Below are 115,343 nucleotides of genomic sequence, written 5' to 3'. Positions count from 1 at the left end.
TGCAGGAACAGACGGCGCAGGTATTCCGAGTGCATGCGGCAGGGCATGCGCGTGGCGTCGCCGTTCCAGGCCATCAGGTCGCTGTCCTGTTCATCGCGTCCCAGCAGATAGTGGTTCAACCGGCGCGACCAGATCAAGTCGTTCGAGCGCAGCAGCTGGAAGGCGCCCGCCATCTGCTTCGTATCGAGGTAGCCCTGCTTCCACATGGCCGCTTCCAGGAAGCTGACCTGGCTGTCGTCGATGAACAGCGACAGTTCGCCCGGCTCCTTGAAGTCCACCTGCGAGGCCAGCATGGTGAGGCTGGCCAGGCGCGCATCGCCGTCGCGCGCCATCGTCGCGGCGGAGATCGCCAGCAGGGTGCCACCCAGGCAGTAGCCCACCGCGTGCACTTGCGGCGCGCCCGTGAGGCGGGCAACGGCGTCGAGCGCGTCCATCACGCCCAGCTGGCGGTAGTCTTCCAGCGACAGCTCGCGGTCTTCCTCCTGCGGATTTTTCCAGGAAATCATGAACACCGTGTGGCCTTGCCCCACCAGGTAGCGCACCAGCGAATTGTGCGGCGACAGGTCGAGAATATAGAACTTCATGATCCAGGCGGGCACGAACAGGAGCGGCGTGGCATGCACCTTGGCCGTCGCGGGCGCGTACTGTATCAATTCGATCAAGTCATTGCGGTAGACCACCTTGCCCGGCGTGACGGCCACGTTCCCGCCCACCTTGAACGCTGCTTCGCCGGCCGCGTCAGCGCCCATGGCGGCGCGCTGCCAGTCGTCGGCCGCGTGAACCATGCCGCGCGCCAGGCTGGCGCCGCCGCTCTCGAAGGTCGCTTGCTGCACCACGGGATTGGTCAGCAGGAAGTTCGACGGCGCCAGCATGTCTAGCCACTGGCGCACGGTGAAGGTGACGACATCCTCATGGTGCGGCGAGACGCCGCGCACGCCCGTGGTGGCGCGGTGCCACCATTGCTGCTGCAGCAAAAAGCCCTGGTAGACGAGGTTGTAGGGCCAGCGCTGCCAGGCAGGATCGTCGAAACGCCGGTCCTGCGGCAGCGGCGCGATGCACGGCTCGGTGGCACCGCCAGTCAGGGCTGATTGCAATGCATATTGCTGCCAGCGGCCGATCTTCTTCCACGCTTCCTGCTGCAGGGTTTGCTGCTTCGATGGCGCCAGCGCCAGGTGGCTGAGCCAGTCGGCATACGCGTTGCCCAGCGCGGCTGGCGAAATACCGCCCGTGAACTTGCCCAGCCAGGCGTTCAGCAGCAGGTCGAGGGTGGCGCCTTCCGGTGCGCTTTCCGGATAACCGGGCGCCGGCACGCCTTGCCAGGCGCTACCCAGGCGCTCATGTTCCACGTTGTGCTGCGCGTCGCTCGGCTGCGTCTTGCTCATCCGGTGCTCCTGTCATTTTTTTACAGGGTAGCAAGAGCTTGTTCAAAAAATTATGATCTACATCAAGTTTGGCCGGATGCGTGCCCATGTGGCTTGCCGCCTGATGGCAAGTGCGAATAAAATGATTTAATCGAATATTGTGATTCCATTGTTTTGTGTGATTAAATAAGAAAAAGCAATTTATTCATGAATTTATTTATTGTATTTGGTAAATTTATGTAGCAAAATGCAGTGAAGCAAGACCGGTCACTATGGATGGAGGAGATGGACATGCATACGAAAATGTCGGCAAGCGGCAGCGAAGAGGCGGCCAGAGGCTATTTACGCGAGGCAGCCGGGGGCGTGCGTCGTTCGTCCGGGCGGCGCCTGAAGGCGCTCGGCTACCTGGCCCTGTTGTTGGCCGTGGTGCCGGCCGCAGCCTGCATCGCCACGGGACGCGCCGGCGTGCCGGTGCTGTTTACCACCATGTGCGGCGTGGTGTCGTGCGCGGCCGACGGCCATGTGTTCTAGCGCGCTTCCTGCGCTTCCTCGCAGATCCAGGTCATGAATGCCTGCACGGCGGGGCGCGTGGCCGCGTCGGGCCGCGCTACCAGGTAGTAGGCAAAGCGCGCGGGCCAGGGCAAGTCCAGCACTTGCACCAGGCGCCCGGCGGCGATCTCCTCCTGCGCGTACAGCTGCGGCACCAGAGCCAGGCCCTGGCCCGCTTCGGCCGCGCGTATCAACAGAAAATCATCTTCGAAGGCCGAGCCGCGCAGCGCCCGCGCCGCATCCTCGCTGTCGTCCGGCGCGCCATGCGCGGCCAGCCACAGGGACCAGTCGGCGCGGTCCGTATCGTGCAGCAGCGGGTAGCGCAGGCAATCGCCCGGCGTGGCGATGGGCGGCTGGCCCGCCATCAGGGCGGGGCTGGCGACGGGCACCAGCACGGGCGCCATCAATCGCGTCACCTGCAAGCCCGGATAGTCGCCCAGGCCGTGCCGCAAGGCCACGTCGACCCGGTCGCGGCGCAGGTCGACCAGCGCCGACGTCGCTTCCACGCGCACCTCGATCTGCGGATGGCGCTGGTTGAAGTGGCCCAGCCTCGGCACCAGCCATGCGGCGGCAAAGGTGGCGACCGTGCTGACGGTCAGCGTCTGGCGGGCGCCCATGTCTTCCAGCGCCTGGCTGGCGCCGGCAATCTGCGCGAAGGCGCCCAGCAGGGCGGGGTGGACCCTGGCGCCCGCCTCGGTCAGGCGCAAGCCCTGGCGTTCGCGCGTAAACAGGGGCATGCCGACCCGATCTTCGAGCAGGCGGATTTGCTGGCTGACGGCGCCCGACGTCACGTGCAGCGCCTCGGCGGCCGCCTTGATGCTGCCGCGCTGGCCCACTTCGACAAAGGCGCGCAGCGCCTGGAGCGGTAAAGGATGTTTCATCGATATAGTTTTTCTATAGTTAAGCGCGAAAAATCATCGTTTCTGTTTCGCTCTTGGAGAACGCATTATAGGGGCATACGGCGTTCTTTTGACGTCGAGTAAAACTATATCGATAGGATATCCATGCTACTTTCACATCGGCAAATTTGCCTGATCCTGCTATGCACCACGCAATTCGTTGCCTTGCTCGATTTTTCCATCACCATGATCCCCTTGCCGCAAATTCAGCACAGCCTGGGCTTTACGCCCGGCGGCCTGCAGTGGGTGATCAATGCGTATGGCGTGGCCATCGCCGGCTTCCTGCTGCTGGGCGGGCGCGCGGCCGACCTGTTTGGCCGCCGCCGCGTCTTCGTCACGGGGTTGCTGCTGTTTACGGCCGCTTCCCTGGCGGGCGGCTTTTCGCATAGCCCGGCCATGTTGGTGGCCACGCGCGCGCTGCAGGGCTTTGGCGCCGCCATGTTTTCGCCGGCTGCGTTCTCGCTGCTGCTGGCCGTGTTTCCCGAACCGGCCCGGCGCAACCGGGCGCTCGGTGCCTGGACGGCCGTGGCGGCCAGCGGCTTTGTCGCGGGCCTGATCCTGGGCGGCTTCATCACGGACCTGCTGGGCTGGCGCTGGGTGCTGTGGATCAATGTGCCCGTCGGCTTGCTGGTGCTGGCCCTGTCGCCGGCCTTGCCACTGGGGCGACCCGATGCGGATACCGCTGCGGCTGCCGGCACGCTCGACGTTTGGGGCGCGCTGCTGGTGGCGTCGGGCGCGGCGACGCTGGTGTTTGCCTTTGCCAATAGCGAGCATGTGGGACTGGCGCATCCGTTCACCTTTGCCCTGATCGCGCTGGCGCTGGCCTTGTTGGCCCTGTTCGTGTGGGTGGAGGGACGCGTGGCAGCGCCGCTGATGCCGCTGGCCGTCTTCCGGCGCCGCTCCACGGGCGGCGCGAATATCGTCTCCCTGCTGGCCAATACGGCCCTGGGCCCCACCTTTGTCGTCGTGGCGCTGGCCATGCAGGAAGTGCTGGCGTTTTCCGCCACGCGCACGGGACTGGGACTGTTGCCGATGGCCGTCGCCTTTACCCTGGCCAGCGCGTGGGCCGGGCCGGCACTGATCGCCCGCTGCGGCACCAAGCCCGTCATCGTCGGCGGCATGCTGCTGTTCATCGGCGGCCTGGCCATGCTGGGCGCGTCGCTGGCCACGCTGGCGTCGTGGGCCGTCTCCATCCTGCCTGGCACCGTACTGGCCGGCATCGGCTATGGCCTGGCGTTTCCCGCCTGGACCGTGGCCGGCATCGATGGCGTGCCGGAAGCGGACCATGGCCTGGCCGGCGGCATGCTGACGACCACGCAGGAAGTCGGCTCGGCCGTTGGCCTGGCCGTGGGCGTGGCGGTCAGCATCGCCGTGCTTGCCGGCGGCGGCACGGCCGCGCAAGGCTACAGCAGCGCCATCCTCGTTTCCGCCTGTCTGGTGGCGGCGGGCCTGGCGTGCGCCATCGCCATCCTGCCCGGCAAGGCTGCGCGCCAGGAGGCGGCGCCATGATGGAACTCTACACTGACAGCTCGCCCAACGGTTTCAAAGCCACCATCGCGCTGGCCGAACTGGGCTTGCCCTATCAGTTGCGCCAAGTGCGCATCGACGAGGGCGAACACCGCTTGCCCGCTTTCCTGGCCCTCAATCCGCACGGGCGCATTCCGGTGCTGGTCGACCACGACACGGGCATCACCGTGTTTGAATCGGCCGCCATCCTGCTGTACCTGGCCGAGAAGACGGGGCGGCTGCTGCCGAAGGCTCCCGCGCAGCGCTGGGCCGCCATCACCTGGCTGCAATTCCACGCGGCCAGCATGGGGCCGATGCTGGGCCAGCGCGTGCATTTCGAGATCGCAGGCAGAGGCGCGAATGCGGCCGCCACGGCGCACTTTCGCCAGCTGTGCGACGCCGCGCTGGCCACCATGGATGGGCGCCTGGCGAACTACGCCTACCTGGCCGGCGACGCTTATTCCATCGCCGACATCGCCAGCTTTGGCTGGCTGCATATCGCCGACCTGGTCGGCTTCAAGCTCGATGAATGGCCCCTCGTGGGCGCCTGGTACGCCCGCGTGGCGGCACGTCCGGCCGTCCAGCTGGGCATCACGCTGCCCGCGCCCGCCACGGGCGCCTGAGCAACTTCAAGGAACAATATGACGATCGATACCAGTGGCGCGTCCTCGCACGCGTTTTCCCACCATGCCGGCTACCGCCGCATGTTCGCGCCCGGCGCGCTCACCCTCGGCATTTATCTGCCCCTGCGCTTTTACCAGGGCGACATGCAGGCGCTGGTCGGCCAGGCCGAGCTGGTCGCCGCCATGGACAGGCAAGGCTTTGCCGCCGCCTGGGTGCGCGACATTCCCCTGTTCGACCCGCGCTTCGGCGACGCGGGCCAGCTGTTCGACCCGTGGACCTACCTGGCGTATCTGGCGGCGCGCACGGACTCGCTGGCTCTGGCCACGGGCAGCGCCATCTTTACCCTGCGCCACCCCATCGACCTGGCCAAGGCGGCCGCCAGCATCGACCAATTGTCGGGCGGGCGCCTGGTGCTGGGCACGGCGTCGGGCGACCGCGCCAGCGAGTTTCCCGCGTATGGCGTGCCGTACGCCACGCGCGGCGAGCGTTATGCGCAGGCCGTGCATATGTTTCGCCAGTTACTGCGCGCCGGCCCCGCCAGTGTCAAAGGCCCGCTGGGCAGCATCGAGGGCCTCGAACTGCTGCCCAAGCCCGTGGCGGGCAGCATTCCCCTGGTCGTCACCAGCTCGTCGGGCCAGGCGCTGGAGTGGATAGGGCGCCACGCGGACGGCTGGCTGACGTATCCGGAAGCGACGGATACGCGGGACGGGCCGCGCCGCCTGGCGGAAAAGATCCGCGCCTGGCGCCAGTGCATACCGGATGGCGGCTTTCGCCCGCATATGTGCAATGAGTGGCTGGATCTGGTGGACGACCCCGATTACCCGCGCACGCCTGTGCGCAGCGGCTATGTGCTGCGCACGGGGCGCAAGGGCTTGATCGACTTGCTCGGTGAATGGCGCGAAGCAGGCGTCAACCATGCGGCGCTGGGCATCCAGCATGGCCAGCGCCCGGCTGCGGAGGTGCTGCAGGAATTGGCCGAGGAAGTGCTGCCGCATTTTCCTTCGCATGCGGTGCCGCCCGGGGATATTCTTCGCTGGTAGTGGCGTTAAAACGCCTGGCTGACTGAATAAATCAGCAAGCCGGCCAGGCCGCCCACGATGGTGCCGTTGATGCGGATGAATTGCAGGTCGCGCCCGATGGCCAGTTCGATGCGTTCGCTCATTTCATCCTTGCTCCACAGATCCAGGCGGGCGGCGATGAAGGCGCCCACTTCGCCCCGGTAGCGGCGCACCAGCGAGCCGCTGCCGGCGACGATGGCGGCGTTCAGCCATGCCCGCGCGGCTTTGTCCGCCTCCAGCACTTTGCCCGTATTGCGCGCCAGGCTGGCGATGGCTTGCGCCAGCCTGGGCTGGTCGGCGTGCAGGCCGGTCAGCAGGCGCGTGCTGAGGTGGTTCCAGACGTCGCCCAGCATGGCTTGCACCGTGTCGCTGGCGATCAGCTGCAGCTGGTAGCGGCGCACCGTTGCTTGCCACTGCGGGTCGGCCTTCAGGTGCAGCGCGCTGTCGGCGATCCAGCCGGCGATGCGCTGACGCAGCGGGTGGTCTGGATCGAGGCGCACGGCGAGGGCGAATTTTTGCAGCGAGGCGATCATGCGCGGTTCATATGCTTTCACGGCCTTTTTCACCAGCGCGTTCTCGATCTGGAAGGCGCCCAGCACGAAATCGCCGATGGCGGCATGGTGCGCCTCGTCGTCCAGGTAGGCGGCGCTGCGGTCGAGCATGAAGTCCAGCAGTTCCTGCGGCTTGCCGTCGGCGATCAGCGCATCGATGCAGTCGGCCGCCACGTCCGACAGATTCAGCTGGCCCAGGTAGCTGCTGGCCTGTACACGCAGCAGGCGTCCCAGTTTGTCGTGGTCGGCCATCGCCAGCAGCTGTCTGGCAACACTGGCGCTGGCCATGCCCAGCTGCCGCGCGTGGGCCTCGTCACTGAGCCAGGCGCCCAGGCGCGCGGCGGGATCGGCTTGCGCGATGCGCTCGGCGATGCCTTGCTCGGTAATGAAATGGTTTTCCACGAAGGCGCCCAGGCTGCGGCCGATGTCCGCCTTGCTGTTCGGGATGATGGCCGTATGCCACAGGGGGATGCCCAAAGGGTGGCGGAACAGGGCCACGACGGCGAACCAGTCGGCGATCGCCCCCACCATGGACGCTTCGGCGAATGCCTCCACATAGCCCCAGGCGGGGTGGCCGCCCCGTTGCGAGCGGGCCACGGCGAAGACCAGTGCGGCCAGCAGCAGCAAGCCGGCCGCCAGCCACTGCATGTTGCGCAGGCGCGAGCGTTTGAGCTGGTCCGTGCTCTGGTCCAGTTGTGCGATGAGGTCGGGGGAACGTTGCATGGATGGCGGCCTGCGGTGGTTGCGAGACCGCCATCTTAACTGCGGCAGCGACAGGATATGTCGCTGCAGGGGATTTTTTACTGCGGCGGGTGCAGCAGCGAACGGCGGCGCGCGTAGCCGAAGTAGATGACCAGGCCGATCACCAGCCAGATGGTAAAGGCCACCCAGGTGACCCAGCTGAGGAAGGTCATCAGGCCCACGCACAGGATCACGGCCAGCGCCGGCACGTACGGCACGCCGGGGCAGCGGAAGGCGCGCGGCAGGTCCGGGCGCTTCTTGCGCAGCACCACCACGGCAATCGACACCATGGTGAAGGCGGCCAGGGTGCCGATGTTGATCAGTTCAGCGAGGATGTTGAGCGGGATCACGGCGGCGATCAGGCCGAAGACGATGCCGACCAGCCAGGTGGCGAAGAATGGCGTGTGGAAGCGCGGGTGCACGGTCGACAGGCGCTTGGGCAGCAAGCCGTCGCGCGACATGGCGAAGATGATGCGCGTCTGGCCGAAGGCCATCACGAGGATCACGGTGGTCATGCCGAGGATGGCGCCCAGGTCGACGAAGCCGGCGATCCAGTTTTCGCCCGCATATTGCAGGGCCAGCGAGACGGGATGGTCGACGCCGAGGAATTTCTGGTACGGCACGATGCCCGTCATGATGGCCGAGACGACCACGTACAGCACGGCGCACACGGCCAAGGATCCTATGATGCCGATCGGCAGGTCGCGCGACGGCTTCTTGACTTCCTCGGCGGCGGAGGTGACGGCGTCAAAGCCGATGAAGGCGAAGAAGACGAGGGCGGCGGCGCTCAGCATGCCGTGGTAGCCGAACGGCATGTAAGGCTGCCAGTTGGCTGGCTGCACGTGGCGCGCGCCGAAGATGATGAACAGCAGCACCACGCCCACCTTGATGGCAACCATGATGTTGTTCAGGCGCGCCGATTCGCGCACGCCCCAGCCCAGCATGGCCGTCAGGGCCAGCATGATGACCAGGGCCGGCAGGTTGATGAAGGTGGTCACGCCGGGCAGGGCACCCGGTGCGGCAGTCAGGGCCACGGGCAGGGCGATGCCAAAGCCCGACAGCAGCGACTGGAAATAGCCGGACCAGCCGACGGAGACGGCGGCAGCGGCCAGGCCGTATTCGAGCAGCAAGTCCCAGCCTATCATCCAGGCGGCCAGCTCGCCCAGGGTGGCATAGCTGTACGTGTAGATGGAGCCTGCCACCGGCACGGTGGAAGCGAATTCCGCGTAGCACAGGGCGGCGAAGCAGCAGGCGACGGCCGCCACGACAAATGACAGCGACAGGGCGGGGCCGGCCGTCAGCGCGCCCGTGCCGGTGAGCACGAAAATGCCCGTGCCGACGATGGCGCCAATGCCCATGAGGACAAGGTCGAAGGGCCCCAGCACCTTGGCCAGTCCTCCTGGCTTCTTGCTGTGGGCAATCATGTCATCCAAATTCTTGGTTCTAAATAAGCTCACTGTGTCTCCTGGTGGTTTTTGTCATGGCGCCATTGCCGCCTCGTGAGTAGCACGACGCAGCCAGATTCTAGCCCACACGCCCGTGATTCCAGAAGGAAAACCGTACGGTGCCATGCGCGTCAGCCCTGACAACTTGTCCAGCAGGCAAAAAAACAGCCCCGGATGTGGACCGGGGCTGGAAAGGAGACTGCTACCGTTGGTTACTTTGGCTTACTTGGCAAAGTGCGCTTCAATTTCTTCCAAAGTCTTGCCCTTCGTTTCCGGCAGCAGGAAGGCTGCTGCCAGGAAGTACAGCACCGTGCAGCAGGCGCCAAAGAAGAACAGGGTCGAATAGCCGTGCAAACCCACCGTGGGCAGGAAGATGGCGGCGATCACTGTCGAGACGAACTGGTTGACCAGCAGGGCGATGCTCATGCCGTTCGAACGGATACGCGTCGGCATCAGCTCGGACAGGGCCAGCCACACGCACACGCCCGGTCCCACGGCAAAGCTGGAAACGAACACGCAGATGGCGATGGCCACCAGCCAGCCATGCGTGGACGAGGGCACGGGGCCCAGGCTGGCCTTCTCGATGCGCAGCGCCGCCTCGCGCCCGGCGGCCGGGTCGGCGAACGGATTGAGGTGCAGCTTGCGGAAGAACACGCCGATCACGCTGTCGGCCTGCACGGCGTCTTCGCGGGCGATGGTCACCTGGCGCAGCACGGGATCGTCGCTGCGCAAGCTTTTCACGTTGGTGAACGGGCCGTAGGCGTAGGCGATGGTCAGCTGCTGCGGCGTGCCGTCGGCCGCCGCGCCCAAGGCCGTCAAGGTAGCCGCGTCGAGGCGCAGGGACAGGCCGTCCGCTTGCACTTGCGCCGCGATGGCGGGGCGCACGTCGGCCAGGTGCGCTTCGGCGCCGCGGAACAGCAAGCCGGCCGCCAGCAGCGAGACGACGATGCCGCCCGTGCCCAGCATCAGCAGGAACTTGCGGCCCTTGCGGTCCACCAGCAGCACGGCCACCACCGTCATCACGGCGTTCAGCACCTTCAACAGCACGTCGGCCATGTTGGCCGAGGCGCCCGACAGGCCTGCCTGGTTCAAGATATTGACGACATAGGCGAGGATGGAATTGATGCCCGTGGCCTGCGTGCAGGCGAGGATCAGACAGGCCAGCAGGAATGGCAGCACATAGCGGCGGCTCAGCAGCGGATCCTTGGCCTTGCCGCTGGCCTTGGCCGTATTTTCCGGCGTGTCCTGCATCTCGCGCAGTTCGATGTCGGCGGCGGCGGGCAAGCGCGTGCGCAGCAGCGACTGGCGCGCCTGCTCGATGCGGCCCCGTTGCGCCAGCCAGCGCGGCGACTCTGCCAGCAGCAGGGCGCCGACGGTAAACACCAGGCCCGGCGTCAGGCAGACCCAGAAGATGCTGCGCCAGGCGTGGTCCTTGGCGGCGAAGATGGCGGCGATGCGGCCCGCTTCCGGCAAGGCTTGCGCCGCCTGCGTGGCCGTTTCCACCGTCTGCGCCTGCAGCAGGCCGATCAGGGCGGCGGCCACCAGGCCGATGGTCAGCAGCAGCTGGAACAGGGCGGCACCGCGTCCACGCTGTTGCGCGGGCAGGCATTCGGCCAGGTACAGGGGCACGACGACGCCGATCAAGCCGCCGCTGATGCCTTGCAGCAGGCGACCCAGCAGCAGTGGCGTGTAGCCGTCGGCCAGCGCGATCAGCGGGATGCTGGCGCTGAACAGGGCGCCGGCCAGGAACATCACCCAGCGCCGGCCCAGCAGGTCGGCCAGGGCGCCGGTGAACAGCGACGAGAGGACTGAACCCAGGAGCACGGCGGCGACGATAAAGCTCAGCTGTTGGGCCGTCAGTTTCCAGGCCACCGAGGCCGTCGATTCCAGGTAGGGCAGGGCGCCGGCGATGATGCCGATGTCTATGCCGTACAGCAATCCCCCCATGCCGGCAATAAATAGCAGGTAGCGCATGGCCCACACGGGGGCCTTGTGTGACGTGTCGTGCATGAAAACTCCGGGACGGGGTTGAGGTTGGGGGATGGATCTGGAGGCTGAATCTAGCGGGTGGAAAGATCGATGGCCGCGCCTTCGACGAAGACGGACACTGGCTGTAATTGGGAATCGAGGACGACGATATCGGCCCAGGCGCCCGGTGCCAGGCGGCCCCGTTCGGATTCGCCCAGGTAGTCGGCCGGGTACAGCGACAAGCGGTTCGAGGCGTCGGCCAGGTCCAGGCCCAGCTCGACGAAATTACGCAGGGCCTGGTCCATGGTCAGCACGCTGCCGGCCAAGGAGCCCGTGGCCAGGCGCACGCAGCCCAGGCATTTGTAGACGCGCTGCGTGCCCAGGCCGTATTCGCCGTCCGGCATGCCGGTGGCCGAGGTGGCGTCCGTCACGCCGTACAGGCGCGGGATGGCGCGCAGGGCCGCGCGCAGGGCGCCCTTGGCCACGTGCTGCAGGTCGGGGATGATTTCCGCGTATTCGGCATGCGCCAGCGCCGCGCCCACCATGCCCGGGTCGTAATGCGTCATGCCCGTCATGCCGTTGTACAGGTGGGTAAAACCGGAGACGCCGGCGTTCAGCGCCGCCACGCCTTCGTCATACGTGCCGGCGCTGTGGCCGATCTGCACGCGGATGCCCATCGCCGCCAGTTGCGGGATCAGTTCCAGGTGGCCGGGGATTTCCGGCGCCATGGTGAGCACCTTGATGGGGGCGATGGCGTGAAAACGCTGCACCAGCGCCAGGCTTGCCTGCACCACGTCGGGCGGCTGCGCGCCCAGGCGGTGCAGGTTTAAAAATGGGCCTTCCAGGTGCACGCCCAACATGCGCGCGCCGTTGGCCGGGCGCTCGGCGATGACGCCGGCCAGGCCTTGCAGGGCGTGCAGGATCGACGGTTCTTTCGCCGTCAGGGTGGTGCCCAGCAGGGCCGTGGTGCCATGGCGCGCATGCACTTGCGCTACGGTGGCGCCCGCGTCGTCGCCTTCCATGATGTCGACGCCGGCCGCGCCATGCACGTGCAGGTCGATAAAGCCGGGCAAAATGGTCAGCGCGCTGTCGGCGGCAGGGTCTTCTTGTATCTGGACGATGCGCTGGTCAAAGGTAATGGTGCCCGTGATCCAGCCAGATGGGGTAAGGATTCTGCCGCTCAGCATGTGTTATTCCGCTATAAAAAGTTCGATGCCCAGCTTTTGCAGCCCTTCGCGGTACTCCTGGCTGATGCTGGCATCGGTGATGACGGTATCGACCCGGTCCAGCTGCACGATGCGGTGCAGGCTGACGCGGCCGAACTTGGAGGCGTCCGTGAGGACGATGATTTTCTTGGCCCGTTCCACCATCTTGTGGTTCAGGCTTGCTTCCGCTTCGTGATGGGTGGTCACGCCAAACTGCAGGTCGAAGCCGTCCACGCCCAGAAACAGCTTGTCAAAGCTGTAGGCTTGCAAACAGGTTTCCGCCTGGCTGCCCTGGATCGACAGCGACTGCTTGCGCAGCAGGCCGCCCGTGAGGATCAGATCCACGCCAGGCGCGTCGGCCAGTTCCCACGCGATGTTCAGGCCATTCGTCGCCACCGTCACGCCGGTGGCGTCGCGCAAATGGCGCGCCAGCGAAATGGTGGTGGTGCCCGAGTCGATGATGATGTTGTCGCCCGGTTCCACCAGCCGCGCCGCATACGCGCCGATGCGCTCCTTCTGCTCGTGGTTGATGGCATCCTTCTGGCGTATCGTGTGTTCAAGCGGCGGCGTGCGCGTGAGGGTCGCGCCGCCGTGGCTGCGCGTGGCCATGCCTTGCGCTTCCAGCGCATTCAAGTCGCTGCGGATGGTGACCGCGGACACGCCGAGCTTTTCCACCAAGTCGGTCACCTGCACCGAGCCCTGCTGGGCAAGCATTTGGAGGATGGATTCACGGCGTTGGCTGGTATTTCGCATGGTGGCGGGCTCAGTAAAAAATGAAAATACCGAGCTTAACAGATTGCCGCTTCGGCAATGACGGGGACTGCCGCATTGCGGTTGCAGGCACGCGCATATTGCGCCAGCAAGCTGCCGATCTTGTGCTCGATCAAGGCCGGCGCCTGCGCTGGCAGGCTGCCCTGCACCACGGCCAGGTACTGCTCCGGCAAATGCTGGCTCAACAGCGGCAGCGGAATCGCCACGGTGTCCAGGTTGGCCAGCAGCTTGCCGACGGCGGCCGCCACTTCCGGTTCGCCCCAGTAATAGCGGCAACGGTCGCTCAAGCCGTAGCGGCGCATCAATCGCTGCTCGTCCGGCGTGCCCAGGTAATGCTTGATCCAGTTCTTCGGCTTGGCCACCATCACGTCGTCGAGCACCTGCATCAGTTGCGAGGTGGCGTGCGCTGGCAGCAGTTCTTCCTCGATCTGGCACAGCGCGAACAGCGCTTCGCGCAGGGCGAAGGTGGCGGCAGGGCCCACTTTCAGGATGGCGAAATGGTCGCGCACCATGGCGTGCAGGGCGGACTCGCGCTGGTAGTCGGTGGAATGGGCTTCGAACACGAGGCCAGGCTGCTCGGCGACAAAGGCCGACAGCTCGGTGGCGGCGTCCGCGTCGTAATGCTGGATGCTGCTCTGGTCGAAATCGACGCCCGGCTGCACCACCATGGCGATGACGCGGCGCCAGGCGCCATGCAGCTCGTTATCCAGGAAGGCGCGCCGGTGCACGTCGAGCGTGCGGCGCGCCGCTTGCGGGCTGGTGACGGCGCCGGCCTGCGCCAGCGACGCTTCGCCGCCGGGAACCGGCACTTCCGTACCGATCACGTAGACGGGCGGCGCGAATCCGGCGGCGGCCGCCGCCGCTTCGGCGACGATGCACAGGCGCGCCGAACGGGCGGCCACGGTTTCATCGTCGAGTTGCAAAGGGTCGTCGGCACAGCGCATGCTGCAATCGAGGTGGATTTTATGGAAGCCGGCGGCCGCATACGCGGCGATCAGGGTTTCGGCGTGGTCCATGGCGCTGGCCGCATCGAGATGCTGCCAGGCGTTCGGGCCCAGATGGTCGCCGCCCAGTACGAGGCGGCTGGCGGGGAAACCCTGTTCGCGGGCCAGTGCCAGCATGGTGTCGCGGAAAACGGCCGGGGTCATGCCCGTGTAGCCGCCGAACTGGTCGACCTGGTTCGACGTCGCCTCGACCAGCAGCACAGTGTCGTACTCGCTGGCCACGCGCATGGCGGCGCGCAGCACGCTCGGATGGCTGCAGCAGACGGCGTACAGTCCCACGCGCTCGCCGCGGCGGTGCGCCTTGATCACTTGCTGGATCGGGGACAGGGTAAAAGTCGGGTTTTCCGCTTGCTTCATCATGTTGACGCCTTTGTATGTTGTCGTATCAAAAGGGCCGCGCCGCGCGCGCCGCCGGCATCGCCAAAGCGGGGCGGCAGTATCGGCGGCACGTGCACGCCGGGGAACAGATGGCGCTTGACGGCGGCCGGCAGCTTGTCGTACAGGTGCGGCAGCTTGGACAAGCCGCCGCCGAGCACAATGACGTGCGGGTCGTAGGCTAGCACCAGGCCGGCCAACGCGTGGCCCAGCACGTCGAGGTGCACGGCCACCGTGCGCTGGGCCACGGCGTCGCCCATGTTGGCGCGCGCCACGATGGCCAAAGGCTCTGCGCCGTCGCCGCCAAAGTGAGCGTGGATTTTACGCATGGCGGGGCCGGAGACATAGCGTTCCAGGCAGCCCGCCTTGCCGCATGGGCAGGGGTAATCGGTCAAGCCATGCTGCGCCAGCAGGGTGGCGGGCAGGCTCCAGTGGCCCCATTCGCCGGCCACGCCGTTAAAGCCGCGCAGCAGCTGGCCGCCCACGCAATAGCCGCCGCCTGCGCCCGTGCCGAGAATGGCGCCGAACATGCTGGCGGCATTGTCGGCCGCGCCGCCCTGCGCTTCCGACAGGGCGAAGCACTGGCAATCGTTGCCGATGGCGACAGGACGTTGCAAGGCCTGCTGCAGGGTTTGCGCCACCAGGCGGCCGTTCAGGGCCGGCACGTTGGAGCTGAGCTGGCGGCCAGTGGCGCTGTCGATCACGCCGGGCAAGCCGATGCCGACGGGCGCCGTCGTGCCCAGAGCGGCGTCGCCGCGCGCCACCAGGTCGACGATGGCTTGCACGAAGGCGGCAAAGTCGTCGCCCGGCGTGGCTACCCGTTCGCGGAACACTTCCGCCAGCGCGCCATCGTGGTCGGCAAAGGCGACCAGCTCCATCTTGCTGCCGCCGATGTCGATGCCGTGGTAACCGGCGGTGTGATTAGAATTGGTCATGGCCATAGATGGTGACGCCCTGCACGACACGGTTGACGATGCCGCCGGCGAATGGATTGTCGGGGCGCAGTTGCAGCAGCGCGGACTGGTGCAGCGCATATTGCTGCGCCATCAGCAGCCACAGCGGAGCCAGCCAGGCGTCGGGCCAGGCCGGCGCATCGGCAGATAAGTCGCTGCCGATGCCCACCGTCAGGCAGCGCTGCGCCACGCTGTCGCGCTGCAGCTCTTTCAATAGGTCGTCTTCATACTGGCGCGCCAGGGGCTTGCTGCTGCGCAGCAGGATTACCAGCGATTCCGTGGTGACGGCCGATTTCGGGCCGTGGCGGAAGCCCAGCGGCGTATTCGCCATCGCCATCACCCGGCCGCCCGTCAATTCCAGGATCTTCAATGCCGCTTCCTTGGCCAGCGCTTCCAGTGGCCCGCTGCCCAGGTAGACGACGCGCTGCACCGGTGTCGAACCCAGGTCCGCCACGGGCGCCGACCAGTCGCGCAAGGCTTGCTCGCCGAGGCCGGCCATGGTCTCCAGGCGATTCAGATCCGTGTCCTTGCCCAGCACCGACAGGGCCGCCAGCAGCATGCTGCTGAAACTGCTGGTCATGGCGAAGCCGCGGTCGCAGCTGCCTTCCGGCATCAGCAGGTTATACGTATTGCTGTCGTTGGCGCCCTGGCGCGCCAGCTTGCCGTCCGCGTTGCAGGTGATGTTCAGGAAGCGCGCGCCGGGCACGACCTGGCGCAGCAGTTCCACGGCCGCCAGGCTTTCAGGGCTGTCGCCGCTGCGGGCAAACGAGACGAGCAGGGTGGGCGCGTCCGCTTCCAGGTATAGCTCATGGTGCGTCAGCAAGGTTGTGGTGGCGATGGCGCGGATTTGCGCCGGCCAGGCCGCATTCAGGGTATCGACGACGATCTCGCCCACATAGGCCGAGCTGCCGGCGCCCGTCAGGATGACGCGTTGCTGCGGATTCGACAGTGCGTCGCCGAGGAAGGCGGCCAGGGCTGCTTGTTCATTGCGCAAAATGCTGGCCAGCGCGCGCCAGATGGTCGGCTGGTGGGCGATTTCCTCGGCCGTGTGCAGGCCGCCGATGTCGCGCCAGGTTTGAATGTCACGCTGAAGAAGGGTAGTCATGAGAGCTCAGTAAAGTGTTTGTTGGAGAAAGCATAAATACTAAATTTCGAAAAGTCAAATACGAAAGTAAAACGAAAGTAAATAGTTTTCTGTCTTGCGAAATAATGTCGCTTTAAAGACATCGAAGCGTGCTGCGGTGCAGCGTAAAAGCCCGTGGCGGCGCGGCTTGTCGCTGAAATGCCACGATAACGAAAGTATGTTTTGTGACATTTTGGTGAAACGTAAGAAAAATGCGCCAATTATGGGCATTTTATTAATAAATTACCGCTTTAACTTTCTTTTGATTGACGATATTTATTTTTCTTCTTAAAGTATTTCATCGAATCACTTCTGAAAGCCGATAGATGAAACCTCTCCCGCTTCCCCGCCGCGTCCTTGCCGCCTGTGTCCTCGCCGCCCTCGCCACCTTGTCTGCGCAAAGCTTGCAGGCCGCGCCTATCGGCAACCTGGCCAGCGTGAGTGCCGTGCACGCGGCCGACGTGGCCAAGGGCGAGGCACTGGGCTGGGATCTGCGCAGCGACACGGGCATGCAGCTGCGTATCAGCCTGCCGCAGGTGGACGTGCTGCGCATCCAGGCCGGCGGAAAAGGGGGCTTGACGGGACCGGGCGACAAGGCCGCGCCCATCGTCGTGGGCCAGCCTGCCGCGCAGGTGGCGTACCAGATCCATGAACAGCCCGACCATATCCTGATCAGCACCGAAGCCCTGAGCCTGCGCATCGACCGCAAACCGTTGCGCTTTACTCTGCTGCGCAAGGGCGATGCGGTGCCCCTGTGGCGCGAGGTGCAGCCGCTGTCGCTCGACGACAAGCAGGGCGTGCAAGTGTTATCGAGCCTGCCGGGCGAGCGGTACTTTGGCGGCGGCCAGCAGAATGGCCGCTTCGAATTCAAGGGCAGGCAGGTGCCCGTGTCCTATTCGGGCGGCTGGGAGGAGGGCGACCGGCCGAATCCCGCGCCATTCCTCATGAGTTCAAGGGGTTGGGGCATGCTGCGCAACACCTGGTCCGACGGGAGCTACGACTTGCGCGACAAGGAGCAGATCTCGCTGCAGCACGCGGAAGGGCGCTTCGATGCGTATTTCTTCGTCGGCAAGGACCTGCGCGACGTCGTCGCCCGCTACACGGACCTGACGGGCCGCGCGCGCATGCTGCCCCGCTGGGCGCTGGAATACGGCGACGCCGATTGCTACAACGATGGCGACAATGTGAAAAAGCCCGGTTCCGTGCCGAAGGGCTGGACGGATGGCCCCACGGGCAAGACGCCGGACGTGGTGGAAACGGTGGCGCGCCAGTACCGCGAACACGACATGCCGGGCGGCTGGATACTGCCCAACGACGGCTACGGCTGCGGCTACACGAACTTGCCGGATACGGTGAAGGGCCTGGCCGGCTACGGTTTCCGCACGGGCCTGTGGACGGAAAACGGCGTCGACAAGATCGCCTGGGAAGTGGGCCAGGCGGGCAGCCGCGTGCAAAAGCTCGACGTGGCGTGGACGGGCAAAGGCTACCAATTCGCCATGGATGCGAACAAGTCGGCCTACGACGGCATCCTGAACAACTCCGACAGCCGGCCGTTCCTGTGGACGGTGATGGGCTGGGCCGGCATCCAGCGCTACGCCGTGGCGTGGACGGGCGACCAGAGCGCCAGCTGGGACTACATCCGCTGGCACATTCCCACGCTGATCGGCTCGGGCCTGTCCGGCCAGGCGTATGCGTCGGGCGACGTGGACGCCATCTTCGGCGGCAGCCCGGAAACCTATCTGCGCGACCTGCAGTGGAAAAGCTTTACGCCCGTCCTGATGGGCATGTCCGGCTGGGCTGCGGCCGAACGCAAACACCCGTGGTGGTTCGAGCAGCCGTACCGCGACATCAACCGCCGCTATCTGAAGCTCAAGATGCGCCTCACTCCCTATATGTATACCCTGGTGCGCGAAGCGGAGCAATCGGGCGCGCCGCTGGTGCGCGGCCTGATGTGGGATTATCCGCAAGACCCGGCCGCCTACACGGAAGCCTATAAATACCAGTTCCTGCTGGGCCGCGACGTGCTGGTGGCGCCCGTCTACCGCAGCCAGGCCGTCAGCGGCGGCTGGCGCAAGGGCATCCATCTGCCGCAAGGCACGTGGTACGACTACTGGGATGGCCGGCAGGCCACGGCGGACGCGAAAGGACGCGACCTGGACATGCAGGTGACGCTGGATAAATTGCCCGTGTTCGTGCGCGCCGGCGCCATCCTGCCCATGTATCCGGAAATGCTGTACGACGGCCAGAAGCCGAAGGATCAGCTGACCCTCGATATCTACCCGCACGGTGATTCCGAATACACCCTGTATGAAGACGATGGCAACACGCGCCAGTACCAGGGCGGCGCCTTCAGCCGGCAAGTCATCCGCATGCGCCAGACGGGCGGCGATGTGCAGGTCGACATCGGCGCCGTCGATGGCCAGTACCAGGGTCAGGAAGCGCGCCGCGGTTATGCGCTGCGCATGCTGGCGGGCCAGGCACCGGCCGCCGTGCGCGTTGGCGAACGGCTGATCGCGGCAGCGGGCGACCGCGCTGCCTACGACAAGGCGGCAGAGGGCTGGTATTTCGACGCGGCTGACAGGCAAGGCACCCTGCACGTGAAAGTGGCGGCGCAGGACATCCGCCAGCCTTTAGCTTTGCAGGTCGCCGGCGCGCTGGCCGTGGCACGAGTGGACGCGGATTTCCCCGCTGCCCCCGTGCCGGGCCGCGCCTTGCCGGCCGATGCCATGCAGGTGGTGGCGCGTCCTGCGGAAGAAAGCGGCTACCCGCTGGAAAACGCCTTCGATGGCAAGCCGGAGACGTGGTTCCGCACCGTGCGCAGCCCGTCCGTGAAAAGCGGTCCGCACGAATGGGTGATCGGCTTCACGGAGCGGCGCCTGGTCGACGGCATTGAACTGGCGCCGCGCAACGACCAGCACTGGAAACATGGCCAGGTGCGCGACTATGAAATCTACATCGGCGACAACAACGGCGAATGGGGCGCACCGCTGGTGCGGGGCACCTTGAAACTGCAGGAAGGCGTGCAGACGATTACTTTCCCCGCCACGGCCGGGCGTCTGCTGCGCTTCCGCGTCATGAGTACGCAAAATCCGGAAGGCGATGGCGCGGCGTCCCTGGACCCGATGGTGACGGCAGCGCAGGCGGGGCCGGTGGCGCGCGCGTTCGACGCAGCGCTGGCCACTGACGTGGCGCCCGTCACCTTGTCCGCATTCCGCGTGCTCGAGCACAGAGTGGCCGAAGGCGAGGAGGTGCAGCGCTACCTGTCGGACCTGGCGCTGCCAAGGAATATCGCGAAAGACCGGCCAGCTGGCAAGGCGGCCGAGATGCGCATGAACGGGCTGTGGTTCCGCAAGGGCCTCGGCGTGGGACCTGCCAGCCGCATCGACTTGCAGCTGGCGGGCAACTGGAATCTGCTGCGCGCCGACCTGGGCGTGGACGATAGCTGCCGCAGCGCGGGCGGCTTGCAATTCCAGGTCTGGAGCGGTGAGCGGCTGCTGTATGACAGCGGTCTGGTCACGGCTCCCGGGGTGGTCAAACCCGAAATCGACGTGCGCGGCCTGAGCCAGCTCAGTTTGCGCACCCTGGGCGCGCGCGGCGCCCACCCGGCCCAGGTTTGCGGCAACTGGGCCAACGCCGTGCTGACCGGCACGGAAGGCGCGACCGTCAAGCCGCGCTAGACACATCATCATTTCACTACAAAGGAGCCCCTCTTCGGACCGGGGAGGGGCTCTTGCAAGCTGACGAAAACAAATCACTTATAAAAAGGGAGTTGGGAATGCACTTGAAAAAACTGATGGCCGCCATGGTGGCGGTAGGGTTGGCGTCGACGGCGCTGGCAGCCGAGGAGGAGAAACTGGCGCGCGTCGAAGTGACGGGCTCCAGCCTGAAGCGCATCAACGCGGAAACGGCGTCGCCGGTGCAGGTGATCAACGCCAAGCAGATCGAAAACATGGGCGCGCTCACCTTGCTGCAAGTGCTCGACAACCTGCCCGCCGCCCGTCCGGCGCAGCAGGATTTTCGCTCGATGTTCACGGGTTCCGATGGCGGTTCGCAAGCGAATTTGCGCGGCCTGGGCGCGCAGGGCACCTTGGTGCTCTTGAACGGCCGCCGCCTGTCGTTCTATGGCGCGCCGGCCGGCTTCCAGACCATGTTCGTCAATATCGACGCCATTCCCGCCGCCGCCATCGAGCGCATGGAGATTTTGACGGACGGCGCGTCGGCCGTGTATGGCTCCGATGCCGTGGCCGGCGTTATCAACGTGATCACGAAAAAGTCGTATCAAGGCCTGGAAGCGCGCGCCAATGGCGAGTTTTCACCGAGCGTGAAAGCCTATGGCGAACGCCAGGCCAGCGTGCTGTATGGCCTGGGCGACCTGGCCAGCGACGGCTACAACATCTACGGTTCCGTGAATGTCTACCAGCGCGACCGCATCGCGCTGGCCGACACCTGGCAGAAGCGTCCTTCGTATTTTTATGCGAACAATCCCAATTTCATCCCGAACATGCGCGTGGGCGTCGGCAGCGAACCGGGCACCATGAATCCGGGAACCTTCTTTGTCTTCGACAAGGCCAATAACAATGCCCGCACCCAGCGCGCCGTCAATGGCTGCAACAACAGCATCACCGAAGCGTCGGGCACGCGCTGCGTGTGGAATGCGCTGCCCAACCAGCTCGACACGGGGCCTACCTCGGAGCGGGCCACGGCTTACCTGAGCGGCCGGTTGAAACTGGGCGGCGACATGGAAGCGTTCGCGGAAGGCGCCTTCACCCACATCAAGATGCGTGGCGAGAATGGCCCGTCCAGCTTCAATAGCGGCAGCACGAACAACTGGTTCGCGCGAAATACGGGCAATACCCTGAATACCTTCGCCACGCCTTTCCTGAGCCCGAACAATGTCTACCTGAAAGGCAAGCTCGATGCCGACATGGTGGCCAGGATGGGCGGCGCAGCCGGCTTGAATTACCTGCTGCAGGATGCGACGGGCCACTTCGGCCAGAAGAATGTCGATGAAAACTACCGCGCGCTCGTCGGCCTGCGCGGCAGCATCGGCGGCGGCTGGGATTTTGAAACGGCGCTCAGCGTGGCGGGCAGTCATTCGACCCTGTTCCAGACGGCGAACATCAACATCAAGGGCTTCGAGCAGGCATTCGGGCCGTTCACGAAAGACCCCGTCAGCGGCCGCACGTATATCTCTGACAATCCCGCCTACAAGTTCGGCGAAATCAGCGAGGCGAATGCGGCGCTGGTGCGCGCCGCTTACCCGACGTTTGCCATCGAATCCTGGACCAAACTGATGACCTGGGATGCGAAAGTGGAAGGCACCCTGTTCAAGCTGGGCGAGCGCGAAGTACGCGCCGCCGTCGGCACCAACGTGATGCGCGAGAGTTTTCTCACGCCCGGCAACGCGGATGCGGCCAATGGCCTGATCACGCAGCAGGGCGGTTCCTGGTTCGACGGCCGGCGCACCATCGCCGCCGTGTTTGGCGAAGTGGTGGTGCCGCTCAGCGACACCCTGGAAGTCAACGCGGCAGCGCGCGTGGACAAATACCCGCATTTCTCGGCCAACCTGGCGCCCAAGCTGGGCGTGATCTGGCGCGCGCGGCCGGACCTGATGCTGCGCGGGACGTATTCGGAAGGCTTCCGCGCACCCAATCTGGCCGAATCGGGCACGGGCGGCGTCTTTGCACAGGTGGGCGGCATCCGCGACACGGTGCGCTGCGATGAAACGAATGCCATGGCGCGCGCCCTGATGAAGTCAAAAATAGCGACGGATGCGGACCTGGGCAAGAGCCTGCTCAATTCGAACTGCTCCACGACGGTGGGCGGCCTGACGCCGCCGAACCAGAACCTGCGTCCGGAAAAGGCGAAGATATCGACCGTGGGTCTGGTGCTGCAGCCGGCCAAGGACGTGAGCATCTCCATCGATTACTGGTTCATCAACCGCCGGGACGAAATCGTGCGCCAGGACTTCAACGAGCTGTTTACGGAACTGGTGGGCAAGTACGGCCCGACCCTGGCCGGCACATCGAGCGCCATCCGCAACGACCTGACGGACACGGACCGGGGCAATGTGGCGGCGGTGGCGGCCATGTGCGCCAATCCCGCCAATGCTGGCGTGTGCGCGGGCGGCGTGCCCGGCTACTCGGTGGGCAACCTGGGCGGCTTGATCAACTCGTATTCGAACCGCGGCCGCACTTTGATGGACGGCGTGGACATCGACGCCCGCACGCGCTTCGCGCTCGGCGACTGGGGCAAGCTGAGCACCGGCATCGCCGCCACCATCCGCAAGCGCGACACCCACGACAGCGAGGACGGCAGCGACATCAAGGGCAACACCGTCGGCTACTACGATTCGCCGCGCTACCGCGCCACCGTGAATGCCGACTGGAGCTACCGTAACTTCGTCAGCAGCGTCTTCGTCAACTATTCGGGCAAGACGCGCTGGGCCTATGGTCCCTGGGACAAGGACAATACGCCGGAAAACTGCACCGCCGCCTCGGTGGCGCTGCCGGCCGGCCAGTGCAAGGGCGCGCCGTCGTACACGACGGTCAACCTGGCCTTCAGCTGGAAACCGATCAAGCACCTGGACGTGGGCCTGAACGTGAAAAACGCGTTAAACAAGCAGCCGTACTACGACCCGAACGGCTGGGAAGGCTACAACCATAGCCAGGACCTGTTCGGCCGCCAGTTCGCCCTGTCAGCCAGCTACAAGTTCTTTTAAGGCGTGACCTTGTCCCGGTCCGCCAGCCAGCATGGTGGCGGGCCGGGGTATTGCTACAAAAAGAAAAGACAACATTCTAAAATGTGCAATACGAAAGATAAACGTAAGTGAAAGGCGATTGCCCTGGCTGCTTTCGCGTTGATATCCTCAGATTTCTGCGCCGATTCTGTGCTCATGGCCCTCTCCATGCCTATGTGTGTATCCGTCATACCACGATAACGAAAGTTATCTGACGCATTGTCGATTAAATCGAAAGATAAAACGCCTTTATTTACTGAATTTAGCAATAAATTTGCGTTATAACTTTCTTTTTGTTGACGATACTTATTTTTCTTTTTAAAGTAATCCCAAGAAAACGAAAATCAGCCGATACGGACTGATTTCCCGGAAGGCGCAATTGCCTGGCTGCGCCAGCCGACGACCACCATAAGAATTGCATCCCCCGGCTCCGCCCTGGAGCGGGGAGGGCGCGCATAACCCTCGATATAGACGGAGACACACCATGCATACCACCCGACTCAAATTGCGCGACATCAGCCGCGCCGCCGCGATCGTGATCGCCCTGGCGGCCGGCGTGCCAGGCCAGGCCTGGGCACAGTCGAACGCCACCAGCACCATTTTCGGTGAAGTAAGCGCGCCGGCCGGCGCCACCGTGGTGCTGGAAAACCTGGCGACAGGCGTGCAGCGCAGCCTGACGCCCGATACGTCGGGCCGCTACGTGGCCAACTCCATGCCGCCAGGGCGCTATGCGGTGCGCGTGCTGCGTGCGGGTTCGGTGGAAGCATCGCAGGAAGTCGAAGCCCTGATCGGCGCCGGCGCGGAGGCGAACTTCGGTCCGGCCAGCGCGGCAGGCGCCGTGGGCCAGGAGCAGACCGTCGTGGTGAAGGCGTCGCGCAATCCGATCGACGTGTCGAACACGAACAATGGCGTGATTTTCACGGCCAAGGAATTGAAGGCGCTGCCGGTCGGGAACGACGTCGCTTCCATCGTGCAGCTGACGCCGGGCGTGGCGCGCGGCACCAACAGCGCATATGGCAATGCGCCGTCGATCGGCGGCTCGGGCCAGTCGGAAAACGCGTTCTACGTCAACGGCTTCCCCATCACGAATCTCCTGACCCAGGTGGGCGCGTCGGAACTGCCGTTTGGCGCGATCTCCAACCTGCAGGTGCTGTCGGGTGGTTACGGCTCGGAATTTGGCCGTTCCACGGGCGGCGTGATCAACATCACTACCAAGAGCGGCGGCAACAAGGTCGAATTCGGCGGCAAGGTGTCCATCATCCCCCGTTCGTTGAAGGGCACGACGGAAAACCGCTATTACCCGAACACGGGCGCCAATCCGGACACGGATGGCACCTTGAAGTACTGGAACCGCGATAACGGCAGCACCAGCAAGGTCGTCGGCTTGTACGGCAGCGGACCGCTGATCAAGAACAAGCTGTTCGCCTTCGTGGCGCTGGAACAGACGCGCACGGACGGCGGCGCCGTCGCCGGTGCGCGCGACGACTCGGACAAGGTGCTGCCGAACGGCTGGCGCGAGAGCAAGAGCAAGGTTGACCGCATGATGGCCAAGCTCGATTACAACCTGACGGACGACCATCATTTTGAATATACCAAGCTGTATGACCGCACGACTACGGATAGCCAGAGCTATGGTTTCGACTATGCCACCTTGAAACGCAACAACGTGCCTGGCGGCGGGAGCGAGACCACCATCAACTGCTGCGGCTCGTCGGCTGCACCGGGTGCGAATGTCGACATCTTCAAGTACACGGGCTACCTGACGGACAACCTGACGGTGACGGCAATGATGGGACAATCGCGCACCAGCCACCGCCGCACTCCCGAAGGCTATGACCCCAGCCTGGCGCAAACCAAGTCCATCCAATCGACGCAAGTCCCTGGCCTGGTCTACATGAACCCGCAATCGGTCACGGGCACCCTGACCGACCCTTCCTCGGAGGACCGCCAGAAGGCCAAGCGCCTGGACCTGGAATACAAGCTGGGCAAGCATTCGCTGCGTGGCGGCATCGACCGCATCGACGTGGAATCGCAAGTGGGCCTGAGCCTGGCCGGCGGCTATCGCTGGAACTACCTGCGGGCGACAGATCCGAATCTGCCGATCAACGGCGCCTTTGAAACGCCGGCCCAGGGCCAGGGCTACGGCAAGGATGGCTATTACGTCAGCAAGGACCTGAACGCCAACCTGGCCCGTCCGACCAGCGTGCAATCGGCGCAGTACATCCAGGATCACTACCAGGTCACGGAACGGGTGCTGCTGGACCTGGGCCTGCGCCGCGAGCAGTTCACCAACTACAGCACCGATGGCGTGGCTTTTATCTCGCAGCGCAACATGATCGCCCCGCGCGTGGGCGCCACCTGGGATTACCTGGGCGACGGCACCCTGAAATTCTTCGCCAACGGCGGCCGCTACCACCTGCCGGTGCCATCGAATTTGTCGAGCAACATGGCCAGCCCCTTCCTGGCCACCAGCGAGATGTACACCTATACGGGCGTCGATCCCGTCACGGGCGCGCCGACGGGCCTGCACGCCATCAGCAAGCCGTATTCGGCCAACAACGCGTATGGCCAGAGCCGCGATGCGCGCGAGGTGACGGCCGTCGGCCTGAAGCCGCTGTCGCAGGATGAATTCTCGCTGGGCTTCGAACGCGCCTTGAGCAAGAAGCTGGTGGTGGGCGCCAGCTTCCTGTACCGCAAGCTGAACGACACCAACGACGACGTCTGCGACGAGCGTCCGCTGCAAGCCTGGGCCACGCGCAACGGCGTCGACACGGGCAACTGGAGCGGTTTCCAGTGCGCCATCATCAACCCTGGCCGCGACAACAGCCTGATGGTGGACTTTGACGATGGCAAGGGCCTGCGCCGCGTGGATATTTCGGCGGCGGAGTGGGGCAACCCACTGCCATCGCGCACCTACCGCGCCTTGAACATGTTCATCGAGCACCCGTACACGAATGGCTGGTACGGCAAGCTGACCTACACCTTGTCCGGCCTGAAGGGCAATATGGAAGGCCAGACGGACAGCATCGGCGGCGGCGACGTGGGCCTGACCGTCAGCGACGATCACAAGGAGCTGATGTACAACGCCTATGGCTACCTGCCGGGCGACCACCGCCACGCCTTCAAGGCCTACGGCTTCATGCAGGTCATCCCGGACGTGATGGTCGGCGCCAACCTGTCGCTGACCTCGGGTGCGCCGCGCAACTGCATCGGCGCGCTGCCCGACAACCTGAGGTTCGAGAACGACTATGGCGATTCCTACTTCTATTGCAATGGCAAGCCGGCGCCGCGCGGCAGCCAGGGCCGCCTGCCGTGGCAAGCCCAGCTGGACATGAACGTGGCCTATACTCCCAGCGCCGTCAAGGGCCTGAGCCTGAAGGTGGACGTCTTCAATGTGTTCAACAGCCAGACCGTGACCCGCTACAGCGAAACGCGCGAAGACCATGGCGCCATCTCTCGCAATTACCTGCAGGTCGATGGGCGCACGGCGCCGCGTTCCGTGCGCTTCACGGCTGAATACACCTATTAAACTGCAGCCGGCCCGCTGCAAGGCGGGCCGGCGACGAACATTACCAATGGAAGCGAGTAGAGACCAATGACAACACAAATCAATCGACGCAATTTCCTCTCCGCCAGCGCCGCGCTGGCCGGTGGCGCCATGGCCGGCAGCGCACTGCTGCCCGGCGACGCCAGCGCCGCACCTGCGGCCGGCCGCGACAAGGTCCGCCTGGGCGTCATCGGCACGGGCATGCGCGGCCAGGTGCTGCTGGCCGAACTGGTGCGCCGCGATGACGTGGAAGTGGTTGCCCTGTGCGATATCGAACCGATCATGCTGAAACACGCGCTGGGCCAGGTGGCCAAAGCCGGCAAGCCGCGTCCGCGCACGTATGGCGAAGACCGCGACCAGAAAGCCTACAAGCGCATGCTGGACGCGGGCGGCCTCGATGGCGTGATCATCGCCACGCCGTGGGAATTCCACGCGCCGATGGCGATCGCCGCCATGCAGGCGAAGATACCCGTCGGTTGCGAAGTGGTGGCCGGTATCACACTGCAAGACCACTGGGATGTCCTGAATACCCAGCTGAAAACGGGCACGCCGTACATGTTGCTGGAAAACGTGTGCTACCGCCGCGACGTGATGGCCGCGCTGCAGATGGTGCGCGCGGGCCTGTTCGGCGAACTGCTGCACCTGCAGGGCGGCTACCAGCATGATTTGCGCGCCGTGAAATTCAACAGCGGCAATCCGGCCAAGCCGTATGGCGGCGGCGTGGAATTCGGCGAGAAGGGCTGGTCGGAAGCCCATTGGCGCACGCAGCACTCGGTCGAGCGCAATGGCGAACTGTATCCGAGCCACGGCATTGGTCCGTGCGCCATGTACACCAACATCAACCGCGGCAACCGTTTTACGCGCATCAACGCCTTCGCCACCAAGGCGCGCGGCTTGCACGACTACATCGTCAAGCAGCCGGGCGGCGCGCAGCATGCGAACGCCAAGGTGAAATTCAAGCTGGGCGACGTGGTCACCACCACCCTGGCGTGCGAGAACGGCGAAACCATCATTCTGCAGCACGATACGAGCCTGCCGCGTCCATACTCGCTGGGCTTCCGCGTGCAAGGCACGGATGGCCTGTGGATGGATTTGAACAATTCGATTCACATTGAGGGCGTCAGCAAGCCGCACCAGTGGGATGACTTCAAGGCCTACCAGGACAAGTATGAGCATCCGGTGTGGCGCAAATATGCGGCGCAAGCGGAAGGCGCGGGCCATGGCGGCATGGACTTCTTCGTCATCCACGCCTTTGTCGAAGCGCTGAAGGCGAATGCGCCGATGCCGATCGATATCTACGATGCCGTGACGTGGAGCGCCATCACGCCCCTGTCCGAGCAATCGATCGCCGCCAACTTCCAGACTCTGGACTTCCCGGACTTCACGGGCGGACAGTGGAAATCGCGCAAGCCGATCTTCGCCCTCGACGGCAAGTACTAAGCCTGCATAACCCGCTACCGCACCAGTTGCCGTAGCGGGTTTTTTCTATCCCTATGCATTTTTCAACCGCGGCGCAGGTGCGCAGGCCCGTGTTCGCCCGCCGCAAAGCTTCACCACCAGGAGACGTTGATGAAACACAGAAGTTCATTACTCTATGCCATCCTTCCCGCCATGCCCTTGCTGCTGGCAGCCTGCGGCGGCGCCACCGCCACGGGCAACGGCAATACGGCCTTGCTGGCATCCAGCGTGGCGGCGCCCGCCACGACGGCGACCGTGGAACTGGCCGGCAACGCCTTCATCACCAGCGGGGACGCAGGCGCCGTCATCAACGAGCGCGGCCTGGCCGGCTGGAGCAATCCGGCTGCCGTCGCCAGCACGTATTTCCGCGTGGCAGAGGCGGGGCCGGTGCAGGTGGCGCTCGACGCCAGCCTGGCCGATGGCGGCAACAGCACCATCCGCGTGAAGATCAACGGCACGCCGTTCGACGTCAAGCTGGCCGGCAAGGAACGCAAGACCTATGCCGTCGGCACGGTCAATGTGGCGGCGGCCGGCTATGTGAAGGTGGACTTGCAGGGACTGTCGCGCGCCAAGGCCACGTTTGGCGACGTCTCCGCGCTGAAGGTGACTGCGAACGCCGCGCTCACCTACGCCAGCGATCCTGCAAATTACTACTGGTCGCGGCGCGGCCCCTCCGTGCACATGGGTTACACGGTGCCGGCCAATACCGAGTATTTCTATAACGAGATGACGATTCCCCAGGGCCAGGACGCCATCGGTTCCTACTTCATGGCCAACGGCTTTGGCCAAGGTTACATGGGCATCCAGGTGAAATCGCCGAGCGAGCGCTGGATATTGTTCTCCGTGTGGGACGCCGACAATGGCGCCAAGACCACGCTGGTCAGCAAGGGCGCCGGCGTGGTCGACAACGCGTTTGGCGGCGAGGGCACGGGCGGCCAGACGTATCTGTCGTATAACTGGGCAGCCGGCACGACGTACCGCTTCATCACGCGCGCGCGGCCCGACGGCAATGGCGGCAGCGATTACTCGGCCTGGTTCTTCGCCCCGGAAACGGGCAAGTGGCGCTACATCGCCACCTGGAAGCGGCCGGCGATTTCCACGTATCTGACGCGCGTGCATTCCTTCCTCGAGAACTTCATCGATACCCTGGGCTACACGGAGCGGCGCGTCCAGTTCGGCAATCAGTGGGCGAGGAACGTTTCCGGCACCTGGTCGGAAGTGACGGCAGGGCGCTACACGGGCGACGCCACGGCCACCAACGCGCAGCGCATGGATTATGCGGGCGGCCTGGAAAACGGCAGGTTCTACCTGCATAACGGCGGCTTCTTCGCTGATGTCGTGAAAACCGGCCAGAACTTTACGCGCCCGGCCACGGGCCAGGCGCCGGCTGTCGATGTGGCGGCCTTGCCGATGCAATAGGCGTGGTTTCTCAGAACGGCCGCTTGCCCACCATCGCTTCGATGCCGCGATAGTAGGTGAGCGGCCGGCCTATCGTCACGCCCATCAATGCCGCCGCCTGGATGATGTCGTTTGTATCGCGCCGGTACACGACCAGCGCATCCATTTCGTCGGTGCCATTGCCGTCGATCTGGATCAGGTCATAGCCGCCTTCGTCCACGGCGCGTTGCGCCAGTTCCGTGTCCAGCCACTCGAAATAGGGCAGCGCGCTGCCGTCGCTGTCCTTGAGCAGCTCGTACGGGAAGTCGGGAAATTCGTCGAACATGTCCTGGATCTGTTCGTGCAGTTCATCGAGCTTGTCGCTCGACGCCATATAGCCGCCCAGCTGCGAGAGCAGTTCCACCGCATAGGCCTGCGCATCGCTGTCGATCCACTCGTCGCGCGGCGCGGAGGGAGCCTCGGTGATGGCGGCGACGGCGTCGTCGAGTTCCTCGCCTTCCAGTTCACCGCAGGTCAGCTTGGTCAATAGTTCGGATAAGAGCATGGTTGCCTTTCAGGGGAGCGGCATGGCCAGGGTGGCTGCCTTGTCGATGAAGTTGCCAATACTATCATTGCCGTGCAGCTTGCCGCGCTCTGCAGAACGCGTACTGCGTCCTTTGACTACTTGTCAACTAGACATTTTTGTTCCAGGCGGATACACTGAAAATATTTCCAATTGGAAATATTTGTTTGGGCTCATGCAGGCACAGGCACGCTTGTCGTCCTTTGCCCTTTGCCCTTTTGCCCATTACTTGTTACCCATTTCTTCATTTTATTCAGGATCATCCATGTTTGTCCGAACCACCATGCTGCGCGCGCTGGCGTGCGCCGTCTTGCTGCCTGCGCTGTTGTCGGCCTGCGTCACCGGCCGCAATAGCGCGCCTGCGTTTACCTACACGACACCCGACCTTGCCAAGGGCGTTGTCGTCGGCACCGTGTTCGAGAGCTCCGTCTTCGAGGCGCATGGCGCCAGGTTCGGCATTGTCAGCAGCGACCCTGCCGCCCTCGAGGGCAAAAGTCTGTGGTTATCCAGCCATGCTCCCGCCGGCCAGGTCGCCTTGCAGAATGTCTTGCCAAAAGTGCCCACGAGCAAGGGCAGCACCTTTGCGCTGCAGCTGACGCCGGGACGCTACAGCGTTATCATCTGGCTGCTTGACTATGGATTCAGGTCCAGGTACTCCGAATCGTCGCCGAAGCCGATCGAGTTTGACGTCGTTGCTGGCAAGGTCATCTACCTGGGACGTCTGGATGCCAACCGTTCCCTGGAAGTGGCATCGATACACGACAATTTCGAGGAAGATATCGCATACCTGAAGAAAAATCCCTTGCTGGCCAATGCCAGCATCGAGAACAAGGCGCTCGAGGTGCGTGAATGGTGGCTACAGGACGCCCTTGGCAAGGAAATTCAGGAAAGAAACCGCGCCAAGTAAGCACCTGCCGGGTGGGGCGGCGGCCGGCAGGTCGCTTGCGCCGCAGCACCGCATGGAGATAGAATGCGAATCATTATTATTTGCAAGCTAGGGAGTATGCGACGTGCCGCCTGCCCAATCCGGCGTCCACCAGGAGGTGGGTAGCCTGTATCACGATCACCACCGGTGGCTGCAAGGCTGGCTCAAACACAAGCTGGGCAACGCGTTTGATGCGGCCGACGTGGCGCACGACACCTTCATGCGCCTGCTGAACCGCGACGAGGCCATCGCCGCGCGCGAACCACGCGCCTTCCTGACGACCGTGGCCAAGGGCGTGCTGGGCAATCTGTACCGCCGGCGCGACCTGGAGGCGGCCTACCTGGAAACCCTGGCCAGCCTGCCGGCGCAAAGTGCGCCCGATCCCGAGGCGCAGGCGATCCTGCTCGAAGCCCTGTTCGACATCGACCGCCGCCTCGATGGCCTGGCGCCTGCCGTGCGCCGCGCCTTTCTGCTGTCGCAACTCGATGGCATGCCGCAGGCGGCCATTGCGCTGGAACTGAATATCTCCCTGGCCACCGTGCAGCGCCACCTGGTGAAAGCCATGCACCAGTGCTTCTTTTCCCAAGCAGTCTCGTGATGGGCGCGCTCACGCCGGAAGCGCCAAGCTTGCAAGCAGTGGAATGGCTGGTGCGCCTGCAGGCCGGCGATTGCGCGCCCGAGGTGGAACAGGCTTGGCGCGCCTGGCGGGCCAGCGACGCGGAAAATGAGCAAGCATGGCAGCATATCGAAGCGTGCATGGCGCGCATGCGCGGCTTGCCCGGGCCGCTGGCGCACGGCACCCTGGCGCGCAAGCCCGCCCACGCGCAAGCGAATGCGGCGCGGCGCCAGTCTTTGAAACTCCTGGCGCTGCTGGCCGTGGGTGGCGGCGCCTGGCTGGCGGGTGGCGATGAGCAGGCGCGCTTCTGGCTGGCCGATTACCGCACTGGCACGGGCGAATTGCGCCACATCGTGCTGGCAGACGGCACGCGCATCGCCCTCAACACGGCGTCCAGCATCGATGTGCGTTTCGACGCGGGTCAGCGCCTGGTGACGGTATTCAAAGGCGAGATCATGGTCACGACCGCGCACGATGCGGCTGGCCGGCCCTTTGTCGTGCGCACGCCGCAAGGCCGCTTGCAACCGGTGGGCACGCGCTTTGCCGTGCGCGTCGAAGGCGAACGCACGCAGCTGGGCGTGTTCGCGGGCGCCGTCGACATCGTGCCGGAACGGGCGCCTGAGGTGGCGCGCAGGTTGCAGGCAGGCGAACAAGCGACTTTCACGGCGGGCAGCGTTGGCTCCGTCGAGCTTCTGCCAGCCGGCGCCGATGCGTGGACGGCCGGCATGCTGGTGGCGCGCGACATGGCGCTGGCCGATTTTATCGGCGAGCTGGCACGTTACCGCCATGGGCGCCTGGCCTGCGACCCGGCTATTGGCCACCTGCGCGTCTCCGGCATCTATCCGCTGGCCGATACCGACAAGGTACTCGACATGCTGACGCGCACCTTGCCCGTCGACGTGCGCCAGAGCACGCGCTTCTGGGTGAGCGTGGTGCCGCATCGGCAGCATCCATGATTATTTTCCGAAAAACTGAGGGGTTTTCGATTCTCGCGTGACATAGCAAGTGAACCCTTCATTCACTTTCAGGAAAACAGTCCGCATGCCCAGCACAACACCTATTTACGCCACTTCCACTTCCACTGTATGCCGCCGCAGCGTAGCGGCGCTGGCCGTCAGCCAGGCCCTGTGGCTGCTCGCCGCCAGCGGCGCCTCGGCTGCCGCCCCTCTTGCCCAGGCAGCCAATGCGGCGCGCATCGAACTGGCGATACCGGCCGGCACCCTGGAACAGGTGCTGGTGCGCTTCGGCCAGGAGACGGGCACCATGATTTCCTACCAGGCCGTCACCGTGGCGGGCAAGCGCAGCGCCGGACTGACGGGCAGCTACAGCGTGCCCGAGGCGCTGGGCGCCATCGTCGCCGGCTCAGGTCTGCGCGCCGTGCCGCAGGCGAATGGCGGTTATGTGCTCGAAGTGGCGGCGGCCGATGGCGGCCAGACCATGCCCGAGATGAAGGTCAGCGCCAGCTTTGATGCGAACGGCGCGACGGAAGGCAGCGGCTCGTACACGACGCAGAGCATGCGCTCGGCCACGCGCCTGGGCCTGTCCGTGCGCGAGACGCCGCAAGCCGTCAGCGTGGTCACGCGCCAGCAGATGGATGACCAGAACCTGCAAACGGTGGAAGAGGTGCTGCAAAACGCGGCCGGCGTGGCCATCAACCGCTACGACAGCGACCGTACTTCGTTCTTTGCGCGCGGCTTTTCCATCGTCAGCTACCAGTACGACGGCATCCCCACCACGGTCGACAATGCGTTCAGCGTGGGCGACAGCACCCTGGACATGACGGCCTACGACCGGGTCGAGATCGTGCGCGGCGCCACCGGCCTGCTCACGGGCGCGGGCGAGCCGTCGGCCACCATCAACCTGGTACGCAAGCGCGCGTCATCTCGGCAGCTGGCCGGGAATGCGGCCGTGAGCCTGGGTTCCTGGCACAATGCGCGCGCCAGCGCGGACCTCTCCACGCCATTGAGCAGCGATGGCAAGGTGCGTGGGCGCGTCGTCGCCAGTTACCAGGACAGCGAATCGTATGTGAGTCTGTATCACGGCAAGAAGGCCATGGCCTACGCCACCGTGGAAGCGGACCTGGCGCCCGGCAGCGTGCTGATCGCCGGCTATGAATACCAGGACAACCGCCCGCGCGGCGGCATGTATGGCGGCTTGCCGCTGTGGTATGCGGATGGCGAACGGGCCACCTTGCCCCGCTCCGCCACCACGGCGACCGCCTGGAGCCGCTGGTTCAGCACCAGCCAGACGGCTTTTCTGCGCCTGGAGCAAAGCCTGGGTAGCGGCTGGAACCTGACGGCCATGCTGAATCACGGCTGGGGCAATTATTCGGCGGCCGAGCTTTTCGCCAATACCTGGCCGGACAAGGCCACGGGTCAGGGCGTGACGGGCTACACCGGCTTTTACTCGGGCACGCGGCGCCAGGACAGCGTCGACGCCTATGTGCAGGGGCCGCTGCAGCTGCTGGGCCGTACGCACGACCTGGCGTTTGGCGTCTCGGGCAGTAACCAGTTTGCCAGCAATCCGGGCCTGGCCGGCGGCAGCGTCGATTACGGCAATTTCCATCAATGGCAGGGCGTGACGCCGGAACCGGACTGGAACAACCCGAATTTCTCGCGCTGGCAGTTGCTCGACACGGTGCAGCAGCGCGGCATCTACGGCACGGCGCGTTTTTCGCTGGCCGACTCCTTGAAACTGATCGTCGGCGCGCGCTACAGCCGCTACAAGGCGGACCACGTCGATGACTGGGGCGGCAGCTACGCCTACGCCAAGCATGCCGTCACGCCCTACGCGGGGCTGGTGTGGGATATCGACGCGCAGCATGCGCTGTACACCAGCTACAGCAAAATCTTCAAGCCGCAGGGCTACCAGGACCGGTTCGGGCGCTACCTCGATCCCGTGCAGGGCAAGAATCTGGAAGCGGGCGTGAAGGGCGAGTATTTCGGCGGCAAGCTCAATGCGGCGCTGGCCGTGTTCCGCATCGCGCAGGACGGCCTGGCGCAGGAAGACACGGGCCATTTTGTTGGCAACTCGCTGACGCAGGCGTATTACGCGGCAGCCGGTACCACCAGCAAGGGTGTGGAACTGGATGTCTCGGGCGAACTGGCGCAAGGCTGGAACGTATCGGCCAGCGTGTCGCACGCGGCGGCCGAGGACAACGGGGGCGCGCGCTTGAACAGCTATGTGCCGCAAACCCTGGCGCGCGTATTTTCCACGTATCAGCTGCATGGCGACTGGCGGGCGTTATCGCTGGGCGGCGGCGTGAACTGGCAGAGCGGCGCCTACCGCGATGCCAGCGGGCCGAAGGGCATGGAGCGCGTGGAGCAGGGCGGCTATGCCGTGGCCAGCCTGATGGCGAAGTACGCGCTGTCGCGCCAGCTGTCCCTGCAGGCGAACATCAACAACCTGTTCGACAAGCATTACTACAGCCAGCTTGGCATGTACAACCAGGGTTACTGGGGCGCGCCGCGCAACGCCAGCGTCACCCTGCGTTACCTCTTCTGATGTATCAGAATGGCCAGGCCTGTTTGGTCACGGCCACGGCGATGATGTAGGCGAAGACCAGCACGGCGAGCGCGAAAGCGGCGCCGCGCACGGCCGGCGTCTTGCCACGTTTCAGGGCGATGGTGCCCAGCACGATGTAGGCCACCAGCGCGCACAGCTTGGCGGCCAGCCAGGGCTGGCTGCCCGGCGACTGGCCGCTCCACACGGCCAGGGTGATGGCGCTGGCCAGCAGGGCCGTGTCGACCAGGTGCGGCAGGATTTTTACCCAGCGCTGCTGCAAGGCGGGCGAGGAGCGCAGCATCCAGGCGCCGCGCAAGAGGAAAAGAAAGCCGCTGGCGGCGGCGCAAGCCATGTGGAAATGCTTGAGGCTCAGGTAATCCATGCGTGATGTGGTGGGCGTTGATTGACGGTGGCGCCAGCATAGCCGCCTTTGGCGCGCCGCGCCATACGTCGTCGGGATGAGACGCTGCTAACGCAGGAATTTCACGTACACGAGTTCCGGGTCTCCCTCGTCGAGATGCTCGATCTGGCCGCCGCGCACGAAGCCCGCGCTGGCGAACAGCTGTTGCGCTGCCAGGTTGGACTGGTTCGTCGACGTGAAAATTTTCCCTGTCCGGCACGTGTCAGCGGCAGCGGCCAGCAGGCGCAAACCCACGCCGCGCCGCTGCTGGCCGGGAGCGACCACCACCAGCGAGACAAAACCGTAGCCAAAGAAGTCGTCGTGCGTGAGGGCATAGCCGGCCACCTGGCCGGCCCGTATGGCGACCAGGCAGTGCCCCTTGCCGACGGCGGCGCGCACGGCATCGCCCCGGCTGGCATGCGCCTGCGCGTAGGCGTCGCAGGCCAGCATGGCTGCCACATCGCCATACCCGGCCACGCGGGTGACGATTTCATCTGCTTCCGTTCTGTTCTGCATGCCGCTCCTTTTTCTCCAGGCGCCGAGTGTGCCAAAAATGCGTTCGTTTGTAAAACACCCGCCATCCAGGCTAGATCCGCACCGCGCCATCTAGTCACTTTTGCCGATACGGCTATCCAGATTGCCTTTCCAGAATCACCCTGTGACCGATAGTGCCTTTCCCCTCTGCCACGTAAGCTGGTCGGGACGGCTGGCCAGACGGCCAGTGCATTCATGGAGAAACATCGTGGCTACCCTAGATGGCACTAAGAACAACAGTAATAACAAGGCAGTCGAACCCGGCATGCGGCGCAAGCAGTTTTCCGTGTTGGTCAGCAGTACCTTCGCATTTACCATCTGCTTTGCAGTCTGGATGATGTTCGCCGTGCTCGGCATCCCCATCAAGACCAGCCTGGGCTTGACTGAAACACAATTCGGCCTGCTGGCCGCCATGCCCGTGCTGACGGGTTCCCTCGTGCGCGTGCCCCTGGGCATCTGGACGGACAAATACGGCGGACGCCGCGTCTTCTTCTGGCTGATGCTGGCCAGCGTGGTGCCGATCTACCTGATCTCCTACGCCACCGCCTACTGGCATTTCCTCGTGCTGGGCATGTTCGTCGGCCTGGCGGGCGGCTCGTTTTCCGTCGGCACGCCGTACGTGGCACGCTGGTATGAAAAGGAGCGCCGCGGCCTGGCGATGGGCATCTTCGGCGCCGGCAACTCCGGTTCCGCACTGACCAAATTCGTCGCGCCGGGCATCGTCGCCGCCTTCGGCTGGCAGATGCTGCCCAAGGTGTATGCGGTGGCCATGCTGGCCACGGCCATCATCTTCTGGCTGTTTTCGTACACGGACAAATCGCACCTGGCGCCATCGGGCGAAAGTTTTACGGAGCAAATGAAGGTGCTGAAGGATCCGCGCGTGTGGCGCTATTGCCAGTACTACTCGGTGGTGTTCGGCGGCTACGTGGCGCTGGCCCTGTGGATGACGAAGTATTACGTGGCCGAATACGGCTTCGATTTGAAGCACGCGGCGCTGCTGGCCGCCTGCTTCTCGCTGCCGGGCGGCGTGCTGCGCGCGTTTGGCGGCTGGATCTCAGATAAATACGGCGCGGCGAAAGTCACCTGGGCCGTGATGTGGGTGTGCTGGGTGTGCTTCTTCCTGCTGTCGTATCCGCAAACGCAGATGGTGGTGGAAACCGTCACGGGACCGCTGGCTTTCCACATCGGCCTGTCGCCGCTGTGGTTCACCGTGCTGCTGTTCATCGTCGGCATCGCCATGGCCGTGGGCAAGGCATCCGTCTTCAAGTTCATCGGCGATGATTTTTCCGACAATATCGGCGCCGTCTCGGGCGTGGTCGGCCTGGCAGGCGGCCTGGGAGGCTTCATCCTGCCCGTGATGTTCGGCGCCCTGGTGGACCTCACCGGCGTGCGTTCGAGCTCTTTCATGCTCTTGTACGGCACCGTCTGCGTTTCCCTCGTCTGGATGTATTTCTCGTTCAAGCCGCTACGCGCGGCGACTATCCCTCAACCTGCAGGAGTTAAAGCATGAGCCGCTACATGATCAATACGTGGGAGCCGGAAACCCCGAGCTTCTGGCAAAACACGGGCAAGGCCACGGCCGCGCGCAATCTGTGGATTTCGATTCCCGCGCTGCTGCTGGCATTCGCCGTGTGGATGGTGTGGAGCGTGGTGGTGGTCAACCTGCCCAACATCGGTTTTACTTACAGTAACAACCAGCTGTTCTGGCTGACTGCCTTGCCGGGCCTGTCCGGCGCCACCTTGCGCATCTTTTATTCGTTCATGGTGCCGATCTTCGGCGGGCGCCGCTGGACGGCCATTTCCACCGGTTCCCTGCTGATTCCCGCCATCGGCATCGGCCTGGCCGTGCAGGACGTGAACACGGGCTACCCGACCATGCTGATCCTGGCGCTGTTGTGCGGCTTCGGTGGCGGCAATTTCGCCTCGTCGATGGCCAACATCAGCTTTTTCTATCCGAAGGCGAGCAAGGGCTTCGCGCTGGGCATGAATGCGGGCCTGGGCAACCTGGGCGTGTCCGTGGTGCAGTTCGTCGTGCCGCTGGTGATCACGTTTGCCGTCTTCGGCGCCTGGGGCGGCGATTCGCTCACCTGGGTGAAAAATGGCGTGAGCAAGGACATGTGGCTGCAAAACGCGGGCTTCATCTGGGTGCCGTTCATCGCGCTGTCCACCTTGCTGGCCTGGTTCGGCATGAATGACCTGGCGTCGGCGAAAGCCTCGTTTTCCGAGCAGGCCGTGATCTTCAAGCGCAAGCACAACTGGCTCATGTGCTGGCTGTACACGGGCACCTTCGGCTCCTTCATCGGTTATTCGGCCGCGTTTCCGCTGCTGATCAAGATCCAGTTCCCCGACGTGAACCCGCTCGATTACGCCTTCCTCGGCCCCCTGGTTGGCGCGCTGGCGCGCGTGGCCGGCGGCGTGATTTCCGATAAACTGGGCGGCGCCAGAGTCACCCTGTGGTCCTTCCTCTTGATGATAGGCGCCGTGCTGGGCGTGCTGTACTTCATGCCGCAAGGTGGCACTGGTGGCAGTTTCAACGGCTTTTTCTGGATGTTCATGCTGCTGTTCGCCGGCACGGGCATCGGCAATGCATCGACCTTCCGCATGATTCCCGTGATCTTCCTGACGGAACACCAGCGTGCTGCCGCCGGCAAGGGCAAGGCGGTGCAGGAGCAAGCGATCGTCGACGCCAACAAGGAAGGCGCCGCCGTCCTGGGCTTTACCTCGGCCGTGGCCGCGTATGGCGCCTTCTTCATCCCGAAAAGCTATGGCACCTCGATTGCGCTGACGGGCAGCCCCGACGCGGCCCTGTGGTGCTTCATCGGCTTTTATGTCAGCTGCATCGCGATCACCTGGTGGTGCTATGCGCGCAAGAACGCGGCTATGCCTTGCTAGTTAGCGTCAGAACGCCTGGCAAGTCCTGCTTGCCGGGCGCTGTATAAAGTATTCGAGGTAGTCATGGAAGAACTGGAAAAATTCGTCAACGGCTTCAGCCTGTTTCAGCAGCAGTACTTCAGCGAGCCGCAAACCTTGTACGATAGCCTGCGCGACGGGCAGCGGCCCTCGACCTTGCTGATTGGCTGCTGCGATTCGCGCGTCGATCCCATGCTGCTGACGGGCAGCGACCCGGGCGACATGTTCGTCGTGCGCAATATCGCCAACCTGGTGCCGCCCTGTACCCCGGACGCGCCGCCCGGCGTCAGCTCGGCCATCGAGTTCGCCGTCTGCAAGCTGGAAGTGGCCAGGGTCATCGTGCTTGGCCATGCGCGCTGCGGCGGCATCCGCGCGCTGCTGGAACCGCAGCCGCGCGCGGAAGGGCAGGAAACGGACTTCGTGGGGCAGTGGATGCGCATTGCCGAACCGGTGGCGCAGCGCGTGCGGCGCGAGCTGGCGCACCGCTCGTCGGCGGAACAGCACCACGCGTGCGAACTGGCCAGCATATTGCAGTCGCTCGATAACCTGCTCACCTACCCGTGGCTGAAGCGCCGGGTGGAGCAGGGACTATTGAAATTGCATGGATGGTATTTCGATATCGACAGCGGGGCGCTGATGGCGTATTCCGCGCGCCAGCAGCAGTTTCTGCCGCTGGTCTGTCCCATCGAGCGGGCGCGTCATTTGCACGAGCGCCCTTGGCCGGACTCAGCTAAAACGTAACAAATCCCCGCTGCGGTCAAACGCCAGCAGGCTGTCGATGCGGCCTTGCTCGATGGCCGTCACCATGGCGCGCAGGGGTGCTTCGCATTCCTGCGCCGCCGGTGGCTGGCCCTCGCGACCCGCCAGTCCCGCCACGAAGACCACGTCCCAGTGCGTCTGCATCTGTTTCGACTCCTCCTTCAATGTCTCGAAGCTGTCCAGTTCCTCGGGCAGCTTGTCGGCGCACATCACGGGCGTGAGGGATTTTCCCTGGCCGCCAGGCTGGGCCTGCGCCTGGGTAAAGGTGAACAGCAGGCGTTGCGGCTGCTCCTGGTTGCGGGCGCTGCGCAGCAGGCTGGCGTAATCGGTAATCGGCATGATGCTCTTTCTCTGTGTTGAACGATGACGACAGGTATACCGCAGCTCCGTCGCGCCGCCCATAGGCAATAGTGACTATCCGCCTATGCATTCCTGGTGCCGGAAACCGACTTCTTGCCAATACCGCCGGGCGCGGCGCATCGATAGACTGTTTGTATCGACGCTTGAGCCATCCTGCTTGCAGCGTTTTTTAAGACCTGGCGTCGCTGCCTGCGGCGCAATGTGGAGGTAGCATGAGTCACTTTCTGGACCGCCTGAAATTTTTTAGCAAGCCCGCCGAGCCGTTTTCAAACGGCCATGGCACCGTGGTCGATGAAGACCGTACCTGGGAAAACGCCTACCGCCAGCGCTGGCAGCACGACAAGATCGTGCGCTCCACGCATGGCGTGAACTGTACCGGTTCATGCAGCTGGAAGGTGTACGTCAAGAATGGCCTGATCACCTGGGAAACCCAGCAAACCGATTACCCGCGCACGCGGCCCGACCTGCCCAACCACGAACCGCGCGGCTGCCCGCGCGGCGCCAGCTATTCCTGGTACGTGTATTCGGCCCAGCGCGTGAAATACCCGATGGTGCGCGGCCGCCTGATGGAAATGTGGCGCGAAGCACGCAAGACCATGGACCCCGTCACGGCCTGGGACTGGATCAGCCAGGACCCCGTGCGCTCGCAGCAGTACAAATCCATCCGTGGCCTGGGCGGCTTCGTGCGCGCCACGTGGGACGAATCGAATGAAATCATCGCCGCCGCGAATGCGCTGACGATCAAGAAATACGGCCCGGACCGCGTCGTCGGCTTCTCGCCGATTCCCGCCATGTCCATGGTCAGCTATGCCTCCGGCACGCGCTACCTGTCCCTGATCGGCGGCGTGGCCCTGAGCTTCTACGACTGGTACTGCGACTTGCCGCCGGCCAGCCCGCAAGTGTGGGGCGAGCAGACGGACGTGCCGGAATCGGCCGACTGGTACAACTCGACCTATCTGATGGTGTGGGGCTCGAACGTGCCGATGACGCGCACGCCGGACGCCCACTTCTACACGGAAGTGCGCTACAAGGGCACGAAAACCGTGGCCATCTCTCCCGACTATGGCGAAATGGTGAAGTTCGGCGACATCTGGCTGGCGCCGAAGCAGGGCACGGACGCCGCGCTGGCACTGGCCATGGGCCACGTCATCCTCAAGGAATTCCACTCGGAAGGGCAGAGCGCCTACTTCCGCGACTACGCACGCCAGTACACGGACTTCCCCATGCTGGTGCTGCTCAAGGAGCATAACGGTACCCTCGTGCCCGACTACTTCCTGCGCGCTTCGCACCTGGACAACAACCTCGACGAAACCAACAATCCGGAATGGAAAACCCTCGTCATCGACGAAACCACGGGCGCCATTACCGCGCCGGCCGGCTCCATCGGCTTCCGCTGGGGCGAGTCGGGCAAGTGGAATCTTGAACAGAAGGCAGGCGGCAGCGGCGAACCCATCGTGCCGATGCTCTCCATGATCAACGACAGCGACGCCGTCACGGAAGTGGGCTTCGCCTACTTCGGCGGCAAGGACGCGTCCGACATGCTGCTGCGCAAGGTGCCGGTGAAAACCATCCGCCTGGCCGACGGCACGACGGGCCTCGTCACCACCGTGTTCGACCTGACCCTGGCCAACTACGGCATCGACCGTGGCCTCGGCGGCGCCAATGTCGCGGAAAGCTATGACGATGACGTGCCGTACACCCCCGCATGGCAAGAGAAGCACACGGGCGTGAAACGCGCCGACGTGATCACCGTGGCGCGCCAGTTCGCAGAGAACGCGGACCAGACGCGCGGCAAGAGCATGGTCATCGTGGGCGCCGGCCTGAATCACTGGTACCACATGGACATGACCTATCGCGGCATCATCAACATGCTGATGATGTGCGGCTGTATCGGCCAGTCCGGCGGCGGCTGGGCCCATTACGTGGGCCAGGAAAAACTGCGTCCGCAAACGGGCTGGACGCCTTTGGCTTTCGCCCAGGACTGGGTACGTCCGATGCGCCAGATGAACGGCACCTCGTTCTTCTATGCCCACACGAGCCAATGGCGCCACGAAAAGCTGGAAACGGGCGACATCGCCTCGCCATCGGCGGCCGGCGGCACGGGCGACCTGACCCTGCTCGACTACAACGCCAAGGCGGAACGCATGGGCTGGCTGCCATCGGCGCCGCAGCTGCAAACCAATCCGCTGGAAGTGGCCAAGGCCGCCAAGGCGGCAGGGCAGGCACCGGCCGCGTATGCGCTCGACCAGATCAAGGCGGGCCAGCTGCAGTTCTCGTGCGACGATCCGGACAACCCGGCCAACTTCCCGCGCAATATGTTTGTCTGGCGCTCGAATATCCTCGGCAGCTCGGGCAAGGGCCACGAGTACTTCCTGAAATACCTGCTCGGTACGCAGAATGGCTTGCTCAGCGACGAAGACGATTGCATCACGCCGAAGCAGGTGAAAGTGCGCCCGGCCGCCGAAGGCAAGCTCGATCTGCTGGTGGTGCTGGACTTCCGCATGTCGACCACCTGTTTGTATGGCGACGTGGTGCTGCCGACGGCCACCTGGTATGAAAAAGACGATCTGAATACGTCGGACATGCATCCGTTCATCCACCCGCTGTCCGAAGCCGTGCAGCCGCTGTGGCAATCGAAGTCGGACTGGGAAATCTACAAAGGGCTGGCCGAGAAATTCTCGGAAATCGGCGGCGAGCTGCTGGGCACCCAGCAAGACATCATCCTCACGCCGCTGATGCACGACACGCCTGGTGAACTGGGCCAGCCTTTCGATCCCAAGGACTGGCGCGCCGGCGAATGCGACGCCATTCCCGGCAAGACCATGCCGAACATGACGGTGGTCGAGCGCAATTACCGCGACGTGTACAAGAAGTTCACCTCGATCGGCCCGCTGCTGGAAAGCATAGGCAACGGCGGCAAGGGTATTTCGTGGAAAACGGGGCATGAAGTCGAGGTCCTGCGCGGCATCAACCGCACGGTGCTGGAAGAAGGCGTGTCGAAGGGCCAGCCGCGCCTCGATACGGCCATCGATGCGGCCGAGATGATTCTGTCGCTGGCGCCGGAAACGAATGGCCACGTGGCCGTGAAAGCCTGGGCCGCGCTGTCCGCCATCACGGGACGCGAGCATACGCATCTGGCGCTGCCGCGCGAGCATGACAGCATCCGCTTCCGCGACGTGCAGGCGCAGCCGCGCAAGATCATTTCCTCGCCCACCTGGTCTGGCCTGGAAAGCGAAGAAGTCAGCTACACGGCCGGCTATACGAATGTGCATGAACTGATCCCTTGGCGCACCTTGACGGGCCGCCAGCAGTTTTACCAGGATCATTTATGGATGCGCGATTTCGGCGAGGGACTGTGCGTGTACAAGCCGGCCATCAACACGAAAACGACGGAAGCGCTGCTGGGCACCAAGCCGAACGGCAACAAGGAACTGGCGCTGAACTTCCTCACACCGCACCAGAAGTGGGGCATCCACTCCACGTATTCGGACAACCTGCGCATGCTGACCCTGTCGCGTGGCGGACCGCACGTGTGGCTGTCGGAGACGGACGCGCAGACGGCCGGCATCGTCGACAACGACTGGATCGAAGTCTTCAACGTGAATGGCAGCCTGACGGCGCGTGCCATCGTCAGTCAGCGCATCCCGGCCGGCATGACGATGATGTATCACGCCCAGGAAAAGATCATCAACGTGCCTGGCGCGGAGATGACGGGCAAGCGGGGCGGCATCCATAACTCGGTGACGCGGGCCGTGCCCAAGCCGACGCACATGATCGGCGGCTACGCCCAGCTGGCGTACGGCTTCAATTACTACGGCACGGTGGGCTCCAACCGCGATGAATTCGTATTGGTGCGCAAGATGAACAAGGTCGACTGGCTCGAAGGCCCGTTGCAGGAAGAAGGAGCATAGTATGAAAATCAGAGCGCAAATCGGCATGGTGCTGAACCTGGACAAGTGCATCGGCTGCCACACCTGTTCCGTCACCTGCAAGAACGTATGGACCAGCCGTGACGGCGTCGAGTACGCATGGTTCAACAACGTGGAAACCAAGCCGGGCATCGGCTATCCGAAGCAGTGGGAAAACCAGGACAAGTGGAATGGCGGCTGGCGCCGCACGGATGCGGGCAAGATCGAGCCGCGCCAGGGCAGCCGTTTGAAAATCCTGGCGAATATCTTCGCCAACCCGAACCTGCCCGCCATCGACGAGTACTACGAGCCGTTCACCTACGACTATGAGCACCTGCAAAGCGCGCCGCTGTCGCAGACGCCGCCGACGGCCCGTCCGATCTCCGTGCTGACGGGGAAAAAGATGGAGAAAATCGAGTGGGGTCCGAACTGGGAAGATGACCTGGGCGGCGAGTTTGCCCAGCGCAGCAAGGATAAACTGTTCGACAACATGCAAAAGGAGATGTACGGCACCTTCGAAAACACCTTCATGATGTACCTGCCGCGCCTGTGCGAGCATTGCCTCAATCCGACGTGCGTGGCGTCTTGCCCGTCCGGCTCCGTGTACAAGCGCGAAGACGACGGCATCGTGCTGATCGACCAGGACAAGTGCCGCGGCTGGCGCATGTGCATCTCCGGTTGCCCGTACAAGAAGATTTACTACAATTGGTCCTCCGGCAAGGCGGAGAAGTGCACGTTCTGCTTCCCCCGCATCGAAGCGGGCCAGCCTACCGTGTGCTCGGAAACGTGCGTGGGCCGCATCCGCTACCTGGGCGTGCTGCTGTACGACGCCGACAAGATCGAGGCTGCCGCCTCCGTGCCGCAAGAGCAGGACCTGTACCAGGCGCAGCTCGACCTGTTCCTCGACCCGCACGACCCGGCCATCATCGCCGAGGCGCGCCGCCAGGGCATTCCCGATCTGTGGCTGGAAGCGGCCGTCAAGTCGCCCGTCTACAAGATGGCCGTCGAGTGGAAAGTGGCGTTCCCGCTGCATCCCGAATACCGCACCTTGCCGATGGTGTGGTACGTGCCACCGCTGTCGCCGATCCAGGCGGCCGCCGAATCGGGCAAGCTGGGCGTGAACGGTATGCTGCCGGACACCCAAAGCTTGCGCATTCCGGTGCAGTACCTGGCCAATTTGCTGACGGCCGGCGACCAGCCGCCCATCGTCACGGCCCTGGACCGCATGCTGGCCATGCGTGCCTACATGCGCAGCAAGACCGTCGAGAAGGTGGAAAACCTCACGGTCCTCAAGCAAGTGGGCCTGAGCAAGGCGCAGGTGGAGGACATGTACCACATCATGGCCATCGCCAATTACGAAGACCGCTTCGTCATCCCCAGCAGCCACAAGGAAATGGCCGAGGACAGCTTCAACGAGAAGGGTTCGTGCGGCTTCAGCTTCGGCAACGGCTGCTCGGACGGCACCAGCGAGCCGACCTTGTTCGGCAAGAAAAAACACGGTTCGGCCATCTTCATGCAGATGCCGAAGTCGCGCAAAACGGCGCCAGGCGCTTAAGGAGCTGATATGGAACACGCTATGCATCACTACCAAATCCTCTCGCGCCTGCTGCTGTATCCGGAGCCCGAGCTGATCGCCCACCTGCCGCAACTGGAGGCCGCGCTGGCGGCGGTGCCGGAACAGCACGCGCTGCTGCGGCCCTTGCTGGCGCACCTGGAAAGCAGCAGCCTGATCGACCTGCAGCAGCAGTACGTGGCCACGTTCGACCGCAATCCGTCGCACTCGCTGCATCTGTTCGAGCATATCCACGGCGAATCGCGTGACAGGGGCCAGGCCATGGTCGACCTGATGGAGGAATACAAGCGCCACGGCCTGCAAATGGTGGGCGACGACTTGCCCGACTTCGTGCCGCTGTTCCTGGAGTTTCTGGCGCAGCTCGACGAGGCAGTCTCGGCGCCGCTGCTGGGCGACGCCGTCCACGTGCTGGCGCACATCGGCCGCAAGCTGACGGCCAACGGCAGCCCGTATGCGCCCGTCTTCACTGTGCTCGAACGCCTGAGCCCCGTGGCGGCAGAAATGCTGGCCGAACCGCCGGTGCGCGACATGGATGAAGCGCTGGAAACCTTCGGTCCCGGTGCGGACGGCGTCGAGCCCTTGCTGCGCCAAGGTCCGGGCCAAGTTCCGGGCGGCGTCCATCCCGTGCATTTTCACCCGCAGCCGCGGCGCGCTGCTTAATTGGCCGCTTGCGCCCGCATGAGGAGAGTACATCATGAGTAATTATTTGCATCAATTTGTGTATGGCATTTATCCATACATCGCGCTGGCCATCTTTTTCCTCGGTAGCCTGATCCGTTTCGACCGCGAGCAATACACGTGGAAGTCCGATTCCAGCCAGCTGCTGCACCGCGGCAGCCTGCGCCTGGGCAATATCCTGTTCCACATCGGCATCATCGGCCTGCTGTTCGGCCATGCGGCCGGCTTGCTGACCCCTGTCTGGGTATGGGATACCCTGGGCGTGTCGCATAGCCTGAAGCAGGGCGTGGCCATGGCGGCCGGCGGCGTGATGGGCGGCCTGTGCCTGGTCGGCATACTGATCCTGCTGGCGCGCCGCTTCGGCAATGAACGGCTACGCGCCGTCACCACGGCCGGCGACAAGCTGGTGATGGTGTGGATCTTGCTGACCTTGCTGCTGGGCCTGTCGTCGATCTTTGTCTCGGCGTCGCACATGGATGGCCACATGATGGTCTTGCTGATGAACTGGGCGCAGCACATCGTGACCTTCCGCGGCGACGCCGCCAGCTTCATCGTCGATGCGCCGCTGGTGTTCAAGCTGCACCTGTTCATGGGCATGTCGCTGTTCGTCATCTTCCCGTTCACCCGCCTGGTGCACGTGTGGAGCGGCTTCGGCGCCGTGGCATATCTCGGCCGCGCCTATCAACTGGTTCGTCGCCGCTAAGAAAGGAGTCACATCATGGGAATCTCCGTCAATGGCATCGATATCGACGATGCCGACATCGCGCAGGAGCTGCCGCATCACGACGGCGCCGGCAATCCGCTGAAACAGGCCGTGCATGAACTGGTGCTGCGCCGGCTCCTGCTCGACGAAGCCGAACGCCTCGGCGTGCAGGGTGGCAGTACTGACGACCGCATCGAAGCGCTGTTCGCGCAGGAAGTGCGCGTGCCGCCCGCCGACGATGCGGCTTGCCGCACCTTTTATGCGCAGCGCCCACAGCTGTTCAGTAGTGGGGCGCTGGTCGAGGCGCGCCACATCCTGTTCCAGGTGACGCCCGAGGCGCCTTTGGCACTGCTGCGCACGACGGCGCAAGCCGTGCTCGATGCCCTGAAACTGGCACCCGAGCGCTTCGGCGAACTTGCGGCGCAGTATTCGAACTGCCCGTCCGGCGCCCTGGGGGGCAACCTGGGCCAGTTGTCGCCGGGCCAGAGCGTGCCGGAATTCGACGCGTTGCTGTTCCGCCTGGAAGAGGGCGCGCTGGCCGGCCATTTGCTGGAAACGCGCTTCGGCTACCACATCGTGCAAGTACTGCGCCGGGTCGAAGGCCAGGCCATCGCCTATGAGGCGGTGCAGGCGCAGATCGCCGACCGCCTGTCGCGCGCCGCGTGGCAACGCGCCGTGCACCAGTACCTGCACTTGCTGGTGGGGCGCGCCGAGATCGCCGGTGTCGAGTTGGAAGGCACGGCCAGTCCGCTGGTTCAGTAGGCTGAAAGGCGTAGTCCGAAAGGCGTAGGCCGCTAGGCCTTCTGGGGCACAGCCAGATCGTGCCCCAGCCTTTACAATCAAGAAAGAAACAGGAGTAGCGTCATGGGGTGCGTCAAGTTGCAGGACCGTTTTGGCCGTTCGATCGATTATGTGCGGCTGTCCGTTACCGACCGTTGCGATTTGCGCTGCAGTTACTGCATGCCCAAGGGCTTTCGCGGCTTCGAGGAACCGAAGGACTGGCTGACGTTCGACGAGATCGAGCGCCTGCTGGGCATCTTCGTTCGCCTCGGCACGCGCCGCGTGCGCCTGACGGGCGGCGAGCCCCTGTTGCGGCGCAACCTGCCGGAACTGGCGCGCAAGCTGACGGCGCTGCCTGGCCTGCAGGACCTGTCGCTGTCGACGAATGCCACCCAATTGGGCAAGCATGCCGTGGCCTTGCGCGCGGCGGGCGTGGACCGCATCAACGTCAGCCTCGATTCGTTGGACCGCGCCTGCATGCAGCAGATCACGGGGCGCGACAGCCTGCAGCCGATTCTCGATGGCCTGATGGCGGGCAAGGCGGCCGGTTTCGACCCGATCAAGATCAATATGGTGGCCATGCGCGGCGTCAATGACGGCCAGATCGAGGCCATGGCGGCGTTCTGCATCGAGCAGCAGTTCATCCTGCGCCTGATCGAAGCCATGCCGATGGGCAGCACGGGCCGCAATGCCAGCTACATGCCGCTCGGTCCCGTGCGCGAGCGCCTGGCGGCACGTTTTGGCCTGGTGCCGCAGGCAACGGAGCTCGGTGGCGGGCCGGCGCGCTACCTGGCGACAGCCGACGGTCGCTCGAGCATCGGTTTTATCACGCCCATGTCGCAGCATTTTTGCGCCACTTGCAACCGCGTGCGCCTGTCCGTCGATGGTACCCTGTACTTATGCCTGGGCCAGGAAGAGAAATTCGCCCTCGGCCCCATGCTGCGCGGCGGGGCCACGGATGCGGAGATCGAAGCGGCGATCCGCGCCGCCATCGAACTCAAGCCGCAGCAGCATGATTTCAATACGCAGCCCGATAAAATCATCAGGTTCATGGCACAAACCGGCGGCTAGGATGGACACCTGGCCAAACCTACTGCGCGTCGCGCTTTGCGGCCGGCGATGCTCACCGTACTAGAGTACGGTTGCGCTTCTCGGCCACAAATCACTGCCGCTCGCTACGGTTTTGCCAGGTGTCGTGGCGCTTGGGGTGCGCTTGTTAAAGCAAAAGGAACTATGAAATTCAAGGCGATGTTTTCCTCCTGGCAGAAGCTGTCGACCAAGATCGTCGGCGCGCTGCTGCTCATGCTGGTGCTTGCCCTGAGCGCCATCGGCTGCACCCTGTTTTTGTCGTGGCAGCTCGAAGGCAGTTCGGCCGCCATCAACGAGACGGGCCGGCTGCGCATGCAGACCTATCGCCTGACCCTCCTGCTTGCCAGCGACGCCGGCGAGCAGGCGCGCCAGCAAGTGCTGCTGATCGACGAGACCCTGGCCAAGATCGGCCACGGCGACCCGCAGCGTCCCCTGTTCCTGCCTCCCAGCACGGCCATCAAATCCGAATTCGAGCGCATCGGCACTGCCTGGCGCGGCGCTTTGCGTCCGGCCGCGCTGGCCGCCGATTCCACCGCGCGCGCGCGCCAGTTCGAGCATGACGCCGATACCTTCGTGGGACAGGTCGATCAATTGGTGCGCCTGATCGAGCACGATAGCGAACAGCGCACCTTCTGGCTGCGCGCTTCGCAGCTGATCCTCGTCGGCATGGCCGTCATCGGCACGGTCAGCATGATTTACCTGATGTTCATGCTCATCATCGAACCCGTGACGCGGCTGCGCCTGGGCATGCAGCGCATGAAGGAACGCGATTTCAGCGTGCGCCTGGCCGTCGAAAGCAATGACGAATTCGGCCAGCTGGCCAGTGGCTTCAACCAGATGGCCGACCGCCTGCAGGCGCTGTATGGCAACCTGGAAGAGGGCGTGCGCAGCAAGACGGCGACCCTCGAGTACCGCAACCGCGAACTGGCGCTGCTGTACGAAAGCGCCGCCTTTCTGCAGCGCCCGCAGCCCCTGGAAGACATTTGCGGCGGCTTCATGCAGCGCATCGTCGATTATTTCGAGGCCGACGGCTCCACCGTGCGCGTGCTCGACGCCGAGCGCGGCAACCTGCACATGGTGGTGCATACGGGCCTGTCCGAAGAACTGGTGGCGTCCGAGCATTGCCTGAAGGTGGGCGACTGCCTGTGCGGCACGGCCGTCGAGATGAAGGTGGCGAAGGTGCACGACATGCGCCGCATCGACAAGGCGCACGAGCTGCGCTGCCACCGCGAAGGCTTTGCCACCGTCTCCGTCTTCCATATCCATGCGCACGAACAGCACCTGGGTTTTTTCAACCTGCATTTCCGCCATGCGCGCGTGTTTTCCGCGCGCGAGCTGGCTTTGCTGGAAACGCTGGGCCAGCTGCTGGGCATCGCGCTGGAAAACCTGCGCCTGGCCGCGCGCGAGCGCGAAATGGCCATTTCCGAAGAGCGCAACCTGGTGGCGCAAGGCCTGCACGACAGCATCGCGCAAAGCCTCAATTTCCTCAACCTGCAAGTGCAGATGCTCGACGACTCCGTACGCAACGCCCGTTTCGACGAGGTGACGGGCATCGTGCCGGCCCTGCATGCGGGTGTGAAGGAAAGCTACGAGGACGTGCGCGAACTGCTGGCCAACTTCCGCAGTCGCCTGATGGAGGACGATTTGATCGGCTCCCTGCGCGCGGCGGTGGACAAATTCCGCCGCCAGACGGGCATCGAGGCCGATCTGCTGGCCGACGTCGATGGCGCGCCATTCCCCCGCGAGCAGCAATTGCAGTTATTATTCATCGTGCAGGAAGCGCTGTCGAACATCCGCAAGCACGCCCAGGCCAGCCACGTCGAAGTGCGCCTCGCCGATCACCAGGATTTTACGCTGACGATCAGCGACAATGGCGTCGGCTTCGACGCCGCCGCCGTGCTGGAAAAGGGCGACAGCCATGTCGGCATCCATATCATGCGCGAGCGCGCGCAGCGCATCGACGCCACGTTTGACGTGCATGCCTGTCCCGGCGGCGGCACGACCGTCGAACTGCATCTGTCGCGCGAGCAGCGCCGCGCCGCCTAAGTAACTATCAGAAAGTACAAAAAAATGGAGACTCCCGATAAGCCGATCACCGTCATGCTGGTGGACGACCACGCGCTGTTCCGCAGCGGCATACGCTCGCTGCTGCAGCGGCACACGGATTTTTCCGTCGTGGGCGAGGCGGCCGATGGCGTGGAAGGCATCAAGCGCGCCATCCAGCTGCAACCCGATGTGGTGCTGCTGGACCTGAACATGGCTGGCATGTCCGGCGTGGAAGCGCTGCAACTGATGCAGCACGACTGTCCCGACACGGCCATCGTCATGCTGACCGTGTCGGAAGACGCGGAAGACCTGGCGACGGCCCTGCGCGCGGGCGCCTGCGGTTACCTGATCAAGAATATCGATGCCGACTACCTGGTGCGTGCCATCCGCCGCGCGGCCGCCGGCGAAGTCGTCATCGCAGAAGCCATGACGGGCAAGCTGGTGGCGCAGCTGCAGGCGGGCACGCGGCGCGAGGAACCCGTGTCGGAGCTCGACAAGCTCACGCCGCGCGAAAAGGAAATCATCGACTGCCTGTCGCGCGGCGAGAGCAACAAGGGCATCGCCCGCACTCTCGACCTGGCGGAAAGCACGGTCAAGATCCACGTGCAGAACGTGCTGAAAAAACTCAACCTCACCAGCCGCGTGCAGGCGGCCGTGTACGCGGTCGAGCACCGCCAGGGCAAGTAGCCTGCGCTGCCGGCTAGTCACTGCAGACTAGCCGGCTAGTCCTTTTGCCGATGGCGACATCTGCGCTTTTAAAGTAGTATATTGAATATATCTTTAGACGCGAGCCCATCATGGCCATCACCCCGATCAGCGAACCATCTTCTTCCGCCGCCGCCCCTGGCGCGGCGCCCTGGCATGCCCGCCACGCCGTCTGGCAACTGGGTTTCCGCCCGTTTTACCTGCTGGCGGCCGTGTTCGCGGCCCTCGGCATTCCCCTGTGGCTGGCCAGCTATGCGGGCTGGCTGGCGGGTGGCCTGAACGTGGGGCTGGGCTGGCATATGCATGAAATGGTGTTCGGCTTCGCGCTGGCCGTCGTCGTCGGTTTCCTGTACACGGCGGGGCGCAACTGGACGGGCTTGCCCACGCCGCACGGCGCGCAGCTGATGGCGCTGGTGGCGTTGTGGCTGGCCGGGCGCGTGGCCATGCTGTGCGGCCCCGGCCTGTTGCCGGCGCTGGTCGACTGGCTGTTCCTGCCGCTGGCCGCCTGGCCCCTGTACCTGGTGCTGCGCCGCTCGGGCAATACGCGCAATCTGTTCCTCGTCGGCTTGCTGGCCTTGCTGGCACTGGCCAATGGCCTGTTCCACGCGGCCGTGCTGGGCTGGCTGCCGCTGTCATTGTTTGTGCCCGTGCAGGCGGCCATCTTCATCATCGTGCTGATCGAATCGGTGATCGGCGCGCGCGTGATCCCCATGTTCACCCGCAATGGGGCACCTGGCAGCACGCCCGTGGCCAGTCCAAAGCGCGCGCTGGTGGCCGTGGCCTGCATGGCGGCGGCCGCCATCGCGTGGCTGGCCGGCGCGCCAGCCTGGCTGACGGCGCCGCTGGCCCTGTCGGCAAGTGGCGTGTCGCTGGCCAATCTGCTGGCCTGGCAGCCGCAGCGCACGCTGCGCGTGCCGCTGCTGTGGATATTGCACCTGTCGTATGCGTGGATAGGCATCGGCTTTGCGCTGCTGGCGGCCGCCAGCTTGGGTCTGCTGCCGGCCAGCGCCGCATTTCACGCGCTGACGGTGGGTTCGATGGCGGGCCTGATCATCGGTATGATGACGCGCACCACCCTGGGCCACACGGGCCGACCGCTCACGGGCGGCAGGGCGGAGGCGGCGATGTACTGGCTGATCCAGCTGGGCGCGCTGGCACGCCTGCTGGCCGCCGTCGGTCCTGTCGCGCTGGCCATGCCGCTGCTGCTGGCGGCTGGCGCCTGCTGGTCGCTGGCCTTTGGCCTGTATGCGTGCGTGTATGCGCCGTATCTGTGGCGCGCCAGGGTGGATGGGCGCGAAGGCTAAGCCGTCAGAAAGGGCGCCAGGCCAGCAGTTTCTTGAATTCCGGCGTCCAGTAGGACAGCGATTCGCCCACGACGAATAGCAGCGTGCCCAGCATGATGGCCTTCAGCAGCAAATCCCTGCACCAGATCATAGTGTTCCCCAAGTTTTCATGTTGGCAAGTTTACCATTGGCGTGCCCGGTCATGTTGAGTTTCTGGCATGGCAGCCTGGCCGGGCGGCGGCGTCTGTGCCGTGAAGGTGGCGACGGCCTCGATGGCGTGCGCCAGCGCCTGTTCCAGCGTGTCGAGCGCGGCGGCCGCGTCGTCGCCGGCGTGCAGCAGCTGTTCGGCATGCTGGGCCGCATGCAGGGTGGCGGGCAAGGCCAGGCTGCCGGCCACTCCGGCCAGCTTGTGCGCCAGCGCGGCCGCGTCGTCGCGTGCATTGGCCGCCAGCAGCGCGCGCATGGCGCCGACCGTGTTGCTGTAGGTGTCGCCAAAGCGCGACAGGTTCTGGCGGTAGGGCGCTTCATCGAGCCACTGTGCCATCCCTTGCGCCACGTCGATCGCGGACGCCGCGCCGCCAGGCAGCACGGGCATCGTCCCTTCGGCCATGACCGGCGGCAGGACTGGCACCGTTTGCGCATGACGCCGGTGCGCGCGCGCCACCAGGGCGATGGTCTGCGGCACGTCGAACGGTTTGCTGATGAAATGGTTCACGCCCGCTTCCAATGCCGCCACGCGCTGCGTCTGGAAGGCGCCGGCCGTCAGCGCCACCACGGGCAGGTCCTGGAACTGCGGCAACTGGCGCAGCGCGCGCGTCGCCTGCAAGCCATCCATGACGGGCATCTGCACATCCATCAGCACGATGTCGACGTCGGCGGGGTGGGCCAGCAGCCAGTCCAGCGCCTGCCTGCCATCGCAGGCGAACGAGGGCACGGCGCCCTGGTCGCACAGGATATGCCTGACCACGTCGCGGTTGATCTCGCTGTCGTCGACTACCAGCACGCGCACGCCGGCCAGCTGGCGCTCTCTCAGCGGAACAAGACTGGCGTCCAGGCCGGCGACCCTGGCGCGCTTCTGGCGCGCCTCCATGGTCGCGTTGTACAGGCTGGAAGCGGTCACCGGCTCGTTGAGAATGGCATCGGCGGCATTGGCCGGGTCGGTGCGCCGGCGCGCCGGCGTTGACGCTGGCGCGCCGCTGGCGGCCAGGATGACGACGGGGCAGTCCTGCGGCGGCAAGTATTCGCGCAGCGCGCGCGCCGTGGCTTCACCGTCCAGGTCCGGCATGCGCGCGGCCAGCAGGACGACGCCGGGCCGCTCGCCGTCGGCGCAGGCCAGCGCATAATCGAGTGCCGCCTGGCCGCCGGATACGGCATGCACGCTCCAGCCCAGGCCGCGCGCCACGGCGTCCACGGCGGCGCGCGCGTCGGCGTTGCCGTCGGCCAGCAAGACGCGCAGGCCCTGCATGTCCTGCATGTCGGGCGAGGACAGGGTGCCGGCGGGCATCAGTTGCAGCGGCACCGTGAAACTGAACGCGCTGCCCTGGCCCAGCTCGCTTTTCAGCTGCAGGGTGCCGCCCATCAGGCTGACCAGCTGGCGGCAGATGGTCAAGCCCAGTCCCGTGCCGCCGAAGCGGCGCGTGGTGGAACTGTCGGCTTGGGCGAAGGCGGAAAAGATCGCTTCCTGCACCTCGGGGGCGATGCCGATGCCCGTGTCGCGCACGCAAAAGCGCAGCATGGCGGCGTCGCCGTCGCGGCTGTCCAGTGTGGTCAGCAGTTCGACCGTGCCCTGTGGCGTGAACTTGATGGCATTGCTGCCCAGGTTGACCAGCACTTGCTCGAGCCGCAGCGCGTCACCGAGCACGTGGTCGATGCCGACTGGCAGCGGCCCGATCCGCACGGCAATCGGCTTGTCGTGCGCGGCCACGCTCATGCTGGCGCTGATCTTCTCGATCACCTCGGTCAGGCGGAACGGCGCCTGCTCGATGGTCATGTGGCCCGCCTCGATTTTCGACACGTCCAGCACGTCATTGATGATGCCCAGCAGGGACTGGCCGGCGGCGCGGATCTTGCGCGTCATCAGCAGCCCCTCCTCATCCAGGCTGCCCCTTTCCAGCAGCCAGGCCATGCCCAGGATGGCGTTCAGGGGCGAGCGGATTTCATGGCTCATGTTGGCGAGGAATTCCGCCTTGCTGCGGTTGGCCGCTTCGGCCCCGTCGCGCGCCAGCAGCATGGCCGCCTCGGCCTGCTTTTGCGCGGAAATATCCTGGGCGAAGATCAAGGTGGCCGGCCCATCCTTGAGCATGACGCGCGTGCTGGTCTTGAGGATGGGCACGGGCCGGCCCTGCTTGTCCAGGCCGACGGCTTCAAACATCTGTTCGCTGGCCGAATCGGCCTCGATCAGCGCCTCGTTGCTTGCCAGCGCCACTTGCGAGTCGGCCGTGAGCATGGTGTGCCAGGCCAGGCCGCTCAGGTCATCCTCGGGCGCATAGCCATGCAGGTGGCGGTAGCGCGGGTTGGAGTACACGAAGCGTCCATGGCGCAAGATGGCGATTGCCACGGGCGCGTCTTCGATCAAGGTGCGAAAGCGCGTTTCGCTGTCGGACACGGCCTGCATGGCCTGGCGCTCCCTTTCCTGTTCCACCTGCCAGGCGGCTTGCTGCCGGCGGCGCCGCTGGCTCCAGAACAACAGGCCGGCCGCCGCCAGCGCCAGCATGGCAAAGCCGAGGATGTAGCCCAGCGCCTGGCGCCGCAGCGGGGCGGCGATGGCCGCCTCTTCGCGGCTCAGGCCGATGATCAGGGCGCGGTCCATGTGCAGCGCAGGCGGGGCAATGGTTGCCATCGCCATGACACGGGGGGAGGCACCGGCGCCGGCAATCTCGACGCCGCTCAACACGCCCGCCTGAAAGCCGCTGTCGCGGAAGCGCCGCAGGAAGCTGCCGGGCACGTCCATATTGGCGCCATTCGCGCTCCTGGCCGGATAGTTCAGGAATTGCAGGCCGTCGCCATGCACGACGACGGCCCAGACATCGGCCGCATACATGGCGGTGCGGAACTTGGCCGTGAAGTATTCGCGGTCGAAGGTGGCCACCACGACGCCGGCAAAGCGGCCTTGCCGGTCCTGCACCATGCGCGACGCCGTAATGACCAGGTCACGCTTGAAGGACAGGAAAGGCGCCGAGATGTACAGCATGCGCGCATCGGGGGCATCGCGCGCCGTCTGGAAGTAGCCGCGGCGCGAAAAATCCTGGCCGGCCAGTTCCGGGATGTTGGTGGCGACCGGCTTGCCGCTGGCATCGATGACCAGCATGGTGCGCACGCCCGGCATGGCGTCGACCAGCGCGGCCAGGCGCCGGGGCAGCGCTTGCCCGGCGTCGGGCGCGGCGCCCGCGGCAAGGTAGTCGCGGATCACGCCGTCGAGCACCAGGTTGGTTGCCGCCAGGTCGACTTCGATATTTTTTGCCAGCAGCGCCGTCAGCACGCTGAGCCGCTCACGCTCGGCCGCATCGTGCCGCGACGCTTCGGCCAGGTGCGCGTAGGCGAGGGCGGCAGCCACGATCAGCAGCCCGAGGAGCAAAAACAGCCATTCGATCAATCGTCTGCGCACTGCCGCCGCGTCTGTGTGGTAGCTCATGTGGCGATGCTATACCCGATATGCACGGAGAACAACTTTTGCGCATGACTACGCAGATGATAGTGTGGCCAATTTGCCGCCAGGCGGCAGCCGCTGGCTAGCGTGCCAGCCAGCGCTCGACCATCGCGCGCAGCTGGGCGGCCGTGAAGGGCTTGGACAGGTAATCGTCCATGCCGGCCGCCACGCAGCGCTGCCGGTCGTCTTCGGTGGCGCCGGCCGTCAGGGCGATGACGGGCAGGCGCGGCGCGCCGCTGGCCGCTTCGCGGGCGCGCAGGGCCTGGCACGCCTGGTAGCCGTCCATGACGGGCATCATGCAGTCCATCAGGACCAGGTCGTACGGCTGCGCGGCCAGCGCTTGCAGGCCCAGCGCGCCGTTTTCCGCCGTGTCGATGCTGTAGCCGCAGGCACTCAGCTGCAGGCATACCAGCTGGCGGTTCAGCGCCGTATCCTCGACCAGCAGGATGCGCGCATCCGGCGCCATCTCTTGTTCCTGCGGCTGGGCGGCATCCGCTGGTTCCGCGCGCTCCTGGCGCCGCAGCAGGGCCAGGATCAGCGCGATGGCCCCGGCCAGCACGAACAGGCTGACCACGGCCTCGCCGCCCATGGTGTGCAGCATGCGCCGCCAGCCCGCCAGGTAGGCGTCGTCCGTCACGGTCACGTTGATGGCCAGCGGATAGTCGCGCACCAGACGGATGGCGGCCAGGCGGTCGACCGCGCGCGGCGTGTCCACCAGCAGCACGCCATCGCTCTTGCCCTGTTCCAGCAGGCGGTAGGTGCTGCCCGTCAGGTTGCGCTTGCCCATCATGGCGGGCACGGCCGGCCAGCGGGCCAGCAGCGTGTAGTCGCTGCGGTACAGGGAAAAGGCCGTGTGCTCGCCGATGCTGGTGTTCTGGAAGAATTTACTGAAGAAGTCGCACGACAGGCCGACCAGCACCACCCCCAGGAAGCGGCCGTCCGTGCCGCTGATGCGCCGGCTGATATAAAAGGTCCAGGCGCCATTGCCCTTGTTTTGCACGGGCGCGCTGACATGCATGCCGCCGTCCGGGTTGCGCCGGTGATACTCGAAGTAATCGCGCTCGTCGAGGCGGATGGGTGGCGCGGGAAAGGCGCGGCTGAAGGCCAGCACGCTGGCATCGCCGCCGACGATGGACACCACGTCCACCTGCGGCACGCCGCTGATCTTGTGCCGCAGCATCTGGTGCATGGCCGGGGTGCCGACGGCGGCGGCCAGCGCTTGCGCGTCCGCGGGGGCGCCGGCATGGATGTCGTTGCTGACGCTGTCGAGCACCAGCCTGGCCGCGGTAATGCTCTGCGCCGTGTTTTCCGCCAGCAGCAGCGACAGCTTGGACAGGTCCTGTTTCCAGTCATCGACGGCTTTGCGGTGCAGCAGTACGCCGGAGACGACGATGCTCAGTGCCAGCAGGCCCACCAGCACCAGGCCCACGACGGCCGCCGTGGTGCGCGGCCGATAGCGGTGCACCAGGCGCAGGGCGGCCTGGCGCACGTTCATGCCTGCGCGCCCGTGTAGTCAAGCATGCTGCGGCGTACCTCCAGCGCCACTGCGTCGACCAGCGCCGCCGTCTCGTCGAGCCAGCCGGCTGCCGCCATGCCGTGGTGGCGTACCAGATGCTCAAGTTCCGCCAGGCGCGCCACCAGGGCGCTGGCGCCCAGCAGGGCGACGGTGCCGCGCAAGGTATGGCAGCTGTGCACGATGGCTTGCGCCACGCCGCCGCGCACGGCTTGCTCGACGTGCGCAAACATGGCTGGCGACGTATCGAGGTAGGTCTGCGACAGGGCGCGGAACATCTCCAGGTCGTGGCCGGTGGCCTGGAACAGCACGGCAGGATCGATGTGGCGATAGGCTGGCATGGCGGCTCCGTGGCGAGGGACTGCGGTGGCGGGCTAGGCGGCCAGGCTGTTGCGCCGCGCATGGCCGGCGCAGCAGGCGCGCAGATAGCCGCGCAGCTCGTCGTAATTGACGGGCTTGGCAAAGAACACCACGCCGGGCGGCACGCCGCCACGTTCTTCCAGTTCCTCCGGCGTCAGGCTCGACAGCATGGCGATGTGCATGTCCGCCAGCAACGGGTCGGCCAGGATGGTGCGGATCACCTCGTAGCCGTCGATGCCTTCCATGATGATGTCGGCCAGCAGGATGTCGGGCTGGTCGCGGGCGATTTCCATCAGCGCCTGGTAGCCGTTTTCGCAAAAGCGCAAGCTTGCCTGCAAGCCCCAGGAACCGATCTGCTTTTCATACAGCGCGCGCTCGATCGGATTGTCTTCGATCACCAGAATCGAGGGCGGGCGGCCCGACGGGGCGGGGCGGTTGGCGCGTGCCGCGCGCTGGTCCTGGCCCGGCTGGCCGGGATTGCCCTTGTAGGCCTCGACGGCCGCCAGGGGAATGCGCCGGTGGCCGCCCTTGGTCTTCCAGGCTTCGATCGCGCCGGCCTCGACCAGTTGCTGCACCGAGGTGACCGAGATGCCGAGGATTTCGGCGGCCTTTTGGGTGGTGCAAACGTCTGCAGTGTGCATGATGGGCTCTATGGTCGCGGATGAAGTTGTAGGGAATGATACGCAATCGCGCTCAAGAAATCAATTTCAACGAATTAGATGAATTCACTAAAAACATGAGTGTAGCGGACCGGGGCCTGGCGCGCGCTCATGGCCGGCTTTCTACGCCGCTGCGATCGTCGGCCAGCACCGCGCCCGTTTGCAGGGCCGTGACGGCTTGCGACAGCGCATCGAGCGCCATCAGCAGCTCCGCGTGCAGGCGGTGCAGCGCTCCGATATCGTTGGAAAAGCCCGCATGCACGGCCTGGCGCGCCAGCGCCTGCAAGTGGAGCATGCCCATGGCCTGGCTGCCGTCGAGAAGCTCCTGCGCCAGCACGCGCGCCGGTGCAGCCCGCTCGCAGCGCAGCGCATGGGCGATTCCGGCCAGGCGGTCGCGCGACTCGGCCACGAACAGGGCCAGAATCTCGCCCTGCAGGCGCCGGTCGTGGCCGAACATGGCGTCTAGGCGGGCCGGTTCGAATGGCGGCGCGCCCGGCGTCAGGGGCGCTTGCGGCGGCGGTGCGCTGTCAGCCACTTTGGTCGGCGGCACCCCCCTGCGCGTTTGCAGCAACTGGTGCAGATCGGCTGGCTCCGCACAGCCTGCCTGGCGCCAGCGGGTGCGGCGCCAGAGCAGGGCGGCCAGCAGCAACAGCAGGCCTGCCAGCGCCAGCGCCGGACGCATCAGCGACAGGTCTTCGCAGCGCAGGAAGGGGTGGATGGCAAGGAAGGCGTTCATGTCGGTGCTCCAGTGCGGTCTATGCGAGTGATCCTGCGTGATGGCTGATCAGAAATGCTTGGCTTCGATGCTTTTCATTTTATGATAAAAAATCGTTTTATTCGAGAAATTTGTTGTTTATTTAGTTGATTTAATTTTTTTCATAAAAAACAAAATGATTGTGGCGGACTGGACGCTCAGCTCGTGTATAAAAAGCCACACGGCATGCAGCGGGCGTTCTGGCGTGTGGCACGCTTTGTCAATTAGTGAAAAAATGCAATTTCCTTGATCGCCATCAAATACGGTGCGCAGGCGCGTGCCGCCGACTGACTCTTGTGAAGGAGCATCATGACTGCCTCTGCCCGGCCTGGACCCTTGCTTGTCATCACCGCAGTCCTCTTCATCTTGCTGGGCCTGGCGCTTGCCGGCGGCGGCGCCTGGCTCGTCAGCCTCGGCGGTTCCTGGTATTACGTCGTGGCCGGCATCGGCATGCTCATCGCGGGCGCGCTCGTGTGGAAGGGGCGGCGCAGCGCCCAGCTGTTTCTCGCGCTGCTGCTGTTCGCCACCCTGATCTGGTCCGTGATCGAAGTGAAATTCGACTGGTGGCAATTGCTGCCGCGCCTCGATATCTGGTTCGCCGCTGCCGTCTGGCTGCTGCTGCCGTTCGTCGACCGCCGCCTCGATCCGCCCTTGACGGCCGGGGCGAAACCGCGCGACGCGGGCAAGAGCGCCCTGACGGCCGCCGTGGTGCTGACGGCCGCCGTGGGCGTGTTCTCGCTGTTCCAGGACTATTACACCTTGCACGGCGAGGTGCCGGCCGAGAACATGGCGGCCGCGCCGCAAGGCGATTTCGCGCCCGGCGTGGCGCCGAATGATTGGGCCGCGTATGGCCGCTCCGGCTATGGCGACCGCTACGCGCCGGCCGCCCAGATCACGCCGGCCAACGCCGCGCAGCTGAAGCAGGCGTGGGTGTACAACACGGGCGACTTCAAGGGGCCGAACGATCCGGGCGAGATCGCCAACGAAGTCACGCCGCTGAAAGTAAACGGCATGCTGTACCTGTGCACGCCGCATAACATCGTCATCGCGCTCGATCCGGATACGGGCAAGGAGATCTGGCGCCACGATCCGAAGATCAACCGCGACGCATCGAGCTACCAGCACATGATCTGTCGTGGCGTGGCCTACTGGGACGTCAACGCGGGCCGCGCCAAGGGCGACCCGGCGCCCGAGGCGGCCGGCATGGAGTGCCCGCGCCGCATCCTCGCGCCCACCATGGATGCGACCCTGATCGCCGTGAATGCCGATACGGGCGAAGCGTGCAAAAGCTTTGGCGAAAACGGCGTGATCGGCCTGTACCACGGCATGGGCATGAAGAAGCGGGGCTTTTTGATGCCGACGTCGCCACCGGCCGTGGCGCAGAACGTGGTGGTGATGGCCGCCAGCGTGACCGACAACTTTTCCACGGAAGAGCCGTCCGGCGTGATCCGCGGCTACGATCCCGTCACGGGCAAGCTGATGTGGAACTGGGATGCCTCGAACCCCGACGACACGGCGCCGATTGCCGATGGCAAGACCTACACCAACAATTCGCCCAATTCCTGGGGCGTGTCCAGCGTCGATGAAAAGCTGGGCATGGTGTACATTCCGATGGGCAATGAAACGCCCGACACGTGGGGCGGCAACCGCAATCCCCATGGCGAAAAATACAATAGCGCCATCGTCGCGCTGGACCTGGCGACCGGTAAAGTACGCTGGGTCTACCAGACCGTGCACCACGATATCTGGGACATGGATATCGGCGGCCAGCCGACCCTGGTCGACATCGACACGCCAAAAGGCAAGGTTCCGTCCGTGGTTGCCACGACCAAGCGGGGCGATATCTACGTGATCGACCGCCGCGATGGCAGCCTGGTGGTGCCGGCACCGGAAAAACCCGTGCCGACGGCCAACGCGGCTCCCGGCGACCGCTTGTCGCCCACGCAGCCATTCTCGGCCCTCACTTTCTTGCCAGAGAAAAACATCAGCGAAACGGATATGTGGGGCACCACGCCGTTCGACCAGCTGGCGTGCCGCATCATCTTCCGCCAGCATCGCTATGAAGGGCCGTTCACGCCGCAGACCGTGGCCGAAGGCAAGATCAAGGGCGCCATCATCTCACCGGGCCCGCTCGGCATCTTCGAGTGGGGCGGGGCGGCCGTCGATCCCGTGCGTCAATTGTTGCTGGTCAATCCAGACTACATGGGCTTTTTGGAACGCCTGGTGCCGCGCGCGCAAGCGAACGCCAAGGGCGGCACGGGCTCGGAAATGGGCTTGCAGCCGCAGACGGGCGTGCCGTTTGCCGTGGAAATCAAGCCCTTCCTGTCGCCGCTGGGTTTCCCATGCCAGGCGCCGCCGTGGGGCTATATCGCCGCTGTCGACTTGCGCACGATGAAAAAAGTGTGGATGCACAAGAACGGCACCACGCGCGACAGCGCCCCCGTGCCCATCGCCTTGCCGCTGGGCGTGCCCAGCCTGGGCGGCATCAGCACCACGGGCGGCGGCGTGGCCTTCCTCAGCAGCACGCTCGACTACTACATCCGCGGCTACGATGTGCGCAACGGCAAGACCGTGTGGAAAGCCCGTCTGCCGGCAGGCGGCCAAGCTACGCCGATGAGTTACGTGTCCGACAAGACGGGCAAGCAATATGTCGTCGTCATGGCCGGCGGCCACGGTTCGCTGGGCACGAAGATGGGTGATAGCCTGGTGGCATTTGCCTTGCCGGATGCGGCGGTGGAGAAGAAAAAGTAGGGAGAATAGGGGTAAGGCGGAAAGTGCCGGGGTTGGATCCTGATGGGCCGACCCCGGCACTTTGCTTTTGGCTTATTGCGCCGCCAATCCCAGCTTCAAGCCCACCAGCTTGCCCGGTGCGGCCTCCGTTTTTTCCGGCGCGCCCGCACTGACCCTGGTCGCCGGCGTGCCGTCCTGCTGCAGGGCCGCCAGAATCGCTGCGCTGCGCTGGGTGCCCAGCTTGCTCAAGGCGTCGGCAGGCAGGGGCTGCTTGGCTTCCAGCTGCTCGCGCAAGCCGTTGTAGAACGCGCCCGTGTCGGCTACTTGCGGCTCTCCCTCGATCAGCTTGCCCAGGCGTTGCAGGACGGGGATCTTTGCCGCCGGAGCGGAGGCCGCCGTTGCCGCAGGCGTAGCCGACTCCGCCGCCTTTTTCTGCTTGTCCAGCTCGGCCTTGCCGAAGCGTTCGCCGTACAGGTCGCGCAGGGCGCCCCGTATCTTGCGTTCGCCCAGGTTCAACGGTCCCGGTTCCTCTCCCGCTTCCAGCTTGATGCCGGCCTTGGCGGCCACGGCGCGGCGCACTGCCTGGGCGCGCAGGGCGGCCGCGTCCGTATCGCTGTACTGGCCAGGCACGGCCAGCTTCAGCTGCTCGCGCTTGGCGAGGATTTGCGCCACCTGCTTGATTTTCTCCCGTTCGGGCGGCAGCAGCACGGCGCTGCCCGCATCGAAATCGATCGATTCGAGCTTGTCGGCGCTGATGCCCAGCAAGTTGCCCAGCGCACGGAACGGCGCCGTGACGATTTTCGTCAGCACATTGCCCACGGCTTTCCAGATCAGGGCGCCATAGCTGAATTGCGGGTCGTTCATGTCGCCCGACACGGGCAGGCCCAGGTCGATGCGACCATCGCTATCCTTGAGGATGGCCAGCGCCAGTTCCAGCGGCAGCTTCAGGGCGTCCGGGCTGTCGATGCGCTCGCCCAGGGTCAGCTTGTCGAGCACGATCTGGTTGGTGCCGTCGAGCTGGCGGTTGCGCACCTTGTATTGCAAGTCCAGCGAAATCTTGCCTTCGGCCACCTTGTAGCCGGCGAACTTCATCGTGTACGGCGAGGCGGAGACCATGTCGACATTCTTGAAGACAACGTTCAAGTCCGTGTTGTCGGTCGGGGCGAACGGGTTCAGCTGTCCACGCACGCGGGCCAGGCCGAACTCGTCGATGCGGCCGTCGAGTTCGATCTGGCTGCGCGCATCGCGTTTCGTCGACAGGCCCGTGACGACGCCATTGAGTTCATAGATCTTGGCGGCGAACTGGGGCCGCAAGCTGAGGTCGGCAAAGTCCAGCTTGGCGTTTTGCAGGCGTACCCGGCGCACGCGCACGGGGAAGGCGGCGTCGGCCGTCGGCGTGGCGGCGGCAGGCGCCGGAGCGGTGGCAGGCTCGGGCACCTTCACCAGCAGGCGCTGCGCGTTCAGGCTGCGGTCATTTTCGATGATCAGCTGGGCGTTCGGTTCCACCACGCGCAGCTCGGGGATGTCGATAAAATCCGGGCCCACGCTGGCCGTCAGCTTGTCGGCGCGCACGCTTTTCCACGAGGCGAAGCGCTTGCCATCCGTTTCATTGAGCACGAGGCCGGCGATATCCACGCCGCCCTCATAGCGTACTTTCGGCGCTTTCGGCGCGCCGCCGCCTGTCGTCAGGCGGCCGCTGCCCGAAAGCGAGCCGCCTGCCAGTTTCAGTTTGATGTGCTGCGCCAGCAAGGGTTGCACGGGTGCCAGGGTCAGCTGTTTCAAATTCAGTTGCGCATCGACGGCGCCCGTGCCTGGCACGAATTTGCCGTTGGCCGTGAGCAAGCCGCCTTCGCGCAGGCCCACGCCCAGTTCGAACGGCAGCGCCTGCTTCATATCGTTGCTGACGTTGTGCAGCGACAGACGGGCATCTTGCAAGGTACCCTTGATGCCAGTGCCCGCATCGTCGAAACGGGCACCGAACTTGCTCAGTTCTACCTTGTCTACCTTGGTGGACCAGGGCGCGGATGGTTCGTCCTTGCCCGCATCGGCTTTGCCGGAGGCAAACACGGGCAGCTTTTGTGCAATCGCAAATTCGCCGTGGCGGTTGCGCGCCAGGTCGATCTGCGCGCCGCTGGCTGTCACGGCGCCCAGGTGCACGGTATGTGCCGCCAGGTCGATCTTGCCTTCCGTAAAACCCAATTGGGCCAGCTTGAACGGCGTTTGCGCGCCGCGTTGCATGGCCAGATCGGCCAGGCTGAAACTGGCGCCGTCGATCATGGTGGCCATGCCCGCGGGACCTTGCTGCAAGCCCAGCTGCAGCTGCAGTTGCAACTGTTTCGCGCTCAATTGCAGGGCCGGCGAGACGGTTTCATCGATGGCGGACACGTCCACGTTGGCCAGCGCCAGCTGCTTCAAGTCCACCTTCCACTTGCCAGGCTTGGCTGGTGCGGCGGGTGCGGCGGTGGCCGATGCGGCTGGCGCGGGATTAGCCGGCAGCATCAGGTTCGCCACGTCGATCTCGCCCTTGCTGTCGCGCCGCACGGCCACCTTGCCGCCGTACAGATTGATTTTATCCACCGTGACGTTCTGGCGCGCCAGATCCACGTTCACGCCGGCAATGCCCAGGGTGCTCAGCGAGGTAAACGGCGCGCCCTTGCCGTCTTGCACCAGCGCCAGGTCGCGCAAGGCCAGGCCCGCGCCTTTGACGGTTGCTTCCAGCTTGCCGTCGGCATACGAAAAGGCGTAGGGCAGGCGCGCCGACAGCTTGCCGCTGGTCACTAGCGCGCGCGTGTACGCTTTCAAATACGCGGCCAGGCCGGGCAGGGAGGCATCGTTCAGTATCAGTTCGCCTTCGCCACGAATCGGGCTGAGCGAGGCCGTGCCGCGCCAGTGCAGCTTGCCGCCGCGCGCCGCATCGGCGCTGAGGCTATAGCTGCCGTTGGCGTCGGGCAGGGTGGAAATATTGTCGAGCGTAAAGTTGATGGGTGTGAAGTTATCCGCATAGCCCGCCTTCTGGTCTTGCCAATCCACTTTGCCTTGTTCCAGCGCAAAGTGAGCGATGACGAGGCGCGGCATGCCGCCTTCGCTCTTTTCCGGATGCTTGCGTTGCCAGGTGGCCAGCACTTCGGCCAGGTTGAACTTGCCGTCCGGCGTGATGGTCAAATGAGTCTGTGGCGCCGTGATGCGGATTTCCGCCAGGCTCCAGGCGCGACGCACGATGGATTTCCATTCCAGCTGCACGGCCAGGGCGCCGATGGACAGCAGCGGCGCATTGTTTGCGCTGGGCGCTTCCCTGAAAGCGATCCGGTCTGCTTCCAGGCGCAAGGTGAACGGGTTGAAGCGCACATCACCGATGCTGGCCTGGCGCGCGAGTTCTTTCTCGGCAAATTTGGGTAACTGGTTTTTGATGACGTAGGGCACCAGCCAGAAGCCAGCCGCGCTGTAGGCGGCCAGGGCGCAGCCTGTGCCAACGGCCCAGCGCTGCCAGCGTTTCCAGCGAAATGTTTTCGTCTGCACGCTTTTGTTGTCGATTGTGTTCACGAACTGACCTTTTAATCTTGTTGGGCGGCACATCTTGCACGCCGTGACTGTCAGTATGCCTCTTTGCGGCCTCGTCTGCAAAATCCAAACGTGTTCAAGTGATAACAGGCGCTTAGGTGGCTTTGTTTCCTCTATAAAACTCACACATATTCACCTTTACTTGATAATGATTCTCATTATCGGTATCATGGCTGCTAACCGTAAGTTTCCATTCGTACATTTTTTCTCATTGAAAGCCCGATGTCATGCCTGTCGTCTCTCCTCGCACCCGCTTACTTCCAGTCGCCGCAGCCTTGTCGCTGGCCTTCGCTTCCCACGCCGTGCTGGCGGCCGATGCGGCCAGCGGCCAGGACGACCTGACGGCTGGCGATGAGAAAGTCATGCAAGCCGTGCAAGTGACAGGGGCGCGCGCGCAAGGCCTGGTGCCGCTCACCACGGAGGCGGGCAGCTTTCGCGGCGCCAGCATCATGGACGTGCCGTCGACCGTCAACGTGATCACGCGCGAATTGCTGGAGCAGCAAGCCGTCTCCGGCCTGTACGACGCCGTGCGCAATACGGCCGGTGTGACGCGCCAGCAAAACGGGGGAGAGACGTGGGATCAATTGGTGATACGCGGCATCGCCGTGGAAAACCGCACGAATTATCGCCTCAACGGTTCCATGCCCATCATGAACTTCTCGCAAGTGCCCATGGAAAACAAGGAAAGGGTGGAAGTGCTGAAGGGCGCCTCGGCCCTGTACTACGGTTTTACGTCGCCGGCCGGCGTCGTCAATTTCGTTACCAAGCGGGCCGGCAGCAAGCCCGTCACGAGCATGGGCTTGAGCCTCGATGACCGTGGCAGTGCCGTGGCGAATGTCGACGTGGGCCGCCGCTTTGGCGCGCAGCAGGAATTCGGTGTGCGCGTGAATGCGGCTGGCGGCACTCTGGGCTCCTACCTGGATCATGTCGGCAATGGCAACCGCCGCTTTCTCTCCACGGCGCTCGATTGGCGCGTGAGCAATAAACTGCTGTTGAAAGCGGACCTGGAATACGACCGCCGCAAGGTGACGGAGCAGGCGGGCGTGGCCTTGCCCACGGCCGTGAAAGGCGTGATCAGCTTGCCGCGCGCCGTCGATCCGCGCAAGCTGATCGGCCCGGACTGGTCGTATTTCGAGGCGCAAACGAAAAACGCGCAATTGCGCGCCGACTACGCCATTACGGATGGCTGGGCCCTGACGGTGGAAGCGGGTCACTCGGAAACGGCGCGCGACCGCCGCCTGGCCATTTTCCGCCTGAACAATGCGGCGGCGCTGGCCACGGGCGCGGGCCGCATTACGGGCAATATCCAGCACAGCGTGACGGCGTCGGACTTGCTGCGCGCGGAACTGGCCGGCAATTTCCACACGGGCTACATCGCCCACGAACTGACCCTGGGCGCGTCGCGCACGGACAAGTCGCAAGATGCTATCTACCAGAGCAATTACACGATCGCCTCGCAAAACCTGTACAACCCCGTCCCCGTGACGAATGTCGTGTTCGGTCCCAAGCCGACGGCGCCGACGACGGCCGCCTTGGATACGCGCGACACTGGACTGTACGCGCTCGACCGCATGGTCTTCAGTCCGCAATGGCAAAGCGTCATCGGCGTGCGCCGCAGCAGCTATCAAAGCGACCAGGGCGCCAGCCACTACGATGTCAGCAAGACGACGCCGATGGCCTCGCTGATCTACAAGGCCACGCCCGAGCTGTCGTTTTACGCCTCCACGGCGCGGGGGCTGGAAGAGGGCGAAACGGGTCCGACGGGTACCGTCAACCAGGGCGTCAAGATGGCGCCCGGCGTGAGCAAACAGAAAGAACTGGGTGCGCGCTGGCTGACCCCAAGCGGCACCTTGCTGTCCGCCGCCTTGTTCGACATCACGCGCCCCGGCTACTATACGAATGCCAGCAATGTGTTCACGTCGGATGGCGAACAGCGCTACCGTGGCCTGGAACTGTCGACCCAAGGCAAGCTGACGCGCCAGCTGTCGTGGCAAACGTCGGCCCAGTTCCTCGACCCTCGCTTTGCGCACATCAATGCGGACTACAACGGCAAGGCGCCGGAAAACGCGTCGAAGCGCACGGCCAGCGCCTTTCTCGCTTACGCGTTCGACGCCGTGCCTGGCCTGTCCGTCAACGGCGGCGCGTATTACTACAGCGCCCGTCCCGTCAACGACCTGAACCAGGCCTTCTTAGGTGGCGTCAGCCTGTTCAGCGCCGGCGCCCGCTATGCGAGCCGCGTGCTGGACAAGGCCGTCGTGTGGCAGCTGAACGTGGAAAATGCGGCCGGCAAGCGCTACTGGGCCGGCGCCGGCACGCGTTTGGCGTCCGGCGCGCCGCGTGCCATCAAGCTGTCGATGAAGGTGGATTTGTAAGCAAGGTTTGACTTGCGCCCTGTGCGCAGGGGCCTTGCGCTGATACAATGTTGCCATGTTCATCAGCAAAAGCAAGGCCGGCATCGTCCTGTGGATCGCGTGTATCGCCATCTTCCTGGCTACGCTCGCCCCTACGGTGTCGCGCGCGCTGACGGTCGCCAGCGGCCTGGCCGTGCCCAGCCTGGAAATCTGCTCGGTGGCGGGCGGCATGAACATGCTGCCCGCAACACTCTCCACGGACGCACCCGATACCTCGAAGGGCAGCATGCGCATGGGCGATTGTCCGTGCTGCAGCATGCATGCGGCCACCCTGGACGTGCCGCCCACGACCCTCGTGCTTGCTTCCGGCGAGCTCATCACGGGCTTGCTGCCCACGCTGTTCTACCAATCCGCCACGCCCCTGTTCGCCTGGACGCCCGTCCAACCCCGCGGTCCGCCCGCCGCTTTCTGATCTGTCCTTTCCTGAACTGCCTTGTGCCGCGCGGCAATGTGCTGTGCTGCGCTTGCGCCTGTTCGTTTTACCTCTACAGAATCTGAAAGCAGCACCATGAAACATTTACCGATATTGATTTCCCTCGCCATCGCCATGCCTGCCGTGGCGCAAACGCGCACTGAAGTTGTTCTTCCCGAGATGAAAGTCATCGTGACAGCCATCGGTGACGGCTACCGTCCCGCCGCCGACACGGCCCATATGCTCAGCAGCACACCCGGCTACAGCGTGGCGGCAGGCGGCGGCGTATCCGGCTTGCCCGTCGTCAATGGCTTTGCCGATGACCGGATCAAGATCCGCATCGACGGCATGGAATTGACTTCCGCCTGTGCCAATCACATGAATGCGCCGCTGTCGTACATCGACCCGCAGCAGGTGCAGCGCATCAAGTTGATCGCCGGCGTGACACCCGTCAGCGCGGGCGGCGACAGCATCGCCGGCACTATCGAGGTGCAATCGAACGCGCCCGTGTTCGCCCAGCCCGGCGCGGGCCTGCTGACGCAAGGCAGCTTTGCCGTGTCGGGGCGCAGCGTCAACAACAGCGTGGCGACCAGCGTGAATGCCTCGGCCGCCAGCGACACCTTGAGCGTCGGCTACAGCGGCGCTTACACCCGCGGCCACAGCTATGAAGATGGTCACGGCAACAAGGTGCTGGCCAGCATGGTTGAAAGCATCAACCAGTCCATCGTGCTGGCGGCGAAACGCGATGGACAGCAGCTGACCCTGCGCGCCGGCGTGCAGCACATTCCGTACCAGGGTTTCCCCAACCAGTACATGGACATGACGGACAACCATGGCCAGTTCGCCAATCTGGCTTACCAGGGCACATTTGCCTGGGGTGTGTTTGATGCGCGTGCCTACTGGCAGCAGACGGACCATGAAATGGGCTTTTTCACGCCCGAGCGCGCGGGCACGATGCCGATGATCACGCATGGGCGCAACACGGGCTATGCGCTGATGGCCAGCCTGCCAATGGCTGCGGGCGAGTTGCGCCTGGGCCAGGAGTGGCATGGCTTCCGCCTCGACGATTACTGGCCCGCCGTGCCTGGTTCCATGATGATGGGGCCGCGCACCTATCTGAACATCAACGATGGCAAGCGCGACCGCACTGTGCTGTTTGGCGAGCTGGAAACGCGCCACGATGCGCGCTGGACGAGCGTGCTGGGCTTGCGCGGCGAATCGGTACGCATGGACACGGGCGACGTGCAATCGTATGGCACCAACATGATGAACATGCCGGACGTGATGGCCGCCAGGGCTTTCAATGCGCGCAGCCGCAGCCAGCGCGACACGAATATTGATGCCTCGGCGCAAGCTACCTTCACGCCGGATATTGCCAGCAGCTATGAATTCGCGCTGGCGCGCAAGGTGCGCTCGCCCAACCTGTACGAGCGTTATTCCTGGGGCCGCGGCTCGATGGCCATGACCATGACCAACTGGTTTGGCGACGGCAACGGCTATGTGGGCAATATCGACTTGAAACCCGAGACGGCTTATACGGCCGCGTTCACGGCAGACTGGCATGGTGGCGGCGAGGAGGGCTGGTTCCTGCGCGTCAATCCCTACTACAGCAAGGTCGATAATTACATCGATGTCGACGTGCTAGCGTCTTTCAACCCATACATGAAAATGGGTGCGAATGGCAACTTGCTGCGCTTTGCCAACCACGACGCCAAGTTGTACGGTGCCAATGTGGCATGGCAACTGCCGTTAGCCAGAAGCGCGCGCTGGGGCAGCTTCATGGCCAGCGGCAACGCCGCATACACGCGGGGCAAGCGCAGCGATGGTGGCGAGCTGTATCGCATGATGCCGTTCAACGCCTTGCTGGCCGTCGAGCACAAGCTGGGCGCCTGGAGCAACCGCATCGAGACCAGGATCGTGGCCCGCAAGGACAAGGTCGATGCGCGCCGCTTCGAGCCGGAGACGGGCGGCTATGCGCTCGTCAACCTGCGCAGCAGCGTGGCATTGAACAAGATGGCCAGCCTGAGCGCCGGTGTCAGCAACCTGTTCAACCGCGCGTATGCGGACCCGCTCGGTGGCGTGTACCTGTCGGGCCTGAAGGCGAACGGCGGCGCACTGCAAGCCTTGCCGGCCGAGGGCCGGTCGATTGATCTGGGGCTGCAACTGACGTTCTAACAGCAATGGCGCCTTCCAGCTGCCGTTGCGGCAGGTGGAAGGCGCCTGCCGAATTCACCGCATAGGCGAAAGCCAGGTGGTCGTGACAATGTGCGTATGTTTCTTCTTGCTAATTTGTTATGCTGGCGTCCTGTTGCCGGCATGTGCCGTCCAGGTGCGATAGCGAGGCCTGTGCGGGTAGGAAGCTGGCTCCGTGCCGCGTAAACCAAAGGAGATAAGTATTTTTCCCCGTAAACTGCTTGGCGACGATGCCGCCGCCATCGTGCTGTCCCTGACTGTTGTCGCGTATGTGGCATCCTTGTTCTTGACGGCAATCGTGGACTCCCACGAAGTCTTGCTGGGTGGGGGCGTATTATTGCTCGGCTGGTTAGGGCCGCTGGCTGGCAGTTTTGCCTGGTTTGCCAATCCGCTGCTTATTTTTGCCATGTACTTCTCGAAAGAGAAGCCAAGTGCCGCCAAGGTGGCCGCCTTTTTTGGCTTTGCGCTGGCACTGACAGCCTTTGGCATCAAGACAATTCCCAGTGATAATGGCTCCTATGCAGTGCTGGGATTCGGTGCCGGATGCTATCTGTGGCTGGCCTGTTTTCCAGCCGTGTTCATCGCATCGTTCTTGAGCAGCAGAAAATCCAGGACTCTTGCTCCTAGCGAATAGCCTGGTTTTTTCTGTCGCGGCATCACAGATGACCTCTGGTCATCCATTGCCTGACCAAGCATCGTTTGCCAGCGGCGCCCGGATGCGGTCTAATCATGGCTTGTTCCTTCACGAGCTTGCCATGCTGACCACTTCCGCCATCGCCGCGCTGCGCGAAAAATTTCCCCTGATTACAGAACTGATGGCCTTGCAGCCCTTGAGCTGGTTCAATCCCGCCATCGCGCCGGCGGCCGAGGCCTTGAACGACGTGGGCTTGACGGCGGCTGACGTGGCCGACGCCAGCGCGCGCCTGGCGCGCTTTGCGCCGTATCTGGCCAGGGCCTTTCCGGAAACGCAGGCCGCCGGCGGCATCATCGAGTCGCCCGTCGTGCCGCTGCCGGCCATGCAGGCGGCGCTGGGTTTAACATTAGACGTGATGAGCGGTCAGCTATGGCTCAAGCAGGATAGCCATTTGCCCATTTCCGGCTCGATCAAGGCGCGCGGCGGCATTTATGAAGTGCTGAAACATGCGGAAATGCTGGCGCTCGATGCTGGCTTGCTGAACGAGGGCGATAATTACAGTCTGCTGGCCAGCGACGCCGTGCGCGCCTTCTTTGGCCAGTATGCGATCGCCGTCGGCTCCACGGGCAATCTGGGCTTGTCGATCGGCATCATGAGCGCGCGCCTGGGTTTTCGCGCCACGGTGCACATGTCGGCCGATGCGCGCCAGTGGAAGAAGGATAAATTGCGCAGCCATGGCGTGACCGTCGTCGAATACGCGACCGATTACAGCGTGGCCGTGGAAGCGGGGCGCAAACAGGCGGAGAACGATCCCAGCTGCCATTTTGTCGACGATGAAAACTCGCACGATCTGTTTCTCGGCTACGCGGTGGCGGGCGAACGCCTGAAAGCCCAGTTCGCCGCCAGCGGCGTGATAGTCGATGCCGGGCACCCGCTGTTCGTCTACCTGCCGTGCGGCGTGGGCGGCGGTCCCGGCGGCGTGGCCTTCGGCTTGAAGCTGGCCTTTGGCGACGCAGTTCACTGTGTGTTTGTCGAACCGACCCACTCGCCGTGCATGCTGCTGGGCGTGTACACGGGCTTGCATGATGGCATCAGCGTGCAGGAAATCGGCATCGACAACCTGACGGCTGCCGATGGCCTGGCCGTGGGACGCCCGTCCGGCTTCGTCGGACGCGCCATGCAGCGGCTGATCGACGGCTACGCCACCGTCACGGATGAAGAACTGTACCGTTTGCTGGCGCTGCTTGAGCAAACGCAAGGCTGGCGCCTGGAACCGTCCGCCGTGGCCGGTTTCGCGGGCATCCAGCACGTGCTGGCCGCGCCGCAGTACCAGACGCAGCTGGAAACGGCCACGCACCTGGTGTGGGGTACGGGCGGCAGTATGGTGCCGCAGGCGGAAATGGACGCCTACGTGGCTCGTGGCCGCGCCTTGCTGGCGACCGGAGCCGCCTGATGCCGGCCGGCGCGGCGCGCATGGCCACGCTGACGGCCAGCCAGTTCGCCAACCTGCACACCTTTCTCGTGGCGGCGCGCCACGCCAGTTTCGCGCTGGCGGCGCAGGAACTGGCGCTGACGCCCAGCGCCGTCAGCCACCGCATCGCGCGGCTGGAAAGCAGCCTGGGCTTGCGGCTGTTCGAACGGCTGACGCGGCAAGTCAAGCTGACGGCCGACGGCGAACGCATCTTTGCCGCCCTGCAAAGTGGCTGGGACAGCCTGCACGCGGCCCTGGCCGGCGGCGACACGCTGGCGGGCAGCGTCACCGTGCATGCGCGCCCATCTGTTGCGCAATGCTGGCTGGTGCCGCGCCTGGCAGGCTTCGCTGCACAGTATCCGGACGTGTCGATGGACTTGCGCGTGGGCAATGATAGCGTGGACTTTCGCGCCGGCCAGGTCGACCTGGCCTTGCATTATGGCGACGGCAGCTTTCCCGGACTGGCCTCGCGCAAGCTGATGGAGGAATGGCTGGCGCCCGTCTGCAGTCCCGACTATGCGCGCCACCACGGCTTGTTGGATACGCCACACAACTTGCCTGGCGCGACGGTACTGCACGACACCCTGGCCTGGCCCGCCTGCGCGCCCGATGCCGAGTGGCGGCTGTGGCTGGACGCGCAGGCGCCCGAGGTGAGTTTGCCCACGCGCAGCCTGCGTTTCGACCGCGCCGACCTGTGCGCGCAGGCGGCTATCCACCACGCGGGCGTGGCCATGGGCCGGCGCCAGCTGGTGCAGCCATGGCTGGACAGCGGCCAGCTGATCCTGCCGTTTGGCGGGTTTGCCTTGGCCAGCCCGCAGGCGTATTATCTCGTGCACGCCGCGCGGACACCGCTGCCGGGAAGAGTGCAGGCCTTGTTCGACTGGCTGCTGGGGCAGGCAATTTGATACACTGCGCGCCTTACCAAGCAACGCGCCAGAAAGCAGTCCCATGCAGCCACCTCCACTGACCCCAATACCACCACAGGAATTGCGCACCTATGCGCTGGCCTGCCTGCTCGAACCGGACCCGGCAACGAAGGTGGCGATGGTGGCGGCCATGGCCGAAGCGCCGCTTGCGCTCGATGCGCAGGCGCCGCTGGCGCCGACCGGCGCCGTGCCGGGCCGTCCCCAGCGTCCGGAACTGGTGCCGCCGCGTCTGGTGGGACGGCGTTCGATGATCACGCCGGAAGGGCGCGCCATGCTGGTTCACGCGCTGGCGCATATCGAATTCAATGCGATGAATTTGGCGCTCGACGCGCTGTGGCGCTTCCCGGACTTGCCCGCTGAATACTACACGGACTGGCTGCGCGTGGCGAAAGAGGAAGCCACGCACTTTGCCATGCTGCAGGCACACCTGCAGGTGCTGGGTCACACGTATGGCGACTTCCCCGGCCATGACAGCCTGTGGGAAATGGTCGACAAGACGCGCGGCGACGTGCTGGCGCGCATGGCGCTGGTGCCGCGCACCCTGGAAGCGCGGGGGCTGGACGCGATTCCGCCGCTGCGCGCCAAGCTGGCCCAGGCGGGCGACATGGCCGCCGCCGCCATCCTCGACATCATCCTGCGCGATGAAGTGGGGCACGTCGAGATCGGCAACCGCTGGTATGGCTACCTGTGCGAGCAGCGCGGCCTGGAATTGCGCGCCACGTATGCCGAGCTGGCGCTGCGCTATGAAGCGCCCACCCTGCGCGGCCCGTTCAACCTGGAAGCGCGGCGCCGGGCGGGCTTTTCGGAGCTGGAACTGTCCGATCTGCCCGCCTGACCTTGCTTACGGATGGGCTGTGATGCTGATGTGCCAGTGGCTCAGGTGTCCCGCCTCGATGTGCACTTTTACCGGCTTGGTCCAGGTGCCAGCGCCGGGGATATGGTCGGTCGGGGCGGCGGAAAAACGCCCGTCGACGAGGGCCAGCTTGATGAAGCTGGGGCCGATGTAGATGACGCGCGTGCTGGCCGGCGCCGCTTCCTGGGCCAGCATGGCCCGGTTCGCCGCGATCCACGCCAGCAGGGCGGCCAGTTTCGGCTTTTGCGCGGGGTTGGCCACCACTTCCGCCTTCGCGGCATTGATCAACTGGTGAATGGCGGCGCCATCGTTCTGGCCGCCCAGCGCGTCCGTGTAGCCGCCCGCGCCATCCGCGTAGCGCAAGTCGATCTGCTGGCCATCGCTGTGGCCGCTGTGGCCGAGGATGGAGCGGCCCGACGCTGTCTGCGTCACGTGCTGGCCGCTGATGTCGTCGAAGCGGTAGGGCTTGCCGGCCAGCCAGGCGATGGCCAGGCGCGTGGCCCACGAATCGCCGCCCGCATCGCGCGTGCCGTAGCGCCGCACCGCCAGCGCCGCCTCGTTGTCGGCCAGGTACAGGGGGATGTAGGCCGTGGCGCCCTTGAACTCCACTTGCCCCCCTTCGGCCGGGTCGGAGCTGGCATCGACATTGTCGATACGGCCCTTCAGGCGCACCGTGACGACGGCCTTCTTGTCGAGCTTGGCGCCGGCAAAGGCGGGCAGTACCAGGCTGGGAAATTTCACTGTGCCGGCAGTCTTGGTGTTGGTCTGGGACAATAAATTCCCGGTGCTGAAGGCGGGATCGCCGCCGCCCGACGAAATGCCGATATTGACTTCGGTAATCGTCGCCGCCGCCGGCGTGTAATGCAATTCCAGCGGCAAAGTGTGGGTGGCCGTGGCCGTTCCTTGCGAGACGGACACATACGGCCCCGCCAGATTGCCCGTCAGCTTGATCGGCTGCAACACGGGGCGGGCGGCATTGTTGGGCGAGAGGAATTTCGCCTGCGTCACTTTCAATCCCTTGCACGCAAGGCTCAGTTCCACCGTCGTCACGGTGGCCAGGGCGCTGTCGCCGATATTCGTCGCGCTGACGTTGCCGCCCAGGCTCAATGCTCCAGCCTGGGTCTGCTTGCTGACATCGACACACTCCGTCCTGACGATGGTGCCCTGCGTGTAATGCGTCTGGTTGACGGCGCCCGTGGCGGCCAGGTTGACGCCGGGCAGCCCCGTCACGGCGTAGGACCAGGTATCGTTGTACTGGCTTTGCGCAGTCGTGTAGGTGGGGTACTCGGCCGTGCTGACGGTGATTTTCACGCCCACGTTTTTCGTGCCCTTGGGCACCGTGAAGGCGACGGGCGTCGTGATGGTCTGGTTTTGCGCGGCCGCCGTGGCCGTGAACGTCTTGCTGCCCTCGTCATCCTGCGGCGTGACGTCGCCCATGGCGCGGGAGCCGGCGGGCACCTCGCGCGCGGGCGGCCCGGCGCCATCCTGCGTCACGTTGCCCGCCATATACGTCTGTGCCGCACTGCGCTGAGCCAGGCCGGTTCCGTACGGATACACGATGCCGACGTTGACATTGCTGCTGTTCTCAAACACGACGGCGCTGACGCTGACCACGTTCGGGTGGACGAGGTCGTTCAAGGTCAGCTGGTAGGTATCGGGCAGCACGCCATCGAAGTGAAAGGCGCCCGTGGCGTCGACCACGGCCACCTGGCGCTGGTGGTTGTTGTAGCCCGCCAATAACATTTTCTTGCCTGCCAGCCCCGTGGCATTGCCGCCCGCCGGCGTGCGCAACTGTCCCTGCAGCACGATGCCGGACTTGATGACGATCAAGGCATAGCTGGCCGTGAATTCGCCATCCTGCGAGACGAAATTGAGGTTCAGGTCGTAGCTGCCGTTGGGCAAGGATGCCAGCAATTGCTGCATGGCGGTGGCGCCGATGCTGAAGGTGCCGCTGGCCGCATCGAACGTCCAGTAGGTCTTCAGGCTGATGGCCAGGCCATCCGGGCTGGACAGCAGGCCGTCGCTGTCGTCCTGAAGGGCCATGGGGGCGGCGCCCACCAGGCGCAATCCCAGGGTACCCGGCTGCAACCGGTTGTTCGGCCCCAGCCCCGTGATGGCCAGTACGGGCGCCGTGGCGGGCAAGTTGCCGTCGTCGTCCGGTTCCACATAGGTTTCCACGGCCGTGGGCAGTTCCGTCTGGATCAGCAGGTGCAGGGTGGTGACCTTGCCGCCCTTGCTGAGGGAAAATTGCGCGTGCTGGTCCACGCCCGTGTCGCCGGGCGTGGAAAAGCGCAGGCTGCCGTCCTGCAGCAGCACGTCCGTGACGGCGCCGCTGGCCTTGACGCTGTCGGCGCCGTCCGTAAAACCCAGTGCGGCCAGCGACAGCACGACCACCTGCGCGGGCCGCGCGGGATCGAGTTCGATGCCGGCGCCGGTGCTGAAGGTCCACGTCAGGGCCGCGCTCTGGAAGGCGATGCTGCGCTCGATGCGCACGGTGATGGTGTCAGCGGGCGTGACGGTGGCGCCCGCGTCGATGCTGCCGGCCTGCACCTCGCCATCGATGATGGTGCAGCCTGCAGGCGCGCTGGCCAGCACGGCTTGCACATTGCTGGCCGCTTCGCTGCCATTGTTGCGGATGTGCACGCGGTAGGTGTAGTCCCAGGCCGTGCGGCTGACGCGCTGCTCGGCCACTTTTTCCAGCAAGGTCACTTCGAATTCCCCGGCGGCCTGAGCGGTGGCCAGCATGACCTTCGGCGCAGGGGGCTGCGCAGGATCGTTCGGCCCGCCGCAGGCGCACAGGCCCATTGCCAGCCCTGTGGCCAGCGCGGCGCCCGCCAGTTGCCGGCACCGCAGGCAGGCCACGGCCAGTACGCCCGCCAGCAGCAGCCATGGGGTGGAGGGCAGGGCGACGGCGGCCGGCTGCGTGATGCCCGCCTCGAGCTCGACGAAGGAAACGGGGGCGAGGATGGAAAACGGCTGGGCGCCGGGGCTGCCCGCGCCCAGGTAATCGAAGGTGACGGAAAAGCCCGTGGCCGTGGCGCCAGGATTGATACCGCCGGCCAGCGCCAGCGCGTCGAGGTAGCCGTCGCCTGGAATGGCTGGGTCTGGCTGCACCAGCAGCACGTCCCAGCCTGGCAGCGTGGAGATGCTGTGCAGGTTGGCGTACTGGCCCACGCTGAAGAACAAGGTGAATTCCTCGATGGGTACGGCCAGCGTGGTATTGCTGACCGTATAGTCGTAGCGCCACTGCGTGCCGCCCAGCGATGTCGCCGTGTAGCCGATGCTGGTGGCATGCGCGGCAGACATCGCGCATAACAGCAGCGCCAGCAGCGCGTGTTTGATAAAGCTCATGATCGTTCCCCCGTTGACTGGCGCCAAGCGTGCCCAGGCAAGAGGTCAAGCAGGAAGCGTTCCCGTATAACTTGTGCTGTAAAAACAAGGGCTTGACTGATATGGGCCGGAGCCGGTGTCAAATCTGCCGACACGGGACGCCATGGCTGAGCCTGTCAGCGCTGTCCTACCCGTCTTGTCGAAACTGTCTGATTGTATGCCTTGCGGAAACACGCGATGATCGTGTCCATGCTGCAACAGCCAACCAGTCCGACGGAGTATGCGATGCAAAAGCCAGACCAGTTTTTTCACTTGAACAAGCCGTTCCTGCTGATCTGCCTGTTTATTTTCTCGACCCTGGCGGCCACCTGGATGAGTACGGGCGAGGCGCCAGCCAGCGATGCCGTGCCGGCGCCCGTGGCGCGCGAGGCTGGCCATGGCGCCTTGCCCATCTGCAGCAGCGACGCCCTCAAACTGTCTGCGCACTGCCAGCCTGGCCGCCAGGCTTGACGCCAGCCTGCAGCCGCTGCTGCAGCAAGGCCAGCACGGCCGCTTCTTCCGGCGCCAGCGCCGGCAGTTCTTCCCGTAACTGTTCCTGCGCCCGCGCGCGCATGCCTTCCAATAAACTGCCATCCAGATACGATTCCAGCACGGCCGGGTGCACATAGCACTTGCGGCAGATCGTCGGCGTGTTGCCCAGTTTTTTTGCCACCGACTCGATCGCCTGTACGATGTTTTTCTTCGCTTGCGCCTCGGAATCGACCTGTTCGAACGCCCGCAGGGCCAGCGCGGCCAGCAAAGTGCCGGACCAGGTGCGGAAATCCTTGGCCGTGTAGTCTTCGCCCGTCACCTCGCGCAGGTAATCGTTGACGTCGCCCGAATCGACGCCGTGGCGCTCGCCGTGCTCATCCACATATTGAAACAGTTCCTGCCCCGGCAGCTCGCGCATGCGCTGCAGCACCCTGGCCAGGCGCCGGTCGCTCAGACGGATATCGTGGCGCACGCCGCTCTTGCCCTTGAAGTGGAAGGCCACGGCGCTGCCGTCGACCTGCACGTGGCGCGTGCGCAGGGTCGTCAGGCCGAAGGATTTGTTCGTGCGCGCATATTCCTCGTTGCCGATGCGCATCATCGTCAATTCCAGCAGATGAACGATGGTGGCCAGCACTTTTTCGCGGGGCAAACCGGGCAACTGCATGCCGCGCGCGACGGCGGCGCGGATGGCGGGCAGGGCGTTGCCAAAGCTGAGCATGCGTTCATATTTCACGTCGTCGCGCACCTGGCGCCAGCGCGCATGGTAGCGGTACTGCTTGCGGCCCCGCGCATCGCGCCCCGTCGCCTGCAGGTGGCCGTTCGCGTGCGGACAGATCCACACGTCCGTCCAGGCCGGCGGAATGGCCAGTGCCTTGATGCGCGTCAAGGCACTGGCATCGCGCAGGAACTGGCCGTCAGCGTCGCGGTAGCGGAACTTGCCGGGCTTGCCTGATCGGGCGATGCCGCTTTGATGGTCGCCCGTGTAGCGCAGGCCGGCGGCGTGGGCCGTGGTGGTGGCGGATATTTCCATGGTGATAGCTTACCTTGCAGGCCGCGCGCCCGGCGCGCCGTTATGCTAAGGTGCGCATTCGTAACGCCGTGCGCGGCAGACAGGAGCAGCAGATGTTTGGCAGAAAAAAGAATCTGGAAGAAGACCACGCCCCCCAGGCCGACAAGCAGTATGAAAAGAAATACACGGATGACAGCTTCTGGGACAAGGTCGTCAAGTTCGCCAAGACGGCGGGACGCGAAGTCATCGAAAAAGCCCTGTGGCTGTACTACGCGGCGCAGCAGCCGAATACCCCGCTGTGGGCCAAGACGGCGATTTACGGCGCGCTCGGCTATTTCATTTCGCCCATCGACGCGATTCCCGACATCACGCCCGTAGTCGGCTATGCGGATGACCTGGCCGTGCTGGCGGCAGCCGTCGCCACGGTCGCCACCTACATCACGGCCGAGGTCAAGGAGCGTGCCGCCGAGAAACTGCGCGGCTGGTTCGGCGCCTAGGGTTTCTTTGCCGCCAGCGCGCCGCTGCCGCCATGAGCCAGCAGGCGCAGCACGACTTCTTTCTGGAATGAACGAAACTCCTTGTCGGCGCTGACGTTGGCGAAGGCCAGCACGGCCGTCTTGCTGGCGCGGTCGACGCAGACAACGGACGCGGCGCCCGGATCGCCGCCACTGTGCGTGGCCAGCGGCTTGCCGTCGATGTCGCGCAGCAGCCACACCAGGGCTTGCCGCACGGATGAGTCGGCGGGCACGATGGGGGCCGCTTGAGGGGCAAAAAACAATTGCAAGGTGGCATCTTGCAGGTAGCGGTGACCGTCGACCCGGCCGTTATTGCTGAAGATGGCCAGGAAACGGGCAAAGTCATGCGCCGAGCTGCGCAGCAGGCCGGCCGGCCAGTCCGGATAGCCGACGGGCGGCAGCACTTGCAGGCCCGGTTCCTTGTGCGCATACGGCTGGGCGACGACGGCGCGCCGCGGCAAGCCGGCCAAATTCCACGCCGTATTGTCCATGCCCAGCGGTTCGAACAGGTGCTCGTGCGCAAAGGCGTCGAGGCCATCGGGATTCAAGCGGCTTACCAGATAGCCGAGCAGGGCGATGCCGACATTGCTGTAGCGCCATTCCGTGCCGGGCCGGGCCGCAAACGACACATCCGCGTCATACCAGGCGCCGCCGCGCGACAAATAACCCTTGACGAAGTCGCGCAGCGGCAATCGCGGGTCGCCCTGCACGGCAAACGTCGTCGTCTTTTCGTACACGGCGTCGGAAATGCCCGAGGTGTGGCTGAGTAAATGGCGAAAGGTGATGGGCACATCGGGAAACTTCGGATGCATGAGCGGAAAGTCCAGGTAGGCCGCCACCTTGTCGTCGAGCTGGAAGGCGCCCTGTTCCAGCAGCATCATGATGGCCGTGGCCGTGACGAGCTTGCTGACGGAGGCGACATGGAATACCGTGTTGGCATCGGCCTTCTTGCCGGCCTGGATGTCGGCCCAGCCATAGCCGCGCGCGAAAATGGTCTGTTCGCCGCGCACCACGGCCACGCTCATGCCCGGCGTTTCCGTGCGGGCCAGGCCATCGCGCATGAAGCCGTCAAATTCCGTTTCCCACGCCAGCCTGGCCGGATCGGTGGCGCAGCCCGTTTGCAGCAGGGCCAGTGAGACGCCCAGTCCCAGCACGCTTCTTCGTTTCATTGCTTCTCTCTTTTGCCATTTTTAATTATCTTAACAATATTTCCGCCCGCCATAGGGGCAATTGACAAAACATTGCTGTGCAGCAATGACAAAGGGGAATTGCCGGCGCCTATTTACGCCAATAGCGTTCCAGCAAGGGCTTGACCGTCAGGCCGTGCGCGACGATGGAGAGGATGACGACGACCAGGGTGATGTCGGCCAGTTCGCGCGCCAGGCCGCGCGGCAAGCCGTGTGCGATTGCATAGCTGAGGTAGTACAGCGAGCCGATGCCGCGCACGCCGAACCAGGCGGCCAGCCCGCGCAGGCGCACGCTGGTGCCCGAGGCCAGCAAACCGAGCATCACGCTGGCCGGGCGCGCCACCAGCAACAGGAACAGCGCCACGCTCCACGCTTGCCAGCTCCAGGCGGCGGCCGTGACGGCGCCGCCCAGCAACAGCACCAGGGTCAGTTCGGACAGGCGTTCCAGGTGTTCCTTGAAGACGAGCGATTCGCCGCTGACGGTCAGCGTCACGTCGCTGTCGTGCGGCCTGGTGGCGGACACGGCATGCGTTTCCTCGGCCTGTAGCAAGCCTTGCCGGTCTTTCGGCGCGCCAGCGAGGCGCAGTTCCGTCTGGCGCAAGGCCACGCCGGCAAAGAACACGGCCAAGAAGCCCCACGCGTGCAGCCACGTGGTCAGGCCATACACGAGGGCGATCAAGCCCAGGGCCGCCAGGTCGTCCAGCATGGCGTGTTTCGGTTCCTTGGCGCGCACCTGCCAGCCCAGCCAGGCCAGCAGCGAGCCGCCAGCCGCGCCCAGGGCGATGGCGCCCGCGCTGGCCCAGAGAAAGTCGCGCCACAGCCAGGTGGCGCCATGCGGCCCCAGCTCATGCAGGCCCAGCAAGCCCAGGCCCAGCATGACGAAGGGAAAGCCGCTGCCATCGTTCATGCCCGCTTCGCTGGTCAGCATGAAGCGCAATTGCTCGCTGTCGCCCGCATGGCGCAGCTGCACGTCGGTGGCCAGCACGGGGTCGGTGGGCGCGAGGATGGCGCCCAGCAGCACGCCCGCGCCCAGAGGCAAGCCCAGCACCAAGCACGCAAAGGCCGCCACCAGGGCCACGGAGATGGCCATCGACAGCCACGCCAGGCGCAGCGACGGCAGCCAGCGCGCCAGGCTGAACGGCACGGGCATCTTGACGCCGGCGGAAAACAAAGAGATGAGGACGGCGATTTCCGTCAGGGTTTCCAGCAGGGGTGCCTGCTGCACCAGGTCGAAGGCAAACAGGCCGAGGAACATGGGCCCCAGCAGCAGGCCCACGCCCAGGTACGCCATGGCCGAAGTCAAGGGCAGGCGCGCGATGCCGTCGGCGCCCAGGCCACGCGCCAGCATCAGGCAGCCGATCAGGATGAACCAGGCGGTGGTGCTCATGCGAACCATTGTAGCGGCGCGCGGACGAGGGCAGCGCGCCGCAGGTTTCTTTACACTTTGTACAGCGACACGCTATCGTTCTGCGCCTGCATGGCGTGCAGCTCGATGGGGTCGTGCGTGGAGCGCAAGCGCGGCAGGCTGTGCGGGTAGTGGGTGGTGATGAAGGCCAGCATCTGCTCGCGCACGAGGCAGCGCAATTCGAAGGCCGTGCCCGAATCCCGCGCACTGATGAGAAAGCGCACGCGCACGGCCCGCTCGTTCGAATCCGTCGCCTGCACGGTGCAGACACGGCCGTCCCATTGCTTGGCGGACTCGCAGATGCGTGTCAGCTCTGCGCGCAGGGGCTCGATCGGGACGCTGAAGTCCAGCCACAGGAACACCGTGCCCAGGATGTCCGAGGAGGTATGCGTCCAGTTCTCGAACGGATTTTCAATGAACCACTGCAGCGGCACGATCAGGCGGCGCTCGTCCCACACGCGCACGACCACATAGGTGCCCTTGATTTCCTCGACCGTGCCCCATTCGCCATTGACGATCAGCACGTCGTCGATGCGAATGGGTTGAGAAAACGCAATTTGCAGGCCTGCAATGAAATTACCGAGCACGGGGCGGGCGGCGATACCGGCCACCAGGCCCGCCACGCCGGCCGAGGCCAGCAGGCTGGCGCCGATCTGCCGCGCACCGGGCAAGGTCAGCAGCACGAAGGATAGGCCCAGCAGGACGACGATGGCGTGCGCGCTGCGCGTGAGCACGCGGGCCTGGGTGATACGGCGCCGCGCGCGCAGGTTGTCGGCCGCGTCGACGGGATTGATCTGGGAAATCGTGATGCTGAGCGATTCGATGCATTGCATGGCCAGCCAGGTCAGCGCGATGATCAGCGCCACGCTGGCCAGGTGCGACATGGCAACCAGACCAGGCGTGTCGTCGGGCGCGCTGGCCAGCACCATGCGCAGGCCGAAGACGATCATGCACAGCTGGCTGGCGCGGAAAGCCACGCGCGCGACGTTGCTGGCCAGCGGGTGGCCATTGGCCAGTCTTTTCAGCAAACCGATGCCGGCCCGGTGCACGCCGATGGCGACCAGGGTGACGAGCAGGGCGGAAACGAGCACGGTCAGCGCCGAGCGCAGCGGGCCTCCCATCAGCGAGTGGAACGTGCTGAGATCCATAGGCGAAAACTCCTTGAAATTAGTGAAATGGATGTCGGAAGCGGCTATTTTACGTGCAGATGACGTCGCGGGGACGTGCGTTGCCGAACGGATAAGACTTGGATCAAGGCGGATACTGGAAGAAATTGCTGCGCTGCGCCATGCCACGTTGACGTTTCAATACGGAAAGCAAACGGGCGTCGCCGTAGTGGAAACATAGTCATACTTGCCATGCTTTTTGTTTTTGCAAAGGAAAACGATGATAGTACGATCACTCCGAATGTCCTTGCGCTTCATCCTGCCACTGGCCCTGGTGCTGGGATTGTTTGCTTATATCGTGGTACCCCTGCTCGACAATATCACCCTGCGCTGGTATGTGCGCGACCTCGACAGCCGGGCCGAATTGCTCGCTGGAACCCTCCGGCCCTCGCTCACCGAATACCTGCCCGCGCAAGACGCCACCCGCATCAGCGAACTGTTCCAGGGCGCCACGCGTGACGAACGCCTGATCGCCATCGGCTTTTGCGACAACGCGGGCCACTTGCTGTACCAATCCGCGCAATACCCGGCCTCCATCGGCTGCTGGAGCACGCCTCCCACGGGCGGCCTGTACAAATCCCTGGCGCAATTGCCGCAAGGGCAAGTCCATCTCAGCGAAACGCCCGTGATGCAGGATGCGTCCCAGCTGGGACGCCTGGTGCTGGTGCAGGACATGAGCTTTGTCGAACGCCGCAATACGGATACCAAACGCTTCATCTTTGCCTTCCTGGCCGTGCTGGCCGTGCTGATTTCCCTGATGACCGTGTTCGTGGCGCACCTGAGCTGGCGCGGCTGGTTGTCGGCCGTGAAAGATATCTTGCGGGGCGAACTGATGCCGCGCAGCGTCGCGGCCGTCCAGGCTGCCGATGCACCTGCCGCAGCGCCCGCGCCGCCGCCGGAAATGCAGCCGCTGATCGGCGACTTGCGCGAATTGCTGCAGGAATATCATTTGGAGCGCCAGGGCGATAACGGCTGGTCGTCCGACTGGACGCCGGACAAGCTGCGCGCCTTGCTGGAAGCGGACTTGCAGGGCGATCAGGTGCTCGTCGTGTCGAACCGCGAACCGTATATCCACACGAAAACAGGGGCCGGCATCACCGTGCAGCGCCCGGCCAGCGGCTTGGTGACTGCCGTGGAAGCCGTGATGCGCGCCTGTTCCGGCACATGGATCGCGCATGGGGCCGGTTCCGCCGACCGCGAGACGGTCGATAAACTCGACCACGTGCCCGTGCCGCCCGACAACCCCAGCTATACCTTGCGCCGCGTGTGGCTGACGGACGAGGAAGAGCAGGGCTACTATTATGGTTTCGCCAATGAAGGCATGTGGCCGCTGTGCCATATCGCCCACGTGCGCCCCGTGTTCCGCTCGTCCGACTGGGAGCAGTATGTCAAAGTCAACCGCCGCTTCGCCGACGCCGTGATCGCCGAGGCGAAGACGGACAACCCCGTCGTGCTGGTGCAGGATTACCACTTTGCCTTGTTGCCGCGCATGGTGCGCGAAGCCTTGCCGAAGGCGACGATTATTACTTTCTGGCATATCCCCTGGCCAAACTCGGAATCGTTCGGCATTTGCCCATGGCGCGAGGAAATCCTCGACGGCTTGCTGGGCAGCACCATCCTCGGTTTCCACACTCCATTCCACCGCAAGAATTTCCTGGAAACGGTGGACCGCTACCTGGAAACCCGCATCGAGCCGGAAGCGTCGACCATTTCCTATGGCGGAGAGATGACGCAAGTCGAGGATTACCCGATTTCCATCGCCTGGCCGGAAGACAATCCGGCGCAGCCGGACGTGGCCACGTGCCGCGCGCAAATTCGCAACGAGCTGGGTGTGGCGCCCGACCACTTGCTGGGCATCGGCGTGGACCGCCTTGACTACACGAAAGGCATCGTCGAGCGCTTCCAGGCCGTCGAGCGCATGCTGGAACAGCAGCCTGGCATGGTGGGCAATTTTACCTTCGTGCAAATTGCCGCCCCCAGCCGCGCTTCGCTCGATGAATACCAAAGTTTCGACGCCCGGGTGCGCAAGATGGTCGAGCGCATCAACCGCCGTTTCGGCAGCGGAGACTATGTGCCCATCCTGTTGAAAGCGGAGCACCATGGCCAGGACGATTTGCAGCGCTATTTCCGCGCTTCCGAGGTGTGCATGGTGACAAGTTTGCATGACGGCATGAATCTGGTGGCCAAGGAATTCATCGCCGCCCGCGACGACGAGCTGGGCGTACTTGTTCTAAGTCAATTCACGGGCGCCGCGCGCGAGCTGCATGAAGCGCTGATCATCAACCCCTACCACATCGAGCAGGGCGCCGACGCCCTGTACCGCGCCCTCGTGATGCCGCCCGTGGAACAGCGCGAGCGCATGAAAAGCATGCGGGCGCGAGTCAAACATTTCAATGTCTACCGCTGGGCCGGGCGCATGCTGCTGGACGCGGCCCGTTTGCGTCAGCGCGACAAGGTCATGACCAAGATCGACGCCCACAGCCGCATCAAGCGGCGCAAGGGGATGATCTGATGGCAGAATTCCCTGACGATAGCGCGGCCCTGTTGCAACTGCTGGCCGCTCCCGGCAGCGCCGTCTTCCTCGACTTTGACGGCACCCTCGTCGACCTGGCGCCCACGCCCGATGGCGTGCGCCTGGAAGGAGGCGTGGTCGAAGCGCTGGCGCTGCTGGCCGAGCGTCACGGCGGCGCGCTGGCCCTCATTTCCGGCCGTCCCATCACCCAGATCGACGCCATGCTGGCGCCCTTGACCTTGCCGGTTGCCGGCGTGCACGGCGTGGAGCGGCGCGGCGCCGATGGCGCGCTGCATGTGGCGGCCACGCCCGACGTGTCGCCCGTGCTGGCCCGCGCCCGGGCGCTGGCGGCGATATATCCCGGCTTGCTGGTGGAACACAAGCGCGGCGCCGTGGCCCTGCATTACCGGCTGGCGCCCGAACTCGAGCAATTGTGCGTGCACGAAATGACGGCGGCCGTGCAAGCGTGCCCGGGGGTAATGCTGTTGCATGGCAAAATGGTCCTGGAAGCCAAGCCGGCCGCCACTGACAAGGGCGGCGCCATCGCTGCCTTCATGCGTGAGGCGCCATTCGCCGGTTGCCGGCCCGTGTTCGCGGGTGACGACACCACCGACGAGGCAGGCTTTGCCTTTGTTCAACAAGCAGGCGGGCTGGGCGTGAAAGTGGGCAGCGGCCCCAGCGCCGCCACCCTGCGCCTGGCCAGCCCGCGCGCCTTGCGCGCCGCGCTGCTGGCCGCGTCCGTATCCCCTTTCAAGGAGTAGCCGATGACCATATCCACTGAACAAGCTTCTGACACCCCCGGCGGCGTGCCCGCGCAAGCATCCCTCAACTGCGGCGTGGTGGGCAATTGCGCCTTCAGCGCCCTGATCGACCAGGCAGGGCAGGTCGTCTGGTCGTGCCTGCCCCGTTTCGATGGCGACCCGGTCTTCAACGGCCTGCTGGACGCCACGGAAAACGGCAGCGTGTGGGCCATCGACATTGAAAACTTTGCCCGCAGCGAGCAATTCTACGAGCCGAACACGGCTGTGCTGCGCACGCGCCTGTACGATACGGATGGACGGGGCGTGGAAATCACGGATTTCGCGCCCCGATTCCTCAGCCGCGACCGCATGTTCCGCCCGCTGATGCTGATCCGCCGCGTGCGCCCGCTCGACCACGCCGTGCGCATCCGGGTGCGCCTGCGCCCCCGCTACGACTGGGGCAAGCTGGCGCCGCAGATCACGCAGGGCAGCCACCACATCCGCTACGTGGGGCCGGAACAGACCTTGCGCCTGAACACCGATGTGTCGCTCAACTATGTGCTGAGCGAAACGTATTTCGTGCTGGGCGGCACCGCCAACTTCCTGCTGGGCCCCGATGAAACCCTGGCCGGCGGCATCGACGAGACGGCGCGCATCTTCGAAAAGGAAACCATCAATTATTGGCGCACCTACACGCGTCGCCTGGCCGTGCCGCTGGAATGGCAGGACGTGGTCATCCGCGCGGCCATCACGTTAAAACTGTCTTTATATGAAGACACGGGCGCCATCATCGCTGCCATGACGACGAGCATCCCTGAAGCGCCCGGCAGCAGCCGCAACTGGGATTACCGCTATTGCTGGCTGCGCGACGCCTTCTTTGTCGTGCGCGCACTCAATAGTTTGTCCGAGGTGGGCACGATGGAAGAGTATTTGCGCTGGCTGACGAATATCGTCGCCCGCTCGAAGGGCGGCCACATCCAGCCCTTGTACGGCATTGGCCTGGAAGAGCAGTTGCCGGAATCGACGCTCGACCATTTGCCCGGCTACCGCGGCAACGGCCCCGTGCGCGTGGGCAACCAGGCGCAGGAACATTTCCAGCACGATGTCTACGGCAACATCGTCCTGGGCGCGGCGCAAGCGTTTCTTGACCACCGCCTGTTCCACCGGGCCGGCAAGGCCGAGTTTGCCGCACTGGAAGCCGTGGGCGATCAGGCCTTCAGATTGCACGCGGAACCGGACGCGGGCATGTGGGAGTTGCGCACGCGGGCAAGAGTCCACACCTCGTCCATGCTGATGAGCTGGGCCGCCTGCGACCGCCTGGCGAAAGTCGCGCATAAACTGGGCTTGCCGGACCGCGCCGACCACTGGAACAGCCGCGCCGTGCTGATCCGCGAGCGCCTCTTGCGCGAAGCGTGGAGCGAAGAGCGCCAGGCCTTTGCCGAAAGCCTGGGCGGGCGCGACCTCGACGCGTCCGTCCTGCTGATGGCGGAAGTCAACTTCATCGACCCCATGGATCCCCGTTTCATCGCGACAGTCGACGCGCTGGAAGCATCGCTATGCGACGGCCCCTACATGCGCCGCTACGAAGCCCCCGACGACTTCGGCAAGCCCGAGACCGCCTTCAACATCTGCACCTTCTGGCGCATCGACGCGCTGGCGCGCATCGGCAGGAAAGACGAAGCACGCCAAATCTTCGAAACAATGTTAATGGCGCGCAACCACCTGGGCTTGCTGTCGGAAGATACGCATCCCGTGACGGGCGAAATGTGGGGCAATTTCCCGCAGACGTATTCGATGGTGGGCCTCATCAACTGCGCCGTGCGCTTGTCGGCGCCTTGGGATAGCGCGATTTAATCGTACCGTGTCATTACGCGCCAGGTCATCACCCGCCTTGGTGCGCAGGAATACGAAATGCCGAATGGCATCCACACTGATCAATACGAAATATCGAGATGACGACCGAAAACGACATTTTAGCGACAATAAATGACAGCATTTTTCTTGAGACTATTTTCCAGAAAGATACTGACTGGGATGCTGCATTGTGCACCAGGGATTCTGTTGAGTTTGACGGCGCATGGTGTGCCAGCTACGAAAAAGTGACCTCATCTTGTCCAGCTGAAGGCGCCCTGGTGAAGGAGATCAGGGAGGTAGCATTCAAGAAAGTATATCAAGTCACTGAAAATTCCGACCTTGCTGGCTATGTGTCGGACGATATGGGTCTGATTGCGCAGGCATGCCAGAATAAAGTCGAGATCGACTTTATCGACAATCTCTGGAAAACCTATATGCGCGGAGATTTTCCAACTTGAGTTGATACAGGCATGGTCGCGGCGCTTCTGCGACGCCATTTCAGCTGCCAGTTGCGCGCTCGCCACGTCCATACAGGCGGCACTCCGCCGCCAGCGCCAGCAGATTCGGGTCGCGCTCGCGGCTGCTCAGCATCAGCAGGGTGATTTGCTGGTGCGAGCCGTAGCGCGCGTCCAGCGGGATCAGTTCGATGCGCGAGCTGAAGGCGCGCACGCGGCCGGGCAGCAGGCTGTAGCCGATGCCGCCGCTGACGAGGTTGATCAGCGAGAAGATGTCGCCGACCCGCATGGCCGTGTCGGGCACGAATCCCGCCAGGTCAAACGCGTGGTTGAAGCTTTGCGAGGTGACGAAACCCTCGTTGAGGGTGACGAATTTATCGTTGCGCAGCTGCTGCAAGTCCACCGATGCGGCCCCCGCATAGGGCGAGTCTAGCGGCGCGGCCAGGTAGACGTCGTCCTGGAACAGGGGCACGGCCACGAGGCCCGCGTGCTGCTCTTCTTCCTGCACGCCGACGATGATGGCGTCCAAACGTCCATCGGCGAGGCTTTGCAGCAGTTCGCGGTTCGATCCCAGGGTCAGGTCGATGTCAAGACCGGGCCGGCGCAGTTTCAGGGCGATCACGAGTTGCGGGATGCAGTGGAGGGTCAATGAATACAGTGAGCCGATCTTCAGCCGCACGGGATTGATGCCTGACATTTCGCGCACCTTGCGCACGCCTTCCTCGCACTCGGCCAGCGCGCGCCGCGCCGATTCGGCAAAAGTGTAGGCCGCATGCAGCGGGATCAGGCTGCGCCCCTCGCGCTTGAACAGGGGACAGCGCAAGCCGTCTTCCAGCGAGTGCAGGGCGCGGTGCACGCTAACCGTGCTCTGGCCCAGCGCATCGGCCACGCGGGCCAGGTTGTTCAATTCCATAAAGCTGAGAAACACTTCCAGCTTTTTCAGCGTGATTTCTTCGTTGATGGCCATGATCACCGTAATTATCGTGAGTTCATTAACTTCAGGGTAATGAACATGGTAGCAGGTTGATTGTCGCGGCTGCGTTTTCGCTCTATCGTCAGGCTTCGATAGCTCAATTCGGAGGCAAGATGTCAACCGCCACAGCAGCGCCAGGGCAGCGGCAAAAACAATGGGACACGCGGCGCACCGAGAAGCGCCGCCGCCTGGAAGCCGTGCGCCAGTACGCCAGTGGCCCCGTTCTGCAACAGGGCGACATGGTCGCCGTGCTGGAAGCCTTGCTTGCGCCGGGCGACCGCGTCGTCCTCGAAGGCAATAACCAGAAGCAGGCCGATTTCCTCGCCCGCATGTTGACCCAGGTCAACCCCGACAAGATCCACCATCTGCACCTGATCATGCCCAGCGTCAGCCTGCCCGAACACCTGGACCTGTTCGAGCGGGGTATCGCCCGCAAGCTCGATTTTTCGTTTGCCGGCACGCAAAGCCTGCGCATCGCCCAGTTTCTGCAGGATGGCTTGCTGGAAGTGGGCGCCATCCACACGTATATCGAGCTGTATGCGCGCCTGTTCGTCGACCTCACGCCCAACGTCGTCATGGTGGCGGGCTACATGGCCGACCGCCAGGGCAATCTGTACACGGGTCCCAGCACCGAGGACACGCCGACTCTGGTGGAATCGGCCGCCTTCCGCGACGGCATCGTCATCGCCCAGGTGAACCAGATCGTCGACGATGTCAGCGACTTGCCGCGGGTCGACGTGCCCGGCTCGTGGATCGATTTCGTCGTGCAGTCCGACAAACCATTTTTCATCGAGCCGCTGTTTACCCGCGACCCGCGCGTGATCAAGCCCGTGCACGTGCTGATGGCCATGATGGCGATCCGCGGCGTGTATGAAAAACACCAGGTGCAGTCGCTCAATCACGGCATCGGCTTCAATACGGCCGCCATCGAGCTGATTTTGCCCACCTATGGCGAGCAGCTGGGCTTGAAGGGCAAGATTTGCCGCAACTGGGTGCTCAACCCGCATCCGACCCTGATCCCCGCCATCGAGACGGGCTGGGTCGAGAGCGTGCACTGCTTCGGCGCGGAGCTGGGCATGGAAGGCTATGCGGCCGCGCGTCCCGACGTGTTCTTTACGGGCCGCGACGGTTCGATGCGTTCGAACCGCGCCCTGTGCCAGCTGGCGGGCCAGTACGCGGTCGACCTGTTCATCGGCGCCACCCTGCAGATGGATGGCCTGGGCAACTCGTCGACCGTGACGAATGGCCGACTGGCGGGTTTTGGCGGCGCGCCCAATATGGGCCACGATCCGCACGGCCGACGCCATCCGACGCCGGCCTGGCTGGACCTGATCGAGACGGACGACCCGCTGGCGCGCGGCAAGAAGCTGGTGGTGCAGATGGTCGAGACGTTCCAGGATGGCGGCCAGCCGACGATCGTCGAATCGCTCGACGCCGTCGCAGTGGGCCAGGCCAGCGGCATGCCGCTGGCGCCCGTGATGATTTATGGCGACGACGTCACCCACGTGCTGACGGAAGAGGGCATCGCCTACCTGTACAAGGCCCGCTCGCTCGAAGAGCGCAAGGCCATGCTGGCGGCAGTCGCCGGTGTGACGCCCATCGGCCTGCGCCACGACCCGAAGACGACAGCGAAATTGCGCGCCGATGGCCTGATCGCGCTGCCCGAGGATATCGGCGTGCAGCGCGGCGCTGCGAACCGCTCGCTGCTGGCGGCGAAAAGCATCGCCGACCTGGTCGAATGGTCCGACGGCCTGTATCAACCACCCGCCAAATTCAGGAGCTGGTAATGATTGCAATGAGCACAATGATGATAAGGCCAGTGCAGATACGTTCTGCCGCGCTGGGACGGCAAGTGCTGCAGGCGCTGCTCGATGAAGTGACCCTGACACCGAAACCCGGCCTGGTTGATTTGCGCAGCCGTGGCGCCCACACGGACTTGAACTGGGCCCTGATGTGCCATTCGGCCTGCGTGCTGCAGCCCGTGTTTGCCGCCATGGCCGACGCTGGCGCGCAGAGTGAAGATGACGATCTGCTGCGCCAGCGCATCGGCGCCATCGGCCGTGATGGCGAGGCGCTCATGCTGGCGGCCACGGGTGGCGTGAACACGCACCGGGGCGCCATCTGGGCGCTGGGACTCCTGGTGACGGCGGCGGCGCAACAGGGCGCGCGCGGCGCGTCGCTGGCGCCAACAGCCGTGGCGGCGCGGGCCGGCGCGCTGGCGCGTTTGCATGACCGCGGCGCGCCTGGCGAGACAGGCAACAAGGGCGAGCTGGCGTGCCGCCAGTACCAGGTCAATGGCGCACGGGGCCAGGCCCGCGCCGGTTTTCCGCTGGTGACAGGCGCCGGATTGCCGGCCTTGCACGCCTCGCGGGCACGCGGTGACAACGAGACGACGGCGCGCCTGAACGCCTTGCTGGCGATAGTCAGTCAGCTCGATGACACCTGCGTGCTGTCGCGCGGCGGCGAGACGGCCCTACTGGCATTACAGGCAGGGGCGGCGCGCGTGCTGGCGGCCGGCGGCGCGGCCACTGCCGCCGGTACCGAGGCGCTGCTGGCGCTGGAAGCGGTGGCGCTGGCGCGCGGCGTGTCGCCGGGCGGCGCGGCCGATCTGCTGGCGGCCACCCTGTTCCTCGACCGATTGACACAAGGAGAAGCGCATGGAAACGCGTGACTATACATTCCCGGCCGGGCCGCCGGCGTCTAGCCGCGCCCTGGCCGGCGTCGTCGGCTCGGGCGACCTGGAAGTGCTGCTGCAGCCCGGTGACGATGGCGTGACCCGCATCGTCGTCAACACCTCCGTCGATGGCAAGGGCGCCGTGTGGGATGCGCTCCTGCAGCGCGTATTCGGCGGCGAGCCGCTGCCGGCGGCGTGCATCGTCATCAACGATTGCGGCGCCACGCCGGGCGTGGTGCGCATGCGCATCGAGCAAGCCTACGAAGAATTGCAAGCGGGGAGGACGGCATGAGCACATTACAACAACTGCTGGAGCGCGACAGCTTCATCGAACGCGGAGCGCGCAGCCGGGCCAGGGCCTTGCTGGACGCTGGCAGCATGCGCGAACTGCTCGACCCGTTCTGCGGCATCGCTTCGCCCTGGCTGCCGCAACAAGGTGTCACTGCGCAGGCTGACGATGGCGTGGTGGTGGCCAAGGGCCTGTTTGACGGCCAGCCGGCCGTGGTGCTGGCCATCGAAGGCGCCTATCAGGGCGGCAGCATGGGCGAGGTGGGCGGCGCGAAAATCGCCGGCGCGCTGGAACTGGCGGCGCGTGACAACCGCCAGGGCGTGCCGACGCGGGCCGTGATCCTGTTCGAAACAGGCGGCGTGCGCCTGCAGGAAGCCAACCTGGGCCTCGCTGCCATCGCCGACATCCATGCCGCCATCGTCGACCTGCGCCGCTACCAGCCCGTGATCGGCGTCACGGCCGGCACCGTCGGCTGCTACGGCGGCATGTCGATCGCGGCTGGCTTGTGCAGCTATCTGGTCGTCACGCGAGAGGCGCGCCTGGGTCTCAACGGCCCGGCCGTGATCGAGCAGGAGGCGGGCGTGGACGAATTCGACTCGCGCAACAAACCGTTCATCTGGAGTCTGACGGGCGGCGAGCAGCGTTTCAAGAGCGGCCTGGCCGACGCCTATGTTGAAGACGACACGGCGCAGATGCGCGCCACCGTGGCCGCATTGTTCGCACGCGGCGTGCCGGCGCAGCACCGCAGCGATCAGGCGGAAGGCTACCTGACGCGCCTGGCCGACGTCGACGCCAGTGTGCAAGCCACGCCGGAAGCCGTCCGTTTGATCTACAGCAAAGGAGTCGCAGCATGAACGCCATCACCGATACGAGCCGGGGCGCCGTCTGGCTGGCGGCACTCACGAATAACGCTGCGCCGCTGGACGGTTTTCCGCCTTCCGTGCGCGTGGTCGACGCTCCGCTGGCCGGAGAAACTGCGCGCTACCTTGCCGTGCTGCCCGACCCGGACAACCGTTTTACGCGTGCGCGCACGGGTGAAATCGGGCTGGTCGAGGCGTGGCAGCTGGCGCGCGCCGTGCAGCAGGTGGTACTTGAGGACCGTGACCTGGCCGTGAAACGGCCCATCGTCGCCGTCATCGACGTGGCCAGCCAGGCGTATGGTCGGCGCGAGGAAGCGTACGGCATCCACCAGGCGCTGGCCGGCGCGGCGGGGGCGTATGCCGAGGCGCGCCTGGCTGGCCATCCCGTGATCGGCCTGATCGTCGGCAAGGCCATGTCGGGCGCCTTCCTCGCGCACGGCTACCAGGCCAACCGCCTGATCGCGCTCGACGATCCGCAAGTGATGGTGCATGCGATGGGCAAGGCCTCGGCCGCGCGCATCACCCTGCGCACCGTGGCGGCGCTCGAAGCGCTGGCCGCAAGTATCGCGCCGATGGCCTACGACATTGGCAACTACGCCACCCTGGGCCTGCTGTGGCAAACCTTGCAGGTGGCGCAGCCGGACGATCCGTCGGCGCAGGACACGGCCGCCGTCGACGCCTGCCTGCAGGCGGCCCTTAGTGACATCCGCGCCGATCCGCAGCGCGACCTGTCCAGCCGCCTGGGCGCGCCGCACCGCCAGGCGTCGGCAAAAGTCAGGGAGGTGCTGGGGCAGCAGTGGTAGGTGAAACAACAGAGAAGACACCAAGTCATTCCTATTCCTATAACGGAGACAATCATGATCATTTACGGAACTGCATTGCTGGCCTTATGCCACTTGCTCGGCATCTTCCTGGGCGACCTGCTCGGGCAGCTGATGGGCGTCAAGACCAACGTGGGCGGCGTGGGCATCGCCATGCTGCTATTGATCTGCGCCCGGCTCTACATGCAGCGCCGCGCGTGGCTGCCGCAGATGACGGAACGGGGCGTTGAATACTGGGGCGCCATGTATATTCCCGTGGTGGTGGCAATGGCGGCGCAGCAGGATGTGGTGGCGGCGCTGCGCGGCGGGCCGGTGGCCGTGCTGGCCGCCATCGGTTCCGTGCTCGTTTGCGGCGCTGTGATCTCGCTGATTAATCGTATGGAAAGCCCGGCCGCCATCGCCGCCGCCGAAGCCGAGTCGATGTTGATGAAGGAGCACCGTCATGCTTGAGCTCTTTGAAAAAGCCGCCATCCACAATGGCCTGGTGACGGCCTTCGCCTTTGTCGGCCTGATCATGCTGCTGTCGGTGGCGCTGTCGAAGTATCTGACCCTGGGCCGCGTGCACGGTTCGGCCATTGCCATCGTGATCGGCCTGGGCCTCGCTTACTGGGGCGGCGTGCATAGCGGCGGCCACAAGGGCCTGGCCGATTTGTCGCTGTTCGGCGGCATCGGCCTGATGGGCGGCGCCATGCTGCGCGATTTTGCCATCGTCGCCACGGCCTTCGAAGTGCAGGCGACGGAAGCGCGCAAGGCGGGCCTGATCGGCGTCGTGGCGCTGATACTGGGCGTGGTGCTGCCGTTCCTCGTCGGCGCCGGCGTCGCGTACGCGTTTGGCTATTCGGATGCCGTCAGCATGACCACCATCGGCGCCGGCGCCGTCACGTACATCGTCGGCCCCGTCACGGGTGCGGCCATCGGCGCCAGCTCGGACGTCATGGCCCTGAGCATCGCGGCGGGCCTCATCAAGGCCATCCTGGTGATGGTCGGCACGCCCGCCGCGGCGCGCTTTTTGCGCCTGAAAACACCGCGTTCGGCCATGGTCTTCGGCGGCCTGGCCGGCACGGTCAGCGGCGTCTCGGCGGGCCTGGCCGCCACCGACCGCAAACTGGTGCCGTATGGCGCGCTGGTCGCCACCTTTCACACGGGCCTGGGCTGCTTGCTGGGACCGTCCTTGCTGTTCTTTGCCGTCAAGGCGGTGGTCGCCTGATGGAAGCCTGGCGCGCGCATGATTTGCTGTGGCTGGGCGGCTTGCCGGACGACGCATCCTTGCCCGCCTGGGCCGACGCCGCGTGGCTGCGGGCCGCACCGGTGGTGGTGCGGCGCGCCAGCACGGCGCCCGGGCGCATTCCCGTGGGCGTGCGCGGCATGCTGCGCAGCGAGCGGCATGCGTGCGAAGTAGATGCCGCCGCCGTCGTGCGCCGTATGACGCCGGAAGTGCTGGCGCACGCGCCGGAGCCTGCATTTGCCTGCGCTGCGCTCGACGCGTTGCGGCAGGTGGCGCCGCTGCTGGACGCCACTGGCTGGGCCTGGGGCCCGACTGGCGGCGTGGGCTTTGCGCTGGCGAGCAGCTTGCCCGTGCTGCGCGCCGACAGCGACCTCGATCTCGTGCTGCGCATCGCCGCGCCGCCGGACGCCGACCAGGCCGAGGCCCTGCGCGCCATCGCGGCGACCGTCACGGCGTGTCGGCTGGACCTGCAGATCGACACGGGCGTTGGCGGTTTTGCGTATGCCGAGTGGGCGGCGGGGCGGGCCAAGGTCTTGCTGAAAACGGACCGCGGTCCCGTGCTGACGGCCACGCCATGGGAGCTTGCATGAGCGTGTTATTTACCTTTCCCGGCCAGGGCGCCCAGACTCCGGGCATGCTGCATGCGCTGCCGGATGATGGCGTCGTGGCGGCGGCCCTGGCGGAAGCGGCGGACGTGCTGGGCCACGATCCCTTGGCGCTGGACACGGCTGCCGCGCTGGCGTCGACGCGGGCCGTGCAACTGTGCTTGCTGATTGCTGGCGTGGCGATGGCGCGTTCGCTGGTGGCGCGCGGCGCGCGGCCCGACATGGTGGCCGGCTTTTCCATCGGCGAATATGCGGCGGCCGTCGTCGCCGGTGCGCTGGATTTCACCGATGCCGTGCGCCTGGTGGCGCGGCGCGGACAGCTGATGGAGCAGGCGTATCCCACCGGCTACGGCATGGCGGCCATCATCGGGCTTGATCTGGCGCAACTCGAACCGTTGCTGGCGCAAGTGCATGGTGCGGCCACGCCCGTGTATGTCGCCAACCTGAATGCGCCGCGCCAGATCGCCATTGCCGGCAGCGAAGCCGCCCTGCAAGCCGTGATGGCGCTGGCCCTGGCGCATGGCGCCGGCAAGGCCAAGCGCCTGGTTGTCAGCGTGCCGTCGCATTGTCCGTTGATGGAGGCCGCGGCGGACGGCATGGCTGCCGCTATTGAGGGCGTGGTCGTGCGCCGCCCATCGCTCGTCTACCTGAGCAGCAGCGCGGCGCGCGCGCTGTTCGACCCGGCCCGCATCCGCGACAGCCTGGCCGCCAACATGGCGCAGCGCGTGGAGTGGAGCAGTACCGTGCGCCTGGCGTGGGAGCGGGGCGCACGGCTGGCACTGGAAATGCCGCCCGGCAGCGTCCTGACGCGGCTGACGGCGCCCGACTTCACGGACGGCGTGGCCATCTGCTGCGAAGGCAACCGGGGCGACAGCCTGCTGGCGCTGGTACAGCGGGAGCGCAACGGCGCCGTGCCTTAAAGCCTGGCGCTCAATCCAATCTGGAAGCCACGGCCCGGCAAGGGCGCGATGTATTTCAGTGGAGAATTGTGCGGCCGGGCATCGTCATCGAGCAGGTTGGTGCCGCTGATGAACACGTCGAGGCCTGCAAACGGTGAATTCGGCACTTGCAGTGCGCGGCTCACCTGGAAGTTCACCATGGTGTAGCCATCGAGCGGCACTTCCTCGCTGACACTCTTGCCCAGGTATTTCTGCTTGTCGTACCAGGTGCTGGACAGCCTGGCCTTCCAGCCCTGGTTTTCCCACAGCACGTTGGCGCCATAGCGGTTGGTGGGCATGTTGGGCAGGTATGCGCCGTCGTTGTGCGCGCGCAGCTTGTCGGGATTGTCCGCCTTGTTCTTGACCAGGTCGGCGAATGCGGAGAGGTTCACCTTGCCGTAGCTGCCAAGCTGAATCACCTGGGAGGCGTCGATCTCGAATCCCCTGACCGTCGTATCGGTCTGTTTCCAATATTTCAAGGGCAGGCGATTGGCCATCTGGGCACCCGAGTGACCAAGGTAGAGATAGTTCTCGTACTTCATGACGTAGCCCGTTGCCGACATGGCAAAGCCGCGATTGCCGAACAGGGCGGTGAGTTCGGTATTCCGCGCGCGCTCGGCCTTCAAGTCCTGGTTGCCTTCTTCCTGGGTCATGATCGAATAGTGGCGGTTGCTCGCATACAACTCATTGACGTCGGGTGCTCTTTCGGAGGCGGCATAGCGCAGCTTTGCACCGAAAAGCTGGCCAAGTTTGGCCGACGCCCCCAGGCTATAGCTGTTCAGGCTGAACGACTTGTCCTCGAGTTTGGAATTGCTGGCATTCCTCGACGTCTTGAAGCCGCTCTTGCGGATCTCGTGATCGACTTTTTCATGGCGCAAGCCGGCATCGAAGGTGGCCCAGTCGAAGTCCAGGCTTTCCTTCACGAACAAGGCATTGCTGACCGTGCTCGCATCGGGCAGGTAAAGCTGCGGGCCGCTGCCGGTGATTTCCCGGGATTGATGGCTGAGGCCAAGCAAGCCGCTCAAGGGCCCAGCGCGCCGGTGCGCCAGCAGGAGTTCGGCCTGATTGGTGTCGAACTGGTAGTCATTCGCCTTGGCCGTACCGAGACGTTCTCCCGACGCATTGTTCAAGCGGGATACGCGCAGTTGTGCGCTTTCAAGATAGGCAAGGGGATCGCGAAGATGGGCTTCCAGCGCATATTTATCCTGCTGTATCACCACGCCGACGGGCAGTCCCTCATCATAGTTCGCGCCGAACGACTTGTTTTCCATGGAAAAGCCCGGCACGCCATACTCGCTATTCTTGGTGTCGAGGCTGACGGCCACGTAGCCGCGATCGAAAAAGTAGGTGCTGCCGACGGCAAAGTGGGAATTGCTGGCGTAGCTGTTGCCCAGCGTGCCGTGGTAATCGGGGGTCACGTCCTTGTTGATCTTGTTTTGCGCCGTCGACGGCGTACCCGGCACGTAAGCGGGGTTGGCCGGATTGACGTAGGTCTTGCGCTGCCAGACGGATGTCGGCTGATTCGTATAGAAGGAAAAATCACCATCGGCCCAGTCCGGATTTTCCGTCATGAACTGGTCGATAAACGGTTGCGAAGCCTTGTTGTAGATTTGCTGGATCCTCGCTTCTTTCTGGCAACTGTCGGCCAGAAAGGTATTCACGCCGCCCTTCAAGGGAAACAGCTGGCTGTTGCACACGCTGGCCTTGCTGTTGCCCGGAATATCGTAGTGTCCGATCTTCTGGAAGGACATCTGCAGGTTGGTCGAGAAGTGCTTCCCATCGTTGAAGTTCATGCGCAAGCCCTGGGCGCCGGCATCGTTGAAGCCCTTGCGCAGGATCAGTTCCAGGTCCTTCGGCTTGTCTTCCATCTTCCTGGAAATGAGGCCGGAATCGACGTCGACGCTGCCGCCAATCGCATTGCCGCCGAAACGCACGCTATCGGACGATTTGTTGACGGTGACGCTGCGCGCAAACAGGGGATCGAACGGGATGTTGATGTCGCCGCTGAGCGCATTCATGCCGAGGATGGACTGGCCATCTTCGAGAATCTGCACGCGGCTGCCGCTCAGGCTGCGTATCACCGGTGCGCCCGCATTTGGCCCGAAGGCGCTGCTTTGCACGCCCGAGACATGCTCGAGCATGCCGCCCAAGGTCCTGTTCTGGGCTTGCGTATTCTCGACCAGCACGACGCTGTCGATGGTGGAAGGCTTGTCTGCCCGGACTTTGATGGTCTGCAGGGTAACGTCGTCTGCCGCGTAAGCGAGCGGGGCAGTGGACAGCATGGCGGCTGCGAATACGTGATGGCGCATGGGACTCTCTAAAAAGGCGGAATGGGGTGCTGGCGCTGGGCGCAGGCGCAGCGTGAACTTGTAAATGCAATCGAGTTGCAATAATAGCTTGTGCGTAACGCTATTGCAAGTAAACTGCATTTGAGGGGCGGCGCACGAAAAGCGCGCAGCGCAGACGGCCGGCATGTGCCGGCTAGTGGGTAGCAAAGTGTGGAGGTGCGAGGTGCGAAGGCGTTACGCGTTGTGCGTGTGCGGCGCAGGCTGAAGAAGTCCGCCTGCGCCGTTAGGGAATCGTTGCTTCAGCTGACGTTCAATGGCTTCGCGCCTGCAGCCGGCGCGCGCGCCGTTTGCGCTCCCAGATGACGATGCCCGTCACCGACAGCATGGCGACCATGAGGCCCATGAAGGACATCAGAATGCGTCCCGGCAAGCCGAGGATGCGGCCCGAGTGCAGGGGGAATTGCAGTTGCACGAAGACATCGGCGGCCGTGCCTTCCCACGGCTTGTGCTGGCCGATGATGCTGCCGTCCATGCCGTCGATGTACAGGTTCGACAGGCCCATGCCGGCCGCGCCGAACTCGTCGGCTGGGTCGAAGAAGGAGACGTTGTAGAACGAGTAATTGCCGCCATAATAAATGCCGCCGATGGGCGCCGTGATGCCGCGCTGTACGGCCTGCTTTTTGGCGATTTCGACGGCTTGCTCGAAGCCGATCACGGGTGTGATGTAGGTGCCGTAGGGCGCCGGCGTCTGCGTTTCGTACGGTCCCGGCGTGGTGGTGGACACGAGCGACATGACGGGATAAAACACTTCCCGGTACAGGTTCAGCGAGAACGAGGTAAACGCGACGACAATGATGATGAGCCACACCCACAGGCCGCCCGCGCGGTGCAGATCGAAATTGAGTTTGTAGCCGCCGGCTGCCCAGCGCACCACCCACGACGGTTTCCAGCGCTGCCACCAACTGGCGGCGTCGCGGTGGCGTGGCGCCTCGTCCTGCGCGCGCGGGCGCAAACCGCGCGGCGTGGTCAGATACAAGGCCACCATGCTGTCGAGCAGCCAGATCAGGGCCACCGTGCCCATCAGCCAGTAACCCCAGCGGTCCGTGCCCCAGAAGGCGGGCACGTGCAGGCTGTAGTGCAGATGGCGCAGGAACGGCATCAGGCTGCGGCGCGACAGGGAAATGGCCGTCGAATCGCGCTTGCCCGTGATCTGCGCCGTGACGGGATCGATATAGACGGTGTTGTAGTCGAGCACGAACGGCTTGTTCGTGGCCGGGTCGGTCAATGGCCGCACCATGAAGGCGCCTGCATGGCCTTCTTCCAGGCCCAGGGTCATGTAATTGACTTCCACGCGCGGGTCGGCGGCCGCGACTTTTTTCGCCAGCACAAACGGTGGCTGCAGGGGACCGCGGCCCGGCGTGTCCATGATGTCGGCGTTGAGCCATTCGTCCAGTTCGTGGTCCCACGACGTGACGGCACCCGTGAGGCCCGCAACGATGAGGAAGAGGGCGATGGTCAGGCCGGCCCAGCGGTGTATGACAGTCCAGAAAGCGCGCATGCGGTACAAACCTTCAACATGAAACCGGCTTGTTGCCGCCAGCAGGCGCCAAGGCGGCGCACAGGAAGAGCCAAATATGGGCCTGGTACAGGCCTGACATTTTTGATAATGGGAATCGTTCTCATTATCCGCCGTGGCGTGGCGTTTGTCCAGCCCCAATGGTGTTGCCCAAGGTTAAATAGCGCATGCTAAGATGCTAGCAAGAAGTTAATTTACATTCCACATGGAAATATTCAAGGCTGAAGCTGCATGCGCATAGAAGACCGGAACAATGTCCGCATTCGCGAATGCAGCGCTATGCCCCCAAGGCACGCGGCAGCCACCATGGTGTTCATGCATGGCTTTGGCTGCGATCAAACCATGTGGCGTTACCTGGAGCCGCTGTTTCGTCCGCACTACCGCACTGTGCTGTTCGACCTGGTCGGCAGCGGTGCTTCCGACCTGGGTGCCTATGATTTCGATAGCTACGCGCGGCTCGACGCGCATGGCGCCGATTTGCGCCAGGTCATCCACGCCGCCGGTGGCGCTCCCGTGATTTGCGTCGGCCATTCCGTCAGTGCCATGAGCACCTTGCTGGCCACGATCGCCGAGCCGTCGCTGTTCGCCGCGCAAGTCATGCTGGCGCCGTCGCCGTGCTATGTCGACGATGTGGCGGCCGGCTACCGGGGCGGCTTCAGCCGTGCCGATATCGACGACTTGCTCGGTGCCATGGACAGCAATTACCTGGGCTGGTCGGCCGGCATGGCGCCTGCCATCATGGGCGCGCCCGGCCAGCCGGCGCTGGGGCAAGACCTGGTGAACAGCTTTTGCCGCACCGATCCCGTCATCGCCCGGCATTTCGCGCAAGCGACGTTCTTGTCCGACCACCGCGCCGTCTTGCCGCACAACAGCACGCCGGCCCTGATCGTGCAGTGCAGCGACGACTTCATCGCGCCACCTTCCGTGGGCGACTACCTGCGTGAAACGCTGCCGCACAGCAGCCTGCAGGTGCTCGAAAATGTGGGCCATTGCCCGCACATGAGCGTGCCCGATGCCAGCTATCGCGCCATCCGTCACTTTCTCGACGGCCTGCACCTGTAATGCGCGACATGATGCCTTCCTTGCCTGACGCCGATACTTTGTTCCAGCACGCGGCCTGCGGTTTGCTGCTGTGCACGGCCGACGGCACCATCGTGCAGGCGAATGCCACTTTTTGCGGCTGGCTCGGCTATGGCGCAGGGGAGTTGCTCGGGAAAAAGAAACTGCAGGACTTGCTGACCATCGGCGGGCGCGTCTTCCACCAGACGCACTGGCTGCCTTTGATGCAGGTGCAGGGCAGCGTATCGGAAATATTGCTCGACATGCGCCAGCGCCAGGGCCAAGCCATCCCCATGCTGTTCAATGCCGTGCGCCGCGTGCACGAAGGCGTGCGGTATGACGAGATCGCCGTCTTTGTCGCCAGCGACCGGCGCAAGTACGAGCAGCAGTTGCAGCTGGCGCGCAAGGAGGCAGGCGAGCTCAACGAGCAACTGGCGGCCGCCGACCGGCGCAAGGACGAGTTCCTGGCGACCCTGGCGCATGAGCTGCGCAATCCGCTGGCGCCCATGCGCAATGTGCTGGAAGTGTTGCGCCTGGCGCAACTGGACGACCCGCAGCTGCGCTGGGCGCGCGACGTGCTGGGCCGGCAAGTTGGGCACATGACGCACCTGGTCGACGATTTGATGGAAGTGTCGCGCATCACGCAGGGCCGTCTGGAACTGCGCCGCGCCAGCGTGGAACTGGCGCCCGTGGTGGAAGCGGCCCTGCACAGCGTGGCGGAGCTGGCGGTGCAATCCGGCCACAAGGTGCTCGTGGAGCAATGGCCGCAAGCCATCTGGCTCGACGCTGACGCGACGCGCCTGGGCCAGATGATCGCCAACCTGCTGACCAACGCCATCAAGTACACGCCTGCCAACGGCGTCATCGGGCTGGAAGTGGCCTGCACGGACAACGACGTGTACATTCGCGTGCGCGATTCGGGCATCGGCATCGCGCCCGAGCATCTGGACAAGGTGTTCGAGCTGTTTTCGCAGCTGGAACCGGCCCTGTCGCGCGCCCAGGGCGGCCTGGGCATCGGCCTGTCGCTGGTGCGCGGTCTGGCCGAATTGCATGGCGGCAGCATCAGCGCGCACAGCGACGGCGTCGGGCAGGGCAGCACCTTCGCCCTGCGCCTGCCGCTGCCGGCCGTGCCCCTGCAAGCGCCGCCCGAACCCGACCGCCGCCTGCTGGCCGGCACGCGCGAAGGCAAGGTGCTGGTCATCGATGACAGCGCCGACGCAGCCGAAAGCCTGGCGCTGGCGCTCGACATCCTCGGCTATGACGTGCGCACGGCCTACGACGGCACTGCCGGCATGGCGGCGGCACAAGTTTTCATGCCGCAAGTGATACTGCTCGACATCGGGTTGCCGCACATGAATGGCTACGACGTGGCGCGACTGTTGCGTAGTGAACCCTGCGGCAAGGACGCCATTCTCGTGGCCGTCACGGGCTGGGGCCAGGACAGGGACCGCCAGATGGCGTCCGACGCGGGCTTTGATTTGCACCTGACCAAGCCGGTGGATTTTTACGAGCTCGATGCGGTGCTGCAAAAGATGCTGGGGGCGGAGTAAGGATGGCATCAGAAAAATGAAAATCATGGAACAATTGACAGAGTTGGAGATCGCCGTTTTCCAGCTGCGCAAGGGATTTGGCCATGCCGACCGCTGCGTGGACTGGGCCGTCGAACGCCTGCGCCTCGATCAGGAAGGCGACGATCTCGATATCGTGCTGCTGGCCAGCGCCCGGGGCGTTGACGAGGTGCTGCCGCTGGCCGAGGCCATCATCGGACGCTACCGTGGCGACGCGCGCCTGGAGGAACAATTCCTGGCTGGCAAATACATCGTCGAATTGCGTGCCGCCTATCTGGCAGGCCGGGAAAGCGTGCAATCGCTCGACGCCAGTCTGACGCGCCTGTATCCGGCGCTGGGCTATCCCGACTGGCTGGTCATGCTGAGCCGCAATTGCGAGTATGTGACGGACGTGCCCGATTTTGAGCAGCCGTTCGAGCGCGAGTTCGCCTACATCGCCCGTTTGTGGGCTGAGGCAGGCAGCGTCGCCGATTTTGAAAAAACATATTCCCGCGAGACGTCGAACGGGCACGATGTGAGCTGATGCCTGGATGCGCCATGAAGAAAATCGATATCTTTGCCTGTTCCCCCTCCGCCATGCGCGCGTGTGCCAGCTGGACAGATGCGTTTGACTCTTTTCCCGTCACCGGTATTACCTTGCCCGGGGAGCTGGACTTTGTGTCACTTGGGCAATTGTTGACGCAGTCGACAGAACCTGCGCTCCGGCCGGCAGGAATAGCGGGACGCGACCTGTACGTGTTCAGGGATGATATGGCGCACGCGCTCGGGCGGATGGCGGCCGACGAGTTGAGCACCATCGCGGTGGCGTGGTCGACGACGCCACCTTGGGCGGATATGGATATCAATCCCTTTGACCTGGCTGGATTTCTGATGGAGTTGCAGTCGGCCTGGCATCAATCCGTGACACCGGACAAGGCGCTGTTTGCGTGGATCGACGCGTAATGTCGGCATACTCATGGCGGGTGATCGCTATCGTATAATTTGCGCAATTCTTTTCGCTGGGAATAATGTGCAAAACAAGACGATAGGACTCATCGGCGGCATCGGCTGGGCTTCCACCCTGGACTACTACCGCTTGCTCAATGAAATGCTGGTGGCGCGCATCGGGCCCGCGCACAGTGCGCGCATCATGCTGGTCAGCATGGATCAGGCCGATTTCGTCGCGCATGCGGCGCAAGCCGATTCCCGCGCCATCGAGCAATTCCTGGTCACGCAAGGGCAGCGCCTGCAAGGCATGGGCGCGGATTTCTTCCTGCTGTGCGCGAATGGCGCGCACCGTTTCGCACCGGCCGTCGTGCCGCGCATCGGCTTGCCTTTTATCAGTATCGTCGAGGAAACGGCAAAGCGGGTGCGGGAATCAGGCTTGAAGAAAGTCGGCTTGCTGGGCGTCAAGCAAACGATGGCGGGCCGCTTTTATCACGATGCGCTGGAGCAGTTGGGCATCACGACCGTGACGCCCGATGCGGCTGACCAGGAAATTCTTCACGACATCATCTACGCGGAATTGGTGCAGAACCGCTTGACGGACGCCAGCCGGAAGATCTTCTTGGGCGTCATCGAGAAACTGCGGCTGCAAGGCGCGCAGGGCATGATCCTGGGCTGCACGGAAATACCGCTGCTGATCAAGCCCGGCGATGTCGACTTGCCGCTATTTAATACCACGGAGATTCATTGCGAGGCGGCGGTGGCGTTTGCCATCGAAGACTAATGCTTGCGCAGGAGCGGCGCCCGCAAGGGGCGGCCGCTCATTCATCATCAAGCCGGCTGCGCGCCGCTCACATTGCGGCTGCGGTTTTCCACCAGCACGGAAATGCCGAGCACGACGATGCCGCCGCAGGCCAGCATGGCGCCGACCCAGCCCGTCGAGCGCAAGCCCATGCCCATGGCGATGGCGATGCCGCCGGCCCAGGCGCCCAGGGCGTTGGCGATGTTGAAGGCGGAATGGTTGAGGGCGGCAGCCACGGTTTGCGCGTCGCCGGCCACGTCCATCAAACGCGTCTGCACGGCCGGGGCGACAGCGATGCCGGCGCCGATGGCGAACAGGTTGATCGCCGTCAACCAGACGTTGCTGCTCGTATAAGTAAACGCGGCCAGGGCGGCCACGTTCCACAGCAGCACGCCAAAGATGGTCCACAGGCGCGAGCGGTCGGCCAGCCAGCCGCCGATCAGGTTACCCACCGTCATGCCGACGCCGATGATGGCCAGCAAGATGGAAATGACCAGGGGCGACACTTTCGTGATTTCCAGCAAGGTTGGCGTAATAAACGTGTAGACGGCGAACATGCCTCCGAAGCCGATCGCCACCATCAGCAGGGTCAGCCACACTTGCAGGCTGCGGAACACGCCCAGTTCGCGGCGTGGGCTGGAATCGCCGGCGGCCACCATCGGCACGAAGATGCGCACCATCAGCATGGTCAGCAAGCCCAGCGCGGCGACCAGCAAGAAGGCCGAGCGCCAGCCCAGGGTCTGGCCGATATACGTGGCCAGCGGCACGCCAAAGATATTCGCCACGGTCAAGCCCATCAGGACGCGCGCGACAGCCTGGCCCCGCTTGTCCGGTTCGGCCAGGGCGGCCGCTACCAGCGCCGCCACGCCGAAATAGGCGCCGTGGGGGATGCCGGCGACAAAACGGGCGACGACCAGCAAGCCATAATTGGGGGCGATGGCGCTGAGCAAGTTGCCGCCAGCGAACATCAGCATCAGACAGATCAGCATCAGCCGGCGCGGCATGCGCGCCAGGAAGATGGTGATCAGGGGCGCGCCGACAACCACGCCCAGCGCATAGGCGCTGATCATGTGGCTCATCTGCGGCAAGGTCGTGCCCAGGTCGTCGGCCACCACGGGCAGGATGCTCATGGAGGCGAATTCGCCCGTGCCGATGGCGAGGCCGCCGATGGCCAGGGCCAGGTCGGCATAGCCGGCGCCAAAAGGCGCGGTGACGCGCGGAATCAGGGGATCTACGGATGCGTGCATGTTCTTGTTAGTTTGGTAAGGGTGTGACAGGGTGAAGAAGCGTGCTGTGGCTCAGCCGCAGTGGCAGCAATGCGCTACCGGATGCGAAGTGAAGAAAGGCAAGGAGAAGTAGCAGCCCCGGCGTTTCGGGCCAGAAGAGCTGCCCACAGTCAACATTGTAAAAGATTCGGGCAAGTTCTGCCGGGAGGCGGCCAAAATATGCTGCACTGCACATAACAGCGCTTGCGCTTGTTGTTAACGATAACACGGAATCCGCCGGATTCCGCCACAGGCGGGCGAAGATTGCACGGCTGTGGCGGAATTGGTTCGTGCTTGCCGTTTATTCAGACAAGGTTTGTTGCAACGCTTCCAACCCCGCCACATAAATGCCGTGGAACAGCTCCGTCACTTCCTGCTCGCTCACGCCGACAGCGGTGAAGCGGCCGGACCAGGTGACCCGCGCGCCAGCGCTGCCGGCAATCGGGCTCACTTGCAGGGTCGACAGATAATCGCTGGCGGGAAACGGCGCCTGCAGAATCGAATAGCTGTAGCTGCGCGCTGTGTTGTCGTACGCTTCCAGCTGCTCGACGATGACGTCGCCGGCCGGGTTGGCCAGGTGGCGGATGCGCCCCCCGTCGCTGAGCGTGCTGCTGGGAATGTAGGGCAGCCAGTCGGGCAGCGAGTTGAAGCCGCCGATCAGTTGCCACACTTGCGCCGGCGTGGCGGCGATGTCGATCGAGGTAGTGGTGTGTGCCATATGCTTTCCTTATCTATTAGTTGGCGCTGCCAGGCAGCGGTGCGAATGCCGACACCAGCTGTTCGGCGCGCATGTCTTGCCAGAAGGCGGCCGGGATGACGCTGTTCAATGCTTGCTGGTCTTCGGCCAGGCGTTCCGGACGGCTGGCGCCGGGGATCACGGCAGCCACGGCCGGATTGGCCAGGGAAAATTGCAGGGCGGCCGCCTTCACGCTGACGCCATGGCGCGCGGCGATGGCCTTGATGCGTTCCACTTTAGCAATGATTTCGGGCGAGGCTTTCTGGTATTCAAAGTGCGCGCCACCGGCCAGGATGCCCGAGCTGTAGGGGCCGCCCACGACGATGTCGACGTTCTGTTTTGCCGCGGCGGGCATCAGGCGCTGCAGCGCCCGTTCATGGTCGAGCAGGGTGTAGCGGCCGGCCAGCAGGAAGGCGTCCGGCTGCGCTTCGCTTAAATCCAGGGTCAGTTCCAGCGGTTCCACCTTGTTGACACCCACGCCCCAGGCCTTGATGACGCCTTCTTCGCGCAAGCGCGTCAACACGCGGAAGGCGCCCGTGCGGGCTATCTCGAATTGCGCCAGCCAGTTGTCGCCGTGGAAATCCTGGGCGATGTCGTGTACCCAGACGATGTCGAGGTGGTCCGTATCCAGGCGTTTCAAACTGTCTTCGATCGAGCGCAGGGTGGCGTCGGCCGTATAGTCATCGACGATCTTGTTCTTGCGGCCAAATTCGAACAATCCGCCTTTTTCGCCCAGTTCGCGGCTGGCCGGGTCTTCCAGTTCGTCGAGGATCAGGCGGCCGACCTTGGTGCTCAGCACGTATTCGTCGCGGCGGCGCTGCTTCAGGGCGGCGCCCAGGCGCAGTTCGGCCAGGCCGGCGCCGTAGAACGGGGCCGTATCGAAATAGCGGATGCCGCTATCCCAGGCCGCGTCGACGGTCGCCAGCGCTTCTTGCTCGGGAATGTTGCGGAACATATTGCCTAGCGGCGCCGTGCCGAAACCCAGTTTGCCTGTCAGTAAGTGTTTGATCGTCATGGTATTTTTCCTTCAATGAGTGAGTCAGTGAAGACAGAATAGCTGGACAAGTTAAGCCTGTCCAAGACATAATTTGCGCAACTTGAGTCCTTGAGGGTCTGACATGCTCGATATTCGTCAATTGCAATACTTCATCGCCGTCGCCGAGGAAGAACACGTGGGGCGCGCCGCCGAGCGCCTGCACATTTCCCAATCGCCGCTGAGCCGGCAAATCGCCCAGCTCGAAGACAAGCTGGGCCTGACCCTGTTCGAGCGCAGCGCGCAGCGCATCCGCCTGACGCGCGACGGCCATACCTTTCTGGCTGAAGCGCGCGCTTTTATTACGCACGGGAATCGTCTGGAAGCATTGGCGAAACGCCTGGGACGCGGCGATGAAGGCGGCCTGTGCATCGGCTATATCGAAAACGCCATGCATGCGGGCGTGTTGCCGGACGGCTTGCGCAGCCTGCGCGCCACGCGGCCGCAAGTGCACGTTGCCCTGTACAACCTGCATTCGGCCGAGCAGATCGAAGGCTTGCGCCAGCGCAGCCTCGATATCGCGCTGCTGTGCGAACCGCCGCTGCCGAACGACCCGGACCTCGATTGCGCGCAAGTGCTGAGCGACCCCATGCTGCTGGCCTTGCCGGAGACGCACCCGCTGGCGGCCAAGCCCGAGCTGACGCCCGAGGACCTGGCGGGCCAGGAATGGATCGCCGTGCTGCACAAGGAAAGCGCGCTGAAACACGATAATTTCATCGCAGCCTGCGCGCGCGCCGGCTTTACGCCCGATATCCGCATGGAGGCAACGGAGCCGCTGACGGCGCTGGGCCTGGTGGCGGCCGGGCTGGGCATGGCCATGATCCAGCACAGCCTGCGCCAGCACGCGCCAGCCGGCGTCGTCGTGCGCGAACTGCCGTGGTTCAGCTATCGCACGCCCTTGTGGCTGGCCTGGCACAAGGTCAACCTGCGTCCGCTGGTGGGGATTTTTCGGGCAACCTTGCTGGAGCAGGCGGGCGTCGTCGCCTAGATTTTCCTGGCGCGCTTCAGGTGCAAGGGCAGCCACCACCACATGCAAATGATGAGCGCACCCATCAGCACGCAGGCGACGATGCCGGCGACGTGGCCGAACACTTCCGACATCACCAGGTTGGTGCCGAGGATAAACGCCAGGGCCAGGGAAAAGGCGCCGCACATCATGATGCGGTCGGCCACGCGCTTGAAGCGTTCGCGGTCTTGCAGGGGGCGCATGACGCGGTGCTGGATGGCTGGAGCGCTGAGCAGCACCAGGCTGGTCATGGACAGGAAAAACGTCAGCAGGAAGACGATTTTTTCCGCCTGCACGATCTTCGCGAAGCCGCCGTTGAAGGGCAGGATGATGAGGAAGGCCGTCAGCATCTGCGCGCCCGGCAAGAGGATGCGCAATTCGCTGAGCAGGTCGGACAAGTCGCCTTCATCGCCTGGCTGGCCATCTTCATCCTGGTGTTGCGCGTGTGGCATGGGCTTGTCCTCGCAGTGGTGATGGGGCAAGTCTACGCGGCGGTGCCTTGCCTGACTGTGGGCGGGCGCACCTTCCGACGCATTGCGTCAGAACCATTGCGGGTAGCGTTGGCGCAGCCGCCACAAGGGTGTCGAGACGATGGCCGTGGCGCTGTGCGAGGCGTCGTGGCCGCAGTGGCCGCAACTGTGGCGCCGGTGCGGCGCCAGCGCGAAGCTGCCCAGGTCCAGGTGCGGGTGGCCGCAGCGGGCGCAATCGCTGCATGCGAGCGGCGCGCCGGCCTGCAAGGCGGCGGCGAGGGCCAGCGCGGCGGGCGGCGTGATATTCAGTTGCACTATGTCGTGAGGAAACAGGCCGGGCAGGGCGCGGCAGTCGATGGCCAGCGCGACCAGCTCGCGCACCAGCAGGGTGCCGCCGTCATCGGACCGGGCGCGCAGTTGCAGCAAGCCCTCCGGACCCAGGCGCAAGGTGGTGGCGTGGAATTGCATGGGGTCGAACAGTTCCGGATACAGCACATAGCCCATGGGGCTGGCGTGCTGGCGGCAACGCATGGGCTGTGTTGCTTGCCAGCCGGCCAGATCGGCCTGCGTGCCCCAGTAGCACTGGTGCGTGCGGCACCAGTGCCGCGCCGCGCCATTGCGAAATTTTCCAGCGGGCAGCAGATCGCAGACGATGATGGCGTCCAGTCCCGCGCCGGCGCGAAAATGGCCCGTGATGTGGGAGGTGGTGACGGTAAGATGGCCCGTGCTCGCTTGCAGTGGCCAGCAGATGCCGGGCAGGGTCAGCGGCGTTGCCAATGGCGCCTCCGCGCGGCTATCGGCTTGCCAGCCGATAGTGGGCCGGCATGAAAAAACCCGCCGGTTGGGGCGGGCTGTGCTGATGGGGATGCCAAAGGCATGGCCCGGTCTATTCTTCCGTATCGGCCAGGGTAACGATGGCGCGCGCCCACTTCGAGTATTTCAGGTTTGCCAGGTCGCGCACGGTCTTGATATTGAATGCCTGCTTGAGCAGCTCTGCATCTTTTTCGCTCACGCCTTGCAGCGCATCGACGGGGGCATCAGCGATTTCCTTGAACGTCTTTTTTTCGTAAGCCTTGTCTACCGCTTTATTGATGTTCATGTGTTGATACTCCTCAGTAAGTAGGAAAATTAATTCTACACGTTTTTGCGAAGTGTCAATTTACGCTTGCAAGTTGTGCCGAACTAAATATGATGGAGGTGGGCGCCTCGACAGTGAGGCCGTCCGTGCGTTCGCCTTGAGATTGCAATTATAGCATTTTTATTATTCATAGTATAATGATTTCCATGGTGGAGAATGGTCTGCGCCATGCCGGACGCCGCAGTCACGCGGCACGAATCGATAGCGTTCAGGAGAATACGATGAGTTTGCTAGATCAACTTGCAGGACAGGCGATGAGCGCTTTGGGCAATAAAAGTGCGGACGGGGAAGCCCCATCGGGATTGATGGCCAGTGTGATGGACCTGGTTAACCAGCACGGCGGCTTGCCCGGCCTGCTGCAGAAATTCCAGGAAAGCGGCCTGGGCGACCAGGTAGCCAGCTGGATCGGCACCGGCGCCAATGCGCCCGTTTCCGGCGAACAGATCAAGGATGCGCTGGGTAGCGATACGATCACCCAGATCGCTGAAAAAGCCGGCGTCGCCCCGGACGCGGCCTCGGGCGGCCTGGCAGCCTTGCTGCCCCAGCTGATCGACAAGCTGACGCCGGACGGTCAGGTACCGGAAGGCAATGACCTCGTCAGCCAGGGTTTGAATATGCTCAAGGGCAAGATCTTCGGTTGATTCCTTGGTCCTGAAAATGAAAAACCTCGCAGCGATGCGAGGTTTTTTTGTTTTCAGGCGGCGGCCATTATTCCCAGGCGCTGCGCCATATACGCCGGTTCGCTGGTCAGCCGCGCCGTACTCCCCTCCACCAGATAGGAACAATAGCGGCGCCGCTCGGCGCTGCCGCCGCGCCGTTCCATCAGTTCGCCCAGCATGGCGACGGCGTCGGTGGCCATCTTTTGCACGGGCTGGCGCAGGGTGGTGATGTCGTAGCTGAGCCAGCCCGACGCTTCCAGCGCGTCGAAACCGGCCACCGACATTTGCAACGGCACCTGGATGCCCATCTGGTGGCGCGCCGTGTCCAGGCAGCCGATGGCCATGATGTCGTTGCCGCAAATGACGGCGTCCGGCACGCGGCCCAGGCGGTCGATGACCTTGCGCAAGCCCCGTCCGCCGCTGGCGTAATCGTAGTTGCCGCTGACGACGATGGGCGCGGGCAAGCCCAGGGTCAGCAAACGGTCGAGCATGCCGGCCTTGCGTTCCTGCGCGACGGCCGAGTCGCCGGGGCCGTCGATGATGGCGAACTGGCGGTGGCCCGCCTCGGCCAGGCGCGAGACGAGCAGGCGCGCCGCTTCACCCTGGTCGCACAGCACGGCGTGCACGGCGTGCTCGCGCGGGCTGCGGTTGAACAGCACCAGCGGCACGTCGCGCCGGCCGAATTCGGCCATCTGCTCGTCCGACAGGCAGGCGGCCACGACGGCGCCGTCGACCTGGTATTGCCACACATCGCACAAGACCTTGCCGATGTCCGCTTCGCGCTCCAGGGTAAACAGTAACAGGCGCTTGCCCTGGCGGGAGATTTGCTGGCTTAGGTCGGACAAGACTTGCGGATAGTACAGATTGGCCAGGTTGGAAATGATGACGGCCACCAGGTTCGAGCGCCGCGTGATCAGGCTGCGCGCGGCCGCGTTGGGGATGTAGTCGAGGCTGATGGCCGCCTGCATGACCTTGGCGTGGGTGGCTTGTGAGATGCTGGCGCCCGGCTTGAAGCAGCGCGACACGGCCGATTGCGACACGCCGGCCAGCAGGGCCACGTCATACGAGGTCACGCGCCGTCCGGCGCCGGGTATGGCGCGGCTGGCGGTGCTGGGTGTCCGGGCTACAGTATTCTTTTTTCGCATATTGGTCTGGCAAGCAACCTGTCTCAAAGTATTCCTGCAGGCCCGGCCGCTTGTGGCGGCCTGGGCGGGCAGAATGAGCATAGCGTAAAAGATTGCCGCATGGCAAGACTGTTTTCTTGTTCATGTTGCAAAAAATATGACTGAATGGCAAGTGGCCGATGGGCTGGCACGCCAGGGTGGCGATCTCCGGCAGCACGTCCGCGCCGCTGGCATCCTGGCCTGCGGCTGAACTCAGGCGCAGGTCGCTGCCGGCCAGGGCAGACGCCTGCGTGGCGGCGGCCCCCAGCGCACTGACGGACACGGCATCCTTGTCTTGTCTTGTCTTGTCCGTCACGGCATCGACGCTGCCGAGGATGCCGGAATCGGCGGCAAAGGAAATCTTTGCATTTGGCAAGGCCAGCTTGCCGCCATCGTTGACAGCGCGCAGCCGGCGCAGAGGGTTGGGGGGCACGATCGGTCTCCGGGAGCTGGCCGAGTTGCTCGGCGTTACTCCCAAGAGTAGCTTTTACGCGCGGCCAGTACTTGATGCAAAGCAATCTTGTGATATCGGCCGGGCTGAATGGTTTTACTGGTGCAATGGCCTGCTTTCTGATAACATAACGCCCCTTTATTCAGGGAAGGGTCGACATGGCCAATGCTTGCGGCGTCGATTTCGGCACGTCAAATTCCACGGTAGGCTGGGCACGTCCCGGGCAGAGCACCATGCTCGGCCTGGAAGATGGCAAGACGACCTTACCGTCCGTCGTCTTCTTCAATGCGGAAGACGAGGAAGTCAGTTTTGGCCGCGCGGCGCTGGCCGGCTATCTGGCCGGTTACGAGGGCCGCCTGATGCGCTCGCTGAAAAGCTTGCTGGGCACGAGTCTCATCGATGGCCAGACGGAAGTCGGTGGGCGTGCCTTGCCATTTCGCATGTTGCTGGCCCAATTCATTGGTGAAGTGAAACGCCGCGCCGAGCAGTCCGCCGGCCGCGAATTCTCGTCCGCCGTGTTCGGCCGTCCCGTCTTCTTTATCGATGACAATGCGCAAGCCGACCAGCTGGCGCAGGACACCTTGGCCGAAGTGGCCCGCTCCGTCGGCTTCAAGGATGTCGCCTTCCAGTTCGAACCGATTGCCGCCGCCTTCGACTACGAGTCGCAAATCGACAAGGAAGAACTGGTGCTGATCGCCGACATCGGCGGCGGTACCTCCGACTTTTCGCTGGTCCGTTTGTCGCCCGAGCGCGCGAAAAAGACCGAGCGGCGTGACGACATCCTCGCCACCGGCGGCGTGCACATCGGTGGCACGGATTTCGATAAATACCTGAGCCTGTCTTCCGTCATGCCTTTGCTCGGCTATGGCAGCCGCCTACACAACAATAGCGAAGTGCCGTCCAGCTATTATTTCAACCTGGCTACCTGGCACACGATCAACCTGGCGTACACGAAGAAGATATGGGTGCAGCTGGCCGACGTGTGCCGCGATGCGCGTGAGCAAGACAAGATGGGGCGCTTGCAAAAGCTGATCGACGAGCGCGCCGGCCACTGGCTGGCCATGAAAGTGGAAGAGGGCAAAATCGCCCTGTCCGACTCGGCCGAAGTGCAGCTGGAGCTGGACCGCCTGTCGCCCGCGCAAAGCCTGTTGCTCAAACGTACGCAATTTGATGAAGCCATCGGCCACCTGTGCGGTTCCGTGGAAGAAACCGTGCTGCGCCTGCTGCGCGATGCGGGCGTGGCGCCGGATGCTGTCGACACCGTGTTCTTCACGGGCGGCTCGAGCGGCGTGCGCTTGCTGCGCGAAAAGATCGCCGCCCTGGTGCCGGCCGCGCGCAAGGTCGAGGGTGACCTGTTCGGCAGTATCGGTGCGGGACTCGCGCTGG

General features: G+C 64.4%; 93 protein-coding genes (2 of these 93 running past the window's edge). 56 read left to right on the top strand and 37 right to left on the bottom strand.

The window, feature by feature from the left end:
* Positions 1 to 1,382, bottom strand: the 5' portion of a protein-coding gene (locus tag SJI03_RS10560) for a PHA/PHB synthase family protein (protein ID WP_322427137.1). The gene continues 421 nt to the left of window position 1, outside the view; only the first 1,382 of its 1,803 coding nucleotides appear in the window; the start codon lies at positions 1,380 to 1,382; the stop codon falls past the left edge of the window.
* Positions 1,383 to 1,652: 270 nt separating this feature from the next.
* On the opposite strand from SJI03_RS10560, the gene SJI03_RS10555 reads away from it, so the two are divergent.
* Complete coding sequence (locus SJI03_RS10555; protein ID WP_158301119.1) at positions 1,653 to 1,892, top strand: hypothetical protein; 240 nt, start codon at positions 1,653 to 1,655, stop codon at positions 1,890 to 1,892.
* Here the strand turns inward: SJI03_RS10555 and gcvA are convergent.
* The gene (gcvA, locus tag SJI03_RS10550) at positions 1,889 to 2,791 is read right to left on the bottom strand and encodes a transcriptional regulator GcvA (RefSeq protein WP_099377016.1); all 903 of its coding nucleotides are present in this window, start codon (positions 2,789 to 2,791) and stop codon (positions 1,889 to 1,891) included. The two genes, SJI03_RS10555 and gcvA, sit on opposite strands and share 4 nt — an antisense overlap.
* A gap of 123 nt (positions 2,792 to 2,914) precedes the next feature.
* Here gcvA and SJI03_RS10545 point away from each other — a divergent pair, with 123 nt between their 5' ends.
* The 3 genes from SJI03_RS10545 to SJI03_RS10535 are packed head-to-tail and all read left to right on the top strand — an operon-like array spanning position 2,915 to position 5,979.
* Positions 2,915 to 4,318 carry an MFS transporter gene (locus SJI03_RS10545; RefSeq protein ID WP_099377015.1) on the top strand — a complete coding sequence of 468 codons (1,404 nt, stop codon included), beginning with the start codon at positions 2,915 to 2,917 and terminating at the stop codon, positions 4,316 to 4,318.
* Positions 4,315 to 4,938, top strand: coding sequence for a glutathione S-transferase family protein (locus SJI03_RS10540; RefSeq protein ID WP_099377014.1), 624 nt, complete (start codon positions 4,315 to 4,317; stop codon positions 4,936 to 4,938). Before SJI03_RS10545 ends, SJI03_RS10540 begins: the two co-directional genes overlap by 4 nt.
* A gap of 18 nt (positions 4,939 to 4,956) precedes the next feature.
* Entirely contained in the window at positions 4,957 to 5,979 is a 1,023-nt protein-coding gene (locus tag SJI03_RS10535) for an LLM class oxidoreductase (RefSeq protein ID WP_322427136.1), read from the top strand.
* A 5-nt stretch (positions 5,980 to 5,984) separates the two neighbouring features.
* Here the strand turns inward: SJI03_RS10535 and SJI03_RS10530 are convergent, their stop codons facing one another.
* From SJI03_RS10530 to SJI03_RS10495, 8 genes are all read right to left on the bottom strand, one after another.
* Positions 5,985 to 7,271, bottom strand: coding sequence for a DUF445 domain-containing protein (locus SJI03_RS10530; protein WP_322427135.1), 1,287 nt, complete (start codon positions 7,269 to 7,271; stop codon positions 5,985 to 5,987).
* A 77-nt stretch (positions 7,272 to 7,348) separates the two neighbouring features.
* Complete coding sequence (locus SJI03_RS10525) at positions 7,349 to 8,746, bottom strand: amino acid permease (protein ID WP_322427134.1); 1,398 nt, start codon at positions 8,744 to 8,746, stop codon at positions 7,349 to 7,351.
* A gap of 210 nt (positions 8,747 to 8,956) precedes the next feature.
* Entirely contained in the window at positions 8,957 to 10,744 is a 1,788-nt protein-coding gene (locus SJI03_RS10520; RefSeq protein ID WP_322427133.1) for an MFS transporter, read from the bottom strand.
* Between the two features lie 50 nt (positions 10,745 to 10,794).
* Positions 10,795 to 11,889, bottom strand: a complete 1,095-nt coding sequence (locus tag SJI03_RS10515; RefSeq protein ID WP_322427132.1) for an N-acetylglucosamine-6-phosphate deacetylase — start codon at positions 11,887 to 11,889, stop codon at positions 10,795 to 10,797.
* A gap of 3 nt (positions 11,890 to 11,892) precedes the next feature.
* Positions 11,893 to 12,660: a DeoR family transcriptional regulator gene (locus SJI03_RS10510; RefSeq protein WP_034751280.1), complete on the bottom strand. Its 768-nt coding sequence runs from the start codon at positions 12,658 to 12,660 to the stop codon at positions 11,893 to 11,895.
* A gap of 35 nt (positions 12,661 to 12,695) precedes the next feature.
* Complete coding sequence (locus SJI03_RS10505) at positions 12,696 to 14,039, bottom strand: D-tagatose-bisphosphate aldolase, class II, non-catalytic subunit (RefSeq protein WP_322427336.1); 1,344 nt, start codon at positions 14,037 to 14,039, stop codon at positions 12,696 to 12,698.
* Entirely contained in the window at positions 14,039 to 14,992 is a 954-nt protein-coding gene (locus tag SJI03_RS10500) for an ROK family protein (RefSeq protein WP_322427131.1), read from the bottom strand. Before SJI03_RS10500 ends, SJI03_RS10505 begins: the two co-directional genes overlap by 1 nt.
* Positions 14,979 to 16,115, bottom strand: coding sequence for an SIS domain-containing protein (locus SJI03_RS10495; protein WP_322427130.1), 1,137 nt, complete (start codon positions 16,113 to 16,115; stop codon positions 14,979 to 14,981). Before SJI03_RS10495 ends, SJI03_RS10500 begins: the two co-directional genes overlap by 14 nt.
* Positions 16,116 to 16,459: 344 nt before the next feature.
* On the opposite strand from SJI03_RS10495, the gene SJI03_RS10490 reads away from it, so the two are divergent.
* The 5 genes from SJI03_RS10490 (at position 16,460) to SJI03_RS10470 (ending at position 29,296) form a co-directional block, all read left to right on the top strand.
* A complete protein-coding gene (locus SJI03_RS10490; protein WP_322427129.1) occupies positions 16,460 to 19,810 on the top strand; it encodes a TIM-barrel domain-containing protein in 3,351 nt (1,116 codons plus the stop codon).
* A gap of 98 nt (positions 19,811 to 19,908) precedes the next feature.
* Positions 19,909 to 22,854, top strand: a complete 2,946-nt coding sequence (locus SJI03_RS10485) for a TonB-dependent receptor plug domain-containing protein (RefSeq protein WP_322427128.1) — start codon at positions 19,909 to 19,911, stop codon at positions 22,852 to 22,854.
* Between the two features lie 502 nt (positions 22,855 to 23,356).
* Positions 23,357 to 26,401 (top strand): TonB-dependent receptor, encoded by a 3,045-nt coding sequence (locus tag SJI03_RS10480; protein WP_322427127.1) that lies wholly within the window; start codon positions 23,357 to 23,359, stop codon positions 26,399 to 26,401.
* 66 nt (positions 26,402 to 26,467) lie between these two features.
* Positions 26,468 to 27,859, top strand: a complete 1,392-nt coding sequence (locus SJI03_RS10475; protein ID WP_322427126.1) for a Gfo/Idh/MocA family protein — start codon at positions 26,468 to 26,470, stop codon at positions 27,857 to 27,859.
* A 129-nt stretch (positions 27,860 to 27,988) separates the two neighbouring features.
* On the top strand, positions 27,989 to 29,296 hold the full coding sequence (locus tag SJI03_RS10470) for a DUF3472 domain-containing protein (RefSeq protein WP_322427125.1): 1,308 nt from the start codon (positions 27,989 to 27,991) through the stop codon (positions 29,294 to 29,296).
* Positions 29,297 to 29,306: 10 nt separating this feature from the next.
* Here the strand turns inward: SJI03_RS10470 and SJI03_RS10465 are convergent, their stop codons facing one another.
* Positions 29,307 to 29,819 (bottom strand): hypothetical protein, encoded by a 513-nt coding sequence (locus SJI03_RS10465; RefSeq protein WP_322427124.1) that lies wholly within the window; start codon positions 29,817 to 29,819, stop codon positions 29,307 to 29,309.
* 283 nt (positions 29,820 to 30,102) lie between these two features.
* Between SJI03_RS10465 and SJI03_RS10460 the strand changes: the two genes are divergently transcribed.
* The 4 genes from SJI03_RS10460 (at position 30,103) to SJI03_RS10445 (ending at position 34,882) form a co-directional block, all read left to right on the top strand.
* Positions 30,103 to 30,744: a hypothetical protein gene (locus SJI03_RS10460; protein WP_322427123.1), complete on the top strand. Its 642-nt coding sequence runs from the start codon at positions 30,103 to 30,105 to the stop codon at positions 30,742 to 30,744.
* Between the two features lie 103 nt (positions 30,745 to 30,847).
* Positions 30,848 to 31,360, top strand: coding sequence for a sigma-70 family RNA polymerase sigma factor (locus SJI03_RS10455; protein WP_322427122.1), 513 nt, complete (start codon positions 30,848 to 30,850; stop codon positions 31,358 to 31,360).
* Entirely contained in the window at positions 31,360 to 32,334 is a 975-nt protein-coding gene (locus SJI03_RS10450) for a FecR domain-containing protein (protein WP_322427335.1), read from the top strand. The genes SJI03_RS10455 and SJI03_RS10450 overlap by 1 nt, the downstream gene beginning before the upstream one ends.
* 85 nt (positions 32,335 to 32,419) lie before the next feature.
* Positions 32,420 to 34,882, top strand: coding sequence for a TonB-dependent siderophore receptor (locus SJI03_RS10445; RefSeq protein WP_322427121.1), 2,463 nt, complete (start codon positions 32,420 to 32,422; stop codon positions 34,880 to 34,882).
* Between the two features lie 4 nt (positions 34,883 to 34,886).
* On the opposite strand, the gene SJI03_RS10440 is transcribed toward SJI03_RS10445, so the two are convergent.
* Together SJI03_RS10440 and SJI03_RS10435 are read right to left on the bottom strand one after the other, a co-directional pair.
* Positions 34,887 to 35,264: a SirB2 family protein gene (locus SJI03_RS10440; protein ID WP_322427120.1), complete on the bottom strand. Its 378-nt coding sequence runs from the start codon at positions 35,262 to 35,264 to the stop codon at positions 34,887 to 34,889.
* An 87-nt stretch (positions 35,265 to 35,351) separates the two neighbouring features.
* Complete coding sequence (locus SJI03_RS10435; protein WP_322427119.1) at positions 35,352 to 35,798, bottom strand: GNAT family N-acetyltransferase; 447 nt, start codon at positions 35,796 to 35,798, stop codon at positions 35,352 to 35,354.
* 283 nt (positions 35,799 to 36,081) lie between these two features.
* Between SJI03_RS10435 and SJI03_RS10430 the strand changes: the two genes are divergently transcribed.
* The 3 genes from SJI03_RS10430 to SJI03_RS10420 all read left to right on the top strand — a co-directional run bounded on the left by SJI03_RS10430 (position 36,082) and on the right by SJI03_RS10420 (position 39,467).
* Positions 36,082 to 37,326: a nitrate/nitrite transporter gene (locus SJI03_RS10430; RefSeq protein WP_322427334.1), complete on the top strand. Its 1,245-nt coding sequence runs from the start codon at positions 36,082 to 36,084 to the stop codon at positions 37,324 to 37,326.
* Positions 37,323 to 38,708, top strand: a complete 1,386-nt coding sequence (locus tag SJI03_RS10425; protein WP_099376995.1) for a NarK family nitrate/nitrite MFS transporter — start codon at positions 37,323 to 37,325, stop codon at positions 38,706 to 38,708. The genes SJI03_RS10430 and SJI03_RS10425 overlap by 4 nt, the downstream gene beginning before the upstream one ends.
* A gap of 63 nt (positions 38,709 to 38,771) precedes the next feature.
* Complete coding sequence (locus SJI03_RS10420; protein ID WP_077403725.1) at positions 38,772 to 39,467, top strand: carbonic anhydrase; 696 nt, start codon at positions 38,772 to 38,774, stop codon at positions 39,465 to 39,467.
* Here SJI03_RS10420 and SJI03_RS10415 read toward each other — a convergent pair.
* Positions 39,453 to 39,824, bottom strand: coding sequence for a ribonucleotide reductase subunit alpha (locus SJI03_RS10415; RefSeq protein ID WP_099376993.1), 372 nt, complete (start codon positions 39,822 to 39,824; stop codon positions 39,453 to 39,455). The genes SJI03_RS10420 and SJI03_RS10415 overlap by 15 nt on opposite strands.
* A gap of 233 nt (positions 39,825 to 40,057) precedes the next feature.
* On the opposite strand from SJI03_RS10415, the gene SJI03_RS10410 reads away from it, so the two are divergent.
* From SJI03_RS10410 to SJI03_RS10370, 9 genes are all read left to right on the top strand, one after another.
* Positions 40,058 to 43,756, top strand: a complete 3,699-nt coding sequence (locus tag SJI03_RS10410; RefSeq protein ID WP_322427118.1) for a nitrate reductase subunit alpha — start codon at positions 40,058 to 40,060, stop codon at positions 43,754 to 43,756.
* A 1-nt stretch (position 43,757) separates the two neighbouring features.
* Complete coding sequence (gene narH, locus SJI03_RS10405; protein ID WP_034751243.1) at positions 43,758 to 45,308, top strand: nitrate reductase subunit beta; 1,551 nt, start codon at positions 43,758 to 43,760, stop codon at positions 45,306 to 45,308.
* A 9-nt stretch (positions 45,309 to 45,317) separates the two neighbouring features.
* Complete coding sequence (gene narJ / locus SJI03_RS10400) at positions 45,318 to 45,986, top strand: nitrate reductase molybdenum cofactor assembly chaperone (protein ID WP_322427117.1); 669 nt, start codon at positions 45,318 to 45,320, stop codon at positions 45,984 to 45,986.
* Positions 45,987 to 46,020: 34 nt separating this feature from the next.
* A complete protein-coding gene (gene narI, locus SJI03_RS10395) occupies positions 46,021 to 46,707 on the top strand; it encodes a respiratory nitrate reductase subunit gamma (protein WP_099376990.1) in 687 nt (228 codons plus the stop codon).
* A 15-nt stretch (positions 46,708 to 46,722) separates the two neighbouring features.
* Complete coding sequence (locus SJI03_RS10390; protein ID WP_322427116.1) at positions 46,723 to 47,469, top strand: peptidylprolyl isomerase; 747 nt, start codon at positions 46,723 to 46,725, stop codon at positions 47,467 to 47,469.
* A 102-nt stretch (positions 47,470 to 47,571) separates the two neighbouring features.
* Positions 47,572 to 48,558, top strand: coding sequence for a GTP 3',8-cyclase MoaA (moaA, locus tag SJI03_RS10385; RefSeq protein WP_322427115.1), 987 nt, complete (start codon positions 47,572 to 47,574; stop codon positions 48,556 to 48,558).
* Between the two features lie 162 nt (positions 48,559 to 48,720).
* Complete coding sequence (locus SJI03_RS10380; RefSeq protein ID WP_322427114.1) at positions 48,721 to 50,622, top strand: type IV pili methyl-accepting chemotaxis transducer N-terminal domain-containing protein; 1,902 nt, start codon at positions 48,721 to 48,723, stop codon at positions 50,620 to 50,622.
* Between the two features lie 24 nt (positions 50,623 to 50,646).
* On the top strand, positions 50,647 to 51,309 hold the full coding sequence (locus SJI03_RS10375) for a response regulator (protein ID WP_034781594.1): 663 nt from the start codon (positions 50,647 to 50,649) through the stop codon (positions 51,307 to 51,309).
* A 110-nt stretch (positions 51,310 to 51,419) separates the two neighbouring features.
* Positions 51,420 to 52,631: an NnrS family protein gene (locus SJI03_RS10370; RefSeq protein ID WP_322427113.1), complete on the top strand. Its 1,212-nt coding sequence runs from the start codon at positions 51,420 to 51,422 to the stop codon at positions 52,629 to 52,631.
* Between the two features lie 4 nt (positions 52,632 to 52,635).
* Here SJI03_RS10370 and SJI03_RS10365 read toward each other — a convergent pair whose 3' ends face one another.
* The 6 genes from SJI03_RS10365 to SJI03_RS10340 all read right to left on the bottom strand — a co-directional run bounded on the left by SJI03_RS10365 (position 52,636) and on the right by SJI03_RS10340 (position 59,524).
* Positions 52,636 to 52,761, bottom strand: coding sequence for a hypothetical protein (locus tag SJI03_RS10365; RefSeq protein ID WP_267891631.1), 126 nt, complete (start codon positions 52,759 to 52,761; stop codon positions 52,636 to 52,638).
* A gap of 30 nt (positions 52,762 to 52,791) precedes the next feature.
* A complete protein-coding gene (locus SJI03_RS10360) occupies positions 52,792 to 56,241 on the bottom strand; it encodes a response regulator (RefSeq protein ID WP_322427112.1) in 3,450 nt (1,149 codons plus the stop codon).
* A gap of 97 nt (positions 56,242 to 56,338) precedes the next feature.
* On the bottom strand, positions 56,339 to 57,751 hold the full coding sequence (locus tag SJI03_RS10355; RefSeq protein ID WP_322427111.1) for a response regulator: 1,413 nt from the start codon (positions 57,749 to 57,751) through the stop codon (positions 56,339 to 56,341).
* Positions 57,748 to 58,110 carry an Hpt domain-containing protein gene (locus tag SJI03_RS10350; protein ID WP_322427110.1) on the bottom strand — a complete coding sequence of 121 codons (363 nt, stop codon included), beginning with the start codon at positions 58,108 to 58,110 and terminating at the stop codon, positions 57,748 to 57,750. Before SJI03_RS10350 ends, SJI03_RS10355 begins: the two co-directional genes overlap by 4 nt.
* 33 nt (positions 58,111 to 58,143) lie before the next feature.
* A complete protein-coding gene (locus tag SJI03_RS10345; RefSeq protein WP_099376983.1) occupies positions 58,144 to 58,770 on the bottom strand; it encodes a response regulator in 627 nt (208 codons plus the stop codon).
* 127 nt (positions 58,771 to 58,897) lie between these two features.
* Entirely contained in the window at positions 58,898 to 59,524 is a 627-nt protein-coding gene (locus SJI03_RS10340; protein ID WP_322427109.1) for a hypothetical protein, read from the bottom strand.
* Positions 59,525 to 59,851: 327 nt separating this feature from the next.
* On the opposite strand from SJI03_RS10340, the gene SJI03_RS10335 reads away from it, so the two are divergent.
* Positions 59,852 to 62,293, top strand: a complete 2,442-nt coding sequence (locus SJI03_RS10335; RefSeq protein ID WP_322427108.1) for a membrane-bound PQQ-dependent dehydrogenase, glucose/quinate/shikimate family — start codon at positions 59,852 to 59,854, stop codon at positions 62,291 to 62,293.
* A 72-nt stretch (positions 62,294 to 62,365) separates the two neighbouring features.
* Here SJI03_RS10335 and SJI03_RS10330 read toward each other — a convergent pair whose 3' ends face one another.
* Complete coding sequence (locus SJI03_RS10330) at positions 62,366 to 65,812, bottom strand: DUF748 domain-containing protein (RefSeq protein ID WP_322427107.1); 3,447 nt, start codon at positions 65,810 to 65,812, stop codon at positions 62,366 to 62,368.
* Between the two features lie 245 nt (positions 65,813 to 66,057).
* Between SJI03_RS10330 and SJI03_RS10325 the strand changes: the two genes are divergently transcribed.
* The 7 genes from SJI03_RS10325 to SJI03_RS10295 all read left to right on the top strand — a co-directional run bounded on the left by SJI03_RS10325 (position 66,058) and on the right by SJI03_RS10295 (position 74,712).
* Entirely contained in the window at positions 66,058 to 68,202 is a 2,145-nt protein-coding gene (locus SJI03_RS10325; RefSeq protein WP_322427106.1) for a TonB-dependent receptor, read from the top strand.
* A 55-nt stretch (positions 68,203 to 68,257) separates the two neighbouring features.
* Positions 68,258 to 68,653, top strand: coding sequence for a DUF2946 domain-containing protein (locus tag SJI03_RS10320; RefSeq protein WP_322427105.1), 396 nt, complete (start codon positions 68,258 to 68,260; stop codon positions 68,651 to 68,653).
* Positions 68,654 to 68,749: 96 nt separating this feature from the next.
* Positions 68,750 to 70,828 carry a TonB-dependent receptor gene (locus SJI03_RS10315; RefSeq protein ID WP_322427104.1) on the top strand — a complete coding sequence of 693 codons (2,079 nt, stop codon included), beginning with the start codon at positions 68,750 to 68,752 and terminating at the stop codon, positions 70,826 to 70,828.
* Between the two features lie 193 nt (positions 70,829 to 71,021).
* The gene (locus SJI03_RS10310) at positions 71,022 to 71,480 is read left to right on the top strand and encodes a hypothetical protein (protein WP_322427103.1); all 459 of its coding nucleotides are present in this window, start codon (positions 71,022 to 71,024) and stop codon (positions 71,478 to 71,480) included.
* Positions 71,481 to 71,601: 121 nt separating this feature from the next.
* Positions 71,602 to 72,933, top strand: coding sequence for a D-serine ammonia-lyase (locus SJI03_RS10305; RefSeq protein WP_322427102.1), 1,332 nt, complete (start codon positions 71,602 to 71,604; stop codon positions 72,931 to 72,933).
* Positions 72,933 to 73,856 carry a DNA-binding transcriptional regulator DsdC gene (dsdC, locus tag SJI03_RS10300; RefSeq protein ID WP_322427101.1) on the top strand — a complete coding sequence of 308 codons (924 nt, stop codon included), beginning with the start codon at positions 72,933 to 72,935 and terminating at the stop codon, positions 73,854 to 73,856. The genes SJI03_RS10305 and dsdC overlap by 1 nt, the downstream gene beginning before the upstream one ends.
* Positions 73,857 to 73,899: 43 nt before the next feature.
* The gene (locus tag SJI03_RS10295) at positions 73,900 to 74,712 is read left to right on the top strand and encodes a ferritin-like domain-containing protein (protein WP_322427100.1); all 813 of its coding nucleotides are present in this window, start codon (positions 73,900 to 73,902) and stop codon (positions 74,710 to 74,712) included.
* Positions 74,713 to 74,718: 6 nt separating this feature from the next.
* Here the strand turns inward: SJI03_RS10295 and SJI03_RS10290 are convergent, their stop codons facing one another.
* Positions 74,719 to 78,081, bottom strand: a complete 3,363-nt coding sequence (locus SJI03_RS10290; RefSeq protein ID WP_322427099.1) for a hypothetical protein — start codon at positions 78,079 to 78,081, stop codon at positions 74,719 to 74,721.
* 264 nt (positions 78,082 to 78,345) lie between these two features.
* Here SJI03_RS10290 and SJI03_RS10285 point away from each other — a divergent pair, with 264 nt between their 5' ends.
* Positions 78,346 to 78,570, top strand: coding sequence for a hypothetical protein (locus tag SJI03_RS10285; protein ID WP_322427098.1), 225 nt, complete (start codon positions 78,346 to 78,348; stop codon positions 78,568 to 78,570).
* Here SJI03_RS10285 and SJI03_RS10280 read toward each other — a convergent pair.
* Positions 78,530 to 79,621 carry a DNA topoisomerase IB gene (locus tag SJI03_RS10280; RefSeq protein WP_322427097.1) on the bottom strand — a complete coding sequence of 364 codons (1,092 nt, stop codon included), beginning with the start codon at positions 79,619 to 79,621 and terminating at the stop codon, positions 78,530 to 78,532. The two genes, SJI03_RS10285 and SJI03_RS10280, sit on opposite strands and share 41 nt — an antisense overlap.
* A gap of 92 nt (positions 79,622 to 79,713) precedes the next feature.
* Here SJI03_RS10280 and SJI03_RS10275 point away from each other — a divergent pair, with 92 nt between their 5' ends.
* On the top strand, positions 79,714 to 80,097 hold the full coding sequence (locus SJI03_RS10275) for a YkvA family protein (RefSeq protein ID WP_046685558.1): 384 nt from the start codon (positions 79,714 to 79,716) through the stop codon (positions 80,095 to 80,097).
* On the opposite strand, the gene SJI03_RS10270 is transcribed toward SJI03_RS10275, so the two are convergent.
* The 3 genes from SJI03_RS10270 to SJI03_RS10260 form a co-directional block, all read right to left on the bottom strand.
* The gene (locus SJI03_RS10270; protein ID WP_322427096.1) at positions 80,094 to 81,284 is read right to left on the bottom strand and encodes a serine hydrolase domain-containing protein; all 1,191 of its coding nucleotides are present in this window, start codon (positions 81,282 to 81,284) and stop codon (positions 80,094 to 80,096) included. The genes SJI03_RS10275 and SJI03_RS10270 overlap by 4 nt on opposite strands.
* Positions 81,285 to 81,393: 109 nt before the next feature.
* Positions 81,394 to 82,689: a cation:proton antiporter gene (locus tag SJI03_RS10265; protein ID WP_322427095.1), complete on the bottom strand. Its 1,296-nt coding sequence runs from the start codon at positions 82,687 to 82,689 to the stop codon at positions 81,394 to 81,396.
* A gap of 50 nt (positions 82,690 to 82,739) precedes the next feature.
* Positions 82,740 to 83,855, bottom strand: coding sequence for a mechanosensitive ion channel family protein (locus SJI03_RS10260; RefSeq protein ID WP_099376967.1), 1,116 nt, complete (start codon positions 83,853 to 83,855; stop codon positions 82,740 to 82,742).
* Between the two features lie 238 nt (positions 83,856 to 84,093).
* On the opposite strand from SJI03_RS10260, the gene SJI03_RS10255 reads away from it, so the two are divergent.
* The 4 genes from SJI03_RS10255 (at position 84,094) to SJI03_RS10240 (ending at position 89,437) form a co-directional block, all read left to right on the top strand.
* Positions 84,094 to 86,385: a trehalose-6-phosphate synthase gene (locus SJI03_RS10255; RefSeq protein ID WP_322427094.1), complete on the top strand. Its 2,292-nt coding sequence runs from the start codon at positions 84,094 to 84,096 to the stop codon at positions 86,383 to 86,385.
* Positions 86,385 to 87,146, top strand: a complete 762-nt coding sequence (gene otsB / locus SJI03_RS10250; RefSeq protein WP_322427093.1) for a trehalose-phosphatase — start codon at positions 86,385 to 86,387, stop codon at positions 87,144 to 87,146. Before SJI03_RS10255 ends, otsB begins: the two co-directional genes overlap by 1 nt.
* Positions 87,147 to 87,149: 3 nt before the next feature.
* Positions 87,150 to 88,979: a glycoside hydrolase family 15 protein gene (locus SJI03_RS10245; protein ID WP_322427092.1), complete on the top strand. Its 1,830-nt coding sequence runs from the start codon at positions 87,150 to 87,152 to the stop codon at positions 88,977 to 88,979.
* A gap of 98 nt (positions 88,980 to 89,077) precedes the next feature.
* The gene (locus tag SJI03_RS10240; RefSeq protein WP_322427091.1) at positions 89,078 to 89,437 is read left to right on the top strand and encodes a hypothetical protein; all 360 of its coding nucleotides are present in this window, start codon (positions 89,078 to 89,080) and stop codon (positions 89,435 to 89,437) included.
* A gap of 40 nt (positions 89,438 to 89,477) precedes the next feature.
* On the opposite strand, the gene SJI03_RS10235 is transcribed toward SJI03_RS10240, so the two are convergent.
* Complete coding sequence (locus SJI03_RS10235; RefSeq protein WP_322427090.1) at positions 89,478 to 90,401, bottom strand: LysR family transcriptional regulator; 924 nt, start codon at positions 90,399 to 90,401, stop codon at positions 89,478 to 89,480.
* A gap of 119 nt (positions 90,402 to 90,520) precedes the next feature.
* On the opposite strand from SJI03_RS10235, the gene mdcA reads away from it, so the two are divergent.
* The 9 genes from mdcA to mdcH are packed head-to-tail and all read left to right on the top strand — an operon-like array spanning position 90,521 to position 97,801.
* Positions 90,521 to 92,194 (top strand): malonate decarboxylase subunit alpha, encoded by a 1,674-nt coding sequence (gene mdcA, locus SJI03_RS10230; RefSeq protein WP_322427089.1) that lies wholly within the window; start codon positions 90,521 to 90,523, stop codon positions 92,192 to 92,194.
* A complete protein-coding gene (locus tag SJI03_RS10225; protein WP_416208740.1) occupies positions 92,194 to 93,078 on the top strand; it encodes a triphosphoribosyl-dephospho-CoA synthase in 885 nt (294 codons plus the stop codon). Before mdcA ends, SJI03_RS10225 begins: the two co-directional genes overlap by 1 nt.
* Positions 93,065 to 93,373: a malonate decarboxylase subunit delta gene (locus SJI03_RS10220; RefSeq protein ID WP_322427087.1), complete on the top strand. Its 309-nt coding sequence runs from the start codon at positions 93,065 to 93,067 to the stop codon at positions 93,371 to 93,373. Before SJI03_RS10225 ends, SJI03_RS10220 begins: the two co-directional genes overlap by 14 nt.
* Entirely contained in the window at positions 93,370 to 94,224 is an 855-nt protein-coding gene (locus tag SJI03_RS10215) for a biotin-independent malonate decarboxylase subunit beta (RefSeq protein ID WP_322427086.1), read from the top strand. The genes SJI03_RS10220 and SJI03_RS10215 overlap by 4 nt, the downstream gene beginning before the upstream one ends.
* Positions 94,221 to 95,033: a biotin-independent malonate decarboxylase subunit gamma gene (mdcE, locus tag SJI03_RS10210; RefSeq protein ID WP_099403494.1), complete on the top strand. Its 813-nt coding sequence runs from the start codon at positions 94,221 to 94,223 to the stop codon at positions 95,031 to 95,033. Before SJI03_RS10215 ends, mdcE begins: the two co-directional genes overlap by 4 nt.
* Positions 95,034 to 95,087: 54 nt before the next feature.
* Complete coding sequence (madL, locus tag SJI03_RS10205; RefSeq protein WP_099376957.1) at positions 95,088 to 95,501, top strand: malonate transporter subunit MadL; 414 nt, start codon at positions 95,088 to 95,090, stop codon at positions 95,499 to 95,501.
* The gene (madM, locus tag SJI03_RS10200; RefSeq protein WP_322427085.1) at positions 95,494 to 96,258 is read left to right on the top strand and encodes a malonate transporter subunit MadM; all 765 of its coding nucleotides are present in this window, start codon (positions 95,494 to 95,496) and stop codon (positions 96,256 to 96,258) included. Before madL ends, madM begins: the two co-directional genes overlap by 8 nt.
* Positions 96,258 to 96,866, top strand: a complete 609-nt coding sequence (locus tag SJI03_RS10195) for a malonate decarboxylase holo-ACP synthase (protein ID WP_322427084.1) — start codon at positions 96,258 to 96,260, stop codon at positions 96,864 to 96,866. Before madM ends, SJI03_RS10195 begins: the two co-directional genes overlap by 1 nt.
* Entirely contained in the window at positions 96,863 to 97,801 is a 939-nt protein-coding gene (gene mdcH / locus SJI03_RS10190; protein ID WP_322427083.1) for a malonate decarboxylase subunit epsilon, read from the top strand. The genes SJI03_RS10195 and mdcH overlap by 4 nt, the downstream gene beginning before the upstream one ends.
* On the opposite strand, the gene SJI03_RS10185 is transcribed toward mdcH, so the two are convergent.
* Both SJI03_RS10185 and SJI03_RS10180 read right to left on the bottom strand, forming a co-directional pair.
* The gene (locus SJI03_RS10185) at positions 97,798 to 100,128 is read right to left on the bottom strand and encodes a TonB-dependent receptor (RefSeq protein WP_322427082.1); all 2,331 of its coding nucleotides are present in this window, start codon (positions 100,126 to 100,128) and stop codon (positions 97,798 to 97,800) included. The two genes, mdcH and SJI03_RS10185, sit on opposite strands and share 4 nt — an antisense overlap.
* Positions 100,129 to 100,417: 289 nt before the next feature.
* Complete coding sequence (locus tag SJI03_RS10180; protein WP_322427081.1) at positions 100,418 to 101,665, bottom strand: PepSY-associated TM helix domain-containing protein; 1,248 nt, start codon at positions 101,663 to 101,665, stop codon at positions 100,418 to 100,420.
* 249 nt (positions 101,666 to 101,914) lie between these two features.
* Between SJI03_RS10180 and SJI03_RS10175 the strand changes: the two genes are divergently transcribed.
* From SJI03_RS10175 to SJI03_RS10155, 5 genes are all read left to right on the top strand, one after another.
* Positions 101,915 to 102,745 (top strand): alpha/beta hydrolase, encoded by an 831-nt coding sequence (locus SJI03_RS10175; RefSeq protein WP_322427080.1) that lies wholly within the window; start codon positions 101,915 to 101,917, stop codon positions 102,743 to 102,745.
* Between the two features lie 8 nt (positions 102,746 to 102,753).
* Complete coding sequence (locus SJI03_RS10170) at positions 102,754 to 104,292, top strand: ATP-binding protein (RefSeq protein WP_322427079.1); 1,539 nt, start codon at positions 102,754 to 102,756, stop codon at positions 104,290 to 104,292.
* Between the two features lie 25 nt (positions 104,293 to 104,317).
* Positions 104,318 to 104,833 (top strand): hypothetical protein, encoded by a 516-nt coding sequence (locus tag SJI03_RS10165; RefSeq protein ID WP_322427078.1) that lies wholly within the window; start codon positions 104,318 to 104,320, stop codon positions 104,831 to 104,833.
* Between the two features lie 14 nt (positions 104,834 to 104,847).
* The gene (locus SJI03_RS10160; protein ID WP_322427076.1) at positions 104,848 to 105,252 is read left to right on the top strand and encodes a hypothetical protein; all 405 of its coding nucleotides are present in this window, start codon (positions 104,848 to 104,850) and stop codon (positions 105,250 to 105,252) included.
* Between the two features lie 67 nt (positions 105,253 to 105,319).
* Positions 105,320 to 106,018, top strand: a complete 699-nt coding sequence (locus SJI03_RS10155) for an aspartate/glutamate racemase family protein (RefSeq protein WP_322427075.1) — start codon at positions 105,320 to 105,322, stop codon at positions 106,016 to 106,018.
* Between the two features lie 47 nt (positions 106,019 to 106,065).
* On the opposite strand, the gene SJI03_RS10150 is transcribed toward SJI03_RS10155, so the two are convergent.
* The 3 genes from SJI03_RS10150 to SJI03_RS10140 form a co-directional block, all read right to left on the bottom strand.
* Positions 106,066 to 107,283: an MFS transporter gene (locus SJI03_RS10150; RefSeq protein ID WP_322427074.1), complete on the bottom strand. Its 1,218-nt coding sequence runs from the start codon at positions 107,281 to 107,283 to the stop codon at positions 106,066 to 106,068.
* Positions 107,284 to 107,602: 319 nt separating this feature from the next.
* Positions 107,603 to 108,019 carry an SRPBCC family protein gene (locus tag SJI03_RS10145; RefSeq protein WP_099376949.1) on the bottom strand — a complete coding sequence of 139 codons (417 nt, stop codon included), beginning with the start codon at positions 108,017 to 108,019 and terminating at the stop codon, positions 107,603 to 107,605.
* Between the two features lie 16 nt (positions 108,020 to 108,035).
* Positions 108,036 to 109,052, bottom strand: coding sequence for an aldo/keto reductase (locus tag SJI03_RS10140; protein WP_322427073.1), 1,017 nt, complete (start codon positions 109,050 to 109,052; stop codon positions 108,036 to 108,038).
* A 103-nt stretch (positions 109,053 to 109,155) separates the two neighbouring features.
* Between SJI03_RS10140 and SJI03_RS10135 the strand changes: the two genes are divergently transcribed.
* Positions 109,156 to 110,058: a LysR family transcriptional regulator gene (locus SJI03_RS10135; RefSeq protein WP_322427072.1), complete on the top strand. Its 903-nt coding sequence runs from the start codon at positions 109,156 to 109,158 to the stop codon at positions 110,056 to 110,058.
* Here the strand turns inward: SJI03_RS10135 and SJI03_RS10130 are convergent.
* The 3 genes from SJI03_RS10130 to SJI03_RS10120 form a co-directional block, all read right to left on the bottom strand.
* Complete coding sequence (locus SJI03_RS10130) at positions 110,055 to 110,528, bottom strand: DUF6328 family protein (RefSeq protein WP_322427071.1); 474 nt, start codon at positions 110,526 to 110,528, stop codon at positions 110,055 to 110,057. The two genes, SJI03_RS10135 and SJI03_RS10130, sit on opposite strands and share 4 nt — an antisense overlap.
* 87 nt (positions 110,529 to 110,615) lie before the next feature.
* Entirely contained in the window at positions 110,616 to 111,323 is a 708-nt protein-coding gene (locus SJI03_RS10125) for a hypothetical protein (RefSeq protein WP_322427070.1), read from the bottom strand.
* A 109-nt stretch (positions 111,324 to 111,432) separates the two neighbouring features.
* Complete coding sequence (locus SJI03_RS10120) at positions 111,433 to 111,645, bottom strand: hypothetical protein (protein ID WP_034751103.1); 213 nt, start codon at positions 111,643 to 111,645, stop codon at positions 111,433 to 111,435.
* 260 nt (positions 111,646 to 111,905) lie between these two features.
* Between SJI03_RS10120 and SJI03_RS10115 the strand changes: the two genes are divergently transcribed.
* Positions 111,906 to 112,325: a YidB family protein gene (locus tag SJI03_RS10115; protein ID WP_034751100.1), complete on the top strand. Its 420-nt coding sequence runs from the start codon at positions 111,906 to 111,908 to the stop codon at positions 112,323 to 112,325.
* 53 nt (positions 112,326 to 112,378) lie between these two features.
* Here the strand turns inward: SJI03_RS10115 and SJI03_RS10110 are convergent, their stop codons facing one another.
* Entirely contained in the window at positions 112,379 to 113,416 is a 1,038-nt protein-coding gene (locus SJI03_RS10110; protein WP_322427069.1) for a LacI family DNA-binding transcriptional regulator, read from the bottom strand.
* Positions 113,403 to 113,939, bottom strand: a complete 537-nt coding sequence (locus tag SJI03_RS10105) for a hypothetical protein (protein ID WP_322427068.1) — start codon at positions 113,937 to 113,939, stop codon at positions 113,403 to 113,405. Before SJI03_RS10105 ends, SJI03_RS10110 begins: the two co-directional genes overlap by 14 nt.
* Positions 113,940 to 114,115: 176 nt before the next feature.
* Between SJI03_RS10105 and SJI03_RS10100 the strand changes: the two genes are divergently transcribed.
* On the top strand, positions 114,116 to 115,343 hold the 5' portion of the coding sequence (locus tag SJI03_RS10100; RefSeq protein ID WP_322427067.1) for an Hsp70 family protein. Its footprint extends 23 nt past the window's final position; 1,228 of the gene's 1,251 nt are visible here — the first part of the coding sequence; its start codon is at positions 114,116 to 114,118; its stop codon lies beyond the right edge, outside the window.

The organism is Janthinobacterium sp. GMG1 (assembly GCF_034427795.1).
Lineage (GTDB): Bacteria > Pseudomonadota > Gammaproteobacteria > Burkholderiales > Burkholderiaceae_D > Janthinobacterium.
The sequence above is the reverse complement of the archived record's forward strand: the minus strand, read 5'-3'. Positions and strand labels throughout refer to the sequence as shown.

What these genes read in the sequence shown, in the direction of transcription:
- SJI03_RS10555 (WP_158301119.1), top strand. Translation starts at nt 1,653, where the DNA reads ATGCATACGAAAATGTCGGCAAGCGGCAGCGAAGAGGCGGCCAGAGGC.
- gcvA (WP_099377016.1), bottom strand. Translation starts at nt 2,791, where the DNA reads ATGAAACATCCTTTACCGCTCCAGGCGCTGCGCGCCTTTGTCGAAGTG.
- SJI03_RS10545 (WP_099377015.1), top strand. Translation starts at nt 2,915, where the DNA reads ATGCTACTTTCACATCGGCAAATTTGCCTGATCCTGCTATGCACCACG.
- SJI03_RS10540 (WP_099377014.1), top strand. Translation starts at nt 4,315, where the DNA reads ATGATGGAACTCTACACTGACAGCTCGCCCAACGGTTTCAAAGCCACC.
- SJI03_RS10535 (WP_322427136.1), top strand. Translation starts at nt 4,957, where the DNA reads ATGACGATCGATACCAGTGGCGCGTCCTCGCACGCGTTTTCCCACCAT.
- SJI03_RS10530 (WP_322427135.1), bottom strand. Translation starts at nt 7,271, where the DNA reads ATGCAACGTTCCCCCGACCTCATCGCACAACTGGACCAGAGCACGGAC.
- SJI03_RS10520 (WP_322427133.1), bottom strand. Translation starts at nt 10,744, where the DNA reads ATGCACGACACGTCACACAAGGCCCCCGTGTGGGCCATGCGCTACCTG.
- SJI03_RS10515 (WP_322427132.1), bottom strand. Translation starts at nt 11,889, where the DNA reads ATGCTGAGCGGCAGAATCCTTACCCCATCTGGCTGGATCACGGGCACC.
- SJI03_RS10510 (WP_034751280.1), bottom strand. Translation starts at nt 12,660, where the DNA reads ATGCGAAATACCAGCCAACGCCGTGAATCCATCCTCCAAATGCTTGCC.
- SJI03_RS10505 (WP_322427336.1), bottom strand. Translation starts at nt 14,039, where the DNA reads ATGAAGCAAGCGGAAAACCCGACTTTTACCCTGTCCCCGATCCAGCAA.
- SJI03_RS10500 (WP_322427131.1), bottom strand. Translation starts at nt 14,992, where the DNA reads ATGACCAATTCTAATCACACCGCCGGTTACCACGGCATCGACATCGGC.
- SJI03_RS10495 (WP_322427130.1), bottom strand. Translation starts at nt 16,115, where the DNA reads ATGACTACCCTTCTTCAGCGTGACATTCAAACCTGGCGCGACATCGGC.
- SJI03_RS10490 (WP_322427129.1), top strand. Translation starts at nt 16,460, where the DNA reads ATGAAACCTCTCCCGCTTCCCCGCCGCGTCCTTGCCGCCTGTGTCCTC.
- SJI03_RS10485 (WP_322427128.1), top strand. Translation starts at nt 19,909, where the DNA reads ATGCACTTGAAAAAACTGATGGCCGCCATGGTGGCGGTAGGGTTGGCG.
- SJI03_RS10480 (WP_322427127.1), top strand. Translation starts at nt 23,357, where the DNA reads ATGCATACCACCCGACTCAAATTGCGCGACATCAGCCGCGCCGCCGCG.
- SJI03_RS10475 (WP_322427126.1), top strand. Translation starts at nt 26,468, where the DNA reads ATGACAACACAAATCAATCGACGCAATTTCCTCTCCGCCAGCGCCGCG.
- SJI03_RS10470 (WP_322427125.1), top strand. Translation starts at nt 27,989, where the DNA reads ATGAAACACAGAAGTTCATTACTCTATGCCATCCTTCCCGCCATGCCC.
- SJI03_RS10465 (WP_322427124.1), bottom strand. Translation starts at nt 29,819, where the DNA reads ATGCTCTTATCCGAACTATTGACCAAGCTGACCTGCGGTGAACTGGAA.
- SJI03_RS10460 (WP_322427123.1), top strand. Translation starts at nt 30,103, where the DNA reads ATGTTTGTCCGAACCACCATGCTGCGCGCGCTGGCGTGCGCCGTCTTG.
- SJI03_RS10450 (WP_322427335.1), top strand. Translation starts at nt 31,360, where the DNA reads ATGGGCGCGCTCACGCCGGAAGCGCCAAGCTTGCAAGCAGTGGAATGG.
- SJI03_RS10445 (WP_322427121.1), top strand. Translation starts at nt 32,420, where the DNA reads ATGCCCAGCACAACACCTATTTACGCCACTTCCACTTCCACTGTATGC.
- SJI03_RS10440 (WP_322427120.1), bottom strand. Translation starts at nt 35,264, where the DNA reads ATGGATTACCTGAGCCTCAAGCATTTCCACATGGCTTGCGCCGCCGCC.
- SJI03_RS10435 (WP_322427119.1), bottom strand. Translation starts at nt 35,798, where the DNA reads ATGCAGAACAGAACGGAAGCAGATGAAATCGTCACCCGCGTGGCCGGG.
- SJI03_RS10430 (WP_322427334.1), top strand. Translation starts at nt 36,082, where the DNA reads ATGCGGCGCAAGCAGTTTTCCGTGTTGGTCAGCAGTACCTTCGCATTT.
- SJI03_RS10425 (WP_099376995.1), top strand. Translation starts at nt 37,323, where the DNA reads ATGAGCCGCTACATGATCAATACGTGGGAGCCGGAAACCCCGAGCTTC.
- SJI03_RS10420 (WP_077403725.1), top strand. Translation starts at nt 38,772, where the DNA reads ATGGAAGAACTGGAAAAATTCGTCAACGGCTTCAGCCTGTTTCAGCAG.
- SJI03_RS10415 (WP_099376993.1), bottom strand. Translation starts at nt 39,824, where the DNA reads ATGCCGATTACCGATTACGCCAGCCTGCTGCGCAGCGCCCGCAACCAG.
- SJI03_RS10410 (WP_322427118.1), top strand. Translation starts at nt 40,058, where the DNA reads ATGAGTCACTTTCTGGACCGCCTGAAATTTTTTAGCAAGCCCGCCGAG.
- narH (WP_034751243.1), top strand. Translation starts at nt 43,758, where the DNA reads ATGAAAATCAGAGCGCAAATCGGCATGGTGCTGAACCTGGACAAGTGC.
- narJ (WP_322427117.1), top strand. Translation starts at nt 45,318, where the DNA reads ATGGAACACGCTATGCATCACTACCAAATCCTCTCGCGCCTGCTGCTG.
- narI (WP_099376990.1), top strand. Translation starts at nt 46,021, where the DNA reads ATGAGTAATTATTTGCATCAATTTGTGTATGGCATTTATCCATACATC.
- SJI03_RS10390 (WP_322427116.1), top strand. Translation starts at nt 46,723, where the DNA reads ATGGGAATCTCCGTCAATGGCATCGATATCGACGATGCCGACATCGCG.
- moaA (WP_322427115.1), top strand. Translation starts at nt 47,572, where the DNA reads ATGGGGTGCGTCAAGTTGCAGGACCGTTTTGGCCGTTCGATCGATTAT.
- SJI03_RS10380 (WP_322427114.1), top strand. Translation starts at nt 48,721, where the DNA reads ATGAAATTCAAGGCGATGTTTTCCTCCTGGCAGAAGCTGTCGACCAAG.
- SJI03_RS10375 (WP_034781594.1), top strand. Translation starts at nt 50,647, where the DNA reads ATGGAGACTCCCGATAAGCCGATCACCGTCATGCTGGTGGACGACCAC.
- SJI03_RS10370 (WP_322427113.1), top strand. Translation starts at nt 51,420, where the DNA reads ATGGCCATCACCCCGATCAGCGAACCATCTTCTTCCGCCGCCGCCCCT.
- SJI03_RS10365 (WP_267891631.1), bottom strand. Translation starts at nt 52,761, where the DNA reads ATGATCTGGTGCAGGGATTTGCTGCTGAAGGCCATCATGCTGGGCACG.
- SJI03_RS10360 (WP_322427112.1), bottom strand. Translation starts at nt 56,241, where the DNA reads ATGAGCTACCACACAGACGCGGCGGCAGTGCGCAGACGATTGATCGAA.
- SJI03_RS10355 (WP_322427111.1), bottom strand. Translation starts at nt 57,751, where the DNA reads ATGAACGTGCGCCAGGCCGCCCTGCGCCTGGTGCACCGCTATCGGCCG.
- SJI03_RS10350 (WP_322427110.1), bottom strand. Translation starts at nt 58,110, where the DNA reads ATGCCAGCCTATCGCCACATCGATCCTGCCGTGCTGTTCCAGGCCACC.
- SJI03_RS10345 (WP_099376983.1), bottom strand. Translation starts at nt 58,770, where the DNA reads ATGCACACTGCAGACGTTTGCACCACCCAAAAGGCCGCCGAAATCCTC.
- SJI03_RS10340 (WP_322427109.1), bottom strand. Translation starts at nt 59,524, where the DNA reads ATGAACGCCTTCCTTGCCATCCACCCCTTCCTGCGCTGCGAAGACCTG.
- SJI03_RS10335 (WP_322427108.1), top strand. Translation starts at nt 59,852, where the DNA reads ATGACTGCCTCTGCCCGGCCTGGACCCTTGCTTGTCATCACCGCAGTC.
- SJI03_RS10325 (WP_322427106.1), top strand. Translation starts at nt 66,058, where the DNA reads ATGCCTGTCGTCTCTCCTCGCACCCGCTTACTTCCAGTCGCCGCAGCC.
- SJI03_RS10320 (WP_322427105.1), top strand. Translation starts at nt 68,258, where the DNA reads ATGTTCATCAGCAAAAGCAAGGCCGGCATCGTCCTGTGGATCGCGTGT.
- SJI03_RS10315 (WP_322427104.1), top strand. Translation starts at nt 68,750, where the DNA reads ATGAAACATTTACCGATATTGATTTCCCTCGCCATCGCCATGCCTGCC.
- SJI03_RS10305 (WP_322427102.1), top strand. Translation starts at nt 71,602, where the DNA reads ATGCTGACCACTTCCGCCATCGCCGCGCTGCGCGAAAAATTTCCCCTG.
- dsdC (WP_322427101.1), top strand. Translation starts at nt 72,933, where the DNA reads ATGCCGGCCGGCGCGGCGCGCATGGCCACGCTGACGGCCAGCCAGTTC.
- SJI03_RS10295 (WP_322427100.1), top strand. Translation starts at nt 73,900, where the DNA reads ATGCAGCCACCTCCACTGACCCCAATACCACCACAGGAATTGCGCACC.
- SJI03_RS10290 (WP_322427099.1), bottom strand. Translation starts at nt 78,081, where the DNA reads ATGAGCTTTATCAAACACGCGCTGCTGGCGCTGCTGTTATGCGCGATG.
- SJI03_RS10285 (WP_322427098.1), top strand. Translation starts at nt 78,346, where the DNA reads ATGCAAAAGCCAGACCAGTTTTTTCACTTGAACAAGCCGTTCCTGCTG.
- SJI03_RS10280 (WP_322427097.1), bottom strand. Translation starts at nt 79,621, where the DNA reads ATGGAAATATCCGCCACCACCACGGCCCACGCCGCCGGCCTGCGCTAC.
- SJI03_RS10275 (WP_046685558.1), top strand. Translation starts at nt 79,714, where the DNA reads ATGTTTGGCAGAAAAAAGAATCTGGAAGAAGACCACGCCCCCCAGGCC.
- SJI03_RS10270 (WP_322427096.1), bottom strand. Translation starts at nt 81,284, where the DNA reads ATGAAACGAAGAAGCGTGCTGGGACTGGGCGTCTCACTGGCCCTGCTG.
- SJI03_RS10265 (WP_322427095.1), bottom strand. Translation starts at nt 82,689, where the DNA reads ATGAGCACCACCGCCTGGTTCATCCTGATCGGCTGCCTGATGCTGGCG.
- SJI03_RS10260 (WP_099376967.1), bottom strand. Translation starts at nt 83,855, where the DNA reads ATGGATCTCAGCACGTTCCACTCGCTGATGGGAGGCCCGCTGCGCTCG.
- SJI03_RS10255 (WP_322427094.1), top strand. Translation starts at nt 84,094, where the DNA reads ATGATAGTACGATCACTCCGAATGTCCTTGCGCTTCATCCTGCCACTG.
- otsB (WP_322427093.1), top strand. Translation starts at nt 86,385, where the DNA reads ATGGCAGAATTCCCTGACGATAGCGCGGCCCTGTTGCAACTGCTGGCC.
- SJI03_RS10245 (WP_322427092.1), top strand. Translation starts at nt 87,150, where the DNA reads ATGACCATATCCACTGAACAAGCTTCTGACACCCCCGGCGGCGTGCCC.
- SJI03_RS10240 (WP_322427091.1), top strand. Translation starts at nt 89,078, where the DNA reads ATGACGACCGAAAACGACATTTTAGCGACAATAAATGACAGCATTTTT.
- SJI03_RS10235 (WP_322427090.1), bottom strand. Translation starts at nt 90,401, where the DNA reads ATGGCCATCAACGAAGAAATCACGCTGAAAAAGCTGGAAGTGTTTCTC.
- mdcA (WP_322427089.1), top strand. Translation starts at nt 90,521, where the DNA reads ATGTCAACCGCCACAGCAGCGCCAGGGCAGCGGCAAAAACAATGGGAC.
- SJI03_RS10225 (WP_416208740.1), top strand. Translation starts at nt 92,194, where the DNA reads ATGATTGCAATGAGCACAATGATGATAAGGCCAGTGCAGATACGTTCT.
- SJI03_RS10220 (WP_322427087.1), top strand. Translation starts at nt 93,065, where the DNA reads ATGGAAACGCGTGACTATACATTCCCGGCCGGGCCGCCGGCGTCTAGC.
- SJI03_RS10215 (WP_322427086.1), top strand. Translation starts at nt 93,370, where the DNA reads ATGAGCACATTACAACAACTGCTGGAGCGCGACAGCTTCATCGAACGC.
- mdcE (WP_099403494.1), top strand. Translation starts at nt 94,221, where the DNA reads ATGAACGCCATCACCGATACGAGCCGGGGCGCCGTCTGGCTGGCGGCA.
- madL (WP_099376957.1), top strand. Translation starts at nt 95,088, where the DNA reads ATGATCATTTACGGAACTGCATTGCTGGCCTTATGCCACTTGCTCGGC.
- madM (WP_322427085.1), top strand. Translation starts at nt 95,494, where the DNA reads ATGCTTGAGCTCTTTGAAAAAGCCGCCATCCACAATGGCCTGGTGACG.
- SJI03_RS10195 (WP_322427084.1), top strand. Translation starts at nt 96,258, where the DNA reads ATGGAAGCCTGGCGCGCGCATGATTTGCTGTGGCTGGGCGGCTTGCCG.
- mdcH (WP_322427083.1), top strand. Translation starts at nt 96,863, where the DNA reads ATGAGCGTGTTATTTACCTTTCCCGGCCAGGGCGCCCAGACTCCGGGC.
- SJI03_RS10185 (WP_322427082.1), bottom strand. Translation starts at nt 100,128, where the DNA reads ATGCGCCATCACGTATTCGCAGCCGCCATGCTGTCCACTGCCCCGCTC.
- SJI03_RS10180 (WP_322427081.1), bottom strand. Translation starts at nt 101,665, where the DNA reads ATGCGCGCTTTCTGGACTGTCATACACCGCTGGGCCGGCCTGACCATC.
- SJI03_RS10175 (WP_322427080.1), top strand. Translation starts at nt 101,915, where the DNA reads ATGCGCATAGAAGACCGGAACAATGTCCGCATTCGCGAATGCAGCGCT.
- SJI03_RS10170 (WP_322427079.1), top strand. Translation starts at nt 102,754, where the DNA reads ATGATGCCTTCCTTGCCTGACGCCGATACTTTGTTCCAGCACGCGGCC.
- SJI03_RS10165 (WP_322427078.1), top strand. Translation starts at nt 104,318, where the DNA reads ATGGAACAATTGACAGAGTTGGAGATCGCCGTTTTCCAGCTGCGCAAG.
- SJI03_RS10160 (WP_322427076.1), top strand. Translation starts at nt 104,848, where the DNA reads ATGAAGAAAATCGATATCTTTGCCTGTTCCCCCTCCGCCATGCGCGCG.
- SJI03_RS10150 (WP_322427074.1), bottom strand. Translation starts at nt 107,283, where the DNA reads ATGCACGCATCCGTAGATCCCCTGATTCCGCGCGTCACCGCGCCTTTT.
- SJI03_RS10145 (WP_099376949.1), bottom strand. Translation starts at nt 108,019, where the DNA reads ATGGCACACACCACTACCTCGATCGACATCGCCGCCACGCCGGCGCAA.
- SJI03_RS10140 (WP_322427073.1), bottom strand. Translation starts at nt 109,052, where the DNA reads ATGACGATCAAACACTTACTGACAGGCAAACTGGGTTTCGGCACGGCG.
- SJI03_RS10135 (WP_322427072.1), top strand. Translation starts at nt 109,156, where the DNA reads ATGCTCGATATTCGTCAATTGCAATACTTCATCGCCGTCGCCGAGGAA.
- SJI03_RS10130 (WP_322427071.1), bottom strand. Translation starts at nt 110,528, where the DNA reads ATGCCACACGCGCAACACCAGGATGAAGATGGCCAGCCAGGCGATGAA.
- SJI03_RS10120 (WP_034751103.1), bottom strand. Translation starts at nt 111,645, where the DNA reads ATGAACATCAATAAAGCGGTAGACAAGGCTTACGAAAAAAAGACGTTC.
- SJI03_RS10115 (WP_034751100.1), top strand. Translation starts at nt 111,906, where the DNA reads ATGAGTTTGCTAGATCAACTTGCAGGACAGGCGATGAGCGCTTTGGGC.